Source organism: Methylomonas sp. DH-1, from assembly GCF_046097555.1.
In the GTDB taxonomy this organism is placed as follows: domain Bacteria; phylum Pseudomonadota; class Gammaproteobacteria; order Methylococcales; family Methylomonadaceae; genus Methylomonas; species Methylomonas koyamae.
Window position 1 is genome coordinate 1,768,033 of sequence record NZ_CP143089.1, and the last position, 112,886, is coordinate 1,880,918.

A 112,886-nucleotide genomic window follows, 5' to 3' on the forward strand; every position below is an offset into this window, starting at 1 on the left:
GTTTTCCACGGGGTTTGGTCGTTAAAAGCGGGCAACTTGAGCACGCCTTTGATTTCCGTGCCGCCGATGGCCTGCAGAAAATCCTTGGCCCGTCGCGCGCTCTGCTTCCGCGCCGATAGGTAAGTATCGACTTCCCGGTAAACGGCTTGGGCGAAATCCATAGCGCTATGGTATTGCTCCAAATCCTGGAAAATCGGCACCCAGCCGGCTTTAGGCGATGCGCAAAGCTTTTTAATGACGGTGGTTTTGCCGATGCGGCGTTCGGCGTTGATGCGTATCGATTGCTGCTCCAGGGTTTCCCAAAGCTGTTCTATGACGCGATCGCGGCCTATGATTTCGTTTAAATCGATCTGGCCGCCGGGATTGGCTTTCATGGTAGCCTCGCTGCTGAATTGCATTTAGTACGTCAAAAATAACGTGCGTTAATTTTAACGTAATTTTTGAAAATTAAGCTGCGAGGCGACCTGAATCGTAGGTGTAAGGCTCCATTTCTTACGAATCGAGCGTCGTATAAGTCGGAACACGATGAGCGAGCAAGTTTATTGCTACCTCCGGCGGACTGATTGGAAAACAAGGCGATTATTCATTGCAAGCTTGGCTTCGACGACAAAGATCACTCTGAGGTGGTCCCAGTTCAGATGATTAAAACTACCGGTGCCAACCTCTACGCCAAATTGTGCTCATGCTATAGGGCAGTTACCTCCCAAGCTCCTGCATTTTATACGCCTCGAACCGGCGATTTTTACGGGTACATTTGTTTGATCCCCTGTGCCGCCAGAAATCCGGGCACGGTGTCATTTTTGCAAATGCCCGGCGTGACCGGCTTTTTAAGGTCTTGTTTGCAGTGGTAAGGTGTTTTCAGCTTCAACTCCTTGACTTTGGCCAAACGTTGCTCTGGGTAGCAGCAAGTGTCTATCACCGCGGCCGCGCCGTATGTTTTGCACCATTCCATGATTTTGGCGATATTGACTATGCCACGGTCTTGCTCGTCGACTACCTCTTCTTTACCCAGTGAGCCGTGGCCGACGATATAGACTTCGGCTTGGTTGATGTGCGTTTTGTACGCATCGAACGTGTCCTCTTGGGAAAGATCGCAAAACTCAAAGCCGATTTGGTCAGGGTCGCCTGCCAGCAGCGCTGTCAAGGTTTCCGCGTTGGGCCTGGTATGTTCACAAATGTTTACTACTAAATAGTTCATGATCGTCTCCGTAAATTGAAATCCGGCCGCGGAAAACCGACTTAGCCGCCTCGCGCTGCGAGGGGCTAAGTTGCCTTTTGTCGGCGTTACCGGTTCGACCGGGTTGGTGGTTGGAATTTTCGGTTTAGTTTCGGGAAGGAAAAATGCCGGAGGTCGCGATGCAATACATCATACCTACGTAAGGATTCCGCAGCGGTACCGGCTGGTTGCCGCCGGCGATTCCGATGGATGTGGACGCGGTGGCCGATGCGGTCAGAGCCTCGGGGGCCAGTGGCGAACTGGCGCCGGCGACGTTGCCGGAATAAATGTTGTCGCGAGCGGACGAGGCTGCCAGTACTTTGCCGGCCGGGGTGCTGGTATTGCCGGCGGCATTCACGGCGTTAATGGTGCCGGTGACTTGGACGTTGGTTGCGGCGGCATGGTTGTGCGCCGGTAACTGGGCGATATTCAACACCACTTGTTCGGCACCGCCTTCTTGGCCGTTAAATACATTAGCCAATCCCGGTCCTTGGCCGGCACCGACCGGATTCCGGCCACGGAGATCGGGCAGGGCGAAGTTGCTGCGGCCGTCGCCGCCATAAGTTGTACCCAGTAACGAGAACAGAGCCGTGTTGCTGGAAATCGGTAGCAGCGAGCCGTCGGCCGGCAAGTAGCCGCGCGGGCAAAAGGTAAAGGCAAAGGTGCAGACTTCGCCTAGAAATGGTTCGTTGCCGCAAGCCGAGGCGGACATCGGTAAGCCGGCGGCGGCAACCAGAGCAAGTTTGAGCAACGGTTTTTTGAATGGTGTAGACATGGCGGTTTCCTCAAATCAGGGTGGGTTAGTGATTAAGCGATAGCGCGATTGCGGCGTTGCGACGCCAATAGCGAAGCCAGACCGATACCGGTCAACAGCAAGGTTGCCGGTTCCGGCACGGTTTCGGTGGTTTGCCTGACCACCGAGTCGACGGTGAGCAGAGTTGCGACTTCGCCGGAGAACAAGCCGGAATCGGCTGCGCCGCGCAACAACACCTCGGGATTGCCGTCTCCCAATTGCAGTAATTCGCCCGGATTCAACAGGAAGGACAGAATCAGAAAACCGCTGTCGCTCAACTTGCCGCCCAAGCCGCTGGCCGAATTGACAAAATTATTCGTGAACAGGAATTGCTGGTTGCCTAGGGAAGCGCTGAACAAATCAAACCGCAAGCCGCGCCTTGCGACCCAAGCGTAATTTTTTACAAACATGCGCTGACGGATCGTTCAAATAGCCCCAATTCCTGCGTTTTTTATTCCCGTCTACCGTGTTTGGGCGCACGGTAGACGGATTTCGGCCTAGGCCGCCATCAACTGGCGGCGCAGCAGATACAAATTGGCCAAAGCCACCAGCCAGTTCACCTGGGCTGTGTTCTTCTCCAAGCCTCGGTAGCGAGTCTTGCGAAAGCCGAACTGGCACTTGATGATCCTAAAAATGTGCTCGACACGGGCGCGGACCGACGAATATTTTCGGTTGCGCTTACGCTGGCGGCTCGACAGGTTTTTGCCGGGCTTGCGCTTGTCGTTGACGCACCAGCTCAGTCCCAGATGCCGCGAGCCTTTTTTGTAGTCGTCGCTGGTGTAGCCGGCATCGGCAAAGATGACTTGATCGTCTTCGCGGAGCAGCTTGGGTAATTCCACGATGTCAGCCGTGTTGGCCGAGGTCACCGTTACACTGTGTACGGCCCCTGAATTGACGTCGGCGCCGACGTGGATTTTCATCCCGAAATACCACTGATTGCCTTTCTTGGTTTGATGCATGGCCGGATCGCGTGCTTGATCCTGATTCTTGGTCGAGCTCGGCGCGTGAACAATCGTGGCGTCGACCATCGTACCCTTGGAGACCAACAGGCCTTGGTTTTTCAGGTGGTCGTTGACCGTCGATAGCAGCACCTCCGTCAACTTGTGCTTCTCCAGCCAGTGACGGAAGTTGAGAATCGTGGTTTCGTCCGGCAGCGCTTCGGTAACGCTACCAAAACCGGCAAAACGCCGAATGCTCTCGATTTCATACAGTGCATCTTCCACTTGTGCCCTGTGGGTATTTGTCGGTCCGAGTAGCTGAACCATTGTTGCATGCAGTAGATACGGAGCATGCGATTCAATGCCATCGGTTGCCGGCCGCGGCGACCGCTCTGCGGATAATGCGGTTCGAGTTGGGCCAACAGTAATGTCCAGGGCACCACTTGCTCCATTTCCGCCAGAAATTTTTCCCGCCGGGTTTGGCGTTTTTTGCTGGCATATTCAAGTTCGGCAAAACTGGTTTGGGTGGGGGCATTCATCGGCTTGTCTCGGTACGATCAGATGGGGGATATTATCCCATCTCCTGACGAGGGATTTAATCAGCGCCTCCCTAGTTGAGTGTCGGACAGCGCGCTGGCGAACAGCAATTCGCTGCTGTCCTGTTTGCGCAATGCGACTTGGGCGTGGGCGAATTCGCCGTTATCGGTATTGGATTTGACGGAGTCGGTGGTGTCGACTTGTTGGCTGAATTCGAATCTCAGATTGACCAGGAAGGCGTCGGTGGCGGAGTTATTCTGCAGCGACAGCGAGTAATCGCCGAATAAGGAGTTGACCACAGAAGGTTCGTTATCGGCGTTGCCGTTGGCGTTGAATTTAATGCCGAAACCGTCGCCGATGCTGGTCAGCGTGCCGGTCAGCGGATCGACGCCGCTAATGGCCGCACCGTTCAACGTCGTTGTACTGGTGATGCCGGCCATGATCCGCGTGATTTCGCCGCTTTGGCTGGCGTTGATCGGCTCGAACGGCGAACCGGTGCTGTCGAATTCGGCCGAGCCTTTGATGACGATGTTCGGATCGAAGCTGGCGGCATGGGCAGGCGCGATTTGGCTGCCCAATAGCAACGCGACGGCGGCGGCCAGGCTTGTGCGGGTGCCGGACCGGAGCTTGCCGGGACGGGCGGCGGAGTGGGTGGTGGCAGAATGAAGCGAATTGACGGTTTTCATCGGGTTTTCCTCTTGATATTTGGCGAAGTAGTTACGGGTCGGGTGTCGGGCGGGGCCCGAATTGGTTTCCATAAGCAACAGTCAAAGCGCGTGCCAAGCGCGTTTTTGCCAATCAAGTAATTGGTTTTTATGGGTTTTTTCAGCGAGTCGGTTGGGGTGGCGACAGAGGATGGATACGAGATGTCGCGCGATTTATGATATATCGCACTTTATGCCGGAGCGGACGGCCGGACTAAGGAATCGGTAATTGCAGGATTGGCGGCGGCGGATTTTGGTTAAAAAAGCCGCGGCTCTCGAACGTCAGTCCGAGCGCCGCGCTAGAGCCGGCCGGCGGCTACAGGGGGAGCTTCTCGGCCGGCCGGAAATTTATCGGTAAGGCACCCGTGGCAGGTCGCGTTCGACTTTGGGATGGCTTTGCGATAACGGAACGTAGGGCGGAATCTGCGGTGCCGGTTTGATCGCTGCTTCGCCGCCGGCAACCAGCTGGAGCTGGTCTGCGGCGATTGGGGTACCGGTTGTGCTGAATGCGGGATTTCGATGTCGGTGCATGGCGGTCTCCTGGTTTCGATAGTGAATGGCATAGGGGCGCGAGCGGTAGCGGCCGGAAGCCTGCGTCCGGACTAGCCGCTGCGGCGGCCCATTCAGACTTTAAACAAATCGCTGCCGCCCAACTATCGAACATTTCACTGGCAGACTGTGCAATTGTGCGCTCGCTGTGGCGTCTGGCCAGCGCTTCCGGCGGCTGCGGCGCCGGGTATAATGGTGGCAGCGGCCGGCAGCTTCATTGCCGGCCACGGTTTTGCGGAGCAGTCGATGTCCAAACCTCTGATTTACAAAGGTCGCGCCAGTATTAGCAATGCCGCCGGCCGATTCGAGAAGCAAAGCGGCCAGGCCGAGGACGACGGCTGGGGCAGCCTGGATGACGATCTGCCGCCGCTGCCGACCGAAATCGTCGCCGACGCCAGTAAATCGCTGATTACCTATAACGATTCGCCGGATATCCCGTTCGACCGTTCGATTAACCCCTACCGCGGCTGCGAACACGGCTGCATTTATTGCTTTGCCCGGCCGACCCACGCTTATCTGGGCTATTCGCCGGGTCTGGATTTCGAAACCAAAATCCTGGTTAAAGCCGATGCCGCCGAATTGCTGCGCGCAGAGCTGGGCAAACGCAGTTACCGTTGTGCGCCGTTGGCGTTGGGCACCAACACCGACCCCTATCAGCCGTTGGAACGCCAACAGCGCATCATGCGCGGAATTTTGGAAGTGCTGGCCGAGACCCGGCATCCGGTCAGCATCGTTACCAAGTCGGCCTTAATCGAACGCGACATCGACATTTTGGCCGAGATGGCGAAGCAAGGCTTGGCGTCGGTATGCCTGTCGGTCACGACCTTGGACCGGAGTTTGGCCAGAACCTTGGAGCCGCGCGCCTCGGCACCGCAGCGGCGGCTGGACGCGGTGGCGCGCTTGAGCGAGGCCGGCGTGCCGGTCGGCGTGATGGTGGCGCCGCTGATTCCGGTATTGACCGACCACGAACTGGAGCGGATCGCCGCTGCCGCACGCGCGGCCGGGGCGCTCAGCGTCGAATACATATTGTTGCGCCTGCCGTTGGAGACCGCCGAGTTGTTCGCGGAATGGTTGCACCAGCATTATCCGCTGAAGGCCGAGCACATCATGAACCGGGTGCGCGACAGCCGCGGCGGCAAGTCCTACGATGCGGCCTTCCACCAACGTTTGCGCGGCAGCGGGGTCTACGCCGATTTGATTGCCCAACGCTTTGCCTTGGCTCGCAAGAAGCTGGGTCTGGACCGCTCCTTGCCGGCGTTGCGCAGCGATTTGTTCCGCAAGCCCGATCCGAGCGGGCAGATGAGCTTCGATTTTTTCGATTGAGCCGGCCGCGCCCGGCTATGGCAGAGGCGATTGCGGCCGGCGTATGCCCTAATCCCAGGCCCGGCGGCGCCCTTTTCGGTTGGAGGGAGGAAATTCAGTCGTCGCTGCGGTCGGTTGCGGTTTTCGCCGGCAGCAAGCCTTCGGCGCGGATCAGCGCTTTAAAGCCTTTCATGACCGGCCGCGAGATCGCGGTTTCGGCCAACAGGCGTTTCTCGTAGATCAGATTTTTCAGCGCGTCGTCAGCGCAATTGCGGGCGGATTCGATCAGTTGGTGAATGTCGGCGTCCAGCAATTGGCCGGGCAGATGTTTGATCCGGTCGTAGAGCAAGGCCATCGCCACTTTTTCCGGTTCCGGCATTTTGCATTTGCCGTCCAGGATTTTCAGCATCACCGTCACGGCGCAATCGACTTGAATAGGCGATAACGCATGGGTGGCGGCCCAAGCCGCGACATGTTCCGGCGTCATCCGATTACCTCGCCGGCGGCGCTGCGCCGGGCATAATCCAGTAACGATTCCTCGACTGCGGCGTAGGCGTATTCGGCGACCGCGCGGACGCCGATGGCGTTAACCTTGGCGGTGGGGCCGTCGCCGATGCGGGCCACGAATACGGCGTGGCAATCCTTGATCGTTTCCAGAATGCCGGCCATCGCCGATTGGTCGGCGTGCTGGCCCAGGCAATAATGATCGACGTCGCGGGTTTCCAGCAGTTGGCAGCCGTTTTCGCTAACGCAGTAGATGCCGAACTTTTTGGCGTGGCCGAAATGTTCGTTGATCGAGATGCCGTCCTTTGTCGCAACGGCGAGCTTCAAGGCCGGCGCTGGCATAAGGTTTTCTCCGGCTTAGGTAGGTTGGCGAGGGGCGGGCGGTAAGGGTGCAGTCTGGGTTTCATCGTCGTAACAGTTGTGGCGGTTAGGACTTGACTAGCAAGTCCGATACCAGGCGCACAACCCCGGCCGGCCGTTGGCTGCAGCTATGGTCCGAGAACGGCTTGTCGGGTTTGCGACAGTTCATAACCGACAAAGCGGCGCTGCGTTGCCAGCGCAACGCTGCCGGCAATTAGTCGCCGCCGCCTCCGCAACCGCCGCCGCAGCCCCCCGAATCGCCATCCCCGCTGCTGTCGCCGCTGCCATTGTCATCGCCGAAGCCGTCGGTGTCGCCGTCGAAACTGCTGTCGGCAAAGTCGGCGCCGCAGTAGGGCGTGCCGCTGCGGCTGTCGTCGCCGGCGCGGGCGATCTGGCCGCGGCAATCGGCGAGGTAGCTGAAGCCGTCGGCGATCTGCAACTTCGCGTCCAACGCAAACAGGAGCGGTAGCCGGCTGGGTTTTCTCGGGTTGATGTTTTCCTCGCGGCAGCATTGCCACCAGACCCGGCGCAGGCCGGCATTGCTGCGCCGGTTTCGGCTCAACACCACGGCCGGCGTATGGTGCAGAAAGCCGCCGAAGGCTTGGCGGCAGAATTGCTCGTAATGCCGGGTGTAGAGGATGAACTCGTGCCACAAGTCGTCGGCCAGTTGCGACGGCATCGACACGAAGTTACGGCCGCCGTGCAGATAGGCCAGAAAAAACTGGCGCAAGGCGCGGGCGGTCAATTCGCAGTCCTTGCGCGCCAACTGCGGCCGGCGTTTTTGCAATTTTTCGAATAGGCCGGCGGGAAAGGCGTAGCGGCGAATGAAATCGGCGCGGGCGGCGCGGCGCCAGTGCTGCCACAACCAGAGCAATACCGCGCTCAAAATGGCGATCAGGATCAGTAGCGCGGTTTGGCTGGCCATAAAGCCTCCTTAGCCATCGTGTTTTTTCAAAGTGCTGCCGGCCGGCTTGAAGGTGTGTAAGTCCACGGTCGGCTCCGGGCCTTGGCCGGCGCAGCCCCAGCTTAAGGGTTGGTCCTGGGTGAAACGCTTGCCCAGTTGCCAGGCGATTTCAGCGCGTGCCAATTCCACTCCCAGATAAAAGGCGTGGCCGCCGTCGCTCTCCACCTGCAATTTTGGGTACAGATCGAACGGGTCGGTGGCGCTGTGCAGCCCGTCGCGGTTGAAGATGTGGATGCCGTCGCTGCTGACCTGGATCCGGTAGCTGGGGTCTTTGATTTGTCCGGCCAGGCTTTCAATTTCCTCGCGGCTGTTCAGGAACGGCGCGGTCTCGTGTACCGTCATCAAATCCGGGCTGATGTGTTTCGGCAGCGTGTTGTGCTGTTTCGCCGCATGCATGACGCGCCGGGCCACGTCGGCTTCCTTGATTGCACGCCGGGCGTGCTTGCTGACTTCGGTGGCCAAAATATGGTTGATATTCAGCTCCGAGCAAATCCCCAGCAATACCGCATTGATGCCGGAGGTGTCGGCGTGGGTCAATTCGGTCAGGTTGCCGACGCCCATCATCATTTCGATGTCCGGATAGCGCTGACGGAAGCGGTAATTGCGGACGATGGATTCGGTGAAGCCGAAATGGATCGGGTCCAGGATCGGATCGACGATGAAGGCGCGGTTTTTTGCGCTCAAGGTTTCGATGGCGCGATCCAGCGTGGCGAGGTCGCCGTGGGTTTCCGGAATCAGAATCGGCGTCGCGGCTACTTCATCGGCAATCCACAGGCTCTTATTGGTTAGGCTCAGCAGGTAATCGGCGCCGGCCCGGCCACCGGCCAGCAGGTCGGCGTCTTCCAGCGAATCGATGCTGACTGTGAAACCTTCCTGCTTCAAAGTCTCGATGCAATCGGCCAGATGCGGAAACGGCGTGCCGGGCAGGCAGCCGATGTCGATCACGTCGGCGCCATTGGCTTTGTAGTAGTGCGCGCGTTCGACGACGGCATCGACGCCGATGTTCGGCGCATCGGTGATTTCGGCGAATATTTTGGTTTGGTATTGGCTCAGGTCGTAATGGTGTGCGGCCATGCCGAAGTGTTGCGGCAGGTCTTTGATTTCTTCCGGGCCGCGCTCGACCGGAATGCCGAAATGCTTGGATAGCATGTCCAGGTCGCCGCGGCAGCGGCCCGGTATCACGATGCGGTCGGCACCGCCGGTATCGCTGAGCCGGCGGGCGATCATCTCGGCGGTGATTAGCGCCGCGACCGTTACTCCCATCACGTGCACCTTATAGAAGAAATCGGGCTGCATTTTTTCCAGCACCTGCCTGACCTGCTTTTCCGCCAGACGGCCGGTGATGAACAGGATTTTTTCGCTCATAGCCCGGCCAGGCGGGTGTGTACCGCCACGATGAGTTGTTCGACGTCGTCGACGACTTGGGTGTAAGGAAAGCGGCGGATTTTATCGGTGGCTTCCAGGTCGACCGGGCGCGGATAGACCATGAACTTTTTCTTGCCCGGTGCGGTGGTCTCGATTTCCGGCGCGGTATCGCACGGGTAGACGATGCTCGGTACCCGGCATTTGCCGGCTTGCGAATACAGATTGGTCACCAGCGAGTCGGCGATGCCCAGCACGCATTTGGCGATGGTGTTGGACGTGGTCGGCGCCATCACGAAGGTGTGGTAATAGCCTTTGTAAAACAGCCCGACCGGCGGTGCCGAAGCGGCTTTGTCCCGGTAAATCGGCATTTTGGCGCGGATATCGTCCAGTTTGATGCCGTACATTTTCAGCACTTCCTCGCCGGCCTGGCTTAGGTATAAATCGACGTTATCGAGCGTCAACATGAATTCGAGACATTCTTCGATGTAATGTCCGGAGCCGGTGATAGCCCAGGCAAGGCGTGGCGTGGTCATGGCGTTTCGTTTGGTTTGCAGGTCGCGGCATTATACGTGAAGACTCGGCAAATGCGGCCGAGGCCGCTGTGTGCGTTGTCCGGCCGGTGATGGCTTATCGGATCGATCGGCCATTTAGCCAATGGGGAATTGTCGGATTAAGCGTAAAATGCCGGCCCGAATTGTCCGGATATTTCCGGAATCGTCTGTTGTCCGCCGCTACCGTTGCGTTTACCGTTTTAGTATGGAAAGTCCCGTTTCACAATTAGAGGATGTCAACGTTCTTCGCAAAACGCCGCGGGTGTTGGTGTTTGCCAGCGGCAAGAGCGGGGTCGGTAAATCCAGCCTGGTCGCTAACCTGGCCGCGGCGATGGCTGCGCGCGGCGCGGCGGTCTGCATCATCGACGCCGATACCGGGCTGTCCAATACCGCTACCTTGCTGGGTTTGAGGCCGGCGTTCGGCTTGGAACAAGCGGCCGGCGGCGGAAAGACCTTGGCGGAAGCGATCATCAAAACCCACGAAGGCGTGGCGGTATTGCCCGGTGCGCAAAGCCTGCTGGCGACGCCTGTGCCAGCCGATCAACGCGCGAATCTGGAGCGGTCGGTGCGGGAGTTGGAAGGCCAGTACGATTATTTTTTCATCGACTTGCCGGCCGTGCTGACCGACAAGGTCCTGCAATTTGTCGAGGCAGCGAAATATGCTTTTTTGTTGGTCAGCGCCGATCCAGCCGCCTTGACCGACGGCTTTTCGCTGCTGAAAGCCCTCAATGGCAGAAATTACCGCGGCAGTTTGCGGGTCGTGGTCAATCAGGCCGCCGATTATCCGGCGGCGACCGAAACCTACCGCCGGTTTGCCGCGGTCAGCGAAAAATGCCTGAAACAAAAAGTCGAATACGGCGGGTTCGTCGTTCGCGACGAGAACGTGCCCAAGGCCGTGGCTCTGCAGATGACGGTGATCGATCTGGCCGCCAATTCGCCGGCCAGCCGTTGTTTGTTTTCGTTGGCCGACAACATCGTCAAGCATATCGGCAGCGACCGCGAGGCGCCGGGCTTGGCGGATTATTGGCGGCGGTTGCTGGATGCTGAGCCGGCCTTGCCGGCGGCCGAAGCCGCGGAAACCGATGCAGTTGCCGAGCCGCCGTTTACGTTTCGCGGCGCCGCTCGCGGTCCCAGCCTGCCGGCCGGCTGCGATTCGCCGCAACGCTTGTTGGCGGATATCAAAAGCCAAGCCCTGGACCAGCCGGCTTTGGAGCAGTTTACCGGCGCTTTCGTCGAAGCCTATTGCGAGCAATTCGGCACCTTTCCGGCGGCGTTCAAGGCGTTGTTTTACCGCTGGTTGGAAACAGAAAATTATGCCGCACCGCGTTTGCTGGAATTGGCTGCGACTTTGGATGCGCTTTACGCCATGCGCCATCAGACGCCGATGTACAGCCTGTCTGAAGTGGTGGCGCGCTTGGTTGCCCAGGTTCAGGGCCAGCCCGAACAGCACCGCGACGCGATTGAGCAATTGCGCGCCGCGTACCGGCAGGCTTACCAACGCGACGTGTTCGATGCCGAACAGGCTTTGCTGGCCGGTATTGGCAGCGACGACTTCAGCGAGCAACGTTTCGAAGAGCTGTTGCAGAATTTACGCGATGCGTTTCAGGTTCGCTTCAAACGCCCCTACCAAAGCCAGCACGAATTGTTGCTGAATTCGACCGTCGAAGCCTTGAATACGATGGCGGTGGATCAGCAGAATCTGCAAGAGGAAATCGCGATGTTGGTGCACGGTGTCCAGTTGCTGGGTTCACGCCGCGAGAAATTGCTGGCGGCGATCAAAACCGTGCAGGATAACGCGCTGCCGTTCGTGTCGCCGGCGCAACTGGACCGCTAAGCCCGGGCGCAGACCCAAACATCCACCCGGCCGACACCAGCCTGCTTCAATACGCCGGCCAGCGCCGAAACCGTGGCGCCGGTGGTCATCACATCGTCGACGATCGCCACATGGTCTGCCTGCAGCGTTTTCCGCAAGCGAAACGCGCCGCGCATATTCTTCAGCCGCTGTTTGGCCGGCAAGCCGGCCTGGTGCAAGGTATCCCGACTGCGCACGGCACTGTACAAGTCCAGCGGAATATCGAACCGTCGCGCCAAATGGCGGGCAATCTCGATCGACTGGTTGAAGCCGCGTTCCCGGTGACGTTTCGGATGCAACGGCATCGGTAGCAGCAGTTCGGGTAATTCGGCGCCGGCGGCGATATGTTCGCCGAGCAGCATGGCCAATAGGCGGGCATTTTTATAATCCCGGCCGAATTTCAACTGGCCGATTAGATACGGCATCTGGTAACGGTACAGGTAGGGCGCGTAGGTCTCGTCGAACTGCGGCGAGCGTTTCAGGCAGCGCCCGCACAAGCTCGGCAGAGCGAGCTCGCTAGCGAAGGGTTCGCCACAACGGTAACAGCAGCACAGATTGCGCGGCAAATCGCCCAAACAGCCCGCGCACAAATCCAAATCGGCAAAGCCGGCGTCGCCGCACAACACGCAACGCGGCGGAATCAGGTTTCGTTGTATAATCTTCAGCCAGTTGTTTACCATTTGTTCGCAATCAGGTTGATAAGTGGGTGTAAAACCCCGGCCTCATATTTTTTCGGAGAGTAACAGAATGTCTGCAAGCCAAAAACCCTTGGAATCGGCGGCGCTTCGCCACGACTGGCAATTGCATGAAGTCGAAGCCTTGTTTGGCATGCCGTTTAACGATCTGATTTTTCAGGCGCAAACGGTGCACCGTACCTGTTTCGATCCGAACGAAGTGCAGGTCAGTAGCCTGCTCAGTATTAAAACCGGTTCTTGTTCCGAGGATTGCGGTTATTGTCCGCAAAGCGCGCGCTACGATTCGGACTTGGCGCCCGAAGCGTTGATGCCGGTCGATGCGGTATTGCAGGCCGCGCAACGGGCCAAAGCGGAGGGTGCATCGCGCTTCTGCATGGGCGCGGCCTGGCGCAGTCCGAAAGACCGCGATATCGAACGGGTGGTGGAAATGGTCAAAGGCGTCAAAGCCTTGGGCATGGAAACCTGCGTCACGCTGGGCATGTTGACCGACAAACAAACCCAGGCTTTGAAAGAGGGCGGGCTGGACTATTACAACCACAATCTGGACACCTCGGAAGATTATTATTCGGAAATCATTACCACCCGTACCTACCAGGACCGGCTGGATACCTTGGAGCGGGTGCGCGACGCCGGCATCAACGTCTGCTGCGGCGGTATCGTCGGGATGGGCGAGTCGGAAACCGACCGTGCCAAATTGCTGTTGCAGTTGGCCAATTTGCCGAAGCATCCGGAGAGCGTGCCGATCAATATGTTGGTGCAAGTGCAGGGTACGCCGTTGCACGGTACCGAAACGCTGGACCCAATCGTGTTCGTGCGCACCGTGGCGGTGGCCAGGATCATGATGCCGCAATCTCGGGTGCGCTTGTCGGCCGGTCGTACCCAAATGAGCGACGAGATGCAGGCTTTGTGTTTCCTGGCCGGCGCTAACTCGATTTTCTACGGCGACAAATTGCTGACCACCGACAATCCGATGACCAACCAGGACAAGCAGTTGTTCGCCAGGCTCGGCGTGCGGATGGGCGGCTCCAGTTACGCCTGATGTCGAATCGGTTCTACGATTTTTCCGCAAGCCTGCAGCAGTTAGAACAGCAAAATCTGTATCGGCGCCGGCGCATCGTCGACGGGCCGCAGGCGGTCGAATTGCAGGTCGAGGGCCGCCGCTTGCTGAATTTTTGCAGTAACGATTATCTGGGTCTAGCCAATCATCCGGACGTGGTCGCGGCGTTCCGGAGCGGCGCCGACCGTTACGGCTGCGGCAGCGGCGCCGCGCATTTGATTTGCGGCCACAGTTCGGCGCACCATGCCTTGGAACAGGAATTGGCCGCGTTCACCGGCCGGGAGCGGGCGTTGCTGTTTTCGACCGGTTACATGGCCAATCTGGGAGCGATCTCGGCTTTGGTCGGCCGCGGCGACTATGTGTTCGAGGACCGGCTCAACCATGCGTCGCTGCTGGACGGCGGTTTACTGTCTGGCGCCCGGTTTCAGCGTTACCGCCACGCAGACAGCGAAGACCTGCAGGCCAAGCTTGTGCGGGCTCAGGGCAGGGCGTTAATCGTCAGCGACGGCGTATTCAGTATGGACGGCGATGTGGCGCCTTTGCCGGAGTTGGCGCGGCTGGCGGACGCATGCCAAGCCGGATTGTTGATCGACGACGCCCACGGTTTCGGCGTGTTGGGCCGTACCGGCGGCGGCGTGGTCGAACATTTCGGCCTTTCCGCCGAGCAAGTACCGATCCTGATGGGCACGCTAGGCAAAGCCTTCGGTACCTTCGGCGCGTTCGTTGCCGGTTCGGCAGAATTGATCGAGTATCTGATTCAAAAAGCCAGAACGTACGTTTTCACCACGGCCATGCCGGCAGCGGTGGCCGAAGCCACCCGCGCCGGATTGCGGTTGCTGCAAGCCGAATCCTGGCGGCGGGAACAGTTGCAAGCGTTGATCGGCCATTTCCGCCGCGGCGCCGAGCAACAGGGCTTGCAGCTAATGGATTCGGCCACGGCGATCCAGCCGCTCGTGGTTGGCGACAGCGGCCGCGCGCTAGCCGCCAGTCGGCAGTTGGCGGATTTGGGATTTTGGGTCGGCGCGATCCGGCCGCCGACCGTGCCTGCCGGTAGCGCCCGTTTGCGGATCACGTTTACCGCGCACCATAGTCTGCAACAGGTCGACGCGTTACTGGCGGCGCTGGGCAAGGTGTTGCGATGAGCGGCATCCATTGCGAAGTCCACGGCCACGGCCAGGGCTGGCCGTTGGTGATGCTGCACGGTTGGGCCATGCACAGCGGTATTTGGCGCGAGTTTGCCCGGCAGTTGGCCGAACAGCGGCAGGTGATTTGTTTGGATTTGCCGGGGCACGGCCGCAGTGCGCCGATAGCGAATTTCGAAATGCCGGCGATTGTCGAAGCCTTGCTGGCGGCAATTCCGCTGCCGAGCTTCGATTTGTTGGGCTGGTCCTTGGGCGCGACGGTCGCCATCGATATGGCCGCCGCGTATCCCGACCGCGTCCGCTGTTTGGCATTGTTGGCGGGCAATCCGCGTTTCGTCCGCGAACCCGGCTGGCCGGGAGTCAAGTCGGAGGTGCTAGACAGTTTTGCCGAGTTGCTCGGTAACGACGCTAAACAGACGCTGCAACGGTTTTTGAGTTTGCAAGTGCAGGGTTTGCAGCATGCTAAAGCCGTGTTGCAACAGTTGAAACAGAGTGTGGCGGAGTGCGATGCGCCGGATTTTGCGGCATTGCAGGGTGGGTTGCGGATTTTGAAGCTGCACGACGCGCGCGATAAATTGGCCGCATTAAAACTGCCTATAAGGGTTATCCAGGGCGATAAGGATACCTTGGTCCCTGTGGCGACGGCTGCCGCGTTGCGGGATTTGCAGCCGGCGCTGCAGATACAGGTGTTGCCAGGCGCCGGACACACGCCGTTTCTCAGTCATCCGCAAGCCCTCGTCGATATTTTGCTGGGCGATGGTTGATTCGGCGCTATTGGACAAGGCCAAAGTCCGGCAGTCGTTTGCCGCTGCGGCCGAAGGTTACGATGCGTTAGCCGGTTTGCAGCGCCGGGTCGGCGAAACCTTGTTGGCAAAATCTTCCTGTGCCGCTTCGCCTCGGCCGCTGTTGGACATCGGTTGCGGTACCGGTTTTTTGGCCCGGCATTTGGCCGGGCGGGCGCCGGCTAGCGTTGCGTTGGATATCGCGCTACCGATGCTGCAGACCGCGCGGCGAAACTGCACCGGTTTGCCGGTTGCCTACGTCTGCGCCGACGCCGAACGCTTGCCGTTCCGCGACGGCAGTTTTGGCCAGATCTATTCCAATTTGGCGGTGCAATGGTGCGAAGATTTAAGCGCGCTGCTGGCCGATTGCCGGCGAGTGCTTTGCGCCGACGGTCGTTTGGCTCTGTCGACTTTCGGTCCGCGCACCTTGGCGGAATTGAAGGCGGCCTGGGGCAAGGTCGACGATTTTGCCCACGTCAACGAGTTTTATAGTGTCGAGCAGATTCGTCGGTTCCTGGTTGCGGCCGGGTGGAGCCGTTTCGAACTGGAAGCCGAGTTAGTCTGCCAGCCTTATCCGTCGGTGTTAGCGCTGATGCGGGAACTGAAAGGAATCGGCGCCCACAATGCCAGCATTCGCCGGAATCCCCGGCCAACCAGCCGGGCGTCTCTGCAACGCATGATTGCGCATTACGAGGCGGCGATGGCTGACGGCCCGATTGTTGCGAGTTATGAAATTATTTATCTACGGGCGATGCGATGAAAATGGCTTATTTCGTCACCGGGACCGATACCGATATCGGTAAGACTTGGGCCACGGCCGCATTGCTGCACCGTTTCAGGCGCGAGGGCTATTCGGTAGCGGGGATGAAGCCGGTGGCGGCCGGTTGCGAGCGGCGTGGCGGCAAATTGCAGAACCAAGATGCTTTGCTGTTGATGCAAAACGCGTCGGTCGGCGCGGAATACGACTTGGTCAATCCTTATGCCTTCGAACAGCCGGTGTCGCCGCATTTGGCGTGCGGCGGAGCCAACGTGGGACCGGCAATTATCTCCGCAGCCTTCGGCGCCTTGCAGCAGCGGGCGCAGGTGGTATTGGTCGAGGGAGCGGGGGGCTGGTACTCGCCGCTGAGCTTAACATTGGACAATGCCGGACTGGCTCGGATATTGGGTTTGCCGGTGCTGGTCGTGGTCGGTATCAGGCTCGGTTGCCTGAACCATGCGCGGTTGACGTTGCAGGCCGTCGCCGAATCCGGCTTGCGCTGTGCCGGTTGGGTTGCCGTGCAAATCGTCGAGCATATGCCGTACTTTGCCGAAAATGTGGCGTATTTGCAGGCCGCGCTGCCGGCGCAGTTCCTGGGCGTGTTGCCCTATTCGGAAACCGGCGATTTTGAGTTTTTGTCAAGCGGCCTGCGGTTGCCAACCTGGCAAAATATTGATCTACATCAAGAAAATTAATCGGCGGATGTTGAGAATGACGGCTCCATTACAACTATAACCAGGAGACGTTTTATGGCTTTAATCACTTGGACCGCAGCACAATACGGCACCAACGTTGGCTTTGCCGATCAAGAACACCAAACTCTGTTCGGGTTGTTGAACAAGTTGTACGACGAAGCAACCGGCGGCGCGGCACGGGCAACCGTCGGCGCTTCATTGGATGCGTTGATTGCCTATGTGGTCGACCATTTCGCCCACGAGGAAAAGGAAATGCAGGCCAAAGGTTTCGGCGGTTACGAGCGGCATAAGGCCGAACACGATGCGCTGGTCGGTATTTGCGCCGATTTGCAGAAGAAATTCCATGCCGGCGAAGCCGACGTCACCGACGAGGTGGGGCAAATGGTCAAAAGCTGGTTGGACAGCCATATTCCGACGTACGATAAGGCTTATGCAGAAGTATTAAGCTAAGTCAATCGAAAAATCGGCGGCAATGCCGTGGAGGCTTGCGGGCAGCGATGTCCGCGAGCCTTTTTTATGCCGATACGGTGCAAACGGGAAAAGCTCTTCTGGTCTGCCGGGGAGTCATGGGTTAAAATTGCCCAGTTTATTTATGATAATTATCTGTAAAGGGAGTTTGTTGCCTGTTTGGTGTCGGGCGGCAAGGTTACGACGATATAACGCATACAAGTTTATAACTACCAATGGGGGCTGCTCCGTGAAGAAAACCAAGCAACTGCTCGCATGTCCGGTTCTGATGGCTTTAGGGCTCGGATCGGCGCATGCGGACTACACACTCAATCTGACGAAAGGCGTGACCCAGCTCAGTAACGAGTTGTACGACCTGCACATGTTGATCATGTGGATCTGCGTTTTTATCGGCATCGCGGTATTCGGCACGATGTTTTATTCGATTTACCACCACCGCAAATCCAAAGGCCATCAAGCCGAGCAGTTCCACGAAAACACCACGGTCGAGATCATCTGGACCATCATCCCCACCGTGATTCTGGTCGGCATGGCGATTCCGGCGACCAAAGCCGTAGTCGATCTGGACCGCACCCAGGAATCGGAAATGTCGATCAAGGTGACCGGCAAGCAATGGTACTGGGATTACGAGTACCTGGACAACGGCATCCATTTCGAAAGCCATCTGGACGAAGCCAGCGAACGGGTGCATCGCGTCAGCACCATGGATCCGCGCTCGGTACCCAACTACCTGTTGAACGTCGACAAACCGTTGGTGGTTCCGGTCAAAAAGAAAATCCGTTTCCTGTTTACCGCGGCCGACGTGATCCATTCCTGGTGGGTGCCCGAACTGGGCTGGAAAAAAGACGCCAATCCCGGATTTGTCAACGAAGCCTGGACCTACGTCGACAAGCCCGGCACTTACCGCGGCCAATGTACCGAATTGTGCGGCCGCGACCACGGCTTCATGCCGGTGGTCGTGATTGCGATGGAACAAGACCAGTACGACGCCTGGGTTAAAGCTACCCTGGACAAGCAAAACCAAGCTCCCGATTTGAGCGACCAAACCCGTAACTCGCTGATGGCTCACGGCGAATCGGTGTACCTGAAAAACTGCGTGGCTTGCCACCAGATCGACGGCAAAGGTATTCCGGGTTGGTTTCCGGCTCTGAGCGGCAGCGCCAAAGTGACCGGTAACATGGACCAATTGATCGGCTTCATCCAAGCCGGTACCAGCAAAATGCCGGCCTTCCGCAAATTGCCGGATAACGAATTGGCCGAGCTGATTACCTACATCAGAAACGCTCCGGCGCTGGGCAACAACGTGGGTGATGAAATTCAGCCCAACAAAATCACACCCAAATGGGACGATGATGAGTAATTCGTTGAATCACGCATTGAACTCATTTTCTATTTTTTGCTGAGGTATAAAGTATGACTGCTGTCGTAGCTGAACATGATGATCATCACGATCACCACGATCACGGCCCGGAAAAGGGCATTTTACGGTGGATAATCACCACCAACCATAAGGACATCGGTACCCTGTACCTGGTATTCGCATTGGCGATGTTTTTCGTCGGCGGCACCATGGCTCTTATCATCCGTTCCGAGTTGTTCGAACCCGGCCTGCAATTCGTCGATCCGAACTTCTTCAACTCGATGACGACCATGCACGCGCTGGTTATGGTATTCGGCGCCGTGATGCCGGCTTTCGTCGGCTTGGCCAACTGGATGATCCCTATGATGATCGGTGCGCCGGATATGGCGTTGCCGCGGATGAACAACATGAGCTTCTGGATGTTGGTCGCTGGCGTCTTGTTGCTGGCCAGCACGCTGTTCATGGAAGGCGGCGCTCCGGCCGCCGGCTGGACCTTGTATCCGCCGCTGGTATTGCAAACCGGAAAAGCGTTTCCGTTTGCGATCTTCTCGGTGCACATGTTGGGTATTTCTTCGATCATGGGGGCGATTAACGTGATCGCGACCATCTTCAACATGCGCGCGCCCGGCATGACGTTGATGAAAATGCCGTTGTTCGTCTGGACCTGGCTGATCACCGCGTTCCTGTTGATCGCGATCATGCCGGTATTCGCCGGTGCGGTAACCATGTTGTTGACCGATAAGTTCTTCGATACCAGCTTCTTCGATGCGGCCGGCGGCGGCGATCCGGTGCTGTACCAACACATCTTCTGGTTCTTCGGCCATCCTGAAGTATATGTGATGATTCTGCCGACCTTTGGCGTGGCTTCGACCATCATTCCGGTATTCGCCCGTAAACCGCTGTTCGGTTACGCTTCTATGGTTTATGCGACCGGTGCGATTGCTTTCCTGTCCTTCATCGTTTGGTCTCACCATATGTTCACCGTCGGTTTGCCTGTGGCAGGTGAGTTGTACTTCATGTACGCGACGATGCTGATTGCGATTCCGACCGGCGTGAAAGTTTTCAACTGGACCGCGACAATGTGGAAAGGCTCGATGACCTTCGAAACGCCGATGCTGTTTTCGATCGCGTTCGTCGTGCTGTTCACGATGGGTGGTTTTACCGGTTTGATGATGTCCGTGGCGCCGGTGGATTTTCAATACCACGATACTTATTTCATCGTTGCCCACTTCCACTACACGTTGGTCCCGGCTTCGGTGTTCATCCTGATGGCTGCCGGCTATTTCTGGCTGCCTAAGTGGACCGGCAATATGTACAACGAGAAAATCGGCAAACTGCATTTCTGGTTGTCGGCGATTTCGGTCAACATCCTGTTCTTCCCGCAACACTTCCTGGGCTTGGCCGGTATGCCGCGCCGGATTCCGGATTACGCGGTCCAGTTCGCGGATTGGAACATGGTATCCAGTATCGGTGCCTTCATTTACGGTTTCAGCCAATTGTTGTTCGTTTACATCGTGATCGACACGATTCGCGGCGGCACCGGCGAAAAAGTCAGTGACGAAGTCTGGGAAGACGCTAGCAAGCACAGTCTGGAATGGACCGTGCCTTCGCCTGCGCCTTACCACACCTTTACTACTCCACCGGAAAAAATTCCGACAGAGCATTTCTAAGTCGGTAATAACGATGCCGGTTGATTGCCCTGCCGGGAAATGCCCGGCAGGGCATCGCGAGGAGCAACATGGATATTAAAAAGAAAAATATTTTGACGGCGGTGGTGTTGGCAGCAATCGCGATAACCATCTACGTGTTGGCGGTTATGAAGGCCATGTCGCAATGAGCGACGACGGTTTAGATAAGAAAAATAGTCGTTTGGCGGTGAAACTGGTTTTGTTCGCCGCGATGATGTTCGGATTCGGTTACGCACTGGTCCCGCTGTACAACGTACTGTGCGATTTGGTGGGCCAGAACGCCAAAGTCGAGACCGTGGCAAAACAAGAAACCGCGTTCCAGCCCGAGCAAAATCGGGAAGTGACGATGGAGTTTCTGACGTCGTTAAACCGGTCGGTGCCGATGGCGTTCAAGGCCGAGACGTCCAGTTTGAAGGTGCATCCCGGCCAATATTACTCGGTGGGCTTTTATGCCAAGAACCTGAGCGACCGGCGGTTGAAGGTGCGGGCAGTGGCGACGTATGCACCGGGCCAGGTCAAGGAATATGTGACCAAAGTGATTTGCTTCTGCGAATTGGAGCAAATCTTCGAACCGAACGAAGAAAAAAATATGACCGTGCGCCTGGTGGTCGATCCCAAGCTGCCGGAGCGTTATAAAACCATTACGCTGTCTTACACTTTTTTTGAAATTACTGAAAATTCTGAAAATTAACGAAGGGGAAGGTTATGTCGACAAACGCAGCTTATTACATCCCGCATAAAGCCACGTGGCCGGTGATGGCGACCGCCGGCTTGATGCTGACGCTGGCGGGCTTTGCCAACTATTTGAATGGAAATACCGCAGGTTCCGGCATGATGATTACCGGTTTTCTGGTTTTCGTTGCGATGCTGGGGGCTTGGTTTGCGTTGCAAGCCACCGAGAGCGAATCCGGCATGTATAACCACGGCGTGGGTATTTCCTACCGGATGGGCATGATGTGGTTCATTTTCTCGGAAGTGATGTTCTTTGCCGTGTTCTTCGGCGCCTTGTGGTATACCCGTAACCTGTCCGTCTCCTGGCTGGGCGAAACCGGCGCTACCAGTGGTCCGGGCCGTTCCACCCACGACATATTATGGCCGGCTTTCCAAGCGGTATGGCCTACCAACGGTCCCGGCAAAGTCGGCGGCGATTTCGAACCGATGGGCGCTTTCGGTCTGCCGTTTCTGAACACGCTGATTCTGTTGACCAGCGGCGTAACCTGCACCTGGGCTCATCACGGCTTGTTGGCTAAAAATCGTAGCCAATTGATCAAAGGCTTGGCGGCAACCGTCGGTTTGGGCTTTTTGTTCGTCGCATTTCAAGCCAGCGAGTACCACGAAGCTTACGCCGAAATGGGTTTGACTTTGGGTTCAGGCATCTACGGCTCTACGTTCTTTATGTTGACCGGTTTCCACGGTTTCCACGTCTGCGTCGGTGCGATCATCTTGTCGGTGGTCTTATTCAGAAGTTGGAAAGGCCACTTCACACCGGAAAACCATTTTGCCTTCGAAGCGGCCGCCTGGTACTGGCACTTCGTCGACGTGGTCTGGTTGGGTTTGTTCGTGTTCGTTTATCTGCTGTAAATTCGAACGCTACGCATGAAAAAGCGCGGTCTGTGCGGATCGCGCTTTTTTTTTGGGGCAAAATCAAGGTTTCGGCGGGTTGGCAGGAGCGGCGGGGCTGCCGTGCATACGCAGGCCGATGCCGTGGGGCTGAATCAAGCCGGTCGCAAAAGCGATAAACAGCAAAATAAACACCCCCAGCGACACGCCGATTCTGACGGTCAAGGCTTTTGCGGCCTTCTTCGAATCCTCGTCGTCCTTATGTTTGACGATATGGAACAACGCCGAACCGAGACTAATGACGATGGCGATAAATGCGGCAATGATGAGGATTTTAATGAGCATGTCGGCGGAACCGGATAAAAATAAGCATTTTCGGCGAATAAAGTGTGCTTGCCAATAGCGGGGCAGCGCTTGGGAAATATTATGGTCAGATTCAATTTATTCGGTGTCGAGTTTCAGTTCGCTTGGCCCATGCTAGCCGGCTACGTGGTGTTGCTGGCGTTACTGTGTAACTTGGGCTTCTGGCAGCTGCGGCGCGGTGCGGAAAAGCAAGTTTTATTGGACGCGCAGCAGGCGGCGTTGTCCGCTCCGGCCTTGGATTTGAACGGCGATGTGTTTGTCGATGCGGCGGAGTACCGATACCGGCCGGCAATTTTGCGCGGACACTACGATCGAGCGCATCAGATTCTGATCGACAATCAGATTTTGGACGGTAAAGCGGGGTATCTGGTGTTGACGCCGTTTTTGCCCGGTAACGGCCAAGCCGCCGTGTTGATCAACCGCGGCTGGATAGGTTTGGGGTCTTCGCGGGATATTACGCCGGATTTGGCGATAGCCGGCCAAATAGACACTGTGCAAGGGCGGATTAACCGATTTCCGGAACCCGGTATCCGGTTGCAGGGCGCCGAAATTCCCGGCGATAGCTGGCCGGTCAGGGTGCAAATCGTCGATACCGGCTTGTTGGCCGAGAAGTTGGGTTACCCCTTGGCGGATTACCAAATCGAATTGAATCCGGATCAAGCGGAGGGCTACCGCCGCGAATGGAAAACCGCGGTGGCGATCCCGCCTGAAAAACACCGGGCCTATGCAGTACAATGGTTCGGTTTGGCATTGGCCTTAACCGTTCTGTTTATTTGGCACAGCAGCCGTAAAGCACACCGTGGATAAACAACATCGTAAAAACCGCATTACTATTTTGGTCATTTTCGCCATGTCGGTGATCCCGTTCGGCATTGCCTGGTATCTGGCTAAACATCCGGGCACCGTTCGGCTCGGCACCAACCACGGCGAATTGATCAGTCCGCCGTTGGCTACCGAAGCCGGCGAATTTTCCGGCGCCGACGCCTTTTCCGCGGAAAACATCGGAGAGTTGAAAGGGCATTGGATCTTGGTCAATCCGGTAGCCGGCCCATGCGGCGAAATATGCCGCGAGGCGCTGTATAAAACGAATCAGATCGGTTTGATGGTGGGTAAGGACATCGCCCGGATTCGGCGTTTGGCCTTGGTATTCGATAGCAATCTGCCGCTGCCGGCCGAATGGCGGGATGACGGCCGCTTGCTGAAGGCCTTGCCGGCACCAAGCTTGCAACAAAAACTAACAACAATAAACCCAAGTCCGCTACCGGACGGTAGCCTGCTGATCATGGATCCGTTGGGTAACCTGATGATGAAATATGCGCCCGGTTACGATCCGTATCAGGTCAGAGACGACTTGAGCAAGTTACTCAGAATTTCACAAATCGGTTGATCACATGTTCAGAAAACTCACCCTGTGCTGCGCCTTGTTGGCGCTGCTAGTCATCGTCGTCGGCGCTTACGTTCGCCTGACCCACGCCGGATTGGGCTGCCCGGATTGGCCGGGTTGTTACGGTAAAGCCTTCGTCAGCGACAGTCCGGAATTCAAAGCGGACGCCGTAGCCGGTTTTCCGCAACAAGCGCTCGATACTGCCAAGGCTTGGAAAGAAATGGCACACCGTTATTTGGCGGGCGGCCTGGCTGCGTTGGCTCTGGTTTGGTTCGGGGTGGCCTGGCGCCAGAGCCAGCGCGGCGTTGCGCTGGCTTCCAGCGGTGTGGTTTTGGCGCTGATTGCCGCACAGGCGGCGCTGGGCATGTGGACCGTAGCCTCCGGCACTATGCCCATCGTGGTTGCTAGCCATCTGCTGTTGGGATTTGCCACGTTTTGGGCGATCGCCTGGAGTTACTTGCGGCTGCATCCGGGTTTGACCCCCAGAGCGGCGAAGTCGGGGCCGACCTGGTTCGCCTGGTTTGCGATACTCGTGCTGTTGGCGCAAATCGGCTTGGGCGGATGGGTTAGCAGCAATTATGCCGGTCTGGCCTGTACCGATTTTCCGCGTTGTAACGGCCAATGGTTGCCCGCTACCGATTACCAACGCGCATTCGATCTGTTCGGCAACGCCGATGCCCTGTCGGCCGATGCCAAAATGGCGATCCAGGCAGTACACCGCATATTCGCCGGATTTGCGTTTCTGGTGCTCAGCGGCTTGATGTTGGTTGCGACCTCGGAGCGCTATCCCAAGCCGGTACGCATGGCTGGCAACGCGCTGAGTTTGCTATTGTTGATCCAAATCGCTCTTGGCGTATTCGCGGTCAAGTACACGCTGCCGTTGCCGTTGGCGGTCGCGCATAACGCATTTGCGGCTTTGTTGATGCTGCCGTTGTTGGCGATTTTACTGTTCAGCCGTTACCGCCTCGGCGACGAAGTCGAAGAATCCGGCGAGTTGCCGGTGCCGGCCGTCACCGCCGAGCCGGCTGCCGCACCGCTGGCCAGCCAGGAATCGTTATACCTGCGTTTGTCCAGCCAATTGCGGAAAACCCGCAGTGGGCTGAGCGGAGTATTGGGCAGTTTGGCATTCGGCCAAAAAGCCGTAACCAAGGAACTGCTCGACGAGCTGGAAGCCAATTTATTGATGGCCGACATGGGCGTCGAGACCACCACGCAGATCATCAAACAACTAACCGATACCCTGGAGCGCGACCAACTCAGCGATGGCGACGTGTTGACTGCGACGTTGAAACAAAACTTGCAAGACATGCTGCAGCCGTGTAGCCAGCCGTTGCAGATCCCGCAACAGGATGGGCCGTTCGTGATTTTGGTGGTCGGCGTCAACGGCGTCGGCAAGACGACGTCTATCGGCAAATTGGCCAAACGCCTACAGCAGCAAGGGCACAGCGTGATGCTGGCGGCCGGCGACACCTTCCGCGCCGCGGCGGTGGAGCAATTGCAAACTTGGGGCGAGCGCAACAATATCCAGGTGGTAGCCCAGCATACCGGCGCCGATTCGGCCTCGGTGATTTTCGACGCACTGCAATCGGCCAAAGCCAAAAACATCGATGTGTTGATCGCCGATACCGCCGGCAGGCTTCACACCAAATCCAATTTGATGGACGAGTTGAAGAAGATCAAACGCATCATGGGCAAGTTGGACGAATCCGCGCCGCACGAAGTATTGCTGATTCTCGACGCCGGTACCGGCCAGAACGCGTTGTCGCAAGCCAAATTATTCAACGAAGCGGTCGAATTGACCGGTATCGCCTTGACCAAATTGGACGGTACCGCCAAAGGCGGTATCATTTTCGCGTTGGCCAACCAATTGCGGGTGCCGATCCGTTTTATCGGCGTCGGTGAACAGATAGACGATTTACAGGACTTCGACGCGAAAAGCTTCGTCGATGCGCTGTTCGTAAAAGACTGAGCTTATGCTGAAATTCGAACACGTGAGCAAACGCTATCCGGATGCCGGCGAGGCTTTGACCGACGTCAGTTTTCATTTGCAACGTGGCGAGATGGCGTTTTTGACCGGCCGCTCCGGCGCCGGCAAAAGTACCTTGTTGAAATTGATCGCGATGATGGAGCAATGCACGCGCGGTAATATTTTTCTGGACGGCCAGAATATCAGCCGTATCGGTGACCGGAAAATACCTTACCTGCGGCGCAACCTGGGTTTGATCTTCCAGGATTACAAGTTGCTGAATGACCGTACCGTGTTCGATAACGTGGCATTGCCGCTGGTGGTTTCCGGCTATCACCACCAGGAAGTCGCGCGCCGGGTCCGGGCCTCGTTGGATAAGGTCGGCCTGCTCGGCAAGGAACGCAAACACCCGTTGGCTTTGTCCGGCGGCGAGCAACAAAGAGTCGGTATTGCCCGAGCCATCGTCAACAAACCGAAACTGATATTAGCCGACGAGCCGACCGGTAACTTGGACCCGGATTTGTCGGCGGAAGTCATGCATATGTTCGAGCAGTTCAAACAGGTCGGGGTTACGGTATTGGTGGCTACCCACGACATCGAATTGATCAACCATCTGGAGCACCGAGTGTTGACGCTCGACAAAGGCCATCTGGTAACAAGCTGATGATGAAGCAAATCCGCCGCAAACACGCCGGCAACCGCATCGTGGAATTATTTCAGGCCTATCTGCTGAACCACGCCCATGGCCTGTTTTCCAGCCTGGGCCGTTTGACCCGGACCCCGTTTACCTCGGCGATGACGGTGTTGGTATTGGCGATTGCCGTGTCGTTGGCCAGCAGTTTTTATATCGTGGTGGCAAACGTGCAGCAGCTCACCGGCAATCTGGAATCGAGCAACCAGATGTCGCTGTTCTTGCACGAAGGGATCACCGACGCAGTGGGGCAAAAGTTACTGGAACAGTTGCGGCAAAACCCGAGCGTTGCCGAAGTCAAGTACATCAGCAAAAAGCAGGCGTTGGAGGAGTTCAAAGCCAACAGTGGTTTTAGCGATGCCCTGAACGCCTTGGAACGCAATCCGTTACCCAGCGTGATCCAGGTGTTGCCGAAAAATGCACTGGAAAATAGTGACGACATCGAGAAACTGATGGCCGATTTCAAGCAGTTGCCGCAAGTGGAATTCGTCCAGGTCGATATGCAATGGGTGGCCCGGCTGCAAACCATCATGCTGATCGCCAGCCGCGGCGTAGCTTTGGTCAGCCTGCTGCTCGGGTTTGCCGTGACTTTCATCACCGGCAATACCATCCGGCTGGAGTTGCAAAATCGCCAGGACGAAGTGTTTATTTCCAAACTGGTCGGCGCGACGCATGCCTTTATCCAGCGTCCGTTTTTGTACACCGGATTCTGGCTCGGTTTTATCTCCGGCTTCTTGGGCTGGCTGATCGTCACGGTTATGTTGCTGATTCTGGAGTCGCCGGTGGAGAAACTGTCGACGCTGTACAACGGCTCCTTCGAATTGCTGTTTTTGAGCTTTTCCGAGTTCTTGTTGTTGCTGACCATTTCGGCATCATTGGCGGTGGTGGGATCTTGGGCGGTATTGCATTACCAATTACGCCAGTTGAAACCGCAATAAGCTATGAAATTTTGGGAAATCAAGACGCTGGAGCAAATGACCGCTGCCGAGTGGGAGTCCTTGTGCGACCATTGCGGCAAGTGCTGTTTACATAAGCTGGAGGACGAAGATACCGGCGAGATTGCATTTACCAGCGTGGTGTGCGATTTGATCGATCTGGATACTTGCCGCTGCACCCGTTACAGCGAACGCTGCACGCTAGTGCCGGACTGTCTGGATTTGAAACAGCACGACTTCACCGAGTACCGGTGGATGCCTAAGACCTGCGCTTACCGGCTGTTGGCCGATGGCGAGCCGCTACCAGAATGGCACCCGTTGGTGTCCGGTTCGGCCGAATCGGTCAGGGAGGCGGGCGTATCGATCACGAGTTACGCCATCAAAGAATCGCAGGTCGTCGACCTGGAAGACCATATCATCGAGTGGTTGCAGCCCTGAACGATTAAGGCCTAGCCGCCGAAAAAACATTCGGCGGCTTCGGGCTGGAAAAACCGGGACGTTGCAGAGTAGTCCCGCGGGGAATTCAATTTCCGTTAGCCTTTACCCGGCAGCATGCCTACCGTGCCAGGTTTGATGCGTTTGCAGGACACCACCACGTCTTCTTGGTGGCATCTGGCCTCTTGAGTTGTGCCGCAACTGTCGCAAACGGTATTGCCGACGCTTTTAACTTCGTCGACATGCCAGCCGTAACCTTGCGATTGGCAAAACTTTTTGCTAAAACGGTCGATGTTATAGTTTTTCGCTGCGTTTTCTTTGGCTTTGGATTCCGCTTGGCAATGCTCAGGCGCCAGCGTATTCGCCATAATGTCGCGATAGATGTATTCGGTGGCGTGAACCGGATTGGCCAATAACAGGGTGGCGAATAGGCTGCCGATGAAGGTCGTTTTGATCATAAATTAATCCTCGCGGTTGGCGATGACGCGGATGTTCATCAGCCGATTCTCTTCGGCGATTTGGTCTTTGATGGGGGCGAACTTTTCGTTCTCGCTCATCTTAACCGCCAAAATCGCTCCGACGACCACGGCGGTAACCAACACGACGTAGAGAACGAAATTATCTTTTTCAGGTTTTTCTTGAGTAACTTGTGACATGGTGCTGCGCCTCGCTAGCTGTAGCTTCGGTCGCTGGAGCGCCGAAACCGATTATTAAAACCGGCCCGCGCCATTCGGGCGGACCTGTGCGTTCTGACACTCGCCGCATCGGGAGCTTATGGTCGCGGCAAAGATTCGCCGACGGACGGCTGTACTGGACGGTTGCCTCGGTATTACCCGGATGGGGTGTTACCTAGCAACGAAACTGCTTGTGGCCGTTTCGATCCGTCAAATGGTGTCGAATCGAAACAATAAAGCAAGTGGCGGGACTTGTCAAACAAATATCGTATCAATATTATGGCCTCAACACGATTTCGGCAAGTCCGATCGCGACCGGATTGGGCTTGCCGGCACGCAACCGGGCGACTCGGGCACGGGTTTATAGGCGCGGTTACCGGCTGGGGGCACAGTTGGCGCCCCGCCAGCTTCGAGTTGTCAAGCGAGATAGTCGTCCTTCAAGCGCACATAATGTTTGGCCGAGTATTCCAGAAACTCTTTTTCGGCATCGGTCAGAGCGCGAATTTGTTTGGCCGGCGCGCCGACGTATAAAAAACCGCTTTCCAATTTCTTGCCCGGCGTGACCAGCGCGCCGGCGCCCAGCATCACATAATCGCCCAGTTCGGCGTCGTCCATGACGATGGCGCCAATCCCGATCAAGCAGTAATCGCCTATCGTGCAGGCGTGGACCACGGCGCGGTGGCCTATCGTAACGCCTCGGCCGATTGTCAGCGGGTGGCCGTTCGGCGAGAAATCGCCAGCGTGCGAGACGTGTAGTACGGCACCGTCCTGGACGTTGCTACCGCTACCGATCTCGATGCGCTCGACGTCGCCGCGTACCACGCTGGTCGGCCAAACCGAAACGTCGTCGCCCAGTTCCACGTCGCCGATTACGATTGCGGCATCGTCGATGAATACTCTTGCGCCGATCCGGGGAGATTTACCTTTATAAGCTCTGATTGCCACTGCAACTCCGTATTTTTGCCATAATTGACCGGCGATATTACGCAATAATCCGAGCGTTCTCCAGTGTGGCGAGGTGGCGATGGCAGATAAGCAAGAAACGCGGCGCGGCTGCCCGGCAAATGCCGGCGTATCGGGTCTGCGGCAAACGGAGCGCAGTTCTGTCTGCAATAGAGCTGGCCGCCGCCGGGACGACCGCTGATGGCGCGCTGCGCAACTTGTTCGGCGCCGTTGGCGGCCAATACGCAAGTGTGCCGTTATTGCGGCGTGCGCAACGACATCGATTTACATGGCAAACAGGACTTCCGCGTCGTCGACGCCGGCGGCCGGCGCCAATGCCCGCAGTGCGGAATCGGATTGCAAACCGTGGCGTTGAATCGCGAGGCGGATTTACACATCGAGCGTTGTGCCCAATGTTTCGGTCTGTTTTTCGATCCGGGCGAATTGGAGGCTTTGCTGGATGGCTCGGTGGCGCAGGTTGCCGACTTCAATCTGCCTTTGCTGCAAAACATCAACCGCGAACGTTACCAGCCGGAACGTGCGGTCAAATATTTGAAATGTCCGGTCTGCCAAGTGTTGATGAACCGGATGCTTTACGGCTACCAGAGTGGTGTGGTCGTCAACCGTTGCCGAAGTCACGGTGTGTGGCTGGATAACGGCCAAGTCAGCCATTTGTTGGAATGGAAAAGAGCCGGCGGCCAGTTGCTCGATCGAAAAAAGACGGCGGAACGCCAAGCCAGGGCCGGAACCGCCAAACGCGCCTTTTCCAGCGAATACGCCGCAGCGAGCAGCGGCCGGACCGCTGGCGGTGAATCCGAGGTGCTGGAAGCCATCGCCGCGGTGGTGTTCAAATTGTTCGAGTAAGTCGGTCAGCTAAAGCCTTTCGAAAAGCGCGGGCAGAAAAAACTCGGCGACCAACAACGAATGGCCGTGAATCGCGTATTCGGTACGCCGTCCCCAAACCGACGGTTCCATTGGCATCCTGGCTTGCACGGCAGTTGCCCATTGGGCCGGCTCGGCCCGGCTGAACTGGCGTCGGCGGCGTTGCAAGTCGGGGTAGGCGAAGATGACCTCTCCCAACGGGCGGGTGCCCAGATGCGACAGATTGCGGTGGGCAATTTTGATGGTCGGGTCCGGCAATACGGTACGGGCCAGCACTAGCGGTCGGCCGCCGGCATGCAGCAAAACCTCGCGAATCAACTGGTAACGCGCCGGCGGCAATTTCAGCAGCCGGCATTCGTCGTTGAATGCCGGTTTCCAGCGGTGGAACAGTAACTCGACGCCAAAGCCGTTGCCGTAAATCCCGCGCAAGCGTTTGGTCAAAGAACCGGTTTCGTTGAGCCAGGATTGCAATTCGGCCGGCAAGCGGCGTTGTGCCGCGGTTTCGTGGTCGGACCAAACCGGGGGGCGTTTGAATAAGAAACTCTTGTCGGGCAAAGCTTAAACCTCGGCGTAATGGCGGCTGCGGCCGATCCAGCGTTCGATTAGCGGCTGGATAATCTCGGGATGGCGGTCAAGGATCGTCTGCGCGGCGGCCGGAATCGATTCCAGCAGTTCCCGGTCGCGTTCCAGGTCGGCGATTTTAAACTGAATCTGGCCGGTCTGGCGGGTACCCATCACTTCGCCGGGGCCGCGCAATTCCAAGTCCTTCTCGGCGATGGCGAAACCGTCGTTGCTCTGCTTCAGGATGGCCAGCCGTTGCTTGCCGGTTTGCGACAACGGCGCCTGGTAGAGCAGCAGGCAATAGCTGTCCTGATTGCCGCGGCCGACTCTGCCGCGCAATTGGTGCAATTGCGACAAACCTAGCCGCTCCGGGTTTTCGATCACCATCAGCCCGGCGTTCGCGACGTCGACCCCGACTTCGATGACCGTCGTCGCCACTAACAGATCGCAGTCGCGGTTTTTGAAAGCCTGCATCACCGCTTCTTTCTCCGCGGCCTTCATCCGGCCGTGCACCAGGCCGATTCGGACATTGGGTAGCGCCTGACGCAGTGCGGCGGCTGTCTTTTCGGCCGCCTCGCATTGCAGCGCTTCCGACTCCTCGATCAAGGTACAGACCCAATAGGCTTGGCGCTGTTGCGCTACCCAGTGTTCGATGCGGCCGATCACTTCCGCCCGGCGTTCCGACGATATCGCGCTGGTAGCGACCGGCTTGCGCCCCGGCGGCAGTTCGTCGATCACCGAGATATCCAGATCGGAATATTGCAGCATCGCCAACGTACGCGGAATCGGCGTCGCCGTCATAATCAATTGGTGCGGCCGCAAGCCGCCGGTTTGGCCTTTTTCGCGCAAGGCCAAACGCTGGTGTACGCCGAAGCGGTGCTGTTCGTCGATGACGATCAAACCCAGTTTGTGGAAATGTACACTGTCCTGGAATAAGGCGTGGGTACCGATCACGATACCGGCGCTGCCGTCGGCCAGCGCTTGTAACGTCTGTTGCCTGGTTTTGCCCTTTAATTGGCCGCTCAGAAACAATATCCGAGTCGGTGCGGCGGCAAACCAATGGCTGAAATTGCGGAAATGCTGCTCGGCAAGCAACTCGGTCGGCGCCATGATCGCGGTCTGGTAACCGGACGCGAGCGCGGCCAAAGCGGCCAGTGCGGCGACCACGGTCTTGCCGGAGCCGACGTCGCCTTGTACCAGGCGCAGCATCGGCCGGTTTTGTCGGCAATCGGCTTCGATTTCGCCGGCTACCCGCTGCTGCGCCGCGGTCAGCCGAAACGGTAACGCGGCCAGAAATGCTTGTTTGGTAGGCGCATCCAGGTGCAGAACCGGCGCCGGCCATTGTTTGTAAGCCAGTTTTCCTTGCAATAGGGCCAGATGGTGGGCCAGAAATTCCTCGAACGCCAGACGCCGTAACGCCGGTAACGGCGTTCCGCTCAAAATCTGCCCGGAAAGCTGTGGCGGCGGGGTATGCAGAGTCTGCAGGGCTTGTTGCAGGCTAGGGTAGTCGCGGCTTTGCAGTAGCTCAGCCGGGAGCCAGTCTTTTATCGCGCTGCGGCTTTGCAGGCAGAGGGCCAGCGCCTGGCGGGCCGCTTTGCGCAACGCGGATTGGGAAATGCCTTCGGTTAACGGATATACCGGCGTCAGAGTGTGTTCGATCAGTTGCGCCGGATCGTCGACCAGCCGGTATTCCGGATGCACCATTTCCAGCCCGGCAAAACCGTAACGGATTTCGCCGAAACAGCCGATCTGTATGCCGGGTTTCAATTGTTGGCTTTGTTGCACCGAGAAATGAAAAAACCTGAGCGACAGTTCGCCGCCGCTGCCGTCGGCGATGCGGCAAATCACGCTGTTTCTGCCACGCTGGATCTGGTCGGTGAATTCGACGCGGCCGCAGACCAAGGCCGTCGTACCGGGCAGCAATTGATTAAGCGGCGTGATTCGGCTGCGGTCCTGGTAACGTAGCGGCAAATGGAACAACAGGTCCTGCACATGGCGGATGCCGAGTTTTTCCAGGCGGGCGGCGGATTGGGCGCCGATTCCATTCAATGCGGTGACCGGCAACAGCCGCGGGTCGGGGTGAGGCTGCGGTTCGGAACGCATCGTTGCTGCGGGCGGGGAGGGGCTCAGGCGACGGCTTCCGCCGCCACGGCGCAGAGGTCAGTAATATTCGTTAGGTAAAACCAGAATGCCGTCCATCTCGACGCTGGCCGCTTTGGGCAGTGCGGCAACGCCGATGGCGGCGCGGGCCGGATAGGGTTGTTGGAAATATTCGGCCATGATTTCGTTAACGATAGGGAAATCGCTCAGGTCGGTCAGAAACACGTTCAGTTTGACGATGTCGTTCAAATTGCCGCCGGCGGCCTCGGCGACGGCTTGCAGATTGTCGAATACCCGGCGAATTTGCCGGCCGATGTCGCCGTCGACGATCTGCATGGTTTGCGGGTCCAGCGGAATTTGGCCGGACAAATAAACGGTATTGTCGACTTTGACGGCTTGAGAATAGGTGCCGATCGCCTGCGGCGCCAGCGGCGTAGAGATGATTTCCTTGCTCATGTTATGCCTTGATGCGGGTGATTTTTAAAACGATGGACAGCTTTTTCAATTTGCGGATGATGTTGGCCAGATGCACCCGGTCGCGTACCGCCAGCACCAGCAGGTCTACCGAGACTCTATCGTCCTGGCTGACGACGTTGATGTTTTCTATGTTCGAGTCCATGCTGGAAATGGTCGAGGCAATCGTGGCCAGCGAGCCGCGTTGGTTCAGCAATTCGATCCGGATTTCGGCCGGGAATTCGCCGCTTGCTTCCGGGCTCCATTCCACATCCAGCCAGGTGGTCTGCTTTTTGCGGACTTCGTTGCTGTTGCGGCATTCGTGGTGGTGAACCACGATGCCTTTGCCGGGGTTGAAAAAACCGATGATCGGATCGCCCGGAATCGGCCGGCAGCATTTGGCCAGACTGACGACAATACCCTCGGTGCCCTTGATAATCAGCGGCGTTTTCGCGTGCGGTTCGTGGTCGTCCAGCTTGACCGCGGCGTTGATGTCGGTTTGGCTGATGCGTTTGGCAACCAGGAACGGCATGCGGTTACCCAGACCGATGTCTTCCAGCAATTCGTTCAGCGAGTGCTTCTTCAATACTTGCAGCACTTGCAGAATCCGGGTGTTGTCTACGCTTTCCAATTGGATGCCCAGGCTGTTGAGTTCTTTTTCCAGCAGCCGCCGGCCCAAGTTGATGGCTTCCTGCTGGTTGAAGTTCTTCAAATAGGCGCGGATGCAACTGCGGGCCTTGGCGGTGATCACGTAGTTCAGCCACAACGGATTGGGCCGGGCCCACGTCGCGGTAATCACTTCGACCGTCATGCCGTTTTCCAATTTGGTTTGCAGCGGCACCAGTTTTTTGTCGATCCGGGCCGAGATGCAGGCATTGCCGACGTCGGTATGCACCATGTAAGCAAAATCGACCACGGTGGCGCCGCGCGGCAGCTTGATGATCTTGCCTTTCGGCGTGAACACGAACACTTCCTGCGGGAACAGGTCGACCTTCAGGTTATCGATGAATTCGAGCGAATCGCCGGCCGACTTCTGGATTTCCAACAGGTCGCGCAGCCATTCGTTGGCTCGGGCCTGTATGGTTTCGCTTTTGTCGTTGTCGGACTTGTACAGCCAATGCGCAGCGATGCCGGATTCCGACAAGCGGTGCATTTCGTGGGTGCGGATCTGAATCTCGATCGGCACGCCGTAAGGACCGATCAGAATCGTGTGCAGCGATTGGTAGCCGTTGGCTTTGGGCAGGGCGATATAGTCCTTGAACCGGCCGGGTACCGGTTTGTAGAGATTGTGTACGCAACCCAGGGCGCGGTAGCAGTCGTCGACTTGCGAGCAATAAATGCGGAACGCATAGACGTCGAACACGTCGGTAAACGATATGCGCTTGTTCAGCATTTTCTGGTAAATGCTGGCGATGTTTTTTTCGCGTCCGGCGACGGTGCCGTCCAGCCCCGATTCTTTTAACCGGTTTTGAATGGCGTTCTGGATCGTGTCGATGATTTCCTTGCGGTTGCCGCGCGATTTTTTCACGGCATTGCTAATCGCGGCGTAACGGTTCGGGTACAGGGCCTTGAAACCTAGCGACTCGAGCTGGTGGCGAACGTCGTTCATGCCTAACCGGTTGGCGATCGGCGCGTAGATTTCCAGCGTTTCCTTGGCGATCCGGCGCTTTTTATCCAGAGGCATATTGCCCATGGTTTGCATGTTGTGCAGCCGGTCGGCCAGTTTGACGACGATGACGCGTAAGTCTTGCGCCATAGCCAGAAACATCTTTCTGACGTTTTCCGCTTGCGCCTCGGCGCGGGAGCGGCTGTCGATCTTGGAGAGTTTGGTCACGCCGTCGACCAAATCGGCAACCTCGGCGCCGAATTGCTCCGCGAGTTGATCCTTGGTGATGGGGGTATCTTCGATCACGTCGTGCAGAATGGCTGCCATGATGCCGTGGGCATCCATGTGCATGCCGGCCAACGTGATCGCTACCGAAACCGGATGGCAGATATAGGCTTCGCCGCTACGGCGGAATTGGCCGGAGTGGGCGGCCGCGCCGAAGTGGTAGGCGCGGACTACGGCGCTGATTTGGTCTTGGTCGAGATAGCTGCGCAGGATGTCGCAGAGCTGGTGCAGCAGTTTTTCTTCCGGGTGCTCTATGGACGGAAGGGTTGGCGTCGGCTTGGCAGCTATCTCGGGCATACCGCTTAAAGTTCCAGGTGGGTTTCCGACACGTAGCTGGAGCGGTGCAGGCGGTCGACGTTTTCCTCGGTGACGAAGCCCGCGGCGATTTCGCGCAACGCGACGACGGTATCTTTATCCTTGCCACGCGGCACGAATTCGTCCGCGCCTTTTTCCAACTGGCGGGCCCTTTTGCTGGCCAGCAACACCAGTTTGAAACGGTTTTCTACATTTTCTAAGCAATCTTCGACAGTCACGCGTGCCATGATTAAACCTTGGTCGAGTTTATGGGATTGGATGCTTGTAAAACCGCTAGGGCTTCAAGCGGAGAGGGCTGAATTATAAGACAAAAGCAAGTCTTAAGCCAGATACGGAAAGGCAGCGCGGCAAGGCAGGGTGGCGGACAATAAAAAGCCCGCTCAGCGCGGGCCCGTCCTGTTTGTTGTAATTATTATTGTTATTGTATTGGACGCCTGCCTTATGGCAGGTTAGTCAAGCAGTTACTATTTATTATTATAATTGTCAGCCTTTTTTACAGGCCGCTTCCCTCCCCCTCAAAGATACAACCCTGCCGGGTTGAATGCACTCCGTAAAAGGTGGGCGAAGTGTATTTTAAAAAAATCCGGGTGTCCAACAAAAAAACGCCAGTTTCGCGGAGAAATAGTTTCGCCTCGAAATTGATTATTTTAAACAGAGACTTAGCAAAAATTAGCTAACTCTAATAGTGCGTTTAGCGTTCGGCTCGCCGGGTTTCTTCCTCGCTGAGGAAGAAATTCAAGCGTTCGTTGAGGATGGCTTGCAATTGGAAGCTGAGGTCGGGTTGCTGTTTGGCCAGCCTGATTTGCATAATTGCCGATTCGGTGTCGCCGCTAGCGTAGTAGTATTCGGCCGTGTAGCGGTGAGATTCCCCGGGCTGTTTTAGGTCGGCGAAAATTTGCGCGAGCAGCTCGTAGTAAAACGGTTGGTCTTTCTGGCCGTCGGACAGGCTTTGCAGAATCTGTTTGGCTCGCTCGGCTCGGCCGCCTTTCAATAGGCTGCGGGTATACTCGATTTTCAACGCGTCGTTGTTCGGAAAACGGCCGAGGGCGGATTCGTAAAGCTTGCCGGCTTTTTCGTAATCGTGGCTTTCGTTCGCGGTACGGGCCAGCGCGGCAATGTACTGGGGTTGGTTGGGGTATTGTTCGGCCAACTGTTGGAATATATGGCCGGCCGCCGCGAATTGCAGATTTTGTAATTGCACCAAACCCATGCCGTAACGGGCGACGGCGCGTTGTTCGCTGGTGCCTTGCATTTCCAGCGTGGCGAAATGCTGCATGGCCGCCTTGGTGTCCTTGGCCGTTACCACAGCCAATTTGGCTTTGGCCAATTGGTAGGCCAGCGAATCCGGATATTGCCGGTAGGGATAAATTTCGGCACGGCCGCGGGTGTCGGCGACCCGGTTTTCCGACACCGGGTGGGTTCTTAAGAATTCCGGGACGCCCTTGCCGTAATAGCGGGTCGACTGTTGCAGTTTTTCGAAGAAGGCCGGCATCGCTCGCGGGTCGAAATTGGCTTCGGCCAGCGTTTGCATGCCGACCCGGTCGGCTTCTTTCTCGTGGTCGCGGGTAAAGTCGATTTGAAACTGAATGTTGCCGGCCTGGATTGCCATTAGTGCCGCTTGACCCATGTTCGGCGACTGGGTGCCGATCAGGATCGCGGCCAGCGTCGCGGCAACGGTCGGTATCGACAGTTTGCTGGCCTTCTCAATGGAACGGTACAGGTGGCGCTGGGTGACGTGGGCGATCTCGTGCGCCATGACCGATGCCAGCTCGCTTTCCGCTTCGGTCAGTAGAATCAAGCCCGAATTGACGCCGATGTAGCCGCCGGGGCCGGCGAAGGCGTTGATATTCTGGTCCATCACGACGAAGAAATGAAACGGATTCGACGGCGTATCGCTATGCGACGCCAGTTGCCGGCCTATGTTTTCGATGTATTGTTGGATTTCGACGTCCTGGTTGATTTCCGCTTGCCGGTGCAGGTTGCGGAAGAAGGCTTCGCCGAATTCCTTTTCCTGCAGCGGCGAAATGATGGCACCGGCGGAATCACCCATATCCGGCAACTGGATTTTTTCGATTTCCACTGCCTGAGGCGGCGGGCAAAACAGGCTCAAGCCAAGGGCGAGCAAGTAGGGTATTGATCTCATGGCGGGTCGGACCGGGGGCATCGAATTTGGTTCCATCGCGAAAGGCTCAGCGGCAAAACAGGCAAGATTGGCGGGCGCGTATTAAAATGCAGCTATCTGTTTGCAAAGACACTATTCTACAGTGCGATGAAATATGCCGTTCAAGTTAATGCCGGCCCTTGCTCCGGCAACGCCGGCCTGACTGCCTACCGCTTTATTGTGGCGGCGCTCGACTCCGGCCACGATGTGGTACGCGTGTTTTTCTACAAGGACGGCGTTTACCATGCTTTCCGCTACGCCAGTCCGCCGGAGGACGAAATCCAGCTCGGCAGGCTATGGACCGAACTGGCACTGGAACGAGGCGTCGATTTGGCAGTTTGCATCTCGGCGGCCCAGCGCCGCGGCTTGCTATGCGCGGACGAGGCGCGCAGGCAGGGCAAACGGGACGACGATTTGGCGGCCGGGTTTCGGATCGCCGGTTTGGGGCAGTGGCTGGAAGCAACGTTACTGGCCGACCGTTGTCTGGTATTCGCGTGAGGCGGCCATGAATTCGTTTTTGTTCGTAATGCGCCGGCCGCCCCATAGCGGGGTGCGCTTGGCGGAATCGTTGGATGCTTTGCTGACGGCGGCAGCGTTCGATCAGCGGGTGGCGGTACTGTGGTTGGACGACGGCGTCTTGCAGTTGCTGGCGCAGCAGCAGCCGGAAAGTTTGGCGTTGAAAGATACCTCGGCTATTTTTACGGCGTTGGAGCTTTATGAAGTCACCGAGCTCTATCTGGAGCGAGAGTCGTTGCAGGAGCGGGGGCTTGTCCCAGAGGATTTAATCCTGCCGGTGCGCTTGATCGGCCGTCGCGAAATTAACGCTTTGATCGGCGGGTTTGCCACGGCGGTTCCCGATTGACATCCCGGCGTTACAACCGGCCGCCGCGGCATCGGCTAGAATTGCCGTTTAAAATTCCAATTCATATATGAGGATCGAGCAGGCCATGGCGGATGAAATTGAAGAAAAACGGCGTTATTTCCGGGTTAACGACACCATCAACCTGTTGCACAAGGTGATCGACAAGAAGAATTTCCACGCCGCCAGCCATGTCTGCAACGACGTATTGAGCAATTGTTCCTTAGCCTCGGCGCTGGATGTATTGGCCCAGGAAGCCCGGATGCTGGGGCCGCGCTTGGAGCGGCGCGATCCGGAAATGTTCGAGTATCTGAAGATTCTCGACACCAAAATCAATTTGATTGCGCAAGCGCTCAATGCCCAAACCGATAGTTTTTCCGAGCACGATACCCGCGAAGTCAGCCTGAGTGCGACCGGTCTGGCCTTCAGTAACGAAGAACCGATAGCGGTCGGCGAAATCCTCGAACTGCGCATGCTGCTGACATCGTGTATGGCGGTCATCGTCGCTTACGCCAGAGTAGTGCAGTGCAAGGACATTTCCCAGGACAATCCGCTGCGGCCGTTCGCGATTTGCGTGGAATATATCAACCTGACTGAAGATAACAGGGAGCTGTTGATCAAGCATGTCATCAAAAAACAGTTGCAGCAATTGCGCGACAAAAACGAATCCTGAGCTTGGCGGCTGATGTCCAAAACCGTTAGCGGTGCCGCGGACGGTGTAATGCCGTTGGCACCTAAACTGAAGCAGCTGATTGGCTTGTTGGGCGACGGCCGCTTCCATTCCGGTACTGAGTTGGCGCAATCCCTGGGGATCAGCCGGTCGGCGGTGTGGAAATACCAACAGGCGCTGGCCGACGCTGGTGTCGAATTACTCGCCGTCTCCGGCAAAGGCTATCGCCTGAGCCATCCGTTGCAACTATTGCAGGAGCAGGAGATTCTGGAGCATTTGTCGAACCGGGCTGCCGCCTTGCTCGGACGCATCGAGATCCACGACCGTATCCACTCGACCAATAGCCATTTGCTGGAAATCGCCCGCAGTTCGAGCGATAGCGGCGTGGTTTGCCTGGCGGAGCAGCAGACTGGCGGGCGCGGCCGGCGCGGCCGGCAATGGGTTTCGCCGTTCGGCCATAACGTGTACCTGTCGATACTGTGGCGGTTTCAGAGCGGGCCGGCGGGCTTGAACGGTCTAAGCCTGGCAATGGGCGTGGCGGTGGTGCGGGCGTTGCGGACGTTGGGGATCGCAGAAGTCGGCCTGAAATGGCCTAACGACATTTATTGGCGCCAGCGTAAATTGGCCGGCATATTGATAGAAGTCGGCGGCGAAAGCGGCGGGCCTTGCCACGCCGTAATGGGCTTGGGATTGAACGTGTTCTTACCCAGCCGGCATGCGGCGGCGATCGACCAAGCCTGGGTGGATTTGCAGGCTATCCTGGCTGACGACGCCCACGCTTTGCGCAACCGCTTGGCCGCAGAATTGCTTAACCACTTGTTGCCGGCACTGGCCGAATTCGAATCGCGCACGCTGGCGCATTTTTTGGACGAATGGCGCAGTTACGACTGTATGCTGCACCGGCCGGCCAGCGTATTTCTCGGAGAGCAGCGTTTCGACGGCGAAGTGGCCGGCGTCGACGCCCAAGGCTTGCTGCTATTACGCCAGGCCAACGGCAAGATCCGGGCCTTCGCCTCCGGCGAAGTCAGTCTCAGGCCATCATGATTTTGTTGGTGGATATCGGCAATTCCTATCTAAAGTGGACCGTCGCCGAGCGAGGTGGGATCGCCGAGACCCGCTATCTGGACTACCGCGCGGCGAATTTCGCGGCTGGCTTAACCGAGGTTTGGGCCGGCCTGGCCGAACCCGAGGCCATCGGGCTCGCGGCTGTCGCCGCTCCCGAAGTCGTGGAGGATGTGCTTAAGCTCGGGCGCAAACTGTGGCCGGATGCGAACTGGCTGCGGCCGGTCTCCGCACGGAACGCCTTCGGCGTCGCCAGCGCCTATCGCAAACCCGAAAAATTGGGCGTCGACCGCTGGTTGGCCATGATAGGCGCCCGACACGCCTATCCCGGCGCCAATTGTATTGTCGATTGCGGGACGGCCATTACCGTCGATTTCGTTTCCGCCGACGGACGCCACCAAGGCGGTCTGATTTGCCCCGGTTTGCGTTTGATGAAGCAGGCATTGGCAGCCAATACCCATGCCTTGCCGATTGCAGCCGGCGCCGGAGAGGTTGGTTTGGCGGCGGATACCGACGCGGCGATCGATTCCGGCGTACTGTGGGCGGCGGCTGGATTGGTCGAAACCGCGTTGCGCCGCCAAAACCAGCATTACCGCTTGGTTTTGACCGGGGGCGACGCAGCCTCATTGGCGCAACAACTGGCGGGAGATAAGGTGCTGGATTCGCAACTGGTATTCAAGGGCTTGTTGCATTATTGCATTGCAGCGGAGTATGGCGGATGAAGCCGGTTTTTTTGCTGTTGTGTCTGGCCAATGTGCTGTTTTTTTTCTGGCAGTTCCATTTTGGTGCGTTGACGCCGGCGACCGATAGGTCGTCTGGATTGCCGCCGATTTTATTGGTCGAAGAGCGCGATGCGGCGCGGCGCGGCGCGGCAATTTCACAGGTTTTGGACCGCAATACAGCCGCATTGCAACGGCTGGCAGCGCCGGATCTTCTGTTGCCGTCCCAACCGCAACGGTTGGCGGGTGTTACCGGAGCCGCCGAGAAAAAGCCGCTGCGGCCGGCTGCCGTCAAGCACGAGCCGGTTCGAATCAATTGTTACGAAGCCGGGCCGTTCGCCGACGACGCCGAATTGCAGCGTTGGTTGAAAGGCAAACCGCTGGTGTCCGCACAGTCTTTTTATCGGGAAACCGCAGTTCCTGCAGATTATCAAGTCTACTATCCGGCGGCCAAGGACGCGGAACAAAGCCGGATTAACAAAATGATGTTGCAGGCGAAAGGGATTGCCGACATCTGGATGGTTCCGGAAGGCGAGCTGAAAGGCGCACTATCTTTGGGCGTTTTTGTCGAGAAGGACAGGGCGCTGTCATTTCGAGAGCAGCTTGCGGCACGCGGCATCCGCGCCGAGCTCAGGCAGCGCAGCAAAACTCGGCAGGCTTTATTCGTCCGTTTCGGCGCCTCCCGAGCCATGGCCGGCGGCGTGGCGCAGCAGCGGGTACCGACAGCGGATTGCGATTAGCGCCAAAATAGCGCAGCCGAGACGTTAACCACTCAATTTACAGGGAAAAGTGTCGGCTAATTTTACATTCGCTTCAATCCGGCAAACTTAATCCGTTGAAATCTATGCTTGAATTTTTTTGGCATATTTCTTGTATAATTAACTTTGGATGAAGGCTGCGGCTTTCATCCTCGGTTCGGCGGCGGTTAGTTGGGAAAAATCTCCAAGTCCGGACTAGGTGGCCATATGGATGGCCGTTTGTTAACGTTAATTAATGGGGAATATCCATGAAAACGCTTTTATCTTTAAGACTATGGCTTGCTGTATGCCTGTTTGCAGTTTCGACTGTAAGTTCGGCAGGTATTATTTGGGAATCGACTGATGGGGACAGCAACTTTTTGTCCGTGAGTTTTTCATCTCCGTTCCCCAGTGGTGATACCTTCGGTATCTTCGCAGCAAATGCCGATCTAAGCATTGCTTCTCCGTTGTACTCTTTTACCGGAGTCGGTAGCTATTCTCCAACCGGCGCGTTCAAATTCGGTTTGTGGACTGGCGGTGCGTGGGTTAGCGAAGATGCAAACTATGGCTTTAGCGGCAATACTTATTTGCTGTCTTTTACCAAAGCGGGTTTGACCAATACCTTGAGTTTGCTGTACGGCTTCGATATCAAGCCAGCTGCTGACCAAAGCGGTGGTTCTGTAGTACCTCTTCCCGCCTCTATCTGGTTCATGACAAGCGCTTTGTTGGGTTTCCTCTACACCGGACGCCGGAAAACGCTGGTCCAAGCTTAAGCTCCGGTTTAAGCCTTTCCAGAGCCGGACGAGGCGCGCCTCGCCGGCTTTTTTTATGCCCGCCGAAAATCCCGCCGCGGCAATGCTCGCGCATCTAGGTCGCAATATCTCATCGTATTCTGCCCGCTTGGCCTAGCCGCCGCTGACCATCAGGTTGCGAGCTTGTTCCTTCAACGCTATCGCCTGTCGCAATAGTCCGATCCTGCCCGGATAAAACCGGTTGCCGGCCATCGTCTCCAGATTCAACGCCTGCTGTAACTTTTCCAAAGCTTCCGGATAGGGATTGATTACTGCTTGCTGCAACACTTCCACCGCGTCCTGAGTATCGGCTATTGCCAGTTTCAGCGATTTCAAGCTTGGCTCGCCGTTCTGTTCCATCGCTTTTTTGTCCAACAGATTGGAGCTGCGGATATTTTCCAACACGTTGATCGAGCGTAAAAACAATGCCACGGCAATGACTTGCGACGAATCCAGTTTGCCCTGCCGATTCGCTTTACTGGAGGTAAACGCGCCGGGCGAGCTGTTGAAGGCGTCGGAACTGTAGTAGGCGACGCTTTCCTCCAGCGTCGTCACGCTGTTGTTATGGAAGAACGGCGCCGTGTCGGCCGCCTCGACCAGTGACGGGGTATTGAAACGGTTCAAACCGTGGTGTCCGGCCGGCCGCGAGCTGGTACCGCTCGGCGCGACGCTGCCGTCGCTAAAACAGATTTCGTCGTAATTCGGGCCGCAATCGTTTTGCTGGAGCTGGCCGAAGCCGCCGTCGTAAGCCAGGGTCGGATCGGCCAAATGGTGCAACTGGTGGCGCATTCTTTCGACGCCGGTATCGCGGGTCGGATTGGCGTTGGTAGTGGAACTGATGCCGCCGGCGTTGAAGTGGCAACCGTTACAGTTGGCCGTGGCGCCGAAAACCACCGAACCGTCCGCGGCTTTCGGATTGTTTTTGGTGTTGAATAATAACAAGCCGTTCTGCACCAGCGGCGATTTGAAATACATATTGGCCAGATTCAATTCGCTGCTGCGCCCCAAGGACAACATATACGCTTCCAAGGCGTCGAGTTCGTCTTCGGTTGGCAACCTGAAATCTATGTTCTCGGCCCGGATCAGCGTTTTCGGCATGTGCTGTTTGATCGCGCCCTTGGCGAAGTCGCGCAACGAACCGCCGTCCGGCGCGCCGTCGCCAGACCAGCCGATGGCTTGGGTATGGGTGCCGGACTGTTGGGCTTCGGGATCGTGGCTGTTGAAATAGGCTTCGTCCTGGGTAAATTCGCCGTTACCGTAGCCCGGATTGACCGCGCGTTCGAAGGTCAGCGTGTTGGCCAGACCCAGCAAGTGCGAGGCGCTGCGCATCACCGGCGGCCGGTCGAAGCCATCGGCGTTAGCGACGAACAACGCGAACTGGCGCAGCAGCGCCGGTTTTTCCAAATCGGCCAGTTCCGGCCGGGTTTCGGCGACGAACAGCGGGTCGCTCTTCGGCAGTTTGGCGATGTAATTCGGATCGATAGTGTGGTTGTTGTCGGGGCGGTGGCAGGTGGCGCAGGTGCGGCCGTTACCGCCAAAGGTCTCTTCGGTAAAAATCTTCTGGCCGCGGGCGATCAACTGCGCCAATTGCGGGCCGCGGCCGAAATTGCCGGCTTGGGCGGTCTTGGGTAACAGGAATTCGAACGGCGCGCGCTCAGGCGCGGATACGCCACCAGCCGCGGCCAGCATCGCGCCCGGCCAGTCGTGTTCGGTGAAATACAGGCGTTGCAGTAGGCTAGGCGAGCCGAACAACAGGCCGCCGTTGTCGGGCGAGGTTCCGGCTTGGACGATTGCGGCAGCGTCCAGCGTAAATCCGCGCATTTGCTGCGGATCGAGCTGCACGGCCAAGCGGTGTCCGTCAGCGGTAGGCTCTAGTTGCCCGATCCGCAGCCGTTGCCGGGATGGGCGATGGTTGTCCAGCAGCCAGAGTTCGTATTGGCCTGTTGCCGGTAAATCGGACACTGCCGCCTGCAAGCGACCGGTACGCAGATTGAGTTGGAGCCGGCCGGCGGCCGGACTGAAGCGTGCGGACAGCGCTTTGGAATAGCTCAAGCCAAGTTGCAGCGTATCCGGGCTGGCGGATTGCTCGTGAGCGTTTTTCCAACGTTGGTACAACTGGGTTAACGCTGCGGGGTCGCCGTGGCCGGTAAACGGCGGATCCGGCTGCGGCGCCAAGATAAATCCAATGCCGAGCGCGGCCGCGAAGGCCAGCACACGCTTATAGGGTAATTTCATGCTTATTCCACTATCGATCTGACAAAGCCGCTGCACCCAAGGGGAGAAACAATCGCCGCAAGCGCCTTACTGGGGCGTTGCCGCAAAATTCCGAGCCGGGGCGAGCAGTCGGTAAGCCGGGTCAGCAATAGCCATGCCCGCTTTGGACAACATCCTTTCAAATCAATATTTTGAATTTAATAGACCGACTCGTCGGCCTGGCGCCGGCTAAGAAGGGGCTTTGGCTTTGAAAACCGACTCGGCGTGCAATTTCGCCGGATTGGCTGCGGCCGAAAACGCACGGCCGGGCCGGGTTCGGCACCAGGCTGCCCGATTTCCGCCGGCCGCTTTCAGTTGGGACGGTGCCATGTGGCTTGGCCGAAAAACCGAAACGGCGGCTAATTGCAAACTGCGGGATATGCCGCAGCGACAGGTGAAATCACACAAATTGTGTGTTTATTGTCCGGCGGCGATCGGTTTCGTTGGCGCGGCGCCAATAGCGCCAGATGCGCTATTGCGTAAAGTATCCTATATAAAACAATCATATAGAGCTAGAAAATTTTTAGTTTCGACGCCGTTCGCGCCGCCTTCGTATCGGCCATTATCGAATCGAACAATAAAACGGCAGCCGGTTTAGACGCAATCCGGCCTAAGCCGGCAATGTTCTATAAAGCATTGAAATATTTTGGCTTTATTCCGCGTTTGCCGGTTTTATTGTTGCGGCCCGAACAGGGTCAAAACTGCGGCAAAACCCGCAATTTTTGGTTGGTTTATTGCAAGTTATTGAATTAAAAACAAAAAAAATAGGTATGAATTGTGCTTAAAGGGCTGTGTGATAGATGGAAACGATATCACTGTCGGGAAAAAGCCAAACCTGCCGTGAGGAGGATGCGGAAATTCAGGGGTCTCGCACGGAGACGGCCTGACTGCCCCGGAACAGGCAACTTGCATTTACTTAATTTGAATCACGTATCGAGGCATCCAAATGTTAGGCATCAATCAACACAGCTTACGCCAAGCCATTCTTGCCGTACTCGGCGCCGGCGCCATGGCCGCATATTCCGGGCAGGCGGCCGCTATCAGTCCTGCTAGTTTGGGCGTTATCGGCGCCGGCGATAGTGCGACGGTTTCCGGCAATGCGCCGAAACGCGCTTGGGCCGATTACGGTACCGGGTCTAACTACGGTTGGACCCATACGGCGCAGTTCCGGATTTTTCAGGTCGGCGATTCGACCGACCTGGCTGCCGGCACGCGGTTCGACCTCACCGTCAATCTGAAGCAAAACGGCGGCGCGTCGCCGATGAATTTTCCGGGTTTTTCGATCTGGACCAGCGGCTCGGCGCCGATGGTTACCGGGGCCGCCACCGGCGGCGGTTATGGCCATGCATGGAGCCAGGTCCGCGGCCCGTCCGACGGCGGTGTGGCCGGGCATGATAAAGAGGTTGGCGTCAATCCGAGCTTGGGCAGTAACGGCTGGATGAATTCCAACGGCGGTACGCTGGTCAGCGGCCATGACGGCTGGATCGGTTATGCCAACGCCGGATACTCCTTTACCAACGGCGACGGCGACAAGGTGCAAGGTTTATTCGCCGGCGCGAGCAATCCGGGAAACGTCGGCCAATACGGCGGCGGCGCTAGCGATCCGCTGAACGGTACCGCATTGGCCAACGTCAACCAAAACTCGCCCTACGTCTACACCGGTTTCGCCAGCTTGAGTGCCGGCGAAGCGATGCTGACGCTGCAGGGCTTGAAGGCAGGTTACTACTTGATCGGCTGGGCCGGAAGCTGCCCGGACGACAACGCCAACGGCCAGAATTGCGGTACGGCCGCCGGCCAGGCATACCGGTTGACCATTAACAACACCGGCGTCAGCGCTGTTCCGCTGCCGGGGGCTGTGTGGCTGTTCGGCTCGGCATTGTTCGGTTTTACCGCGCTCGGCCGCAAGAAGCCGCTTGCCGTTTGAAGCGGCACGGCCAGCATCCGGGCCTTTTCGCGCAATAGACCGGCAGTGCCGATCGCGCGGAAACCGGCCCGGCTCGCGGCCGTTTCCACTCTAACAAGTCGCCGGCTTTAGGGATTTCCGTCTTTGCCGCCGGCGCCAATTCTTAAGTTTCGGCCGAACGGGTCAATCTGTGACGCGCAACCGTTCGGCCCATCTCCGATCCCGCGGACCGTCTCTTGCTGTTGCGGTGCGGCGGGTATGCGGGGTTTGCGAGGCAGGCATGCATCTTTTTTCGAAAATCCATTTTTTATTGATTGCCGCAGTAGCGGCGATGCCGGTGTCGGCCCACGGGCCGGTGCCGGTCTCGTTGCAAGGAGTACCGGTGCCGCCGGTGCCGGGATTGCTGGACGGCTCGAATCCGATTGTAGTGAATAAATCGGCGGCGATTGCGTTAGGCAAGGCCTTGTTTTGGGATACCAACGTCGGTAGCGACGGGATGGCCTGCGGTTCGTGCCACTTTCATGCCGGTGCCGACGGCAGAGTCAAAAACCAGTTGAATCCGGGGGCGAAGAGTAGCAACGCCAGCGGCCAAACCTTCGACACGTTGGCGTCCGGTGGCGGCGGGCCCAACCATACCTTGCGTCCGGACGATTTTCCGTTGCATCGCGTCGCCGACCCGGCCGATAAATTTAGTGCGGTGACCTTTTCCACCGACGACGTCGTGGCGTCTTCCGGCACTTTCAGCGGCGAATTCAAGGGCGCTTCGCGGACCGGCGGCAATGCCGACCAATGTTCGCGTAGCGTCGATGAGGTGTTTCACGTCAATCAAACCGGTACCCGGCGAGTCGAGCCGCGCAACGCGCCAACCGTGATCAACGCCGTCTTCAACCAACGCAATTTCTGGGACGGCCGGGCTAACAACATCTTCAACGGCAGCAGTCCGTGGGGCGAGCGCGATCCGAATGCCGGAGTCTGGGTCAAGGTCAATTCGCGTTCGGTGACCAAGGAAAAACTGCATCTGGAGAACTCGTCGTTGGCTTCGTTGGCGACCGGACCCGGTTTGAGCGACACCGAGATGAGCTGCCGGAAACGGACTTGGGCCGATATCGGCCGCAAGCTGTTGGCGCGCCAAGCCTTGCAAAACCAGAAAGTCCATTACGAAGACAGCGTGCTCGGGCCTTACAGTTTGAGCAGTATCGGCAATCTGCGGCCAGGCCTGAATACCACCTATAAAAATTTGGTGATGCAGGCTTTCAATGCCAAATACTGGTCTTATAGCGGCATCGGCCCGTTCGGTGCGCCGCCGGGGCAGGCGGCTTACAATCAGATGGAAGCCAATTTCTCGATGTTCTTCGGTCTGGCTCTGCAGCTTTACCAGTCGACTTTGGTATCCGACCAGTCGCCGTTCGATCTGAGTCCGGTCGATGCCGGCCTGCGGCCGACCTGGACCAACGTCTTCGGCGCCACGCCGGCCGAGACCGATGCCAAACGCCAAGCCTTGAAGCGCGGCGGTGTCTTGTTTTTCAACAACCACTGCAATTTGTGCCACACCGGGCCGAGCTTAAGTTTGGCCGCGGTGGCGACCAATGCCGCGTTATTAAAACCGGAAGCCGGTAAATCCTTCGGCCCGGCAGCGACGCCGATTCCCTACGGCCCGAATGCGTTCGGACCCGGGAATGCGGCTTATGCCGCCGGCATGACCCAGTACGTCAATCCGATAACCCGCGACTATAACGGCGACGTGCTGCCGTTATTGATGGATTTGGGCTATGTCAACACCGGCGTCGCCGATCCCCACAACGATCCGGGGATAGGCGGTGTGGACGATTTCGGCAACCCGCTGTCGTTCAGTTCGCAATATATCCAGTACCTGCAAGACCGTCCGCAGGGTATCAAGGACAGTCTGGTCAAGAATATTCGAGCCTGCGATTTCATCACCTCGATCGCGATCAATAGCGAATTTCCGGAGCCTTATTACTTCACCGCCGTGGAAGGGGTGCAGGCGGACGGCAGCCGCGAAGGCGTGTTGCGCAACCAAAATTGTGCCGATCCGGCGACGGCCTTCATTCCGTCGCCGAGCGCGGCGCGCGACGAAGCCAATGCGGTGAATCTGGGCGTGGCGGTCAAGGCGGCCTTTAAAGTGCCGACCTTGCGCAATATCGAACTGACCGGGCCTTATATGCACAACGGCAGTATGGCGACGTTGGAGCAGGTGATCGAGTTTTACGGCCGGCAAGGCAATTTCCATAACGAGAATTTGCATTTTCAGGTCAGCACCATTTCTTCGTCGATCAATTCGCCGGCTAACCGGGCCGATCTGATCGCTTACCTGAAGGCGTTCACCGACGACCGGGTGCGCTACGAAAAAGCGCCGTTCGACCATCCGGAAGTGGTCGTACCGAACGGCCACGAAGGCAACCACGAGGCGGTGGTCGCCGGCAATCCGTTGCAAGCCGATCTGGCCAAGGACGAAGTGCTGGTGGTACCGGCGGTCGGCGCGAACGGTTCGGCAGAACCGTTGCTGCCGTTCGACCAGTTGTTGGCGCGCTGACCGGCCGCACGCCGGTTTTAACAGCGGCCCGCGCCGCGTCTGGCGACGCGGGCCTTCAGGACATCATGATCAAGTAGAGATTAAATTATGCAGAGTTCCATCAATAGCAGGGTAGCGCTGGCAATATTGGCCGGATCGAGTCTGGCTGCCGCGGAGCCGGCAGCGGCTGCGACCAGTTTCAACAGTTCCGCCGGGTTGAGTTACAGCATCGAAAGTATCGCCAATCTGACGAATCCGGGGGATTTATCCGGACTGGAAATCGTCGGCTATTTCCGCCAAATCGATGCTCCGGCCTATCCCGGCGACGAATATTCGCAAGTGCAAATCAACGGCACCGGCTCGGTAGCCGCCAACAATCCGGATTTGGCGACCGGTTCGGCTTTCAGTTACACCTTTGCCGCCAGCGGCACGCTGGCTAACGGTACGCTGGACGCCCACCATCTGGCTTGGTACGGCTTGGAATTTCGCAATAACGGCAGCGACAGTTACGCGATCAGCCTGCGCCTGGATTACCTGCTCAGCGCGGCCGTCGGCGCGGAGACTGATTCCAGCTCGGTCACTATCGATTTCTTTAACGGCGACGGGCTTTTGTGGCAAGGTTACGACCGGGTCGATACCGCGTTTAACGATTTGGACGTGGTATTGGCCGGCAGCAGCGGCCCGTTCGGTTTCGAATTGGCCGCCGGGCAAGTGGACGGCTTGTACGCCGATGTGCGGATGGATAACCATCTCGAGGCGTCGCCGGTGCCGCTGCCGGCCGCAGTCTGGTCGTTCCTGGCCGGCGTGATCGGCATGTTGGGCCTGAAAAAGCGGCGTCACGAACAGTCGGCTTGATTTTTCCCGGCTGCGGCTAGGTTCGGGCGAAGCGGGCCGCAGCCGTCACACTACCCGGTCCGGCACGGCTTGGCCGGCGAAGAAGGCCTGTAAATTGGCCAGCACCCTTTCGCCCATCGCGGTGCGGGTGGCGATTGTGGCGCTGCCCAAATGCGGCAATAAAGCCGCATTTTCCAATTCCAAAAAGCCGGGATCGAGGTGCGGCTCGCCTTCGTAAACGTCGAGGCCGGCGCCGGCGATGCGTTTTTCCCGCAACGCCCGGATCAAGGCTTTACTGTCGACCACGTCGCCGCGGGCGGTATTGATCAAATGTGCGCTGGGTTTCATCAGGTTCAAGCGGCGTTCGTCGATCAGATGGCGGGTATCGGCGCCGCCGGGACAGTGCAGCGACACGAAATCGCATTGCGGCAATAGTTCTTCGACCGTTTCGCAACGCACCGCTTGCAGGTCGGCGACGATTTCCGGGTCGGCCGGGCTGGGTTTGACATACAAAATCTTCATGCCGAAGCCGTGGTGCGCTTTGCGGGCCATGGCCTGGGCGATGCGGCCGAAGCCGATCAATCCCAGCGTCGCGCCGGTGACGTCGCTGCTCATCATATGGGTAGGGCACCAGCCTCGCCACTGGCCGGAGCGGACCAAGCGGTCGCCTTCCGCGCCGCGCCGCGCCGTCATCAACAACAAGGTCATGGCAATATCGGCGGTGCTTTCGGTCAGTACGCCGGGGGTGTTGGTCACGACCAAGCCTTGCTCGCGCGCGGCGGCGATGTCGATATGGTTGTAACCCACGCCGAAATTTCCCAGAATCCGGCAGCGTTTGTTGGCGACGTTCAGCACCTCGGCCGGCAACGCATCGCAGACGCTCGGGCAGACTGCGTCGTAATTCCGCAGGGCCGCGCGGAACTCGTCGGCGCTCTGCGGGCGGTCGTCGCTATTTAGCGTCGTGTCGAACAGTTCCTGCAGTTTGGCTTCGACAGCAGCCGGCCAGCGCCGGCTGATCAACACTTTGGGTTTGCTCATCAAAATTTCCTGTAAGGCTGCAATTCGAACCGCCAGTATAAGCCAGCCGGCGGTTAGTTTCAGGGGCGGGATTAAGGGTCTAAAGCCGGGTTCGAACGGGAAATCTCGCCGGTGGTGTGTTCGCGGTCGTAGGCTCTGATCCGTGCCGCCCGCAGACTATTGATACTGGCGATGTTCTCGTCGTGCTGTTGTAGTGCGCGCTGGCGTTGGGCTGCGGCGTATTGCTGTTTTTGCTGCTGCAGTTCCAGCGCCAGTTCGGGTTTCCGGTATTGCATTTCCAGCCGGCCGGCGGCGATATCCTGCTCGTCCAAGCGCGACTCGGCATCCACCCGGCTTTGCAATAATTCCAGGGCCCGTTGTTGGTTGGCCAACTGCCGCTCCGCCAGACGGTTGGCGTCTTCGATTTGTTGTTGGCGCAGGCTGCGTTCGGCTTCGATTCGGGCTTGTTCGCGCTCGATTCGGCTTTGCTGCGCTAGCGATTCTTGTTGGCGCAGCAAGGCTTCGGCCGTGGCGGCGAATTGTTCGGTTTTTTGGTAATCCCGGTATAGCCAGAGTCCGGCCCCCGTAACCAAGGCAGCGGCCACTGCCGCTTGCCGCGGTGCTAGTTGAAAAATTGGGCGCGGCCGGTCCGGAGGATTGGCCGAGTCGGCCGCGGCCTGCGCCATGGCCAATTTGCGGTCGTAAGCCAGGCGCCGCTGTTGGTCGGACAGGATCAGGAAAGCCTCTCTGGCCCGGGCCAAACTTGCCAGCGAAGCGTCGTCGTGGCGGCCGGTGTAGAGGCGTTCGACAGTTTTGAAGGCGCTATGGATTTGTTGCGCGGTCGCGGATTCAGGAAGGTTTAGCAATTGGTATAAAGTTTTCGCCATGGCCGGGGCCTCTCGCCTTGTCGTGAGTCGCGGCGGCGTATCGGCAGGTTTGCCGGCCGCAGCCGCCGATGGAATCATCGGTGGCTGCGACTATAGGCAACTCGGGGCTACAACGCAAATAATCGCGCGAAGCCCGGTCAGGCGATGGCGTTGCCGATACCGGTTTGGCGGCGGCGCAATAAGGCCAACGAACCGAGCAGGCAACCCAGCGAAAACCAGGCCACGCCCGCCAGCGGCAGGCCGGATAGCCTGTAGGTTTCCGACACGTCGCCAGCGATCCCGCGTTGCGGCGCCTCGTCGGCAAAGTCGCCGGTTGCCAGCCGGTAACTGGCGCCGGGAATTAAGTGCCAAGCCACGCTGCTGAGCGCGAGGTAATCGACGGTCGGCCAGTCTAACGGCTTGCATTGCTCGACCCGGACGGCATCGGCCGGGCAACGGGCGATAGCTGCCGAAAACAGAGCTGGGGTGGCGGAGTCGTTTTCTATGGCGTGGAAAGGGTCGCGAATCGGTGAGTAAAAAACTGTGGAATCCGGATCGGAGCCGGTGACGGGTTGGCCGGTCGGGCTGACTTGGGCCGGGGCAGCCAATAACGCGATTAACAGTGCTGAGTGTTTCATGACATCCTCCCTAGGCTGTTAGATAACAGTTGGTCCTCGGCTTTTCTCAGCAAAAATGGCGCCGGGGTAAAAAAGTCATTGAATAACAATCGTTTAATTGATTTTTGGCTGGGGATTGGCCAAGCTGGACCGGAGTTTTTGCCGGATTTTGGTGCGGATTCCGACCGATTTTGGTGTGTTGTGCACCGCTGCGAGCAGGAAAATGCTAGTGGCGGAGAGGGATGGTGCCGGTTTGCGAGCGGGCGGCGAAGCGGAATTCGCCGCCCGGACCGATAGCGAGGCTTATTTCGCGGTAGAGCGGTAGTATTCGATTGCCGCTGCGACGCCGCTGCCGGCTTTGATGTCGAAGCCGTGGTCCAGCATCGCCATTTCCACGCCGGCAATGGCGCCCAGCAAGGACACGTCGTTCATGTCGCCGACGTGGCCGATGCGAAATACTTTACCGGCCACTTCGCTCAAGCCGGCGCCCAACGAAATATTGTATTTGTTGTAAGCGGTGCTGATGACGTGACGGGCGTCTTTATCGGCCGGCACGACGATGGCGGTAACGGTGTCGGAAGCCCAGCCTTCTTGTGCGCACGCTTGCAAACCCCAGGCAGATACCGCGCGGCGCACGCCTTCGCCCAAGCGGTGGTGGCGAGCGTAGACGTTCTCCATGCCTTCTTCCAGCAACAATTCCAAAGCTTTACGCAAGCCGTACAGCATCGGCGTGGAAGGGGTGTAAGGGGTGTAGCCGTCCTTGTTGGAGGCGGCCATGTCTTTCAACGAAAAGAACGAACGCGGGAAATTGCTATTGTCGATTGCAGCCAAGGCTTTTTGGCTGAAGCCCAAAATCGCCAGACCGGCCGGCAACATAAAGCCTTTTTGCGAACCGGCGATGCTGGCGTCCACGCCCCATTCGTCTTGGCGGAAATCGATACTGCCGATGGCGCTGACGCCGTCGGAGAACAGCAGGGCAGGGTGGCCAGCCGCGTCCAGCGCTTTGCGCACGCCGGGAATGTCGCTGGTGACGCCGGTCGAGGTCTCGTTATGCGTCGCCAGCACGGCTTTGATTTCGTGGTTTTTGTCCTCTTTCAGGCGCGCTTCCAAATGGTCCAGCGGAATGCCTTTGCCCCATTCGACTTGGTGGATTTCGACGTCGAAGCCCAGTTTGCGCGCCGCTTCCGCCCACAAGTGGCCGAATTGGCCGAAGCGGTAAATCAACACTTTGTCGCCTTGATTCAAACAGTTGGTCATCGCCACTTCCCAGCCGGCGGTACCGGTGGCCGGGAACACGAAGCATTGGCCGGTTTCGGTGCGGAACACTTTTTTCAGGTCTTCCAGAATCGGCGCCAGCAGCTTGGGGAAGATCGGCGAGCGGTGGTCTTCCATCGGCACGTGCATCGCGCTCAGAATTTCGTGTGGGGTATTGGTTGGACCTGGAACAAAAAGGTGATTGCGACCCGCCATCTGCTTCTCCTTGGAATTTTAGAATCGTCGAAAACCGCGGGATGGTGCCATATAAGGCTGTTTTCGGCAAGTCGGATTGGCGGGTTCGGCATCGTCGTCCCCCCGCTATCGTCCCAATTCCGGCCGGTATGCAGTTAAATTGCCCTCACCGGCAGGGCTGTTAGTAAAATCCGGGCCGTACCATTGAATATTCCGGCTAAGGCCGGCCGATATTTCTCCCGCGGACAAGCCGGCGGCCTACCCAGCGGTGGGCGCCGCAACCGCAAAACGGAAGCTCGAAAATGACGATACTTTTGGTGGAAGACGATGCCGTTTTGGCGGACGGACTGGTTCATGCGCTAGCCAAAGCGGTTATCGCGTGACATGGGCGGCAACCGGCGTCGGCGCGGAAGAATTATTACAGAACCGGAGTTTCGAGCTGGCCGTGCTCGATTTGGGCCTGCCCGATATGGACGGACTGGATTGGCTGCGCAGGCTGCGCGAGCGGCGTATCCTGTTGCCCGTATTGATTTTGACCGCGCGGGACGGGATGCGAGACCGGATCGAGGGTATCCGGCAGGGCGCAGACGACTATATGGTTAAGCCGTTTGCGCTGCAGGAACTCGAAGCGAGAATCCATGCCCTGATGCGGCGCTGTTACGGGGCGTTCGGCCGCAGCGTCGCGGTGGGCCGTCTGACATTGGAAGCGCAGTTCCGGCGCATCAGCGCCGACGGCGAGCCGATCGAATTGACCGCGCGGGACTACAGGGTGTTGGAAATCCTGATGCTGCAAGCGGGTAAAGTCGTCGCCAAGGAGCGCATAGGCCGCCTGCTTTCCGCCGACGACGAAACGCAAACCGATAACGCCATCGACATCTACCTGTACCGGTTACGTAAACGCATTGGTCGCTACGGCGTGGCGATTCGCACCGTGCGCGGCCTGGGCTACCTGTTGGAGGCGGGTACGGATGAATAAGCTCAGGAGTCTGAAGCACCAACTGATATTGAGTTTGAGCCTGCCGCTGTTGTTTTTCGTCGTTGCCGATTCGGTAATGTCGTATTACGTGACGCAGCATTACGTCAATGAAACGTATGACCGTTGGCTGACCGATTCCGCCAAGTCGCTGATTCAGGAAATCCGGGTCAGGCAGGACATGGTATCGGTGGAATTGCCGTCGGTGGCGTTGGAAATGTTCAAATGGGATGAAGAGGACAAGATTCATTTCAAAATCGTTTCGGCCGACCACACTGTGTTGGCCGGCGATGCGATCGTACCGGATCCGCCTTTGCGGGTCGAAGACTGGTCCGTGCCGGCCATTTACGACGCCATCCTGAATGGGGAGCCGGTCAGGGTGGTATCGATCCGCGTTGAACTGCGGAGCGGGGCGGAACCGGTTTTCGTTTGCGTCGCCGAAACCAAAATCAAGCGCCGGACGATGATGCGCGATTTTTTGTTGGTCGATTTGGTGACGCAGTTGATGCTGGTGGGGCTGACGGGCTTTTACCTGTTGGCCGGAACCCGCCGCGGCTTGCAGCCGCTACAGGTACTGGCCGGGCAGGTTGCCCGCCGTTCGCCGCGCGATCTGAGTCCGATTTCGGATATTGAAACGTTCATCGAAGTGCGCACGCTGACGGATACCATCAACGATTTGCTGGGCCAACTGCACCAAGCCGTCGAGACGCAGAACCGTTTCATCGCCAATGCCGCGCATCAACTCAGAACGCCGCTGGCAGGCTTGAAAATCCAAGCGGAGCGGGTTTTGCGCGAACCCGGGGCGATAGCCTACGTGCCGGCCTTGGCGCAGATTCGCGACTGCGCGGACCGTTTGTCGCACCTGACTTCGCAATTGCTGGTTCTGGCAAAATCGGAACCGATCAAGGGCGGTTCCGAGTTGGAGCCGGTGGATTTGCACGCGTTGTCGCGCGAGATTTGTATGGAATGGGCGCCTTTCGCTTTACAACGGCAGATGGAACTGGCCTTCGACGGGCCGGGGCATCCGGTGTTGGTCGCCGGCGACGCTACCCTGCTGCGCGAGCTACTGGGTAATCTACTGGATAACGCCATTCGTTACGGATTCGAGCGCGGCAATGTCTCCGTCGCGTTGCAGGAGCGGCCGCAGCCGAAGCTGACCGTAGCCGACGACGGGCCGGGTATACCGGACGGCGAAATCGGTCGGGTGTTCGAGCGGTTTTACCGGCTCGGTCCGGGTACCGGCTGCGGATTGGGTTTGGCGATTGTAAAGGAAATTGCCGATCTCCACCGGGCGCGGATCGACGTAGGCCGCGGCGAGGAAGGCTGGCGCGGCACGCGGATCGAATTGGCGTTCCCGGCCCCGCCGGCAGGCGCCGCGGGCAATGCTTACACTTCGCCGGAGTGCTCTTCGAGCAAATAACCCAAACCGCGCAAGGTGCGGATGCGCGCGCCGTAAGGCTTGATGCGTTTGCGTAAACGGTGGATATTGACCTCGATGGCATTGTCGCCCAATTCGTCGTCTCCGGTCGCCAGCCGCTGGGCGATCTTCTCCTTACTGACCACACGGCCGATTTGCAGCATCAGCGATTCCAGAATGCCGTACTCCCGCGCGAACAGGATCAACGGTTCGCCGTCGGCCAGGACCCTATGTTCCAGCGTATCGAGGGTAAGCCGGCCGCAGACGATGTCCTTGCTGAAATTGCCGTAACTGCGCCGAATCAGGGCATGAATCCGGGTTTCCAGTTCGGCGAGGTCGAACGGCTTGGTCATATAATCGTCCGCGCCTTTTTTCAGCGCTTCGATGCGGTCGTCGAGCGCATCGCGCGCGGTCAAAACCAAAACCGGAACGGTGACCTGGCGGGTGCGCAAATTCCGTAACAATTTCTGGCCGTCCATGTCGGGTAAGCCCAGATCCAGCACGATCAGATCGAAATTTTTTGCCAGTAACATGCCTTCGGCATAGGTTGCGGTGGCCGCCGAGGTCACATCGTAGCAGGATTGTCTCAAGGTATGGCTCAAGCCATCCGCCAATACGGGGTCGTCTTCGACGAGTAGGATATTCATGGTTTAAACGCCCAGTGTATTAACGAACCGGCAGCAGCTACCCCACGGCCACCGGCGGTTTCCGCAAACAGCCGGTGGGCGTTCGGCAGCCGGTAAGGCCGGGCTGCCGATTTCGAGCGGGCGCCGCTGCCGTCAATTTGTTCTCGGGTCGTGGCGTTGCCAATAACGATTGGCCAGTAAAACGTCTCGAATCGGCGCATGGTCGTTGTCGTGTTTGACGACCAGGACCGGTATGGCGGAGTTCGCCATGATTTCCGTAGTCGTGCTGCCAAGCAACACGGCGGCGGCTCGGCTGTGGCCGCGGGTGCTGATCGCGATCAAGCTGGCGTCGAGCCGTTTCGCCCATTCCAGAATGCTGCGCGTCGCGTCGATACCTTCTTCGTAAATCGGGTTGACGCAGATGCCTCGGGTATCGGCGGAAACCACGAACCGGGCAAATTCAGCTTCCTCCTCGCCGCGTTTGATCGCGTCGTGCTCTTCGTAACGAATTACCGAGTCGTCAACGAACACGTGCATCGCCGAACATTCGCCGACGCCGGCAGCCCTGGCGATGGCCGCAGCCTGAGACAGGCCGGCCGCAGAAGATGCCGAGAAGTCGATAGGCACCAATATGCGGCGGAATTCCGGATTGCTGCCGTTGGGCACCATCCAAACGGAACCCTGGCCCAGCATGGCCAAACGGCGCGCCAGCGAGCGCTGGCCGCTGCGGTCGGGACGGTGTCCGAGCAGGGTGACGTCGGATTTTGCCTCGAGCGAGTGTCCTACCAAGGCATCGATCCGGTTCGGGCCGTGCAGCAATCGGTAATGAACTCGGGCTTTCGGCAATTTTGCGGCCAAGCGCTGTTGCACGGCCTCGCGCATGCGCTCGAGCAGATCGCCGGCCGCGTCTTTCGGATTGGCGACGTGGACAAAGTAAAAGGTTTTGCCGATACCAAGCTCGGCAAGGCGCTCGACGTAGCGCAGCAAGCCGGCGTCTTCGCCCCTGAGCGCCAATGCGACGCTGACGTTATCGAAATTCAGCGCTGCCGCTGCGGGGGTGGCGAGTTTCGCCGCCGGTTCGATTGGCTCAGCCGCCTTATGGGCTGCCGCGGGCGTGTCGCAGAAACGGCGCGCCGCAAAATAGATTACCAGCGCGGCCAGAACCCCGGTTAGAAAGTCGGTGGCTGGCACCATCACCGCGGTAAACACCATCAGGACGGCGTGGAAACGGTTATGGCCGAACACCTCTTTGATTTCGGAAACCTTGATCATGTTCGAGGCGACCCACAACAAAATGCCGCCGATACAGGCCATCGGCACCAGTTCCAAATAACCGGCAATGTAATATGCCAATGTCAGTTTAAACAAGCCTTTGAAGTAGCCGGCCAGCGGCGTGACCGCGCCCGCCTTAATGCTGGTCGCGGTGCGGGCCAGAGCGCCGGTACATGGAAAGCCGTTTACCATCGGCGTAATAATCTGCACCAGCCCCTGGCCCCAGAACTCCTTGTCCGGATTGAACGGCGTTTTGCGGTTCCCGGCCAGACGGTCGGCCATCGACGAGCATAACAGGCTTTCGACGGCGGAAACGAACACGATAGCGGCGACGAAGTAGGCAATGTCGGCGACGACGCCGGCGGTGATGTCGGGCATGGCCGGCGGCGTAAAAACGAAGAAATTATTCGGAATCGAGCCGTAAATGTCACGGACCAAAATCACGCCCTTGTCTGCCAGTACCGTAGCGGCCAGCGCTGTGGAAATGCCGATTGCGATCAGCGGCGCGGGGATGAAGATGGATATGCGCAGCAAGCCCTTGGTCAGGATAAAAGTCATCAGGCCCAGCATGACCGACCACAGGTTGATTTTGTCGAGATTGGAAAAGGCTTGCGTCAGGTTGTGCAGCATGCCGCCTTTGATATCTTCGTCCTCTCCCAGCAGTTCGTTGAAACTCTCGATCCCCAGGATGGATTCCAGGTTGGTCAAGGCAATCGCCGTGGCGATGCCGACCGTAAAACCGACGATGATCGAATTGGGTACCAGCTTGGCGTAGCGGCCGAGTCCGAATAAACCCATCAACATCAAGATCACGCCGGCTATCGCCGATACGAGTACCAGGAAGCCGTGCGCTTCGACGAAGCTGCCGCCGTTGGCTTCGCCGTATTTCTGCATCAGTCCGGCGATGATGGGGATGAAGGCTGCGGTCGGTCCGTAGACCTGATATTTGGAGCCGCCCCAGGTTCGGCCGATGATGCAGGCCAATGCACCGGCAATAATCCCTTGCTCGGGCCGCAGCCCCATGGCCATGGCGAAGCCCATCGCCATTGGAATTGCCGTCAGCGCGACGACCAAACCCGCACTCAGGTCGCGATAGGTGGTTTTTAGCCAGGTCTCGCGCGTTAGGTCTTCGAATCGGTCATCCCAGAAGGTGTTGAAGCTTTTCAGCCGTTGCAACAGAGTGGCCGAACGCTCTGGAGCCGAATGGGCGAGCTGGTCCGGGTCGCTGGCGGCGGCCGGTCGGTAACGGTTTTTTTCGATTGAATTCATGGTTAGCTCTCAGGGATTCACGCAGGGTAAGCGGTAGCGGCGGTTAAAATCTCGACTTCGGTGATTTTCAATTTGCTCTTCCGGATAAACGGAATCGGGTCGAAGCTGTCCTTCCGGTGCAGAGCCAGCCGGTAATGTTTCGGAATAACCGCCTCGTCGATCTAGTTCCCCGCCAAAAAGTTATTGAAGGCGGCTTGGTTCCAACCGGTAAACAAATCGGTTCTGATCGATACCTCTTTATCCGCATGCCTGCGCAGCATGGCGCGATAGGCATTGACGTAGTCGCGGCTGCGCAGGCCGCGGATGGTTTCTATCTTGGAGAAAAACAACAAATCGGAGATCGAATCGGGTAACGACATGCAATAAGTTAAAACGATGTCGAGCGGACGGTTTTCGGAATGGGAAATAACATGTTCGACCAATTGCAGAGACGGCTCCGAAAAATCGGTCGGTACTAATACGGTTTTTTTCATGGCAGCCACTTACCGGGTTGTTGGGTGGCATCGATTCTAGCCACCGCAACTTTCACCCGGCTTACATGAAACTTACATCAACCTTTCGTCCGGATTCCATTTCGCCAATCCGGGCGCGGCTGGTTGCGAATCTCTGCCGGATCGGCGAATTTTTTCGTACTTTAACGACATTGAGCCGGTCGCCCGCGCCGGCATGGAAGCCGCGTCGGCTTGGCCTGCCGCTAACCGCGCCACCGCTTGCCGCGGTTGCCGGAATTGTGCTGTAAACGCCCGTAAGCGTTGACTTTACTCACCCCGAAAGTAAAATGGCTGGCTATTTTTAGCCAAGAAGCGACTGCCGATTCAGCGGTCCGCTCTCAGACCTTAGGAAAACTATTCATGAGCCACACCCTCTACCAAGCCAATGCCCAACGGGTACAACGTTGCGAACTGGCAGTGCCGGGTTCCAACCCGGATATGTTCGAAAAAGCCCTGAAAAGCGGTGTGGACTACATCTTTTTGGATTTGGAAGACGCGGTTGCGCCGGACGACAAATTGCAAGCGCGCAAAAACGTGATCCAAGCCATCAACGACCTGGATTGGGAAGGCCACGGCATTACCCTGTCGGTGCGGATCAACGGCCTGGATACCCAATACATGGTGCGCGATGTGGTCGATCTGGTCGAGCAGGCCGGCAGCAAGATCAAAACCTTGCTGGTGCCTAAAGTCGGCGTTTACGGCGATGTGTATATGGTCGAGGCGATGCTGAACCAATTGGAGATGCAACAAGGCCTGAAGAACCGGATCGGCATCGAAGCCTTGATCGAGACCGCGTTGGGCATGGCCAACGTCGAAGATATCGCCAAACAGGGTTCAATCGGCGGCCGGCTGGAAGCCTTGCACTTCGGTGTGGCCGATTACGCGGCCAGCAATCGGGCCCGTACCGTCAACATCGGCGGTTTGAATCCGGATTATCCGGGCGACCAATGGCATTTCGCGATCAGCCGGATGACGGTGGCTTGCCGGGCCTACGGTTTGCGGCCGATCGACGGCCCGTTCGGCGACATCAAAGATCCTGAAGGTTACAAAGCCGGCGCCCGCCGCGCCGCCGCGCTCGGTTGCGAAGGCAAATGGGCGATTCATCCGTCGCAGATCGCGCTGGCAAACGAAGTTTTCACGCCGCCGGCCGCCGAAGTCGAAAAAGCCAAACGCATTCTGGAAGCGTTGAAAGAAGCCGCCGCCCAAGGCAAGGGCGCCGCCGCACTGGACGGCCGCCTGATCGATGCGGCTTCGGAGCGCATGGCCAATAACATCGTGCGCATGGCCGAAGCGATCGCCGCGAAAAGCAAATAACCCTTTTGTTTTAAAAAGCGATAGAACAGAACCACCATGTATCGAGCTTGATTTTATGGAGAATACAATGGGCAAGATAGTTACGTTCTTTAATCACAAAGGTGGTGTTGGTAAAACGACATTGGTACATAACTTGGCATTTATTTTGGCTGAAAGAGGATATAGAGTTCTGCTAATTGATGCAGACTCCCAAATGAATTTGACAGCAGCTATGTACGGTTTGTCGACAAGTATCGAATACTCCATGGATGATAGTTCAAAGTGGAAAGAAAACGTTCAAAAATATATTTCATTCTCTGAATATATTGGTAAAGAGGTAAATGAAACTGAATGTGGTAAGACTTTCTTTGAGAAAAAATTGATAAACGAAGAAACTGGAAAAGAAGGCGTAATAGATCTGATTTCTGGGGATATAAATCTCGCAATGATTGAGGCTAATCTTTATGGGGTGGTGACTCAAAATAATGAGTTTACAAGAAAAATACCTGGGAAATTTGAAAAGTCTATAAGAGGGCATAAAAAAAATTATGACTTTGTATTTATAGATACATCTCCAAGTGCCAATAGTATTATTAATGCCCTTATAATGCTTTCAAGCGATTTTTTTATAGCGCCAGTTTCGCCATCGTTTTTTTCGCTACAAGCGGTTGATAATTTAAGTTCCATTTTCCAAAACTGGATTGAATTACTTAAGAGTTATCAAACAACCAGAAACTTTGATGGACTTAGCTTCCAGCCAAAATTCTTAGGTCTAGTTGTTCAGATGGCGAAGCGCTTCAATAGCGGTCAGCTTAAAAATGAAGACAATACGGAATACTCGAGGTCTACCGAAAAATGGATATCTGATTTGAATAATAGTGTTCAGAAGTTTTATCAATATTCAATTCTAAGAGGTATGTCGATTTCGGAGGATGATTTTAGAGATATTTTTAAGTCTTCCGAACCTTTTGTAATTCAAAAATGCTGTGATTTTACGCCTCAACTGCGATCTATTGCAGAAAAAGCAGGAGTTCCAGTCGTTTCTTTAACACAGGCGTTATGTAGGACACATAGAGATTCTGTGCCCGTCGATATTGAAAACGAGGGCAACCAATACGCAAAGTCGTTTAAAAGTATTTCTAAGTCTTACAATGCGATAGCAGACGGACTAATAGAATTACTGGCAAAACAAGCTTAAAAATTATCAAATTAGAGAAAAACAGGAAATTTTGTGGACATTCATGAGTACCAAGCAAAACAGTTGCTGTCCGAATACGGCGTGAAAATCGCCGAGGGCGGTCTGGCTTATAGCCCGGAGGATGCGGTGCAACGGGCGCGCGAAATCGGCGGCCACGTCTGGGTGGTCAAGGCCCAGATTCACTCCGGCGCCCGCGGCAAGGCCGGCGGCATCAAGGTTTGCAAAACCCACGAAGAAGTGGCGGATGCGGCCGAAGCCCTGTTGGGCAAGCGCTTGGTCACCCACCAAACCGGACCGGCCGGCAAACAATGTTTGCGCCTGTACGTCGAAGCCGGCACCGACATTGCGAAGGAATTGTATTTCAGCTTGTTGATCGACCGTGCCCACGAAAAAATCGTTATGGTCGGCTCGGCGCAAGGCGGTATGGAAATCGAAGAATTGGCCGAAACCAATCCGGACGCGATCAAAAAAATCCATATCGAGCCGGCGGTCGGCTTGCAGGATTTCCAGGCGCGGGAAATGGCCTTCGCCTTGGGCCTGGACGCCGACCAGGTGCCGCACGCGGTTAAATTGATTCAAGGCTGCTACCGGGCCATGCGCGACCTGGACGCCAATATGGTCGAGATTAATCCTTTGGTTGTCACCGGCCACGGTGAAATCATCGCGCTGGACGCGAAAATGGGCTTCGACGACAACGCCTTGTTCCGCCGCCAAAAAATCTCCGAACTGCGCGACAAGACCCAGGAAGACCCGCGGGAAATGGCCGCGGCCGACCGCGGCTTGAGCTACGTCGGCCTGGATGGCGACATCGGTTGCATGATTAACGGTGCCGGTCTGGCGATGGCGACGATGGACATGATCAAACTGGCAGGCGGCGAGCCGGCCAACTTTTTGGATGTCGGCGGCGGCGCCTCGGCGGAGCGGACCGAAAAGGCTTTTCGCATGGTATTGCAGGACAAAAACGTCAAGGCCATGTTGGTCAATATCTTCGCCGGCATCAACCGCTGCGACTGGATCGCCGAAGGCGTGGTGCAAGCGGTGAAAAACATCGATATGAAAGTGCCGCTGGTGGTGCGCCTGTCCGGTACCAACGTCGAGTTGGGCCGCAAAATCATCGAAGACAGCGGTTTACCGATCATCACCGCCGATACGCTGGCGGAAGCCGCCGAGAAAGCCGTAGCGGCACGCAATCAAGTCGTCGCGGCCCGAGGATAAGGAAACAACATGGCAATTTTTATCGATAAATCCACTCGCATCATCGTCCAAGGCTTTACCGGCAAGATCGGTACCTTTCATGCTCAGGACATGATCAATTACGGCTCGAACGTGGTCGGCGGCATTACGCCGGGCAAGGGCGGCCAGAAACATCTGGACCGGCCGGTATTCAATACCGTCAAGGAAGCCGTCGAACAGGCCGGCGCCGAAGCCAGCATCGTGTTCGTGCCGCCGGCTTACGCGGCCGATTCGATCATGGAAGCGGCCGAAGCCGGCATCAAATACTGCGTGGCGATTACCGACGGCATCCCGACCCAGGACATGATGAAAGTCAAAATCTTTCTGAGCCGGTTTCCGAAAGAAAAGCGCATGGTGCTGACCGGCCCGAATTGCGCCGGCACCATCAGCCCCGGTAAATCGATGCTGGGGATTATGCCGGGCCACATCTACATGCCGGGTAACGTCGGCATCGTCGGCCGTTCCGGCACGCTGGGCTATGAAGCCGCCGACCAAATGAAACGCCTGGGGATAGGCGTGTCGACCTCGGTCGGTATCGGCGGCGATCCGATCAACGGCAGTTCGCACCGCGATATTTTCGAACGCTTCGAGCAGGACCCGGAAACCAAGGTGGTGATGATGATCGGCGAGATCGGCGGCCCGCAGGAAGTCGAAGCCGGCATGTTCGCCAAGGAAAACATGAGCAAACCGGTGGTCGCTTACATCGCCGGTTTGACCGCGCCGAAAGGCCGGCGCATGGGCCATGCCGGCGCGATCATTTCCGCGTCCGGCGAATCGGCGGCGGAAAAAGTCGAGATGCTGCAGCAATTCGGCGTAACGATCGCACCGACCCCGGCGGCGATGGGCGAAACCGTGGCCAAGGTTCTGGCCAAACTCTAAGCCGGTTCCGTCCTCGACAGACTAAAGCCCGTCCAGCGCGGGCTTTTTTATGCCAGTTGCCCGCTTGCGGCTTCATCAGACGCGGGCAAACTGGTACTATCGCTAGTTTTTGTTTTCCGTCGCAACATGCCATCCGCACGTTTACTAGAGCGCCTCAAAGCTTACCAATCGCTGACCGCCGACCAGCAAACCGTCATGAAGTTGTTGGCGCTGTACTACGGCTACAGTTCGCCGACCAATCTGGCCAAGTGTCTGGCTAATGTAGACATAAAAGAGGCCGGAAAAGCTCTGAAATCAGAAGCGGTGAAAAGCCGCCTGAAACCTTTGTTGAAACTCGGGCTGGTCGAGGAGAACGCCAAATCCGGCGGCAGCCGTTGTTGCCGGACGCTGGTGGAAGTCATCGCCCGGCAAATGGTCGATACCGGCGAGTTTCCGCGTTACGCCTCGGCGGTACTGGCCGCCAATCCGCCCGGTATCGGCTATTACCGTTACAGCAGCGTCGACGATTGCATTCGCGAGGCGCGCTTGCAGTTTTACCGCGGCGATTACCGCAAGGTCGACGAATGCCTGGAGGGCGGCGCCCGTTATCTGGGTAAATTGCCTGCCGCCAACGAATTGTATTTGTCCTGGTTTTTGAATCCGCTCGACAGCGTCTGGTTCAGCAAAAACCATCCGCAGTTGCTGGTCGGTTTGGCCGGATACGCCGGCTTGCACCAATTGCTCTATCTGTACGCCGATCCGAAACTCGACGAACTGCTGGCAAGTTTGATGTTTGCCGATACCGGCGAGAACCTGGATTTCCTGAATCGGGTCGGTCTGGAATTGCAACTGCTGCGCGGCGACTGGGAAGCGGTGGCGGCTCGGACGCGGGCGGCGGCCGATCCGGAATTGCAGGCCTTGGCCGCGGCATTGGCCTTTCTGCGCGGCGATTATGCCGAAGCCGTCAAGCTTTACGAGGCCGCGCTGGTGGCGCAGCGCAAACTGGCCGGCCAGCGTAACGCCTATTTTTACGGTCTGGCCGGCGTGTTTTACCCGTTGGCGATACTGAAACACAACGACGCCAAAACCCGCGCCAAACTCGGCACGCTGCTGAACCAAGCGATCAAGGGCGACGGTTACTGGATCGGCGTCTACCACGATCTGGCTTTGTTCAACCGCTTTCTGCAAGGCGAACTGCAGTTGCGCAGCCAATTGCTGGCAGCCGAACCGCCGTACAAGATCGGCGACGGTTACCGCGACAGCGGTTTGCCGGAGACTTTGCATACGCCGCCGCTGCTGTTGCACGTGTTGTCGTTGTTGATCAAATTTTGGGTTAAGGCCGACCACTTCCAGCGGGTCGAGCCGCTGACGCAAAAGCTCTACCGGCATCTGTTGGATAACGGTTACCGCTGGCCGGCCGCTGAACTGGCCAATGTATTCAAAGCCTTGGAACCGCCGCGTGCGCAACAGTGGGATTGTGGTTTTCTGCAGGGCCGCCCGGCCTTGAGCGATTTGTTCGCCAGCCGCGCCGATTGGGAGCTGGCTTTGGATGCGCTGGCGAATCTGCCTCTGGCCGACAAAAAAAATGCCGCGGCGCCGGCGATAGACAAACCCACCCGCTTGGTCTGGCTGCTGGCTTACGACGAGAACGGCCATCGGGTGCGGATCGAGCCGCGCGAGCAAAAATTGCAAGCCAAGGGCAGTTGGAGCAAGGGCAGGGCTGTGGCGTTGAAGCGGCTGGCGCAGGAGACCGACCAGTTCGATTATCTGAGCGAACAGGATTTGAAGCTGTGCGCCCACATTAAGGAATATCGCGACAGCGGTTGGTACGGCGGCTCCACCTTCTTCGATTTCGACAGCGGCATGCCCCAGGCTTTGGTCGGCCACCCGTTACTATTCTGGGCTGATACGCCCGACGCCAGAGTGGAAGTGCTGAAAGGCGACGCCGAATTGCGGGTTAAGAAACTGGACGGCGGCAAGATCAAGATCACGCTGGAGCCGCAACCCGGATACGAACAGAAATTTCATGTCGGCAAGGAAACGCCGACCCGGTTGCGGGTGGTCGAATTCAGCCCCGAACACCATAAAATCCACGGCGTGCTCGGACCGAACGGCCTGGAAGCGCCGGCTTCGGCGCAGGAACGGGTATTGCACGCCCTGACCGCCATTTCCGGCGTTTTGACGGTGCATTCCGATATCGGCGGCAGTTCCGCCAACGCCGAGCAGGTTACGGCCGACAATACCCCGCGCGTGCATTTGCTACCGCTGGGCGAGGGGCTACGGGTGGCGGTATTGATACGGCCGCTAGCCGAGGGCGGCGCCTATTACCGGCCCGGCCACGGCGGCGAGAGCGTACTGGCCGAGCTGGACGGCCGCCGGGTGCAGGCGGTACGCGATTTGGCTCTGGAAAAACAACGCGCCGCCGGCGTCTTGCAGGCCTGCCCGGCATTGGCTGCGGCCGAGCAGGACGCGGCCGGGGAATATCTGCTGGAAGACGTCGAGCAATGCCTGGAATTGCTGTTGCAACTGCAGGCACTGGCCGAAGGGCAGGCGATTCTGGAATGGCCGGAAGGCGTCAAATTCAAGGTGCTGGGTCAAGCGGCCGGGACCGGATTGAATATGCAGGTCCGGCGCGACAACGACTGGTTCAGCGTGCAGGGCGAGTTGCGGGTCGACGAGAATACTGTGGTGGAAATCCGCCAACTGCTGGGCTTGTTGGACGAACGCCAGGGCCGCTTCCTGAAGCTGAAAGACGGCCAATTTTTTGCATTGACCGAAGAATTCCGCCGCCGGCTGGAAGATTTGAGGGCTTACGCCGACTTGAGCGGCAAGAAAGTTAGATTGAATCCGTTGGCGGCGCTGACTTTGGAAGACTGGCAGGACGAGGCCGGATTTCAAGCCGACCAGCATTGGCAGAACCAATTGCAGCGCCTGAAACAGTCGCGCGACTACCAGCCGCAACTGCCGTCGACCTTCCAGGCCGAGCTACGCGACTACCAGATGGCCGGCTTTCGCTGGTTGGCGCGGCTGGCGCATTGGGGCGTCGGCGCCTGTCTGGCCGACGACATGGGCCTGGGCAAGACCGTGCAAGGCTTGGCATTGCTGTTGGCGCGGGCACCGGACGGGCCGAGCCTGATCGTCGCCCCGACCTCGGTCTGTATGAATTGGGAAAACGAGGCGCGGCGTTTCGCGCCGACCTTGAACCCGCAAATTCTGGCCGGCGGCGACCGCCAAGGTTTGCTGGACAACCTGGGGCCTTACGATTTGCTGATATGCAGTTACGGCTTGCTGCAGCAGGAGACGGTGGCCGAGATGCTGGCCAAGATTCGGTTCCAAACCGCGATTCTGGACGAGGCGCAATGGATCAAGAACATCGCCACCCGCCGCTCGCAAGGGGCGATGAATTTGCAGGCCGATTTCAGGCTGATCATGACCGGCACGCCGCTGGAAAACCATTTGGGCGAGCTGTGGAATCTGTTCCGTTTCATCAATCCGGGCTTGTTGGGATCGCTGGAGCAATTCAACCGCCAATTCGCCGGGCCGATCGAACGCGACGCCAATCCCGAAGCCCGCTATCGGTTGAAAAAGTTGATCCAACCCTTCATCCTGCGCCGTACCAAGACCCAGGTGCTACAGGAATTGCCGCCGCGCACCGAGATTCCGGTTTACGTCGAGCTCAGCGCGGAAGAAATGGCGTTTTACGAAGCGTTGCGCCGGGAAAGTCTGGAAGCGTTGGCCAGCGCCGAAGCGCCGGCCGGGCAAAAGCAATTGCAGATTTTAGCCGCGATCAGCAAATTGCGCCGCAGTTGCTGCAACACCCGCCTAGTCAATTCCGGCGTGGCTTTGCCCAGTAGCAAGTTGGCCGCTTTCGGCGATATCGTCGACGAGCTGTTGGACAACAAGCACAAAGCGCTGGTGTTCAGCCAGTTCGTCGACCATCTGCAATTGATTAAAGAATACGTCGAACAACGCGGCATCGCTTACCAATATCTGGACGGCAGCACGCCGGCCAAGGAGCGCCAGCAGCGGGTCGACGCCTTCCAGCGCGGCGACGGCGAATTGTTTTTGATCAGTCTGAAGGCCGGCGGCGTCGGCTTGAATCTGACCGCTGCCGATTACGTGATCCATATGGACCCATGGTGGAATCCGGCCGTGGAAGACCAGGCTTCCGACCGCGCCCACCGCATGGGCCAACAGCGGCCGGTGACGATCTACCGGATGATCGCCAAGCAGACCATCGAGGAAAAAATCGTTGCGCTGCATGGCCACAAGCGCGATCTGGCCGATAGCCTGCTGGACGGCGCCGACGTCAGCGGCAAAGTGTCGGCGGACGAACTGCTGAGTTTGATGAAGGGCGACGCCTAACGCAAAAATCCGGCCGCGGCCGGATTTTGCTGAAGGGAACCTCTAAAAATTGCGCCCGGCGAGTAAAATGAGTCGGAGCTAAAGACCTTTGGAGAGCAGAGATGACGGTGGCACAAGACGACCTTTTCGGTTCCCTGTTTGAACATCGTGATCGTCGGATCGATCGGCTGGGCAATCCGTTGTTGGAATTGGACGCGCAAGTGGATTGGGAAGCGTTCCGTCCGTTGCTGGATCAAGTCCATCACAAAGTCCGCAAATCGTCTGCCGGGCGTAAGCCTTGGGATGGGGTGTTGATGTTCAAAGCGTTGGTCATCGCTAGTCTCTACAATCTGAGCGATGAGCAACTGGAGTTCCAAATCGAAGACCGGCGCAGTTTCCAGCGATTTATTGGGTTGTCGGATGCCAAGCACGCGCCGGATCGCAACAGTTTCTGGCTGTTTCGTGAGTCACTCAAAGAACTGAAACTCACCGAGACGTTATTCAACGAATTCAACCGGCAATTGGATCGCGCCGGCCTGATCGCCCGCAAGGGCCAACTGATTGACGCCAGCTTCGTCAAGGCGCCGGTGCAGCGTAATACGCCGGACGAAAACGCCCGGATTAAAGCCGGCGAAACCGTCGAGGACTGGTCGGCCTCCAAACGCAGTCAGAAGGATACCGATGCGCGCTGGACCAAGAAAGGCGACAAGAGCTATTACGGGTACAAGAATCACGTCAACGTTGATAATGCCCACAAGCTGGTGCGCAAATACACGGTCACCGATGCCAGCGTCCACGACTCCCAAGCCCTGAACGGCTTGCTTGATAGCGGCAACACCAGCCGGGATGTGTGGGCCGACAGTGCCTATCGTTCCGAAGCGGTGGAAGAACTGTTAAAAGTCCAAGGCTACCGCAGCCGGATTCACCGCAAAGGGGTGCGCGGCAAACCGCTGACTGACCGGGAAAAACAAGGCAACAGTACCCGCTCCAAAACCCGTTGCCGGGTCGAGCACGTGTTTGCCTGGATGGCGCAATGGGGCGGTAAGGCGATCCGTTGCATTGGCCTAGCCCGCGCCGAAGTACGTATCGGCTTCATGAATCTGGTGTACAACATGCGACGTTTTTGCGCCATTCGCAGGGTAGCTGCGTCTTGATGCCGCCCATCGGAGCTGAAAAGGCTTCGAGTTGAAGGTAGTCCGCTTGGAAATGCCAGCTTTCGAGCACGTTTTACGCCCCGAATCTGATTAATCGTGGATTTTTAGAGGCTCCCTGAAGTTTATTGCCCGCGCAGATTGTGTTTTTTGCGGGCGATGTTGCGGCTGGCCTTGTTTTGCTGGTGGTTCAACCGGGCGCGTTCCGCCGGCGTCACCACGCCGTCGGCCTGGGCTGCGTTTTCCTGGCGTTCGATCCGCATTTGCTGGCGTTCCAGGCGGTTGGCTTCGCGCCGGGTCAATTCGCCGGATTCGATACCTTGTTCTATGCGTTGTTCTTGGATTTCCTGGCGGCGGTCGACGCGGGGCATGTCGACGTCGGCCCAGGCGGTTTGGCAAAGCGTCGTAACGGCCAGCAAGCCGAATTTGGTAAAAGTATTCATTTGTGCCTCTTCGAGAAAATAGGTATCCCACCGCCGCAGCTACCGCAGGGTGGCCGTCCGGCCCGTTAGAACTACACAGCCGGTAGCGGCATTTTAGCCGGATTTATTAACCCCGCCTTAACTCGCGGCCGGCCGTGGCTGCCGCTAATCGTCGCCTTGCGAATTAACACTCGCTGCTAAGCCGTTGAGTTAAAAAAACAAGTGCTTAAATAGCGAGTCGCTAGTAAAAAATCCTGCTTTCAACACAACATATTGTGTTAATATTTTTCGAAAGCACTATATCCAGTATGTGGCCGCACGGGGCATTTTATGCCGCAACGCTTGCCGCATCGAACTTTCCGGCGTGCCGGCCCAGCCGGTAACGCCGTTCCGTAAACCTACTCAATCCATAAAAAGGGAAGCCACGAATGACCGCAAAACTTCATGTTGTGACGCCAAACGATACCGACATTCCGCTACAAAGCGCTTCGCTGGACATCTGGGACAGCAAGTACCGTTTGAAGACCAAAGACGGCCGCGCCATCGACGAAACCATCGACGATACCTACAAGCGGGTCGCCAAGGCCTTGTCCAGCGTGGAGAAAACCAAAGCCCTGCAAGAAAAACATTACAAAGAATTTCTGTGGGCCTTGCGCAAGGGCGTGATTCCGGCCGGCCGCATCGTTTCCAACGCCGGCGCGCTGGAACACAAACCGGCCACGTCGACCATTAACTGCACCGTATCCGGCATCATCGAAGACTCGATGGACGACATTCTGCGCAAGGTCCACGAAGCCGGCCTGACCTTGAAAGCCGGCTGCGGCATCGGTTACGAATTCTCGACCCTACGCCCGCGCGACGCCTACGTCTCCGGCGCCGGCGCCTATACCTCCGGCCCGCTGTCGTTCATGGATATTTACGACAAGATGTGCTTCACCGTCTCGTCCGCCGGCGGCCGCCGCGGCGCGCAAATGGCCACCTTCGACGTGGCCCATCCGGACGTGGTGGATTTCATCCGCGCCAAACGCGAAGACGGCCGTCTGCGCCAGTTCAACCTGTCGTTGCTGATTACCAGCGAATTCGTCGAAGCGGTGAAAAGCAACGGCCAATGGCCGCTGTCGTTCCCTATCACCGAGCGCGAAGCCAACGCCGATCAACTGGATTTGACCGACAGCAGCAAGATTATCTGGCGCGATCTGCCCAACAAAAAAGGCTACGTCGTCAACGGCGACGGCCTGGTGGCTTGCCGCATCACTAAAGTCATGCCGGCCCGCCGCTTGTGGGACATCATCATGTCCTCGACCTACGATTATGCCGAACCCGGCTTCATCCTGATCGACAAAGTCAACGAGATGAACAACAACTGGTTCTGCGAGCACATCCGCGCCACCAACCCCTGCGGCGAGCAGCCGCTGCCGCCTTACGGTTCCTGCCTGTTGGGCTCGATCAACCTGACCCGCTTCGTGCATCAACCTTTCGGCAAGGAAGCGGCGTTCGATTGGGACGATTACCGCAAGACCATCCGCATCTTCACCCGCATGCTGGACAACGTCGTGGAAATCAACGGTTTACCGCTGGAAAAACAACGCGACGAAATCGTCGGCAAACGCCGCCACGGCATGGGCTATCTGGGCTTGGGCTCGACCATTACGATGCTGGGCATGAAATACGGCGACGAGGCGTCGCTGGCGTTTACCGAGCAAGTCACCAAAGAACTGGCTTTGGAAGGCTGGCGCACCGGCCTGGAGCTGGCCAAGGAAAAAGGCCCGGCGCCGATCATGGAGCAGATGTTCGAAGTCACCGGCGAAATGCTGCACAAACGCCCGGAAATGAAAACAGACGGCTACAAACTCGGCGACCAAGTGCCGGGCCGGGTATTGCACGCCAAGTACAGCCGCTACATGCAGAAAGTCGCGCAGGAAGAGCCGGAATTGGTGGCGGAACTGGCCGAAGTGGGTTGCCGCTTTACCCACCACAGCTCAATCGCGCCGACCGGCACGATTTCCTTGTCGCTGGCCAACAACGCCAGCAACGGCATCGAACCCAGCTTTGCCCACCATTATTCGCGCAACGTAATCCGCGAGGGCAAAAAGTCCAAGGAAAAGATCGACGTGTTTTCCTTCGAACTACTGGCCTACCGCCATCTGGTCAACCCGGACGCAATGCCGTATAGCGACGATCCCAAGCAAAAACTGCCGGATTACTTCATCGCCGCCGATGATATTTCACCGAAGCAGCACGTCGACATCCAGGCCGCCGCCCAACGCTGGATCGACTCCTCGATTTCCAAAACCGCCAACGTGCCGACCGACTACCCGTACGAAGACTTCAAGTCGATCTACGAATACGCCTACGAGCAAGGCCTGAAAGGCTGCACCACCTTCCGTTTCAATCCGGAAGTGTTTCAGGGCGTATTGGTCAAGGAATCCGATTTGGAAAACACCACCTACCAGTTCACGCTGGAAGACGGCCACGTCGTCGAATTCAAAGGCAACGAAGAAGTGGAATACGACGGCGAAATCCACACCGCCGCCAACTTGTTCGACGCGTTGAAGGAAGGCTATTACGGCAAGTTTTGATTTGCCTTGGGAGAAACGCCATGCCAGCAATTTCAATGTTTTACGGGATCATCGTCTACATGTATTTTCTGGATAACAAACAGCACAAGCTGCCGCATATCCACGCCAAATACCAAGGCTATGAAGTCGTGGTTGCGATTCCCGAAGGCGAAGTTTTGGAAGGCGAGATACCTAACGCCCAAATGAAACTGCTGCAAGCCTGGATAGAATTGCATAAGGACGAATTGATTGCCGACTGGCAATTGGCGGTAACCGGCGAACAACCCTACAAAATCGAGCCGTTGAGGTAAGCCATGAATCCGAGAGTCAAATCGGTACAAGCCAGCGACGATTACTCGTTAATGCTTGAATTCACCGACGGTAGCCGGGGCGTTTACGACTGCAAACCGTTGTTGGATTTCGGCGTATTCAAGGAGCTGAGCGACAGGCAGTATTTCAAACGCGCCGAAGTCATTGACGGCACGGTGGTTTGGCCGCATGAGCAAGATATCTGTCCGGATACGCTGTACCTTGATTCGGTAAAACTGGTAAACGCCTCTTAGTTTTTAAAGAACATTTACGGCTCGTTACCTTGGCGAGCCGACAACCTTTTTAGGCAAACGACATGACCCTACACAAAATCAACAAAAAAATCGTCGGCTACAAAGTGCTGAGCAAAGACAACGCCGAAGCCGCACCGCAGGCGGAACAAGAAAAACCTTCGCTGGAATCGATGCACGAAAACGTCGAGCGGCCGGAAGTCTTGCTGGGCTCGACCTACAAAATCAAAACCCCGCAGTCTGAGCACGCCTTGTACATCACGATCAACGACATGATCCTGAACCAAGGCACCGCCCACGAGGAACGCCGGCCCTACGAAATCTTCATCAACAGCAAAAACATGGAGCATTTCCAGTGGGTATTGGCCTTGACCCGGGTCATCTCGGCGGTGTTCCGTAAAGGCGGCGACGCCACCTTTTTGGTGGAAGAAATGAAAGCGGTATTCGACCCGCGCGGCGGCTATTTCAAGAAAGGCGGCGTGTTCATGCCTTCATTGGTGGCGGAAATCGGTTCGGCCATCGAATCGCACATGAAGCATATCGGCATGATCAAATCGGAAAAAATGACCGACCACCAAAAACAGTTTTTGGCCGAAAAACGCCGCGAATTCGAAGCCGCCCACGGCGAGTCGGATGCGCAGGCGTTTCCGGAAAAGGCCGTGTTGTGCGTGAAGTGTTCGACTAAGGCGATGGTGTTGATGGATGGGTGTATGACTTGTTTGAATTGTGGGGAGTCGAAATGTGGTTGATTTTGTAGGGCGGATGCCGTCAATTTGGCAGAACCTCTGAGAGTTTCGCCTCACGTGTTATTTCGTATAGTTTAAATATAAAAATGGCAATAAAGGGTAGCAAATGACAATTTCGCATTCATTATTTATTAAATATGGGCTACAGCATAATCCGACCGAATATGAAATAGTAAAATGGCTGGAATTAACGCAAAAGCTGATTAATTCTGGGGCATCAAAAGAAGAAGCTGGACAGCAGGCAGCAAAAATAATATTTAGGGACTTTAATTCTGTCGTATATTGCTCGGAAGCAGATACTATTGAGGCATTACTTGCGGCAGCCAGAAACAGACATCCAGATGGCAATGGCTAATTTCACTGAAGACGAAATAAAAGTATTGATTCCTATAATCACCTTTATTTTAGGATTTATTGTTTCTCGATTTACCATGAGCAAAAAGGAGAGAAAGGATTATGAATCTTCTCTTTTTGCTACTTCGATTAAGTTATTGGAAGAACAGGACAAAGCTTTTAATGAATTTAGTGAGTCTTTGTTTTCGTATGCGAATAAAAAAGAAGCGCCAAACCTGAATGATTTTTTTTCAATAGCGACAAAAGGACAGCTATATTTTTCAAAGCTTAGCATGTCTTGTGATGCAATTATTTCGGGAAAGTTAGACAAGGATTCAGTTAAAAATACCTTTACACCAAAGGTAAAGGAATGTGTTGAACGTTCTCTGCCAGATTTTTACGACACTTTAAAGAGAATTTCAATAGCGAATAAGCTTGAATATAATGGTGAACTTAGAAAAGAAAACTACGAAAGCTTATACGTAGTATATGAAAAATACTGTATTCAGGAATAGCTCGGTAGCCGGGTAGGGTGGGCACGGTTTTTGTGCCCACGCGGAATTTAAAATTTACATGGATATTGTTTCGCTACCGCGAAACCCAATTTAACGCCGGTTCGCGGACCGGCAGCCGCGATACTTTCTTTTGCGTGGCCAAAAGAAAGTCAGGTAGGGTGGGCACGGTTTTTGTGCCCACGCGGAATTTAAAACTTACATGGATATTGTTTCGCTAACGCGATGCTTGATTTAACGCCGGTTCGCGGACCGGCAACCGCGATACTTTCTTTTGCGTGGCCAAAAGAAAGTATCCAAAGAAAAGGCCACCCCGATGCCGCTTATATCCTGCGCGCCGAAGGGTTTGAGCGGGGTTTTCGGAAGGGCTGTCCTAGCCCTCCGAAAACGCGCGGCATCCCTGCCGCGCCCCTGCCGGGCTGATCCGCTCAAACCCTCCGGTGCTCGGCGCGGCATAGGGGATTTGGTATGCGCTTCGCGCGAAAAGGTGTGGCCGCTTACGCGGCCTTTTTTTCTTTCTGGTTCCCACGTGCTACGTGGGAACCCTCGGCTTGGCCGCGCTGCGGTGCAATTCGCCGTAGCGCGGCGAATCTGAATTACCACGCAGCGCGTGGTAACTAGGAAAATTAATTCGTTTATGAAAACGCCGATGATGTGTGTGATTTGCAAATTGGGCATGATGACAGATGATTTCGCCAGCATTACATTCGAATTTGGCGGAACAGTTTTGGTATTCAAAAAGGTTCCTGCGAAAGTCTGTAATAACTGTGGAGAAGAATATTTTGAAGATAATATCTTTGCTTCGCTTCTCGAACAGGCTCGCTCACCGATGAGCCAATCGTCGCAATTTCAAATACGGCGCTTTTTACAAAATTAATAGGCGGGCATTGGGGTAGGGTGGGCACGGTTTTTGTGCCCACGCGGAATTTAAAATTTACATGGATATTGTTTCGCTACCGCGAAGCCCAATTTAACACCGGTTCGCGGACCGGCGGCCGCGATACTTTCTTTTGCGTGGCCAAAAGAAAGTATCCAAAGAAAAGGCCACCCCGATACCGCTTATATCCTGCGCGCCGAAGGGTTTGAGCGGGGTTTTCGGAAGGGCTGTCCTAGCCCTCCGAAAACGCGCGGCATCCCTGCCGCGCCCCTGCCGGGCTGATCCGCCCAAACCCTCCGGTGCTCGGCGCGGCATAAGGGGATTTGGTATGCGCTTCGCGCAAAAAGGTGTGGCCGCGTTGCGGCCCGTTCTGGTTCCCACGTGCTACGTGGGAACCCTCGGCTTGCCCGCGCTGCGGTGCAATTCACCGCAGCGCGGCGAATCTGAATTACCACGCAGCGCGTGGTAACTAGGAAAATTAATTCGTTTATGAAAACGCCGATGATGTGTGTGATTTGCAAATTGGGAATGATGACAGATGATTTCGCCAGCATTACATTTGAATTTGGCGAAACAGTTTTGGTATTCAAAAAGGTTCCTGCGAAAGTCTGTAATAACTGTGGAGAATAATATTTTGAAGATAATATCTTTGCTTCGCTTCTCGAACAGGCTCGCTCACCGATGAGCCAATCGTCGCAATTTCAAATACGGCGCTTTTTACAAAATGAATAGGCGGGCATTGGGGTAGGGTGGGCACGGTTTTTGTGCCCACGCGGAATTTAAAACTTACAGGGATATTGTTTCGCTATCGCGAAGCCTAACAGGCTGGTGAAAAACTCGAAAAGCCAAGTAGGCTAAGGCATAGATGAGCCGCCAACTGTTAAAATAGGCTACCTAAATTTGGAGCCTTTCAATGCGCGGACACGATGCCATTCAAAGTAGCTGGTTCAGCTACGTTAGCCTGGAAGAACGTATTCCCAAACAGCATCCGTTGCGTCGTTTACGTCTACTCGTCGATGGCGTATTGACCTCTATGAATGCCGTCTTTGCCGAGCGTTACTCGCACACTGGCCGCCCGTCGATTGCGCCCGAAAAACTGCTGCGCGCCTTGCTGTTGCAAGTGCTGTACACCGTTCGTAGCGAACGCCAGTTGATGGAACAGCTGGACTACAACCTGCTGTTTCGCTGGTTTGTCGGTCTGGGCATCGACGATGCTGTCTGGGAACGCAGCGTGTTCAGCGCCAACCGCGAACGGCTGCTGTCCGAAGCGCTGAGTCGCGAATTTTTTGAGCGGGTACTGGCCATAGCCGAATGGCAAAACCTGGTGTCCGACGAACACTTCAGTGTCGACGGCAGCCTCATTGAAGCCTGGGCCTCGCACAAAAGCTTCGTTAAGAAAGACGGCAGCGGCCCGGACAAACCCGCCGGCCGCAATCCCGAGGTCGACTTCAGCGGCGAAAAGCGCAGCAACGCCACCCACCAAAGCACGACAGACCCGGAAGCGCGGCTCTACAAGAAAGGCGAATACACCGAGGCCAAACTGCGTTACATCACCCATGCCTTGTCCGAGAATCGCAACGGCCTGATTGTCGATGTCGAAACCACTCAAGCCACCGGCACCGCCGAAATCGAAGCCGCGCAAACAATGATCAAACGCCGTGTGCCCAAAGGCGGTAGCGTCGGTGCCGACAAAGGCTATGACCAACCGGCGTTCGTCAACAAACTCAAGGCGCAAGACATCAAAGCCCATGTGGCCCGGAAAAAGACCGGCAGTGCCGTCGATGGCCGCACCGCGCGCGGCAAAGGTTACGCCCAAAGCCTCAAGCGCCGCAAAATCGTCGAAGAAGCCTTTGGCTGGGTCAAAACGGTCGGCGGCCTGCGCAAAACCCGTCACATCGGCTTAGCCAAAGTCGCTGGCCAAGCCTTGTTTTGCTTCGCCGCCTACAACCTGACGCGCTTGCTCAACCTATTGGTGTTCACGCCGAAACCGGCGTGGAGTGCGCCCACCTAGGGTGAAGTACGCCTGAAAACCGTCCACAGACGGCTTCAGGCGAATAAAAAGCCCTTGAAACAGGGGCAAAACGCTTGAAACTCGATGTCATGACCGATTTCAACACGAAAAAATCACGGCAACCGTGGGTAAGGGGAAATATCAGTGGGTTTTTCACCAGCCTGATAAGGGGATTTGGTATGCGCTTCGCGCAAAAAGGTGTGGCCGCGTTGCGGCCCGTTCTGGTTCCCACGTGCTACGTGGGAACCCTCGGCTTGCCCGCGCTGCGGTGCAATTCACCGCAGCGCGGCGAATCTGAATTACCACGCAGCGCGTGGTAACTAGGAAAATTAATTCGTTTATGAAAACGCCGATGATGTGTGTGATTTGCAAATTGGGCATGATGACAGATGATTTCGCCAGCATTACATTTGAATTTGGCGAAACAGTTTTGGTATTCAAAAAGGTTCCTGCGAAAGTCTGTAATAACTGTGGAGAATAATATTTTGAAGATAATATCTTTGCTTCGCTTCTCGAACAGGCTCGCTCACCGATGAGCCAATCGTCGCAATTTCAAATACGGCGCTTTTTACAAAATGAATAGGCGGGCATTGGGGTAGGGTGGGCACGGTTTTTGTGCCCACGCGGAATTTAAAACTTACAGGGATATTGTTTCGCTATCGCGAAGCCTAATTGTACGCCGGTTCGCGGACCGGCAACCGCGATACTTTCTTTTGGTTGGCCAAAAGAAAGTATCCAAAGAAAAGGCCACCCCGATGCCGCTTTGATCCTGCGCGCCGGAGGGTTTGAGCGGGGTTTTTTTCTGGTTCCCACGTGCTACGTGGGAACCCTCGGCTTGCCCGCGCTGCGGCGAATCTGAATTACCACGCAGCGCGTGGGGACCAGAAAATTAGGAAATCTAAGGCATTTGACTGGTAACCAAGCTCCGGCTTGGTTACCTGATCTTGGAAGCTCCTGCTTCTCGATTAAATTAACGAAAGCTGGAGCTTTCAAGATAAAGTTCCCAAACTGGAGTTTGGGAAGCAGGAAACCGGGAAAACACGTCGGCTGGTGACGAATCTAATGAAATTAAATTATGACCCGGAGACGGATTCGCTATATATCCATTTGCGGGATATACCGTCGGTTGATTTCCTTGAAATTTCGGATGGACTTATATTGGATTTTGATGCCGACGGAGTTGCCGTGGGCATCGATATACAGCATGCCGGTAAGATGGCGGATATAAATTTTCTGACGACGATGAATATTCCATACCATCAAAAAAATAGGCATGTTTTCTGGTTCCCACGTGCTACGTGGGAACCCTCGGCTTGGCCGCGCTGCGTGGTTACTAGGAAAAAGAAAAGGCACCCCGATGTCGCTTTGACCCTGCCCGCCGAAGGGTTTGAGCGTGGGATTCGGAAGGGCTGTCCTAGCCCTCCGGTGCTCGGCGCGGCATAGGGGAGAAAACCAACCTCTTGATGTATATGTCAGCATTCCCCGCAGATACTGATTAGCCTCAGCGTAATCGGACGCATATACAGACTGGTGTAACGTTGTTTTAATGGTTTGCTATCGGCGGCCTGATTTAGCGCCGGTTTTATCGTGTCGCCCCTGGAACGATTCAATTAACGGCTCGCAATTGGGCAATGCAATCTATTCCGATCTTGTTTAAAGAAAACTGAGGTAAATGTGAAAATATTATCTTTGATTCTATCTGTGTTGATTTTAACGGCCTGTTCAACTCACCAATTGAAAACGACTGCGTCTGAAACTGTTTCGAGTTATGGCAAGGATATTAAACTCAATGTCACCGGCGCAAATCCTGAGATTGTCGATAAACTTACGCGTTATATCCAGGCTTCACTTCTAACCGAAGGATTTAATGTCGTTACCGACGAGAATGCCACGCACCTGGATGTAGTGATTTCGGCGTTCGATCCGGGAAATGCCGCCTTACGTTTGACGATAGGCTTCGGCGCGGGGCGGGGATCTTTGGTGTACAACGCCAAATATACGAAGAACGGCAAGCTGTTGGTCGATTACGATGGCGCCGAGCGGTTTACCGGCTTGGAAATTGCGCCCGGAACCAAATACGAGACTTTCCGAAATTTTGGAGGCGAGGAAACGTCGACGCTCATTTTGCTAGAAGAAGCGTCAAAACATATCGTTGAACAGGCGACAGTAAACGGAAAATAAACATATTTTCGATCGTCTCCCGGTGCCTCGGAAGGTCCAGTATATGCGGGTTATGGGCCTGATCGCCGCAGCGCGGCTCGGTCGGGGTTACCACGCGGCGCGTGGTAACCAGGAAAACCCTCCGGTGCTCGGCGAGGCATAGGGGGGAACCAACCATTTTTCTGGTTCCCACATGCTACGTGGGAACCCACGGCTTGCCCGCGTTGCGGTGCAGAAAATTAGGGAATCTAAGGCATTTCCGGTATCCGCTGACGACTTTTAAGCTGCCGCGGGGTTTCCTCCCGTTATTCCGCCCCGAGCATCGCAGATTTTGACGAGATTAGCCCGAAGGGGCGATGCACGGATGCACCGCGTTTTCCGCAGGGGCTGGGAAGCCCCTTCGGAAAACCCTCGGCAAAATCGAGAAGCGCAGGATTAAGGCGGAATGCCGGGGCGCCTTTTCTTTGGATACTTTCTTTTGGTCGAAAATTGCTCCTGCATTTTCGGCATTCGCTACATCCCTGTAGCTTGCAAAACAAAAGAAAGTATCTCGGCTGTCGGGCCGAGACCCGACTTCAAATAAACCCGTCGCGACAGCGACACCATTAAACCAAACAGCAATAAACGAACACTCCTACTCACCATGCAAATCTGGATCGACGCCGACGCCTGCCCCAAGGCAATCAAAGACATTCTGTTTCGGGCAGCGGAACGTTGCCAATTGACGACGACGCTGGTGGCGAACCAATCCTTGCCGCTGCCGCCGTCGCGTTACATTCGGATGCTGCGGGTCGGCGGCGGTTTCGATGTGGCGGATAACGAGATCGTGCAGCGCATGTCGGCCGGCGATTTGGTGGTGACCGGCGATATTCCGCTGGCGGCGCAGGTCATCGCCAAGGGTGGGTACGTCATCGATACTCGCGGCGAAGCGTACAGCCGGGACAATATCGGCGAGCGGCTGGCGATGCGGGATTTCATGGACGGCCTGCGCTCCAGCGGCGTCGACACCGGCGGCCCGGCGGCGTTGAGTTCGCGCGATGTGCAGAACTTCGCTAACCAATTGGATCGCTTCCTGGCCCGTCATGCCGGCTTGAGCTAAATCGCCCGGGCGATATGCGTGGCCGGCGTATTGGTTGCCCCGGTCAAAAGGCGCGATTCGAGCCGGCAGCGGTCGGCGCCAGGGAATGGCGATTTGGTGCGGCGCTGCAGGCCGGTTCCGCCGGCATGGGGGCGCCACGGCCCGGCGACGGTGTTGCGCGACAACCGATCCGGCACCAGCGCCAGCGCAACGAATTCAAGCGCAGTAAAGTTCAAACCAAGGTCGCTGCATCCAACAATTTTACGCCCCGCCGCTGGCGGAAACTGACCACCGGCATCAGGCCGCGATCCCATAATTGGTGGGCCTGCTTTTCGTTCAATACCACTTCCGTTGCCGCTTGCAACACGCTTTCGCCATCCTGCGGATAACTGAACGCCGGCACGTCGCCGAAAAAACCGGTGGATTCGTCGACGGTTTGCTCGGCTTTGACCAGGAAACGGGCGGCGAGAAAGGCGGGGTTGCTCCACAGCAATTCGGCCGGATCGGGCGGGACACCGCATTCTTCGAAATCCAACCCTTGCAGCGGATCGCGCTTGGCGCCGTAAGGCAGGCGTTGCAGTATGCCGGGATAGGCCAGCATCAAACGCTCGCCGCCGACTTCGGCGCAGATTTCCGGCCATTGTTGGCCGGTTGCGGAGGCCGGATCTAGCAGGTTCGCCGCCAGTTCGTGGCCGGCCGCCGTTATAAAGCGGGCGTGGCAAGCGGCGGCCAATGCGCTGCAATAGCGCAGGGTGGGACGGTCTTGGCCGTCGGCGTTGAAGGTGTAATCGCCCAGCAGCAGCACTTGCCGGCCAGCGTCGGCGGTTTGCATATGCGCGGCCAGTTTTTGTTTCAGCGTGTCCGGTTCGTTTTGCGCGGCCTGGGCCAGTTCCTGCTGGCTCAGATCGAGTAAAAACCATTGCTGGGCGTCGGCGCCTTCCTCGTTCAACAGGTCGCGCAGGGCCAGCCATAACGCCTCCAACCCTCGAAAGTCCGGGCTGCGCAGTAGCGTGGCGATAAATTGCGAGATGGTGGCATCGACCACTGCGGCCAGTGCTTGGTGTTCGGCGCTGACCGACTTTGCCACGTGCGGCGCGACCATGTCGCGTATCAACCGCTCCACCGAATCGGTAGCGGGCGACGTAGCTTCCGGCCGCTTGCCCAGCAGGCGTTCCAACATGTCTTCCTGGCTTTCGCCGGCCGGTTCGGCCGGGACCGGCGCCGGAGCTGAGGCCGGAAAGAAGGCGCGGATTTTGGCTGCGGCCTGTTCGGCGTTATGCGGGTTATGCAAATCCCGTTTCAATTGTTGCAGGTCGGCCAACAACTTGATTTTCCCGATCCAGGCGTCCGGGTGGAAATCTTCGATGGCTTCGAATGCCAATGCCGAACCGGGGCCGAGTTCGATGCTAGGCGCGATTTGCCGCATCACCTGTGCGAAGTTGTCGACGTCGATTTTGCGAATCGGCCGTTGCGGCCAAGCCAGTTCGTGGCGGCCGGAGAAACTGCCCAGTACATAAACCCGGTAACCTTCGCCGCCGGAGCTTTTGCGCTGTGCGCCACGGGTCTGAAACCCCATCGTGAAATCGATTCCGCCGGCCATAAGCTCTCCTGGTCAAATTAAGGTTGTCCGGCAAAAGTAGCAGACCGGCCGCGATCCAACAAGCTACGGCCGTGCGGCCGATTGACAAAGCATGCCGGGCCGGAGTGTCATAGCGGGCAGATTACGACTCGATCGGGCAACAGCGGAGGCGGCGATGCCGGCGGAACACGAACTGGACAGACTGAGGGCAGGGATAGTCCGAGCCTATACCCGGCCGGAGGCCGAGGCAGTGGCGGCGCTGCGCGCCGGGTTGGCCGATTACGGCCCGCAGCAGGTTAGCGCCCAGGCCGAAGATCTGATCGCAGCGATTCGCGGGCGGCGGGGCGGGGCGGATTTGTTTCAGGGTTTTCTGCAGGAATACGGCCTGAACAGTGCTGAAGGGTTGCAATTGATGGGTTTGGCCGAAGCGCTGCTGCGCATCCCCGATCCGGCCACGCAAAACCGGTTTTTGCAGGACAAATTGGCCGGCGGCGATTGGCTGCGCCACCTGGGACATAGCGAATCCTGGCTGGTCAACCTCGCCAGTGGCGCCTTGGCGCTCGGCGGCGGCATAGAGCGCTGGCTGCGGCACGCCGATTCCGACCCGTTCGCGGCGCTGCTGGAGCGCTTGGGCGAACCCCTGATCCGCAGTGCGGTCGGCCAAGCCATGCGCATCCTGGCCGAGCAGTTCGTCATTGCCGAGGACATCGCCAGTGCCTTGGCGCGGGCCGGGCGTAGCCCGCACTACCGCTATTCGTTCGACATGCTCGGCGAGGCGGCGCTGACCCTGGAAGACGCCGAGCGCTATTACGCCAGCTACGCCGCCGCCATTGCCGCGTTGGCCGTGGCGGCCGGCGCCGGGTTGTTCGAAAATCCGGGCATCTCGGTCAAATTGTCGGCCTTGTATCCGCGTTACGAGGTATTGCAACAGCGGCATGCGGTGGCGGCGATAGTCGACAAGTTGTCGAATCTGGCCAGACTGGCCAAAGCCGCCAATATCCAACTGACGGTCGATGCCGAGGAAGCCGAACGCCTGGAAATGTCGCTGGATATTTTCGCGGCGGCGTTTACCGATCCGGCATTCGCCGATTGGCCGGGCTTGGGGCTGGCGGTGCAAGCCTACCAAAAACGGGCGCCGGCCGTGATCGAGTGGCTGGCGGCGTTGGCGCAAAGCGGCGGCCGCAGGATTCCCATCCGCCTGGTGAAAGGCGCTTATTGGGATAGCGAAATCAAACGTGCCCAAGAGAACGGTTGGCAGGATTATCCGGTGTTCACCCGCAAAGCCGCGACCGATTTGTCGTATCTGGCTTGCGCTCGAGCGATTCTGGCGTGCCCGGACTGTTTTTACGGCCAGTTCGCTACCCATAACGCCCATAGCGTGCTCGCCGTCCAAGCCATGGCCGGCGCCGATCATCCCGGTTACGAGTTTCAACGCTTGCACGGCATGGGCCAGGCACTGTACGACACCTTGCTCGACTCGGGCCGGCCCGAGTTGGTTTGCCGGGTGTACGCGCCGGTCGGCGCTCATCGCGATTTGTTGCCTTATTTGGTGCGGCGATTGTTGGAAAACGGTGCCAACAGTTCCTTCGTCAACCAAATCGAAAATCCGCAGATAGCCGCCGGCCAACTGGCGCAAGATCCGGCCGTGCAGCTCGATGCTGCCGCCGGCGCGGAATTGGCGCCGCCGCCGGAGTTGTTCTCGCCGCAACGGCGAAATTCGGCCGGCACCAATCTCAGCGATCCGTCCGTGTTGCAGCATCTGCGCCGCGAACTGGACGAATATGCCGGCAAACTCTGGCAGGCCTCGCCGCTGGTCGATGGCAAACGCCTGCGCGGCGAAGGCCGGCCGGTTTACAGTCCGTACCACCGGCGCTTGGCGGTCGGCCAGGTATTGGCAAGCGGCGCGGCCGAGATCGATGCCGCGCTGCAAACCGCGGAATCGGCGTTTGCGGCCTGGTGCTTGCAACCGGTGGTTAAGCGTGCCGCCTGTCTGCAAACGGCCGCGGATTTATTCGAACGCAACCGCGCCGAGTTGCTGGCTTTATGTATCCGCGAAGGCGGCCGCACCGTGAGCGATGCCTTGGCCGAGTTGCGCGAGGCGGTGGATTTGTGCCGCTATTACGCCGCCAACGCCTTGACGTTGTTCGGCCGGCCGCAGGCCTTGCCCGGCCCGACCGGCGAGGACAATCGGCTGGGTTACCGCGGCCGCGGCGTGTTCGTCTGCATCAGCCCGTGGAATTTTCCGCTGGCGATTTTCGTCGGCCAAATCGCCGCCGCGTTGTTGGCCGGTAATAGCGTGATCGCCAAGCCGGCCGAGCAAACCGCGCTGACGGCGATGGCGGCGGTCAGGCTGTTGCACCGGGCCGGCGTGCCGAAGCCGGTGTTGCAATTGTTGCCGGGCGACGGTGCCGGCATCGGCGCCCGGTTGTTGAGCGATCCGCGCGTGGCCGGCGTCGCGTTTACCGGCTCGGTGGCAACCGCCAATCTGATCAACCGGCAATTGAGCCAACGCCCTGGGCCGATTGCGACGCTGATCGCCGAGACCGGCGGCCAGAACGCGATGTTGGCGGACAGTTCCGCCCACACCGAACAATTGGTACGCGATGCGCTGCAATCGGCCTTCAATAGCGCCGGCCAGCGTTGCTCGGCGCTGCGGGTGTTGTTTTTGCCGGAGGAGACCTGCGATGCGGTGATCGAGCGCTTGATCGGGGCGATGCGCTTGCTGCGGGTCGGCTCGCCGTGGGATTTCGATACCGATGTCGGCCCTATCGTCGACGATAGCGCCTTGGCCGCGTTGCACGCCCATCTGAGGCGCATCGCCGAAGTCGGCAAGCTGCTGTACCAAACGCCGTTGCCGGCCGCTTGCGCGAACGGCTGCTTTTTTCCGCCGAGCTTGGTGCGGATTCCCGGTTTGGCGGTGCTGGAGGGCGAAGTGTTCGGGCCGATCTTGCACGTCGTCAGCTATCGCACCGGCGAGCTGGAGCAGGCGGTCGAGGCGATCAATGCCAGCGGCTACGGCCTGACGCTGGGCCTGCACACCCGGCTCGAGTCGACGGTGCAGTATGTCGCGCGCCATGCCCGGGTCGGCAATTTGTACGTCAACCGCAACATGATAGGCGCGGTGGTCGGCGTGCAGCCGTTCGGCGGGCTGGGTCTGTCCGGCACCGGCCCGAAAGCCGGCGGCCCCAACTATCTGTTGCGGTTTGCAGTCGAGCAAACCGTCAGCATCAATACCGCCGCTATCGGTGGCAATCCCGGTTTGTTGCAAGGCCGGGCCTGACGCCGATGCTGGCCGGCAGCGCGAAATTTCGTAACCGAACGGAATGCGGGCGACGTTTTTGCTTTACGAATCAAGCCGGAATCTGCCAAAACCATGCCGGCGACAAGCACTGCGCCGGCGGCGGGGTGCGGCGCTGCGGCTGCTTGGGATGGTGTACGGGCAAACCAGTGGTATATTTTCCAGCGAATTCCGCTTATTCGCTAATCAGGCATGCATGGAAATTACCCTAACCAACCCGCCACCAGCGGCCACCGGCCAAGTCAGCCTGCGCGCATTGCTGCGCAATGCCACCCAGGCTCAGCACGAGCGGCTCAACCGGCATGCGTTACTGACTGGATTGTTGCAACCGGGCTATTCGTTGGCAGACTACCGGCTGCTGTTACAGACGCTGTACCGGCTATACAGCGCATTGGAACCCAGGCTGGCCGAATTTGCCGCCGGGCCGGTTGCCGGTTTCGATTATGCGGCCCGAGCCAAGCTGGCCTGGTTGCAGGCGGATTTGGATTATTTCGGCATCGATCCGGCCGCGCTGGAATCGTCTGCGCCGCCGCTCGCCGTGCCGGCCATCGCCAGCCTGGGCGACTACGTCGGGGTGCTTTACGTGGTCGAAGGCTCGACTTTGGGCGGCCAACTGATAAGCAAACGCCTGCAGCAATACTTGGGATTGACGCCGAACGGCGGAGCCCGGTTCTATTGCGGTTACGGCGAGGCTAGCGCCGCCAGGTGGCGGGATTATCTGGCGTTTGCCGAAGCGATTGCCGCCGACGTCGAACAAAGCAAAGCCGCCGAGATTGCCGCCAACCGCACGTTCGCGTTGTTCGAGGCCGAGCTAGACCGTGCCGTGGTGCGTGGCTCGCCGGCGGGGAACGGTGGCAATGGTTAGCTATACCCCGGAACAGTTGCAGCAGGCGCTGCAAAAATGCGAATCCGAACCCATCCACCAGATCGGCCAAATCCAGCCGCACGGCGCTTTGCTGGTGGTTACCACGGATGCGGCAGCGCGGGTGGTCCAGGCCAGCGCCAATTTGAGCCGGTTTTTGCCGTGCGCCGCCGAACACGCCTTGGGCCGGCCGTTCGCCGAACTGTGCGGCGCCAAGGCGGCCGAGCAATTGCAGAGCTTGGCCGCGACCGCGCACAGCCGCAACACTGCCAGCGGCAAGCTCGCCGTCGCCAGTGACTGTTCGTCGGCGGAACTGCAAGCCCACGTCTACCTCAGCAACGGCGGCATCGCCGTCGAATTGATGGCGGAGCAGGCGGACAACCAGGAAACGCGCCTGGCGGAGCTGTTGCTGCAGATGCAGGATGCGTTGCTGCAAATCGGTACCGACCGCGAATATCTGCACTATTTCGACCAGGTGGCGATCCTGGTCCGGACTTTGTGCGGTTACGACAGCGTGATGATTTACCGCTTCGATTCGGAGTGGAACGGCGAGGTGATCAGCCAAAGCCGGATCGAAACCGCGCCTTCCTATTTGGGTCTGCACTTTCCGGCCAGCGACATTCCCGCTCAGGCGCGGCGTTTGTTCGCATTGAATCCGGTGCGGGTCGTGGCGGATATCGAGGCGGAACCGGTGCCGCTGCTGCCGGCCGTCAACCCGTTGGCGGGCGAGCCGTTGGATATGGCTTATTCGGCGCTGCGCTGCCTGTCGCCGATTCATATCCAATATCTGCGCAACATCGGCGTGCGCGCCTCGATGGTGGTTTCTCTGTTGCAGAACGGCCGGCTTTGGGGGCTGATTGCCTGCCACCACCATGCTCCCAAACCGGTTTCCATCAGCGAACGCGAGGCGGTGACGTTTATCAGCCGCATGACTTCGGCCAAGCTGTCGGCGATTGAAGCGGTGGACCAGCACAGCCACGTCACCAGCGCCAACCATTTGGTCGGCGAATTGCTGAACTACATCTTTACCAGCCAGGAAGAGACGATTTTGCAGCGGCTGTTGCCGGAGCTGATGCAATTGCTGCACGCCGACGGTGTCATCGCCTTGGTGGAAGGCAAGCGCCACAGCCACGGCCTGACGCCAACGGCGGCGCAATTGGAAGCCCTGTTGCCTTGGCTGAGCGGCCAGGCCTGCGCCAATTCGTTCAGTTGCGAGCATTTGGCGAAGTATTTCCCGCCGGCGGCGGACTACCCGGATACGGCGGCCGGCGTGCTGTGTACGCCGCTGTCCGCCGGCTTGAGAAACGGTATCGTCTGGTTTCGGGCGGAAAAACCGCGCACGGTACATTGGGCCGGACGCGCCGAGAAAGGCTTGGTCGAGGACGAAGCCGGCGGCTATCGGCTGACGCCGCGGCAGTCGTTCGAAATTTGGAGCGAATTATGGCGCGGCCGCAGCGCGCCGTGGAGTCCCGTCGAATTGGGCGTGGCGAATATGCTGGCGGTCACGCTGCCCGAAGGCTTGGCCCAGAAAAGCCGCCTGGAGCAGGCATTGAAGCAACAAAGCGCGTTGGATGCCGAGTTGCGGATTGCGGCGACGGCGTTCGAATCTCAGGAAGGTATCGTGGTACTCGATTCCGCGCGCACTATCTTGCGGGTGAATCGGGCTTTTTCCCGAATTACCGGCTACGCGGCCGAGTTTGCCGTCGGCAAAAGTTTGCGCGAGTTGGAATTGGATAACCGGCAAATCGCCGATTACACAGCGATGTGGAATGCCGTCGGCGTCAGCGGTGCCTGGGAAGGCGAAATCACGATCCAAGCCGCCGGCGGCCGCCTATTTCCGATCCATCTGGCCATCTCCGCGGTAACCGACCAGCAGGGGAATCTGAAAAATTATGTGGCCAGTTTCATCGACATCAGCTCGTTGAAAGCCGCCGCCGCAGAAATCGAACGCCTGGCGTTTTACGACGCGCTGACCGGACTAGCGAACCGGCGGCTGTTGCAGGACCGCTTGAAGCATGCTTTGGCGATCAGCGCCCGCAGCGGCCGGCCCGGCGCCTTGTTGTTTATCGATCTCGACAATTTCAAGCTGTTGAACGACACGCTGGGCCACGATATGGGCGATTTACTGCTGCAACACGTGGCGGGCCGGCTGTCGGCCTGCGTGCGCGAGGGCGACACTGTGGCCCGTCTGGGCGGCGACGAGTTTATCGTCATGTTGACCGAATTGGGCGACGAAAAGCACGAGGGCTTGGCGCAGACCGAGAGCGTGGCCAACAAAATTCTGGCGACGCTGGCCAAGCCCTACTTGCTAAACGAACATGAATACCGGAACTCGCCCAGCATCGGTGCGGTGTTGTTCCGCGAGCACGAATTCGATATCGAGACCCTGTTGAAACAGGCCGATATCGCGATGTACCAAGCCAAAAAGGCCGGCAAAAACACCGTGCGTTTCTTCGATCCGCAAATGCAGGCCAACATCAACGCCCGGATGCAATTGGAAGCCGACCTGCACCGGGCCTTGGCCGAGAACCGTTTTGTGTTGCATTACCAAGCGCAAGTCGGGAAAAACCGGGAAGTATTCGGTGCCGAAGTGTTGATTCGTTGCCGGCATCCCGAATCCGGTTTGATTGCACCTAAGGATTTCATCGCGTTGGCGGAGGAAATCGGTTTAATCACGCCGATCGGCCAATGGGTGCTGGAAACCGCCTGCCGGCAGCTAAAAAAATGGGAAGCGTCCTCGAAGACCCGGCATTTGCACTTGGCCGTGAACGTCAGCCCCAGGCAATTTCGCAAAGCCGACTTCGTCGACAGCGTGGTGCGCATACTCCGCGAAACCGGCATAGATCCCAGCCAGTTGAAATTGGAGCTGACCGAAAGCCTGGTATTGGACGATATCGAGGACACTGTCGTCAAAATGCAGGCGCTGCGAGGTATCGGCGTGCGTTTTTCGATGGACGATTTCGGTACCGGTAATTCGTCGTTGTCGAATTTGCGCAAACTGCCGATCGCGCAATTGAAGATCGACCGGAGTTTCGTCAGGGATATTTTGGACGATCCGGACGACACCGTGATCGTACAAACCATCATCGCGATGGCGAAAAACTTGGGGATGGACGTCATCGCCGAAGGCGTCGAAACCGAGGTCCAGCGCGCCTTTCTGGAAATGCACGGTTGCGACGCGTTTCAGGGCTATTTATTCGGCAAGCCGGTGCCGATAGCCGATTTCGAAGCGATGTTAAACCGCGGACTGCCCCAGGCGTAGGCCGGGCTGCGGCCGCGGTTGGCGGCGGTATTGCCGACAAATTAGGATCTAGCAACTATGCTTACTCGACTTCGTTAACCCCCTGCCAGCCATGCCGTCGCCGTCTTTCAATAAAAAACTGACCGTCACTTATAGCTTTTGGAAAAAGTTGTTGTTTTTGTGTTTGGGTTTGCCGGCTGCCTTAGTGTTTGTTTGGGCGGGTGTGAGCAGTAACTTCTATTTGTTGGAAGTTACTGTTGTAGTGTTCGGCGCGTATATTTTTCGACAGGTTGCCGAGACTCTGGGCACTCGCTCGGTTACGTTCTTCCCCGACAAGATTCTCAAGAATGGCTGGTTCGGTGCAACCGCAATTCCGACCCACGCTCTGGTCCTAAAAGTAAACAAACAAGACGGTGTCGAATCTCTGCAGTTTTTTCACGGCACCGAGAAAAATAGCCGCGAATCTATTTCGGTTGCGGGTTGGTGTCTGTCGGAAGAGCACCGGCTGTGGCTGGATTCCTACCGCCGTAAGGTCTACCGGATCGGCGATTTTTCGCGGGCGCCGAGCAATAACAGCGCGGCCTGCGTCGAGTTCGAAAAAGCGGTGGCGAGCTTTCGTTTCATTACCATTTTGACGATCTTGTACTTGTTGATCTACGTCGTCTGCGCCACCTACCTGTCCTGGCATTACCCGGTCTTCAACGGTTATGCGCCGACGGCCTTGGTCTGGCCGATTCGGGTATTGTTCGTCGCGGCAGCGTTGGCCGCGTATCCGCTGTTGCGCCTGCAAGCCCGGCTGCCGCTGGCCGAGCGTAATTACAGTCAGCGCGTGCAGCGCGGCCATCGCCAAGCCTTGCGTTCTGCGTTGCTGGCAAACGGCGTGGCTTGGCTGGGTTTGCCGCTGTGTCTGTTGTGCGGCAACAAACTGGATTTTTACATGATGCTGTTGGTCGGCGGCGTCTACCACCGCGATTTCTATCCGCGGCTGTCGGATTGGGAGCAGTTGTTGCAAGTGGCACCGGCAAACCCGGCCGCTGCGCCGATTCCGCGCCGCTCATTGCAAGTATCGCTGGCCTTGCTCGGCGGCCTGTCGCTGGCCGGGTATGCCGGGCAGCCGGCCGACTTCCGCATCCGCCAGGATTGCACCGACGCCAACGCCAATCCGGCCGAATGCGATAACAGCCATAGCGGCGGCCACGGCGGCGGTTCCGGGTCGAGTTACTGCGGCGGCAGCGACGACGGCCACAGCGGCACCCGCCGCGGCGGTTTCGGCTCGTTCGGCGGTTCGCACGGCTTCTTCGGCGGCTGACGTGCAACGCCTGGTACGGCAAACGCGCGCCGATTGGCGGCAACGGCTGGAAGCGGTGGGTATGGATTTCCACACCATCGACGGCGCCGTGTATTGGGACGAATCGGCCTGCTACCGCTTTAACCGCAGCCAAATCGACGTGCTGGACGACGCCACCGCCGAGTTGCATAGACTGTGTCTGCACGCCGTCGCCGAGGTGATCCGCCGCGACTGGTTCGACCGCCTGCGGATTCCGCGTTGGGCGGTGCCGTATCTGACGGCGTCGTGGGAGCGGGGCGAGCCAAGTTTGTACGGCCGCTTCGATCTAGCCTGGGACGGCAGCGGACACCCGAAAATGCTGGAATACAATGCCGACACGCCGACCGCGTTGCCGGAAGCGGCGGTCGTACAATGGTTTTGGCTGGCCGATTGCCAGCCCGGTGCCGATCAGTTCAATTCGATCCACGAGAAATTGATCGCCTTTTGGCAACGCTATCGGCAACACCATGCCGAGGTTTATTTTGCCGGTGTCGCCGACAGCGCCGAGGATGCCGGCAACGTGTTTTATTTGATGGATACTGCGCTGCAGGCCGGCATTCGCCCGCATTGGCTGGCGATCGACGACATCGGCTGGCAGGCGGCCGCGCAACAATTCGTCGATTTGCAAAATCGGCCGATCCGGGCCTTGTTCAAACTGTATCCGTGGGAATGGCTGCTGCGCGAGGAATTCGGGCCGTATCTTCCCAAAGCCCAGCTCAGCCTGCTGGAACCGGCCTGGAAGCAAATTCTCAGCAATAAAGGCATTCTGCCGATCTTGTGGGAATTGTTCGAAGGCCACCCCAATTTGTTGCCGGCCAGTTTCGCCGATAAGCCGTTGCTCGGCGATTACGTGCGCAAGCCGCTGTATTCGCGGGAAGGCGCCAACATCGAAATCCGCCGCGGCGCCCATGTCGTCGAATCGGCCGGCCTTTACGGCGACGACGGTTATATCTACCAGCGTTATACGCCGTTGCCCAATTTCGCCGGCAATTACCCGGTGATCGGCTCCTGGGTCGTCGGCGGAGAGCCGGCCGGCATCGGCATCCGCGAGGACAAAACCGAAATCACCGGCAACAATAGCCGCTTCGTACCGCATTTTTTCGTCGAGGATTGATCTATGCCCACCATCGATTTGGCCGAGTTAGCGGCCGCAGCCAACGGCTTCGTGTTGCATTTTTTGGCGGCCGTCGCGCTCAGCGTATTGTTCGGTTTCTGCTATTTGCACATCACGCCCTATGCCGAGTTCAAACTGATCCGGGAAGGCAAGACCGCTCCGGCGCTGGCCTTCAGCGGCGCCTTGCTCGGGTTTGCGCTGGCGCTGGCCGGCGCCATCGCTAACAGCGTGTCGTTTGCCGATATGTTGATCTGGGCCGGTGTGGCTTTTTTCGTGCAAACTTTGGTGTTCGTCGGCGTGCGTCTGGCTTTTGCCGACTTATGCGAACGTATCGCCGCCGACGAGACCGGGCCGGCCGTGCTGTTGGCCGGCATTGCGCTGGCCGCGGGCTTGCTGAATGCGGCCTGCATGAGTTATTGAGCGCCGAGAGCTTGGTGAGCAAGCGCATTCTGATCGTCGAAGACGAGCCGGCAATCGCCGATACCTTGATTTATGCGTTGCAACAGAGCGGCTACCAGGCCGAGCATGCCGGCTTGCTGCAAACCGCGTTGGCGCGGCTGCAGAGCGAAACCTTTGCGTTGGCGATCCTGGACGTCGGATTGCCGGATGGTTCCGGCTTCGAATTGTGCCGGCAATTGCGGCGCTTCTCGCAGATCCCGGTGATGTTTCTAACGGCGCACGGCGACGAGATCGACCGCATCGTCGGCTTGGAAATCGGCGCCGACGATTACGTGACCAAGCCGTTCAGCCCGCGCGAAGTGGCGGCGCGGGTCGCGGCGATACTGCGCCGATTGCAGCCGGCTTTGCCCACGGCCGTCGCCGGTACCGGCGGCGATTTCGAGCTGGACGGCGGGGCAGGGCGCATCCGCTATCGCGGCCGTTTGCTGGAGCTGACCCGTTACGAATATCTGCTGCTCAAGCTGCTGATCGAGCACCCGGAGCGCATCTTCTCCCGCGAGCAATTGTTGGAACGGGTGTGGCGCGATCCGGGCGACGTGTTCGACCGCACCGTCGATACCCATATCAAAACCCTGCGCGCCAAACTTCGCGCCATTGCCGACGCCGATCCGATCCGGACCCACCGCGGCTTGGGCTACAGCCTGGAAAGCCGATGAGGTTATCGCTACGCCTGTTTCTGGGCTATTTCTTTTTGGTGGCCGCGACCGGGCAATTGGTGTTGCTGTTGGTCGTCAAACAAATCAGCCCCGGCGTCAGAATGGCGCTGGAAGCCAGCCTGGTCGACACCGCCAATCTGCTGGCCGAGTTGGCCGCGCCCGAGTTGGCGCGCGGGAACATCGCCGACGGCCAGTTCGCCGATGCGGTAAGGCGCTATAGCAAGCGGCCGGTGTCGGCGACGATATTCGGCTTTCCGAAACAAAGTCTGGATTACCGGGTTTACGTCACCGACGCGACCGGTATCGTCCGCTTCGACTCGGCCGGAACCGCAGTCGGCGAAAATTACTCGCGCTGGAACGACGTCTATCTGACCCTGCAAGGCCGCTATGGCGCGCGCTCCAGCCAGGCCGACCCGGACGATAAACGCAGTTCGACCATGCATGTCGCGGCGCCGGTACGCGACGGCGAAAAATTGATCGGCGTCGTTACCGTCGCTTATCCGACCGCATTGCTGCAACCCATCGTCGAAGCCGGCAAGTCGGCGGTGCAGCGTGGCGCGTTCTGGCTGTTCGGCGGCGCGCTGCTGTTCGGCGCGATATTCAATTGGCGGCTGACCCGCGCCATCGAATTACTGGTGGCCTATGCCCGCACGGTAACCTCCGGCGGCAAGGCAACGCCGCCGAAACTGCACAGCGTCGAACTGGCGACGCTGGCACAGACGCTGGAAACCATGCGCCGCGAGCTGGAAGGCAAGCAATACGTCGAGCGTTACGTGCAAACCCTGACCCACGAAATGAAGAGTCCGTTGGCGGCGATCCGCGGTGCGGCGGAATTGCTGGAAGAACCGTTGCCGGACGCCGACCGGCTGCGGTTTGCCGGTAATGCCCGCGAGCAGGCCGAGCGGCTGGACCAACTGATAGAACGTTTGTTGGGCCTGGCGGCAGTGGAGCAACGCCAGCACTTGGCCGAACCCAGAGTTTTGGATTTGGCCGGCTTGGTAACCGCGGTCGCGGCCGAAAAAGCTGCGGCGTTGGCGCAGAAGGCCTTAAGTTTTGCTTTCGATTTGTCCGGCGAGTTGCCGGTGTGGGGCGAGGAATTCCTATTGAGGCAAGCTGTGTCCAATTTGCTGGATAACGCAATTGCGTTTGCGCCGGCCGAATCGGCCATCGAGATCCGCGGTTGGAGCGAGAACCAGCAGGCAAGGCTGCGCATCCGCGACCACGGTCCCGGCATCCCGGCTTACGCATTGGCGCGACTGTTCGAGCGTTTTTACTCGCTGCCGCGGCCGGATACCGGCCGCAAAAGCACCGGGCTGGGCTTGGCCTTCGTCCGCGAAGTTGCCGCGTTACACGGCGGCGAAATCCAGGTCGCTAACGCCGAGGGCGGCGGCGCGGCGGCCGATTTAAGTTTGCCGCTGACGCTAAGGCCCTTGCATGTCTGAGGCGTAGCGAAACGGTAAGCGGCATTTAAGCGCAGCACCAGGCAGGAGCAGGCTGGTCCGGCGTTGGCCGGCAAGCTGGGCAACTTACTGAACCGGTCGCGACGTTTGCGGCCCGGCAGGCCGGCCTTTGGCGGGCGGGTGGGGTTTTGTAATAAGTTATGTGATTCATATCACATAATTCTGTATTATTTGCGCAAAAAACGGCGCAGCAATTGTTACAGCGGGTACAGACAACAGCCCAACCTACCAACTCACGATGAATCATTGCACTACCACACGCAAGCCGGCAGCCGCTTATCCAAACTGCGGCTCCGCAGCCATTCGCCAACCGCGCTTGTTGGTTGCGGCCGGCTTAGTGGTCGCGGCGACTTCCGATGCTGCGGCACAGTCTTTGGATCAACAGATTCGCGCACTGTTGGCAAAAGACGGCAACCAGCGCGGCTGTGCCCAGTTGGTCGGCGATTCGCCGCGTCAAGCCGGTAGCGTGCAGCCCTCGAATTTCGGGCCGCAATTGGCCAGCCTCTGCGGCAGTATTCCGGCAGGCAATCCGCCGCCGGTAGGCGGAGCGCCGGGCGGCGGCGCGGCGAACAATTCCGCGGCCGGCGCGGCCTTTTCCGCCCTCGGCCAGGCCGACCAGGTCGTGAAAAAGCGGCGCGGGCATGCCGATTCCGACTTAGGAACTGCAAAGGGCGGCGGTTCCGGCGACTGGGCGTTGTTGCCCGGTTTGAATCTGTTCTTCAACGCCGATTACCGCGAATTGGACCGGCGCCAAACCGAATTGGAGCGGGGCTATGCCTCCAACGAAGCCGGCTTCAGCCTGGGTATCGATGCCATGCCGGTCGATTGGGCCGTGGCCGGATTGGCCGTCAACTATTCGCATTGGCACGGCGACCAGTTCAACGGCGGCGGTTTCGATACCGATTCCTACGGCCCGACCTTGTTCGCTTCGTTGTTTCCTTGGCAAGGCTTTTTCGCCGATTTGTCGTTTCAATACCTGCGCAAAGACGGCAGTAACGCCAATCGCCGCGACTACCTGCGCGAAGACAACACCAATTTCGGCGGCGCTATCAGCGGCACGCCCGGCGCCGACCAATTCGAAGGCAATCTGTCCACCGGTTACGATTTCACGTTAGGCGGTTTGACGTTGGGGCCGCGCGGCACGCTCCGCTACCGGCACGCGGCAATGGACGCCTACAGCGAGCAGGGCAGCTCCGGCCTGGAGCTGCGTTATCTGGCGGACCGCTTGACTTCGGTACAATCCAGCGTCGGCGCCCAGGCGTCTTACGCCATCAGCACCTCGTGGGGGGTATTGGTGCCGCAGGTCAACGCCGATTGGACTCACGAATACGACAACGGTCAGCGCACGGTTTACGTGCAATTCGCGCAAGACTACCGAGCGCTGCCGACCACGTTCGGCTTTCAAACCGACCGGCCCGACCGGGATTTTTTCCATGTCGGCGGCGGCCTGGTGGCGGTGATGGCCGACGGTTGGCAGGCTTACGCCAATTTCGAGGCTTTGTTGGGCCACGCTTATTTCGACAATTACATCGGCACTATCGGCGTCCGCTTGGGGTTGTAAGCAAACGCGGCAGAGGCTTTGTAACAGGCGGCAAGCTTGCCTAATTTTGACCGGGGGGAGAGAACGGTGGCACAGAAAATTATTGCAGTGGCGCTGAATCAAGACGGCACGATAGCCGCGTATGCCGGCAGAGCGGCGACGTGGCAGGTCTATGCCGCCGACGAATCCGGCGCGGAATTGGTCTGGACGCTGGATTTGACCGAATTCGGCAGTCTGCACGAATGGCACGTGCGCGGCGATGGTAACCGCCACCCGCTGCACTATGGATGCGGCGGCGTGATTCGCCGCTTGGCCGAGCGTAATACCGAACTGGTCACCACCAGCGAAACCTGGCCGCAACAAGTCATAGCGACCGATCTGGCCGGAAAACTCGCCGCAGGTCTACCGCACGACGAACAGCAATGCCTGAAAGGCCATCATTGACCCGCCGGTAGTCGCAGCTACGGAAATGTAGGCTTGTCGCCGCGTGGCGATCAGGTCGCTTATTCAGCGTTGCCGTGGCCTCGGTTGGCGGTATTTCTCGGTCCCGGAAACCCCAATCCTGCAAGAGCATGGTAGCCAACTCCGATGCGCCAGACTCGACAGTGGCAGTTAAGCTATCCCGCTCCGGCGTGGTTCGGATAATACACTTGCCTCCAGTACTGTTTTATTAATTAAAACAATAAATTGAATATATCGCGTATTGTAGATTTTTAATGCGCCGATATAGTGAAAGCGTGTTTTCGTTGCGACCGGCAAACGGTCTGGGAGGCCAAATGAAAATCGCTAATGCAGGAAATTTCGGTTTAACGATCGCAGCGCTAGCACTGGCCGGCTTGGCAGGGGTGCTGCCGATCGATTTCGTGGTGCCGGCGGTATTATTCGCGTCATTGGTGCGCGGTAGCGTCGCATTAATCGAAAAAGCCATCGACGGCGCCGGTCACGCCAAGGAACTCGACCGGCACTGATTCAAATACGGTTCCGCTGGGCGAACCGCCGTTTCTAAGCGGTTCGCCGAATACGTTGGGCTTTTTTTGTCAGGGTAGGGCAAATTCAACCCCGTGAACTGCGTTCGAGGCCGCTGGTTGGCCGTTTAGGACACGACCGTTCCGGTTCGGAGCTCGAACGTCGGTGCAAAAATAACCGGTTCGCTGTTGTTGACCGTTTTAGCGCTTGCAAGCGCGGACAATGTGCCCCCGATGAGTTCAGGGCGGCAAAACGCCTGTGTTTTTCCGGTTTTAGATCATGCAAAAGCGTTTTGAAGTCAGCTGCGAGCAGTAGTGCTCTGCGTTCTGCTTCATTGCTGTTTTGGGTTCTAAGGCTTTGGATGATTTCGCGAGATTTGACCAATTCGCGAAGTTTGGCGGGAACACTAAGACGAAAATAAAAGACGTCTTATCAGATAGGGGACTTTTGCCATAATGGCAGCCTCTTCGTAGCAAAACGCTGTTTTTTGAGGCTATAAACGAAAAAAGCCTTTGAAAAATCAAAGGCTTTTTTGAAATATGGCGGAGAGCTAGGGATTCGAACCCCAGGAGGGGTATAAGCCCTCAACGGTTTTCAAGACCGCCGCTTTCGACCGCTCAGCCAGCTCTCCAATAGCCGTGTATTATTTCAGAAAGTTTTTCCGGAATCTAGTATTTTTTTACGCTTGATTCGGGCGATCTGAAGGTATGCGTACTCCTGTTTTTTCTAAGTATTTGTTAGTTATTGCAAAATCAGCCAGAATGCTGGCGCGGATGTGTGTCGATATCGGCTACGATGTCGTGGCAATCGATTGTTATGCTGATGCCGACACCCGGCAAGTGGCTAGGCAGGTCTTTAAAGTCGAATCGTTAGACTGGGCTGATGTTAGCCCAGCGCTGCTGGCGGTTCGGCAATCCGGTACCGTCTACGGCATTCTGTACGGCAGCGGCCTCGAAGCTTTTCCGGAAACGCTGCAGTATCTGCAATTTCACTCGCGCCTCTTCGGAAATTCCGCGGAGGTTTTTCGGAAAGTTCAGGATAAGCCCTATTTTTTCGGGTTGATGGCGGAACTAGGCGTCGCGCATCCGCCGGTAAGCTTTGTTGCGTCGTATCCCGGTGACGGCTGGATTTTCAAGCCCTGCCGCAGCGAAGGTGGTGTGGGTATAGGCCGCGACAGGGCTGCGGCCGGCGTCGATGGATACTGGCAGCGTTTTGTCGACGGCCAAGCAATGTCGGTTTTGTTTATGTCGTTTGTCGATCGAGTCGAGGTGATCGGATTCAACCGCCAATGGTGTGCCGCACCTGGCCCCGCAGGCCATTTCCTGTTCGGCGGCATAGCCAGCCATGCCGAGCTACCGGCGGCTGTCCGCAGCCAACTTACCGATGCGGTCAACAAACTTTCGGCAGCTTACCAATTACGTGGACTGAACACGCTGGATTTTATGGCCGCCGCCAGTGGCGCGTACGTATTGGAAATTAACCCGCGTATTTCGGCCAGTGCCCAGCTCTATGGTCGCGAGTTGTTGCTAAGGCATTTGGCGGCGTTTGGCGGGACGGAAGTTTCCGTTACGAAAATCTCCAGAGAGCCGGTGGCGTATCAGATTGTTTATGCTGCAAAAAACCTGGAAATCGATGCGGATGTGGATTGGCCGGATTGGGTCGTGGATCGGCCGGTCGCGGGCTCGATTGTTGGCGTGGGCCAGCCGATATGCAGTATTATTGCCGGCGGAAAAAATTCACGGCAGGTCGCCGAGCAGTTGCTGCAACGGCAGGCCATCGTTCAAACCCTTTTGAAATTAGGTTGTTAAATTCATGCAATATCAGGCGAGCGTCAACAAACTTTCACAACCCTTGGTGCAGGAGCTGTTGGATAACGCTGACAAATTAAGGTTGGGCGTCGAGAAACTCGACAACGGCTGTACCATCATCGACGCTGGCATTAAAGTACCCGGCGGTTTGGAAGCGGGCCGCATCATTACCGAAATCTGCATGGGCGGCATGGGTACTGCGACCATCTCGCAAAGTAATTATACCGAGAGTTGGCCGCTGACCATCAATGTTCATGCCACCAACCCGGTGTTGTCGTGCCTGGGTAGTCAATACGCCGGCTGGAGCCTGTCGCACGGCAAATATTATGCATTGGGTTCCGGCCCGGCGCGAGCGATGGCGACCAAGCTTAAGGACGGTGCTGTTGAGCCGGTGGAAGAGTTGTACAAAGAGTTAGAGTACCGCGATAGTGCGGAACGGACCGTATTGGTCATCGAGAACGATGCCGTGCCGCCGGTGGAAATCGTCGAGAAAGTCGCGGCCGCTTGCGGCGTGGCCCCGGATAAGCTGACCATCATAGTTACGCCGACCAGCAGTTTGGCCGGCGGCGTGCAAGTCGTAGGACGGGTTTTGGAAGTGGCGATGCATAAAGCGCACGCCTTGCATTTTCCGTTGGAAAACATCGTCGACGGTTCCGGCAGCGCGCCGATTTGTCCGCCGCATCCCAATTTCGTCAAGGCGATGGGCCGGACCAACGATGCGATTTTGTTTGCCGGGCAGGTGCATTTGTTCGTCAAAGGCGACGACGCGGCCGCCGAGAAACTGGCCAAGGAATTGCCGAGTTCAACTTCCAAAGACTACGGCAAGCCGTTTGCCGATATCTTCAAAGCTTACGAATACGATTTCTTCAAAATCGATGCGATGCTGTTCAGCCCGGCCGTGGTCATCGTCACTGCCGTAGAATCCGGAAAAAGTTTTCGGGCCGGCAAGCTGGACAATACATTGCTGAATCAATCGTTCGGCGCCTAAACGTCTTCGACTTTCCCTCGCGGCGGCGGGTATTGCTTGGCAAAACCCGCCGCCGCGCCGCTAATTTTTTGCTTATTTTCCATTGCGCCGAATTGTAATATTTACCGACGACCCGGGCTGGCACGGCAAGCAGTTGTGCTTGGCTTTTGCCGCGCGCGGTTTCACAGCCGAATACGCTTCGCTGACCGGTTGCCGCTTACAACTGGATAATTACGATCTGCCGGTATTGGTTCCCGGTTTCGAGGATCGTTTGCCGGCCGCGGCTTTTGTTCGCGGCGTGCCGGGCGGATCGCTGGAAGAAGTGGTGTTTTATCTGGATGTACTGCACACGCTGAAACTGCTCGGTGTACCGGTATACAACGACGCCGGCGCTATCGAGCGTAGCGTAGACAAAGGTATGACCAGTTTCTTGTTGCAGCGGGCCGGTTTAGCGACGGCTGCAACCTGGGTATTACGAGACCGCGAGCAAGCTTTGGCAATCGCAGAACGCGAGTTGCAGCAGGGCAATTATTTGATCAGCAAGCCGTTGTTCGGCTCGCAAGGCGAAGGCATTCGCCGGATCGAAAAGTCCACCGATTTGTTATGGCTGACCGGTAGCCGCGGCATTTACTATCTGCAACGCTTTATCGAATGCGATGGCGACGGCTATTCCGACGTTCGTGTATTCGTCGTGAACGGCAAAGCGGTAGCTGCGATGCGGCGGCGCGGGATTTCCTGGCTAAACAACGTTGCCCGCGGCGCCAGTTGCGAGGCTATCGCCATGGAGGCCGAATTGGTCGAGTTGGCCGTGGCGGCCGCCGACGCCTTGCGCATGGACTATGCCGGCGTCGATTTGATCAAAGATCGGCATGGCAATTACCGAATCATCGAAGTCAACAGCGTTCCGGCTTGGAAGGGCTTGCAAGGGGTTTGCCAGGCCAATGTCGCTCAGTGGTTGGTGGCCGACCTATTGCAGCGTTATTTGGGCGAGTTATGCTGAAGCGGCAGCAGTTGATCGAGGCTTATCGCCAAGCCTGCGAAATCGAATTGCAGGCATTCAAACCGGGCAATGTCAGTATTTACAGTCCGGCCCACGACATGACGGTCGAGGATTTCCGGCTCAGTGCGCAGGTCAGCAGCGAACCCATTACCGATCCCGAATTCGGTTTGGGCGAAAAAATTTATTACGCCGTCAAAGCGACTAGAGAAGCGGTCGGGTGCAATACCAATCTCGGCATCGTGCTGCTGTGCGCACCGTTGCTTCACGCCGCAGCGAATGCGCGGCCGGGCGAGTCCTGGCGTCAGGCTCTCGATCGGGTTTTGGAGACCACTACCCAGCAGGATGCCGAATGGGTATTCGAGGCCATTGTTTTGGCCGCGCCGGCCGGGCTCGGCGAGTCCGAGCAACACGACGTTCAGCAAAAAGCCGCGGTCACTTTAACCGAAGCGATGCGTTTTGCCGCGGACAAAGACCGGATTGCCTTGCAATACGCAAACCATTTTAAAGACATTTTTGATTTTGCAGTTTTACGATATAATCGTGCTTTCGTTTTGTCTGGCGATTCTGGTTGGGCGGCGCTAGCGGTTTTTGCTGCGATGTTGGCCCGCTACTCCGATAGCCATATCGAACGGAAGTATGGAAAGCGGTATTCAGAGTGGATCAGGGTGGAGATGGAATCGCTCGATCGGGCGATGCAGCTCACCGTTGAGCCTGAAGAGCTTTTTCCGGTGCTTTACGGACTGGACAAAGCTTTTAAGGCACAAAGAATCAATCCGGGTACGACAGCTGATATGACTGTAGCGACAGTACTGGTGGTGCTTCTGGAACAGCTTATCGGCCAACAACAGGCCGGTGAGTTATAGAGGGAACTTCGAAGAAACTATATTTTGGGACATTATTGTGTCTATTTTTTGGTTCAATCTTATCTTTAGGGGATAAATTTAAAATGGCAAAAATTACAAACATGCGCGTAGGCGAATCTTTGGTTGGTGACGGCAACGAAATTGCCCATATCGACCTGATCTTGGGCCCACGTGGTTCAGCGGCGGAAACCGCGTTTGCAAATGCTTTGACCAACAACAAAGACGGTTTCTCTACTCTGTTGGCTGTGGTTGCACCTAACCTGTTGGTTAAACCGGCTACCATCCTGTTCAACAAAGTAACCATCAAAGGTTCAAAACAAGCCGTTCAAATGTTCGGACCAGCGCAACGCGCTGTTGCTCAAGCAGTTGCCGATTCCGTTGAAGACGGCACCATTCCTGCCGACGAAGCTGACGACTTGTTCGTTTCCGTGGGTGTTTTCATCCACTGGTTGGCTGAAGACGACGCGAAAATCGAAGAATTCAACTACAAAGCAACCAAAGAAGCTATCGCTCGCGCTGTAGCCGGCACTCCAACTGCTAAAGAAGTATTGGCTGCCAGAAAAGACGCTAAACACCCGTTCGCTGCTAACAAAGTTTAATTTTTTAGTATCGAAGGCTGTACAAAATACCCCGGCTAGCCGGGGTATTTTTTTGCCTAAAATTTGCTTAACGCCGATGCGCCGATGTTGCCGTTGTGCAAGGCGCTGGCTACCAACACGCCGGACAGGCCGGCGGTTGCCAGCCGCTGCAAATCGGCGATGTTGCGCACGCCGCCGGCGGCAATCCACCGGGTATGCGGACTGCGACCGCGAAGCGAAGCGAGTCCGGCGAAGTCCGGGCCGCGGCCGGCACCAACCATGTCCAGCGTCATGGCGATGACGGTATCCGGCCAGTATTGCGGCAGTTCCAGCCAAGCCGGATTACCTAAAGCCCGATTGTTTTTAAAATCCAGCGATAGTATCGCCGCCGAATCGCTTAAATCGTATGGTTCTGAACCGGTCTCGGTGCCGATAACCGTCTTCAGATTATCCGGCTGGTCCCGGCTCGAGTTCGGGTAGCGCAACCCGCTATCGACCCAAAAATCGAGGGCCGGATAGCGGCGGACTAACGGTTCGATGATATGCCGGTGGCTGCCGTCGCGCTCGATCGCATTCAAATCGGCGATGTAAAACGCCGAAAACGGATGCAACGCCAACAAGGCGGAAACCACCGCTTCGATCGAACTGTCGCTAACGATGCGGGAGTGCAGGTCTATCGGCAGGTAACGGCTGCGGTCCCCGCCGCTGGCGTGAACCACCCGGCCGTCCTTTAAATCAATGACTGGAATAATTTGCATGGAGTGAGCGGGTGAAACAACTGACCATTCTGGTATTCGAATATATAAGCGGCGGCGGTATGGCCGGCGAGGCTTTACCTGCATCCTTGCTGGCCGAAGGCCGGATGATGTTACAGGCTTTGTTGGGCGAACTGAAGCGGATTCCGCAACTGCGGTTACGGGTCCTCTTGGACCAACGCTGCGATTTAGCTATCGATTCGGAGCATGCCGAGTTGGTCCGAATCGGTGCCGGCCAGGATATCATGGCTCTGCTGCCTGAGCTGTTGGCGCAAGCCGACCTGTTTTGGCCGATCGCCCCGGAAACCGGCGGCATCTTGAGCCGGTTGGCGCAAATGGCGCAGGCCGCCGGTATCGAAACCTTGTTATCGGACGTAGCGACGCTGGCGCTGTGCGGCGACAAGTTGGCGACCTACCGCCATCTTACCGCGCACGCGATCCCGGCGGTGGAGACCTACCCGGCCGAGAAATGTCCGGATTTTCCTGGGCGGACGGTGGTAAAAATCCGGGATGGCGCCGGTTGCCAGGATACTCGGGTAGTGGCAGCGGGCGCTTTGCCGGCCGCGGTTGCGGATTTGGATCAGCCGGAACACTATGTGGTCCAGCCGTTCGTGGCGGGCCGAGCGATCAGCCTGTCGGCCTTATTCAAAAACGGCAAGGGTTATTTCTTGACCTGTAATCAGCAACAAATCGTTTTGGCGGGGCAGCGATTCAGTTTGCACGGATGCTTGGTCAACATTCACCAACAGCGCGAAGCCGATTATCGCCATCTGGTCGGCCGGATTGCTGAGGCCTTGCCGGGCTTATGGGGCTACGCCGGTATCGATCTAATCGAAACCGGCGAATCTGCCGCGTTGGTGCTGGAAATCAATCCGCGCCTGACCAGCTCCTATGTCGGCATCGGCCAGGCCACCGGCATCAATGTCGCCGAGCAGGTGTTACGGCTCAGGCAGGGCGAGCCGATAGCGGTTCCGTCCCGGCAACAATGCGTGGAGGTAACCATATGAAGCACACGGCAGCTTATCCGATTGCCGGTTGGGATGTTGGCGGCGCCCACCTGAAGCTGGCGCTATTGAATGCCGCCGGCGACATCGTCAGCGTCGGTCAGGCGGCGTGCCCGCTGTGGAAGGGCATCGATTACTTGCATCGCGCGATAGCCGAACTAACCGCCAACCTGGATTTGAGCGCCTGCCGGCATGCGTTGACCATGACCGGCGAACTGGTCGATTGTTTTACCAGCCGGGAGCAGGGCGTCGCGGCGATTATCGACGCGATGTGTCGCCATTACGGCGCTGACCGGATCGATGTCTTCGCCGGTTTGCGCGGTTTTTTAGCGGCCGGGCGGGTGGCTGCGGCGGATTGTATGGACATCGCCTCCGCCAATTGGTTGGCCAGCGTGATGCTGGCGGCCCAACGCATACCGGATGCGTTGTTCGTCGATATCGGCAGCACCACGACCGATTTATTGTTGATCGAGCAATCCCAGCCCTGCGTAGCAGGCTATACCGATTACCAGCGCCTGGTGTCCGGTGAGCTGGTCTATACCGGCGTGGTTAGAACGCCGGTAATGGCGATTACTCAACAGGCCGAGTTCAATGGCCGGCACATGGGTTTAATGGCCGAACTGTTCGCCACAACGGCCGATGTCTATCGGCTGACCGGTGACTTGAACGACGCCCACGATCAGGCCGATACCGCCGACGGTGCGGAAAAAACGGCGCTTGCCAGCGCCCGGCGTTTGTCCCGTTTGACCGGTTACGAATTTGACGCTGCCGATTGGCCGCTGTGGCTGGCATTTGCTGCCCACCTTAAACAATGCCAGCAGCAACAACTTGTCGAGGCTTGCCGAAGGCGGCTGCAAGCCGCGGCGCGGCCGCAACGCTGCATCATGCTCGGTGCCGGTGTCGGCCGCTTCCTGGTCAAACAGATCGCCGCCGAGTTAGGCTTGATTTACCGGGATTTCGCCGATTTACTGCCGACGGCAGGCGGGGGCGGCCAGATCGATGCCGGCGATTGTGCGCCGGCCGCCGCAGTGGCCTATCTGGCCGGCCGGTTTGGTTAAAGCCGGCGGCTGGTATAAAATCTGACGGTGTTCAATCACGTCCTTGCCGGCCAAGCCGGCCCTGCATCCCCGTTTAATGCTTCTAGCCAAACCCACTAAACATCCGCTGCCGTATTTTCCGGACAGCGCGCAATTATTCGCTCCGATTGCCCATCTGCCGTGGGCGGTGTTCCTGGATAGCGCGCAACCCCATAGCCGCCAGGACCGTTACGATATTCTGGCTTACGCGCCGGTCGCCACCTTGCAAACCTACGGCAACACCACCCGGATCGAGCGCGACGGCCGGGTCGTCGAGAGCGGCGCCGATCCGTTCGAGTTGTTGAAGCAACACTTGGGCGCAAGCTTGCCGGCCATCGAAGGCTTGCCGTTTTGCGGCGGTGCGATCGGCTATTTCGGCTACGATCTGGCGCGGCGCATCGAAAAATTGCCGGCGATTGCCGAAGATGCCGAGCAAATCGCCGAAATGGCCGTCGGCATTTACCGCTGGGCCGTGGTGGTCGATCATCAGCAACAACAAAGCTGGCTGGTCGGATACGATCTGGCGGATGCGCTGCAGCAGCGCCTGGTTGCCGAATTCAGCCAACTAGCGCCGCCGGCGCCGGCCGAAGCTTTTCGAGTGTTGCAGGCGCCGGCCGCCAACATGGACAAGCACGGATACGCGGCGGCATTCGGCAAAATCAAAAATTATTTGAAAGAAGGCGATTGTTACCAGATCAATCTGACGCAGCGTTTCAGCAGTGCCTGCACCGGCGACCCCTGGCAAGCTTACGCGGTGTTGCGGCGGATCAATGCCGCTCCGTTCAGCGCCTATCTAAATCTGCCGGACGTGCAGGTATTGAGTTCGTCGCCCGAACGATTTTTGAAAGTGACCGACGGTGCGGTCGAGACCAAGCCGATCAAAGGTACTCGCCCGCGCCGGGCCGATCCGGAACAGGACCAGGCTCAGATCGAGGATTTGGTGGCCAGCGCCAAGGATAGGGCGGAAAACGTCATGATCGTCGATTTGTTGCGCAACGACTTGGGCAAGTGTTGCCGCAAAGGTTCGGTGTGGGTGCCGAATTTGTTTGCGGTGGAAAGCTACGCCACCGTGCACCATTTGGTCAGTACCGTCACCGGCCAGTTGGCGGCCGGCCAGCATGCGTTGGATTTGTTGCGCAGTTGTTTTCCGGGCGGCTCGATTACCGGTGCGCCGAAAATCCGGGCCATGGAAATCATCGAGGAATTGGAGCCGCACCGGCGCGGCATCTATTGCGGCGCGATCGGTTACGTCGGCTTCGACGGCAATATGGACACCAACATCGCGATCCGGACGCTGGTGCACAACCGCGGCAGCATCCGCTTTTGGGCCGGCGGCGGCATCGTCAACGATTCGGTGCTGGACGCGGAATACCAGGAATGCTTCGATAAAGCGGCGGCACTGTTGCAGGTGTTGGCGCAATTCGGGACATGATTCGCGTCGTCAAACTGGGCGGCAGTTTGTTGGAAACCGCCGCGTTGCCGCTGTGTTTGGCGGCCGCGATGCGATTGCCGGGACTGACTGTGATCGTGCCCGGCGGCGGCCCGTTTGCCGATCAGGTGCGGACGGCGCAGCGCCGATATCGTTTCGGCGAGGTTGCCGCACACCGTATGGCGCTGCTGGCCATGCAGCAAATGGCCGAATTGATGCGCGGACTGTGTCCCGAACTGGAAATCGTATCCGGTGCCGAATCGGTGGCAGCCGCAGCGGTTTCCGCCAAAACGCTGGTTTGGGTGCCGCAAATCGCCGAATTGGACGCGGCCGGGATTCCGGCTAGTTGGGATATCACCTCGGATAGTCTGGCCGCTTGGCTGGCCGGGCGCATCGCCGCCGACGCGTTGGTCGTGGTCAAGTCGGCGCCGATTACCGCCGGCACCGCTTGGCCGGAATTGCAGCGGCAGGGCATCCTCGACCCGGCTTTTGCCCGCTTCGCTAACGCCGCATTCTTTAAGATTACCGTAGTCAATAAAGACGAATTCCCGTTTCGCCATGATTAGTTTCCTGAAAGCCATTCTGAACCGGCGCTTGCGCAAAGCCTATTACCAGAGCCGGGAATCCCTGCTCGGCCACCACAAACGCGACATCGTCGTGATGCAGGTCGACCAGGCTTGCCACAGTCTGAAAGACAGCCGCGACCAATTCGTCGAAGCGTTGGATAAATTCAAAACCCTGGTGCACTTGCCGGAGAGCTCGTTGGAACAACGCTACCAGCAATTGAAGCGGCGCTACGATTTATGCCGCAGTAAAGCCGACGCCGTCAGCCAGAAGATACAAGCGGTGGAGGAGGTCAGCGAGGCCTTGTTCGCCGAATGGGAAACGGAACTGGATTTATACAGCAACCGGGCATTACGGGCCCGCAGCCAGCAACAGTTGAAAAAATCCCGCCAGCAATATGCCCGTTTACTCAAGGCGCTGCAAACCGCGGAAAACCGCATGGTGCCGGTGTTGGCGGCGTTTCAGGACCAGGTTTTGTTTCTGAAGCACAACCTCAATGCCCACGCCATCGCGGCGTTGCGGCACGAGTTTGTCGAGATTGGCGTGGATATTTCGAAGTTGATCGAGGTGATGGAGAAAACCATTACCGAGGCCAGCCAGTTTGTTGCGGTCCTCGCGGACCAGAAGCAACTGCCGGCCCCGGTGGCCGTGCGCAAATAATTACATCGCGTGCATTTTGTAATCGACCCGCGCCGGCGGATTCTTGTCACGGGCGTCCGGCGTTTTCTTGCGGTTCTGGTCGATGCGTTCTTGCGAATATTGGGTAATCATTTGGTCCCAAGAGGTGTACTGGGAGTACTCTTTATTGCCGGAAGCCTTACGTTTGGCGAACAACTCCTTACCGGTTTCTATCAACTGCTCGGGAGTTTTGCCGTCGATCGCGTCCAGGAACTCCTGGTTACTGCGGATCTCGTCGCGCAAGGTCCAGAACGACACTTCGAACTCGATGCGCTGGTCCAGCGGCAATTTCTCCTTGATGTGGCTGATCGACCTATTGACGGTTTTCATGCTGCTGCCGTTGATCTGGTTGCTTTTGTTGCAACCGGCCATCACCGAACACAGCAATAAAACCAATACCGTTGACGCTTTTTTCATACTGCAGCCCCCCAGTGGCTAAATAAACAAACCCGATTTTTTGTATTTATAATGGTTGTAATGCGGGTCACCCAACAAACCAAATTACTCGGTAATTAAAAACACAAGCTTACCACATGCTGGAATTTATCCAACTTCTCAAACAGCGTTACGAAATTGTGCTACAGCAGTTGGACCGAAAAAATTCCCGCTTTACGGAATACCAGCAACGCATAGAACAACTACTTCACGCCGAGGCGTTTATCCGCAAGGGCCAATTGCTGCAAAACCAGCCGGCCTTGCCGTTGCAGATTGCCGTGATCGGTCCGACTCAAGCCGGCAAAAGCTCGGTAGTCAATCTGCTATTGAACAGCGCGAGCGCCGGGGTCAGCCCGCTGGCCGGCTATACTGTGCATGCCCAGGGTTTTTGCCATCGGGTACCGATTGAAGATTGCGCCGGCCTGCAGCAGTATTTCGGCCGCTTCCAGCAGTTGCAACGCGATGGGTTGCGGCCGGGACGCTACGATTGCTATTCGCTGAGCCCGGCCGCAGCCGATTCCGGCCTGCTGCCGGACTGCGTGTTGTGGGATACCCCGGATTTCGATTCGATCGATTCGGCCGATTACCGGGAAGGTGTGGTGCGTACGATAGCTTTGGCCGATGCCGTGATTTTGGTGGTCAGCAAGGAAAAATACGCCGACCAATCGGTGTGGGACTTGATGAAATTTATCGAAGCCTACCGCCAGCCGACCCTGGTTTGCGTCAACAAACTCAGCGAAGGCAGCGAGGCCGTGATTCTGGATTCGTTGCGCGACAAATGGCGGCAAACCCGCAGCGACCCGCCGCCGCCGATGGTGGCGCTGCTGTTCCAGAAAGCGCCGGCGCAACCGCAATGGCCGGTTCAGGCCTCTCGGCTTGTCGCCGAATTGGCGAAAAAAGCGCAGCGCAGCAAGCATGCCGACAAGCAGCAACAGCTTATCGGCCGTTACTGGCTGCCGTGGCTGGAGCCGGTGTTCAGCGAACACCATGCTCAACGTCATTGGCAAACCCTGGTCGACCAATGCCTGGCCGATGCCTTGCGCGACTACCGGCGCGACTACCTGAACCATCCCCACCATTACGAAACCTTCCAGAATGCGTTGTTGAATCTGCTGACGCTATTGGAAATTCCCGGCCTGGCGCGGATATTAGGTAAAACCCGGCGAGCGATGACCTGGCCGTTTCGCAAGATGATGGATTGGAGCAACGCCAAATCCGCCGCCAATCCCAGTCATGAACTGGCGGTATTGCAGCAGTTGGGCGAGCACTTGTTGATTCAGCTTGCCGACCGGGTGTTGGAGAAAACCGAAACCGAACCGGCGGACAGTTATTGGTGGCGGGAAAACGCGATGGCTTTGCGCCAGCGCCGCGGCGAAATTCTGTTGGCCTACCAACGCGCCGTCGACAGCTACCACCAGGATTTCCAGCAGGATGTCGAAGCGGCCGCGCAACGCCTGTACCGTAAATTACAGGACCAGCCGTTGGTTCTGAACAGCCTGCGCGCGACCAGAGCCACCACCGACGCCGGGGCGATGCTGCTGGCGATTCAGGCCGGCGGCATCGGTGTACAAGATCTGGTGATTACGCCGTTGATCTTGACCATCACGTCGTTGCTGGCGGAAAGCGCTATCGGCAGTTACATGCACCGGGTCGAAGCCGAATTGAAACAGCACCAATTCGCCACCGTGAACAACGCCTTGTTCGACGGCTGTCTGAAACAGCGCTTGTACCAATTGCCGCTGGCCGTACACAGCCAGACCCGCTTCAACATTTCCGAACAACAATGCCACGCCGCGGAACTGGCTTTGAAAGAGAAGAAACATGGCTTACGCATACTCTGAGCTGTTGGCCGCAGCCCAACAATGGGCGGCAAGTGCCGCTGCGGCAGGCCGGTTGAGCGCCGAGCAGGCTGCATTGTTGCAGAATCTGGAGCCGGCCGCAGCCGGTGCGCTATTTAATGCCGAGGCCTGCCGGGACGGCGCGCCTTTGATCGTTGCTTTCATGGGCGGTACCGGCGTCGGCAAAAGCAGTTTGTTAAACCGGCTGGCCGGCCAAGCCATCGCCAGAGCCGGCATCGAACGGCCGACCTCGCGCGAAGTCACGCTGTACCACCATAGCAGCCTGGGTGTCGATAAATTGCCGGAGGGTTTGCCGCTGGACAGCATCAAAATCAGCCGGCACAACGACGAGCGCAACAGCCATATCGTCTGGATCGACATGCCGGATTTCGATAGCGTCGAACTCGGCAACCAGCGCCTGGTGCTGGAATGGCTGCCGCATATCGACGTGCTGTTGTACGTGGTCAGCCCGGAGCGTTACCGCGACAACAAAGCGTGGCAGTTGCTGCTGGCGGAAGGCGCCAAACACGCCTGGCTGTTCGTCATGAACCAATGGGACCGCGGTCTGCCGGTGCAATACGACGACTTCAGGCAGCAACTGGCCAAGGCCGGTTTCGCCGATCCGTTGATTTTCCGCACCAGTTGCAGCGAACCGCACGGCGACGAGTTCGGCCTGTTGCTGGAGCAATTGCGGCAATTGTCCGGCCGGCATAACGTGGCCCAGTTGGAACGCCGCAATCGGCAACTGCGTCGGCGGCGCTTGCAACAAACTCTGCAACACCTGGCTACCGAACTCGGCGGCCGCGATTTTCAGGCGTTACAGGCCAACCTCGACGCGCAGTGGCAGCAAGCCGAAACCCAATTGCAAACCGGTTTGGCCTGGGCCATGCAACAACTGGCCAAATTCTGGGCCGATAACTTGGGCGATAAGGCCGAGATTGCGCTGTGGGACGCTTGGGCGCAAAACCGGCTGGACGACATGCTCGACGAACTGGTGCTGCAGGCGGCGCAAGCCGGATTGCCGACCAAGCCGTTGAAGGCCGCTCTGCAAAGCATTCGCGAGCAGGCCGGCAAGACCTTGGCCGCACAGACCGAACTGGCCGGGCGCCAGGCGATGTTGCATCCCGGTAACGGCACGCAACGTTTCCTCTTGAAATTGACCGCAGCCGCCGAAACCGTGCTGCCGCTGGCGGCGATGGGTGCGGTCGGCTACCAGGTTTTTTCCGGCTACTACCACAGCACAGCCGAGCACAGCGCCTATCTCGGTACCGACTTTGCCGTGCACAGCGTACTGTTGATCGGCTTGAGCTGGCTGATCCCGTTTTTCCTGCATAAAAAAATCCAGCCGTCGTTGTACAAGGCTGGATTGAAAGGTTTGCGCCAAGGCTTGCAACACGCTTTGGCCGCGGTGTTCGCAGAGATAAAGCAAGTATTGGTCTCGGAACAGCAGCGTAACGAAGAGTTGTGCGCCGAGTTACAGGCGCTGGTCGCGCGTTGCGCGGCGGAGCCGGAAACGGCGATCGACAAGCAGAGCTTGTTGGGCAGGGTATTGTTGGCCGATGCCGGCTGACGGGATTAACACCGCCGCCGCATCGAATCCGTTATCGCGGCTCAAGTCGCCAAGCCGCTTATTCCACCAACGGCAGAATCAAATAATCGGTCCACTTCCGCTCGCCGCCGGCCTGGTCCGCCGTCGGCAGCAGGGTTTCGTTCCAGCCGCCGCCCAACGCTTTGACCAGTTGCACCGAAGCCGACAGGCGTTGTCCCAATAACTGCACCGCGGTTTGCTGGTTGGCCAGCGCGGCGGTTTGCGCGGTCATCACGTTCAGATAGCTGACCGTGCCGGCTTGGTACTGGTTGTTGGTTAGAGCCAGGGCTTGTTTGGCGTTGGCGACCGCCTTGTCCTGGACTTGGGTTTCCTGTTCCAAAATGCGCAACGCCGCCAAATTGTCCTCCACTTCCTGGAAGCCGGTCAGTACGGTCTGCCGGTACGCGGCGACGCTGGCATCGTAGGCGTCGATGGCTTGTTTGTACTGGGCGTTCTTGGCGCCGCCGTCGAAAAGGGTCAAGGCCAGGCCGGCCGGGCCCAGCGACCAATAGCGGCGGGC

At 57.6% G+C, this 112,886-nt stretch carries 110 protein-coding genes, 1 tRNA gene and 2 pseudogenes (2 of these 113 only partly in view); 74 read left to right on the top strand and 39 right to left on the bottom strand.

Annotated elements, in window-relative coordinates; all coding sequences use genetic code 11:
• From VXJ35_RS08375 to VXJ35_RS08405, 7 genes and pseudogenes are all read right to left on the bottom strand, one after another.
• Positions 1-374, bottom strand: partial view of an ATP-binding protein gene (locus VXJ35_RS08375; RefSeq protein WP_064023433.1) — the beginning only. 811 nt of this gene lie to the left of the window's left edge; 374 of the gene's 1,185 nt are visible here — the first part of the coding sequence; it begins with the start codon at positions 372-374; the stop codon falls past the left edge of the window.
• Positions 375-742: 368 nt separating this feature from the next.
• The gene (locus VXJ35_RS08380) at positions 743-1,198 is read right to left on the bottom strand and encodes a hypothetical protein (protein WP_064021237.1); all 456 of its coding nucleotides are present in this window, start codon (positions 1,196-1,198) and stop codon (positions 743-745) included.
• A 124-nt stretch (positions 1,199-1,322) separates the two neighbouring features.
• Positions 1,323-1,991, bottom strand: coding sequence for a phage tail protein (locus tag VXJ35_RS08385; RefSeq protein WP_064021238.1), 669 nt, complete (start codon positions 1,989-1,991; stop codon positions 1,323-1,325).
• Positions 1,992-2,023: 32 nt separating this feature from the next.
• Positions 2,024-2,419, bottom strand: coding sequence for a PEP-CTERM sorting domain-containing protein (locus VXJ35_RS08390; RefSeq protein WP_064021239.1), 396 nt, complete (start codon positions 2,417-2,419; stop codon positions 2,024-2,026).
• Between the two features lie 87 nt (positions 2,420-2,506).
• Positions 2,507-3,486, bottom strand: a pseudogene (locus VXJ35_RS08395) (IS5 family transposase).
• Positions 3,487-3,546: 60 nt separating this feature from the next.
• The gene (locus VXJ35_RS08400; protein WP_157198122.1) at positions 3,547-4,170 is read right to left on the bottom strand and encodes a hypothetical protein; all 624 of its coding nucleotides are present in this window, start codon (positions 4,168-4,170) and stop codon (positions 3,547-3,549) included.
• A gap of 366 nt (positions 4,171-4,536) precedes the next feature.
• On the bottom strand, positions 4,537-4,719 hold the full coding sequence (locus tag VXJ35_RS08405) for a hypothetical protein (protein WP_064021241.1): 183 nt from the start codon (positions 4,717-4,719) through the stop codon (positions 4,537-4,539).
• A 264-nt stretch (positions 4,720-4,983) separates the two neighbouring features.
• Here VXJ35_RS08405 and VXJ35_RS08410 point away from each other — a divergent pair, with 264 nt between their 5' ends.
• A complete protein-coding gene (locus VXJ35_RS08410; protein ID WP_064023434.1) occupies positions 4,984-6,060 on the top strand; it encodes a PA0069 family radical SAM protein in 1,077 nt (358 codons plus the stop codon).
• Positions 6,061-6,154: 94 nt separating this feature from the next.
• Here VXJ35_RS08410 and VXJ35_RS08415 read toward each other — a convergent pair whose 3' ends face one another.
• The 5 genes from VXJ35_RS08415 to VXJ35_RS08435 all read right to left on the bottom strand — a co-directional run bounded on the left by VXJ35_RS08415 (position 6,155) and on the right by VXJ35_RS08435 (position 9,765).
• Positions 6,155-6,526, bottom strand: coding sequence for a hypothetical protein (locus VXJ35_RS08415; RefSeq protein WP_064021242.1), 372 nt, complete (start codon positions 6,524-6,526; stop codon positions 6,155-6,157).
• Entirely contained in the window at positions 6,523-6,885 is a 363-nt protein-coding gene (locus VXJ35_RS08420) for a NifB/NifX family molybdenum-iron cluster-binding protein (RefSeq protein ID WP_064021243.1), read from the bottom strand. Before VXJ35_RS08420 ends, VXJ35_RS08415 begins: the two co-directional genes overlap by 4 nt.
• Before the next feature lie 232 nt (positions 6,886-7,117).
• The gene (locus tag VXJ35_RS08425) at positions 7,118-7,828 is read right to left on the bottom strand and encodes a hypothetical protein (protein ID WP_064021244.1); all 711 of its coding nucleotides are present in this window, start codon (positions 7,826-7,828) and stop codon (positions 7,118-7,120) included.
• Between the two features lie 9 nt (positions 7,829-7,837).
• Entirely contained in the window at positions 7,838-9,232 is a 1,395-nt protein-coding gene (locus tag VXJ35_RS08430) for a DUF6513 domain-containing protein (RefSeq protein WP_064021245.1), read from the bottom strand.
• A complete protein-coding gene (locus tag VXJ35_RS08435) occupies positions 9,229-9,765 on the bottom strand; it encodes a flavoprotein (RefSeq protein WP_064021246.1) in 537 nt (178 codons plus the stop codon). The genes VXJ35_RS08430 and VXJ35_RS08435 overlap by 4 nt, the downstream gene beginning before the upstream one ends.
• A gap of 223 nt (positions 9,766-9,988) precedes the next feature.
• On the opposite strand from VXJ35_RS08435, the gene VXJ35_RS08440 reads away from it, so the two are divergent.
• Positions 9,989-11,617 (top strand): AAA family ATPase, encoded by a 1,629-nt coding sequence (locus VXJ35_RS08440; protein ID WP_064021247.1) that lies wholly within the window; start codon positions 9,989-9,991, stop codon positions 11,615-11,617.
• Here VXJ35_RS08440 and VXJ35_RS08445 read toward each other — a convergent pair.
• The gene (locus tag VXJ35_RS08445) at positions 11,614-12,315 is read right to left on the bottom strand and encodes a ComF family protein (protein WP_064021248.1); all 702 of its coding nucleotides are present in this window, start codon (positions 12,313-12,315) and stop codon (positions 11,614-11,616) included. The two genes, VXJ35_RS08440 and VXJ35_RS08445, sit on opposite strands and share 4 nt — an antisense overlap.
• A 67-nt stretch (positions 12,316-12,382) precedes the next feature.
• On the opposite strand from VXJ35_RS08445, the gene bioB reads away from it, so the two are divergent.
• The 10 genes from bioB (at position 12,383) to VXJ35_RS08495 (ending at position 21,860) form a co-directional block, all read left to right on the top strand.
• Complete coding sequence (bioB, locus tag VXJ35_RS08450; RefSeq protein WP_064021249.1) at positions 12,383-13,369, top strand: biotin synthase BioB; 987 nt, start codon at positions 12,383-12,385, stop codon at positions 13,367-13,369.
• Positions 13,369-14,529, top strand: a complete 1,161-nt coding sequence (gene bioF / locus VXJ35_RS08455; protein ID WP_064021250.1) for an 8-amino-7-oxononanoate synthase — start codon at positions 13,369-13,371, stop codon at positions 14,527-14,529. The genes bioB and bioF overlap by 1 nt, the downstream gene beginning before the upstream one ends.
• Complete coding sequence (bioH, locus tag VXJ35_RS08460) at positions 14,526-15,293, top strand: pimeloyl-ACP methyl ester esterase BioH (protein WP_064021251.1); 768 nt, start codon at positions 14,526-14,528, stop codon at positions 15,291-15,293. The genes bioF and bioH overlap by 4 nt, the downstream gene beginning before the upstream one ends.
• Complete coding sequence (bioC, locus tag VXJ35_RS08465; RefSeq protein ID WP_064021252.1) at positions 15,286-16,071, top strand: malonyl-ACP O-methyltransferase BioC; 786 nt, start codon at positions 15,286-15,288, stop codon at positions 16,069-16,071. Before bioH ends, bioC begins: the two co-directional genes overlap by 8 nt.
• Entirely contained in the window at positions 16,068-16,763 is a 696-nt protein-coding gene (gene bioD, locus VXJ35_RS08470; RefSeq protein ID WP_064021253.1) for a dethiobiotin synthase, read from the top strand. Before bioC ends, bioD begins: the two co-directional genes overlap by 4 nt.
• 54 nt (positions 16,764-16,817) lie before the next feature.
• A complete protein-coding gene (locus VXJ35_RS08475; RefSeq protein WP_064021254.1) occupies positions 16,818-17,213 on the top strand; it encodes a bacteriohemerythrin in 396 nt (131 codons plus the stop codon).
• Between the two features lie 247 nt (positions 17,214-17,460).
• Complete coding sequence (gene coxB, locus VXJ35_RS08480) at positions 17,461-18,591, top strand: cytochrome c oxidase subunit II (RefSeq protein WP_064021255.1); 1,131 nt, start codon at positions 17,461-17,463, stop codon at positions 18,589-18,591.
• 53 nt (positions 18,592-18,644) lie between these two features.
• The gene (gene ctaD, locus VXJ35_RS08485) at positions 18,645-20,261 is read left to right on the top strand and encodes a cytochrome c oxidase subunit I (protein WP_054759990.1); all 1,617 of its coding nucleotides are present in this window, start codon (positions 18,645-18,647) and stop codon (positions 20,259-20,261) included.
• Positions 20,262-20,424: 163 nt separating this feature from the next.
• Positions 20,425-20,970, top strand: a complete 546-nt coding sequence (locus VXJ35_RS08490; RefSeq protein WP_064021256.1) for a cytochrome c oxidase assembly protein — start codon at positions 20,425-20,427, stop codon at positions 20,968-20,970.
• 14 nt (positions 20,971-20,984) lie between these two features.
• Complete coding sequence (locus VXJ35_RS08495; RefSeq protein ID WP_054759987.1) at positions 20,985-21,860, top strand: cytochrome c oxidase subunit 3; 876 nt, start codon at positions 20,985-20,987, stop codon at positions 21,858-21,860.
• Between the two features lie 63 nt (positions 21,861-21,923).
• Here the strand turns inward: VXJ35_RS08495 and VXJ35_RS08500 are convergent, their stop codons facing one another.
• Entirely contained in the window at positions 21,924-22,184 is a 261-nt protein-coding gene (locus VXJ35_RS08500) for a twin transmembrane helix small protein (protein ID WP_064021257.1), read from the bottom strand.
• A gap of 81 nt (positions 22,185-22,265) precedes the next feature.
• Between VXJ35_RS08500 and VXJ35_RS08505 the strand changes: the two genes are divergently transcribed.
• The 6 genes from VXJ35_RS08505 to VXJ35_RS08530 are packed head-to-tail and all read left to right on the top strand — an operon-like array spanning position 22,266 to position 27,616.
• Positions 22,266-23,009 (top strand): SURF1 family protein, encoded by a 744-nt coding sequence (locus VXJ35_RS08505; protein WP_064021258.1) that lies wholly within the window; start codon positions 22,266-22,268, stop codon positions 23,007-23,009.
• The gene (locus VXJ35_RS08510) at positions 23,002-23,589 is read left to right on the top strand and encodes a hypothetical protein (RefSeq protein WP_064021259.1); all 588 of its coding nucleotides are present in this window, start codon (positions 23,002-23,004) and stop codon (positions 23,587-23,589) included. The genes VXJ35_RS08505 and VXJ35_RS08510 overlap by 8 nt, the downstream gene beginning before the upstream one ends.
• A 4-nt stretch (positions 23,590-23,593) precedes the next feature.
• Positions 23,594-25,555 carry a signal recognition particle-docking protein FtsY gene (gene ftsY, locus VXJ35_RS08515; RefSeq protein WP_064021260.1) on the top strand — a complete coding sequence of 654 codons (1,962 nt, stop codon included), beginning with the start codon at positions 23,594-23,596 and terminating at the stop codon, positions 25,553-25,555.
• Between the two features lie 4 nt (positions 25,556-25,559).
• Entirely contained in the window at positions 25,560-26,216 is a 657-nt protein-coding gene (ftsE, locus tag VXJ35_RS08520; RefSeq protein WP_054759983.1) for a cell division ATP-binding protein FtsE, read from the top strand.
• The gene (ftsX, locus tag VXJ35_RS08525) at positions 26,216-27,181 is read left to right on the top strand and encodes a permease-like cell division protein FtsX (protein ID WP_331711085.1); all 966 of its coding nucleotides are present in this window, start codon (positions 26,216-26,218) and stop codon (positions 27,179-27,181) included. Before ftsE ends, ftsX begins: the two co-directional genes overlap by 1 nt.
• Before the next feature lie 3 nt (positions 27,182-27,184).
• On the top strand, positions 27,185-27,616 hold the full coding sequence (locus tag VXJ35_RS08530; protein WP_064021262.1) for a YcgN family cysteine cluster protein: 432 nt from the start codon (positions 27,185-27,187) through the stop codon (positions 27,614-27,616).
• A 95-nt stretch (positions 27,617-27,711) separates the two neighbouring features.
• On the opposite strand, the gene VXJ35_RS08535 is transcribed toward VXJ35_RS08530, so the two are convergent.
• From VXJ35_RS08535 to VXJ35_RS08545, 3 genes are all read right to left on the bottom strand, one after another.
• Entirely contained in the window at positions 27,712-28,071 is a 360-nt protein-coding gene (locus tag VXJ35_RS08535) for a hypothetical protein (protein WP_064021263.1), read from the bottom strand.
• Between the two features lie 3 nt (positions 28,072-28,074).
• The gene (locus VXJ35_RS08540) at positions 28,075-28,269 is read right to left on the bottom strand and encodes a hypothetical protein (protein ID WP_054759975.1); all 195 of its coding nucleotides are present in this window, start codon (positions 28,267-28,269) and stop codon (positions 28,075-28,077) included.
• Positions 28,270-28,704: 435 nt separating this feature from the next.
• On the bottom strand, positions 28,705-29,232 hold the full coding sequence (locus VXJ35_RS08545; protein ID WP_064023435.1) for a gamma carbonic anhydrase family protein: 528 nt from the start codon (positions 29,230-29,232) through the stop codon (positions 28,705-28,707).
• Positions 29,233-29,430: 198 nt separating this feature from the next.
• Between VXJ35_RS08545 and VXJ35_RS08550 the strand changes: the two genes are divergently transcribed.
• A complete protein-coding gene (locus VXJ35_RS08550; RefSeq protein WP_064021264.1) occupies positions 29,431-30,093 on the top strand; it encodes a zf-TFIIB domain-containing protein in 663 nt (220 codons plus the stop codon).
• A 9-nt stretch (positions 30,094-30,102) separates the two neighbouring features.
• Here VXJ35_RS08550 and VXJ35_RS08555 read toward each other — a convergent pair whose 3' ends face one another.
• The 6 genes from VXJ35_RS08555 to VXJ35_RS08580 form a co-directional block, all read right to left on the bottom strand.
• On the bottom strand, positions 30,103-30,666 hold the full coding sequence (locus VXJ35_RS08555) for a chorismate lyase (protein ID WP_082880854.1): 564 nt from the start codon (positions 30,664-30,666) through the stop codon (positions 30,103-30,105).
• Between the two features lie 3 nt (positions 30,667-30,669).
• Entirely contained in the window at positions 30,670-32,775 is a 2,106-nt protein-coding gene (recG, locus tag VXJ35_RS08560) for an ATP-dependent DNA helicase RecG (RefSeq protein WP_064021265.1), read from the bottom strand.
• A gap of 57 nt (positions 32,776-32,832) precedes the next feature.
• Positions 32,833-33,228 carry a RidA family protein gene (locus VXJ35_RS08565; RefSeq protein ID WP_064021266.1) on the bottom strand — a complete coding sequence of 132 codons (396 nt, stop codon included), beginning with the start codon at positions 33,226-33,228 and terminating at the stop codon, positions 32,833-32,835.
• A 1-nt stretch (position 33,229) separates the two neighbouring features.
• A complete protein-coding gene (locus tag VXJ35_RS08570; RefSeq protein ID WP_064021267.1) occupies positions 33,230-35,413 on the bottom strand; it encodes a bifunctional (p)ppGpp synthetase/guanosine-3',5'-bis(diphosphate) 3'-pyrophosphohydrolase in 2,184 nt (727 codons plus the stop codon).
• Between the two features lie 5 nt (positions 35,414-35,418).
• Entirely contained in the window at positions 35,419-35,658 is a 240-nt protein-coding gene (rpoZ, locus tag VXJ35_RS08575) for a DNA-directed RNA polymerase subunit omega (protein ID WP_064021268.1), read from the bottom strand.
• Positions 35,659-36,122: 464 nt separating this feature from the next.
• A complete protein-coding gene (locus tag VXJ35_RS08580) occupies positions 36,123-37,574 on the bottom strand; it encodes a M48 family metalloprotease (protein ID WP_064021269.1) in 1,452 nt (483 codons plus the stop codon).
• Between the two features lie 126 nt (positions 37,575-37,700).
• Between VXJ35_RS08580 and tusD the strand changes: the two genes are divergently transcribed.
• The 7 genes from tusD to VXJ35_RS08615 all read left to right on the top strand — a co-directional run bounded on the left by tusD (position 37,701) and on the right by VXJ35_RS08615 (position 42,412).
• Positions 37,701-38,090, top strand: a complete 390-nt coding sequence (tusD, locus tag VXJ35_RS08585; RefSeq protein ID WP_064021270.1) for a sulfurtransferase complex subunit TusD — start codon at positions 37,701-37,703, stop codon at positions 38,088-38,090.
• A gap of 7 nt (positions 38,091-38,097) precedes the next feature.
• Positions 38,098-38,454 (top strand): sulfurtransferase complex subunit TusC, encoded by a 357-nt coding sequence (tusC, locus tag VXJ35_RS08590; protein WP_064021271.1) that lies wholly within the window; start codon positions 38,098-38,100, stop codon positions 38,452-38,454.
• Between the two features lie 85 nt (positions 38,455-38,539).
• Complete coding sequence (locus VXJ35_RS08595; RefSeq protein WP_064023437.1) at positions 38,540-39,124, top strand: PilZ domain-containing protein; 585 nt, start codon at positions 38,540-38,542, stop codon at positions 39,122-39,124.
• Between the two features lie 12 nt (positions 39,125-39,136).
• Positions 39,137-40,165: a bifunctional biotin--[acetyl-CoA-carboxylase] ligase/biotin operon repressor BirA gene (gene birA, locus VXJ35_RS08600; RefSeq protein ID WP_331711086.1), complete on the top strand. Its 1,029-nt coding sequence runs from the start codon at positions 39,137-39,139 to the stop codon at positions 40,163-40,165.
• Positions 40,162-40,905 carry a type III pantothenate kinase gene (locus tag VXJ35_RS08605; RefSeq protein ID WP_064021272.1) on the top strand — a complete coding sequence of 248 codons (744 nt, stop codon included), beginning with the start codon at positions 40,162-40,164 and terminating at the stop codon, positions 40,903-40,905. The genes birA and VXJ35_RS08605 overlap by 4 nt, the downstream gene beginning before the upstream one ends.
• Entirely contained in the window at positions 40,902-41,642 is a 741-nt protein-coding gene (locus VXJ35_RS08610; RefSeq protein WP_064021273.1) for a hypothetical protein, read from the top strand. The genes VXJ35_RS08605 and VXJ35_RS08610 overlap by 4 nt, the downstream gene beginning before the upstream one ends.
• 266 nt (positions 41,643-41,908) lie before the next feature.
• The gene (locus VXJ35_RS08615) at positions 41,909-42,412 is read left to right on the top strand and encodes a hypothetical protein (RefSeq protein WP_064041691.1); all 504 of its coding nucleotides are present in this window, start codon (positions 41,909-41,911) and stop codon (positions 42,410-42,412) included.
• A 132-nt stretch (positions 42,413-42,544) separates the two neighbouring features.
• Here the strand turns inward: VXJ35_RS08615 and VXJ35_RS08620 are convergent, their stop codons facing one another.
• Positions 42,545-44,665 (bottom strand): hypothetical protein, encoded by a 2,121-nt coding sequence (locus tag VXJ35_RS08620; RefSeq protein ID WP_064021275.1) that lies wholly within the window; start codon positions 44,663-44,665, stop codon positions 42,545-42,547.
• A 964-nt stretch (positions 44,666-45,629) separates the two neighbouring features.
• On the opposite strand from VXJ35_RS08620, the gene VXJ35_RS08625 reads away from it, so the two are divergent.
• The 3 genes from VXJ35_RS08625 to VXJ35_RS08635 all read left to right on the top strand — a co-directional run bounded on the left by VXJ35_RS08625 (position 45,630) and on the right by VXJ35_RS08635 (position 49,971).
• A complete protein-coding gene (locus tag VXJ35_RS08625; protein WP_064021276.1) occupies positions 45,630-46,607 on the top strand; it encodes a hypothetical protein in 978 nt (325 codons plus the stop codon).
• Positions 46,608-46,866: 259 nt separating this feature from the next.
• Positions 46,867-49,137: a cytochrome c peroxidase gene (locus VXJ35_RS08630; protein ID WP_064021277.1), complete on the top strand. Its 2,271-nt coding sequence runs from the start codon at positions 46,867-46,869 to the stop codon at positions 49,135-49,137.
• A gap of 87 nt (positions 49,138-49,224) precedes the next feature.
• Positions 49,225-49,971 (top strand): VPLPA-CTERM sorting domain-containing protein, encoded by a 747-nt coding sequence (locus VXJ35_RS08635; RefSeq protein ID WP_064021278.1) that lies wholly within the window; start codon positions 49,225-49,227, stop codon positions 49,969-49,971.
• Between the two features lie 45 nt (positions 49,972-50,016).
• Here the strand turns inward: VXJ35_RS08635 and VXJ35_RS08640 are convergent, their stop codons facing one another.
• The 4 genes from VXJ35_RS08640 to VXJ35_RS08655 all read right to left on the bottom strand — a co-directional run bounded on the left by VXJ35_RS08640 (position 50,017) and on the right by VXJ35_RS08655 (position 53,920).
• Positions 50,017-50,988 carry a D-glycerate dehydrogenase gene (locus VXJ35_RS08640; RefSeq protein WP_064021279.1) on the bottom strand — a complete coding sequence of 324 codons (972 nt, stop codon included), beginning with the start codon at positions 50,986-50,988 and terminating at the stop codon, positions 50,017-50,019.
• A gap of 71 nt (positions 50,989-51,059) precedes the next feature.
• Positions 51,060-51,854 (bottom strand): hypothetical protein, encoded by a 795-nt coding sequence (locus tag VXJ35_RS08645; RefSeq protein ID WP_064021280.1) that lies wholly within the window; start codon positions 51,852-51,854, stop codon positions 51,060-51,062.
• Between the two features lie 137 nt (positions 51,855-51,991).
• Complete coding sequence (locus VXJ35_RS08650) at positions 51,992-52,471, bottom strand: hypothetical protein (RefSeq protein ID WP_064021281.1); 480 nt, start codon at positions 52,469-52,471, stop codon at positions 51,992-51,994.
• A gap of 282 nt (positions 52,472-52,753) precedes the next feature.
• Positions 52,754-53,920 (bottom strand): aminotransferase class V-fold PLP-dependent enzyme, encoded by a 1,167-nt coding sequence (locus tag VXJ35_RS08655; protein WP_064021283.1) that lies wholly within the window; start codon positions 53,918-53,920, stop codon positions 52,754-52,756.
• Positions 53,921-54,278: 358 nt separating this feature from the next.
• Between VXJ35_RS08655 and VXJ35_RS08660 the strand changes: the two genes are divergently transcribed.
• The gene (locus tag VXJ35_RS08660) at positions 54,279-54,875 is read left to right on the top strand and encodes a response regulator (RefSeq protein WP_331711087.1); all 597 of its coding nucleotides are present in this window, start codon (positions 54,279-54,281) and stop codon (positions 54,873-54,875) included.
• Positions 54,868-56,292 carry a sensor histidine kinase gene (locus tag VXJ35_RS08665; RefSeq protein ID WP_064021284.1) on the top strand — a complete coding sequence of 475 codons (1,425 nt, stop codon included), beginning with the start codon at positions 54,868-54,870 and terminating at the stop codon, positions 56,290-56,292. The genes VXJ35_RS08660 and VXJ35_RS08665 overlap by 8 nt, the downstream gene beginning before the upstream one ends.
• On the opposite strand, the gene VXJ35_RS08670 is transcribed toward VXJ35_RS08665, so the two are convergent.
• The 3 genes from VXJ35_RS08670 to VXJ35_RS08680 all read right to left on the bottom strand — a co-directional run bounded on the left by VXJ35_RS08670 (position 56,259) and on the right by VXJ35_RS08680 (position 59,929).
• Positions 56,259-56,936 (bottom strand): response regulator, encoded by a 678-nt coding sequence (locus tag VXJ35_RS08670; protein ID WP_064021285.1) that lies wholly within the window; start codon positions 56,934-56,936, stop codon positions 56,259-56,261. The genes VXJ35_RS08665 and VXJ35_RS08670 overlap by 34 nt on opposite strands.
• Positions 56,937-57,068: 132 nt before the next feature.
• Positions 57,069-59,456, bottom strand: a complete 2,388-nt coding sequence (locus VXJ35_RS08675; RefSeq protein WP_082880855.1) for a SulP family inorganic anion transporter — start codon at positions 59,454-59,456, stop codon at positions 57,069-57,071.
• A 161-nt stretch (positions 59,457-59,617) separates the two neighbouring features.
• Entirely contained in the window at positions 59,618-59,929 is a 312-nt protein-coding gene (locus tag VXJ35_RS08680; protein ID WP_064021286.1) for a hypothetical protein, read from the bottom strand.
• A gap of 378 nt (positions 59,930-60,307) precedes the next feature.
• Between VXJ35_RS08680 and VXJ35_RS08685 the strand changes: the two genes are divergently transcribed.
• The 6 genes from VXJ35_RS08685 (at position 60,308) to VXJ35_RS08710 (ending at position 70,027) form a co-directional block, all read left to right on the top strand.
• The gene (locus tag VXJ35_RS08685) at positions 60,308-61,261 is read left to right on the top strand and encodes a CoA ester lyase (RefSeq protein WP_064021287.1); all 954 of its coding nucleotides are present in this window, start codon (positions 60,308-60,310) and stop codon (positions 61,259-61,261) included.
• A gap of 67 nt (positions 61,262-61,328) precedes the next feature.
• Complete coding sequence (locus tag VXJ35_RS08690) at positions 61,329-62,438, top strand: ParA family protein (RefSeq protein ID WP_197496012.1); 1,110 nt, start codon at positions 61,329-61,331, stop codon at positions 62,436-62,438.
• Positions 62,439-62,471: 33 nt separating this feature from the next.
• Positions 62,472-63,653: a malate--CoA ligase subunit beta gene (locus VXJ35_RS08695; RefSeq protein ID WP_064021289.1), complete on the top strand. Its 1,182-nt coding sequence runs from the start codon at positions 62,472-62,474 to the stop codon at positions 63,651-63,653.
• Positions 63,654-63,662: 9 nt separating this feature from the next.
• On the top strand, positions 63,663-64,550 hold the full coding sequence (sucD, locus tag VXJ35_RS08700; RefSeq protein WP_064021290.1) for a succinate--CoA ligase subunit alpha: 888 nt from the start codon (positions 63,663-63,665) through the stop codon (positions 64,548-64,550).
• Between the two features lie 126 nt (positions 64,551-64,676).
• A complete protein-coding gene (locus tag VXJ35_RS08705) occupies positions 64,677-68,894 on the top strand; it encodes a DEAD/DEAH box helicase (protein ID WP_064021291.1) in 4,218 nt (1,405 codons plus the stop codon).
• 101 nt (positions 68,895-68,995) lie between these two features.
• Positions 68,996-70,027, top strand: coding sequence for an IS5 family transposase (locus VXJ35_RS08710; protein ID WP_064020809.1), 1,032 nt, complete (start codon positions 68,996-68,998; stop codon positions 70,025-70,027).
• Positions 70,028-70,149: 122 nt separating this feature from the next.
• On the opposite strand, the gene VXJ35_RS08715 is transcribed toward VXJ35_RS08710, so the two are convergent.
• Positions 70,150-70,467, bottom strand: coding sequence for a hypothetical protein (locus VXJ35_RS08715; protein WP_064021292.1), 318 nt, complete (start codon positions 70,465-70,467; stop codon positions 70,150-70,152).
• Between the two features lie 407 nt (positions 70,468-70,874).
• Between VXJ35_RS08715 and VXJ35_RS08720 the strand changes: the two genes are divergently transcribed.
• The 14 genes from VXJ35_RS08720 to VXJ35_RS08785 all read left to right on the top strand — a co-directional run bounded on the left by VXJ35_RS08720 (position 70,875) and on the right by VXJ35_RS08785 (position 81,302).
• A complete protein-coding gene (locus VXJ35_RS08720; RefSeq protein WP_064021293.1) occupies positions 70,875-73,025 on the top strand; it encodes an adenosylcobalamin-dependent ribonucleoside-diphosphate reductase in 2,151 nt (716 codons plus the stop codon).
• A gap of 20 nt (positions 73,026-73,045) precedes the next feature.
• On the top strand, positions 73,046-73,315 hold the full coding sequence (locus VXJ35_RS08725) for a DUF4160 domain-containing protein (RefSeq protein WP_064021294.1): 270 nt from the start codon (positions 73,046-73,048) through the stop codon (positions 73,313-73,315).
• Between the two features lie 3 nt (positions 73,316-73,318).
• Complete coding sequence (locus VXJ35_RS08730; protein WP_064021295.1) at positions 73,319-73,567, top strand: DUF2442 domain-containing protein; 249 nt, start codon at positions 73,319-73,321, stop codon at positions 73,565-73,567.
• A 62-nt stretch (positions 73,568-73,629) separates the two neighbouring features.
• On the top strand, positions 73,630-74,313 hold the full coding sequence (locus VXJ35_RS08735; protein ID WP_054763175.1) for an NrdJb: 684 nt from the start codon (positions 73,630-73,632) through the stop codon (positions 74,311-74,313).
• 103 nt (positions 74,314-74,416) lie between these two features.
• Positions 74,417-74,665: a hypothetical protein gene (locus tag VXJ35_RS08740; protein WP_157198123.1), complete on the top strand. Its 249-nt coding sequence runs from the start codon at positions 74,417-74,419 to the stop codon at positions 74,663-74,665.
• On the top strand, positions 74,658-75,158 hold the full coding sequence (locus VXJ35_RS08745; protein ID WP_157198124.1) for a hypothetical protein: 501 nt from the start codon (positions 74,658-74,660) through the stop codon (positions 75,156-75,158). Before VXJ35_RS08740 ends, VXJ35_RS08745 begins: the two co-directional genes overlap by 8 nt.
• A gap of 634 nt (positions 75,159-75,792) precedes the next feature.
• On the top strand, positions 75,793-76,032 hold the full coding sequence (locus VXJ35_RS08750; protein WP_408953933.1) for a type II toxin-antitoxin system MqsA family antitoxin: 240 nt from the start codon (positions 75,793-75,795) through the stop codon (positions 76,030-76,032).
• A 504-nt stretch (positions 76,033-76,536) separates the two neighbouring features.
• The gene (locus tag VXJ35_RS08755) at positions 76,537-76,662 is read left to right on the top strand and encodes a YgiT-type zinc finger protein (RefSeq protein ID WP_408953944.1); all 126 of its coding nucleotides are present in this window, start codon (positions 76,537-76,539) and stop codon (positions 76,660-76,662) included.
• A gap of 283 nt (positions 76,663-76,945) precedes the next feature.
• Complete coding sequence (locus tag VXJ35_RS08760) at positions 76,946-78,043, top strand: IS5 family transposase (RefSeq protein WP_064020044.1); 1,098 nt, start codon at positions 76,946-76,948, stop codon at positions 78,041-78,043.
• A 74-nt stretch (positions 78,044-78,117) separates the two neighbouring features.
• The gene (locus tag VXJ35_RS08765) at positions 78,118-78,363 is read left to right on the top strand and encodes a hypothetical protein (protein ID WP_157198125.1); all 246 of its coding nucleotides are present in this window, start codon (positions 78,118-78,120) and stop codon (positions 78,361-78,363) included.
• A 35-nt stretch (positions 78,364-78,398) separates the two neighbouring features.
• Positions 78,399-78,524 carry a YgiT-type zinc finger protein gene (locus tag VXJ35_RS08770; protein ID WP_408953944.1) on the top strand — a complete coding sequence of 42 codons (126 nt, stop codon included), beginning with the start codon at positions 78,399-78,401 and terminating at the stop codon, positions 78,522-78,524.
• A 581-nt stretch (positions 78,525-79,105) separates the two neighbouring features.
• Entirely contained in the window at positions 79,106-79,486 is a 381-nt protein-coding gene (locus VXJ35_RS08775) for a DUF2283 domain-containing protein (RefSeq protein WP_064021297.1), read from the top strand.
• 231 nt (positions 79,487-79,717) lie between these two features.
• Entirely contained in the window at positions 79,718-80,224 is a 507-nt protein-coding gene (locus tag VXJ35_RS08780; RefSeq protein ID WP_197496018.1) for a DUF4410 domain-containing protein, read from the top strand.
• Between the two features lie 622 nt (positions 80,225-80,846).
• Positions 80,847-81,302, top strand: coding sequence for a YaiI/YqxD family protein (locus VXJ35_RS08785; protein WP_064021299.1), 456 nt, complete (start codon positions 80,847-80,849; stop codon positions 81,300-81,302).
• On the opposite strand, the gene VXJ35_RS08790 is transcribed toward VXJ35_RS08785, so the two are convergent.
• Positions 81,299-81,517, bottom strand: a complete 219-nt coding sequence (locus tag VXJ35_RS08790; protein WP_064021300.1) for a hypothetical protein — start codon at positions 81,515-81,517, stop codon at positions 81,299-81,301. The genes VXJ35_RS08785 and VXJ35_RS08790 overlap by 4 nt on opposite strands.
• Positions 81,514-82,881 (bottom strand): type VI secretion system contractile sheath domain-containing protein, encoded by a 1,368-nt coding sequence (locus tag VXJ35_RS08795; protein WP_064021301.1) that lies wholly within the window; start codon positions 82,879-82,881, stop codon positions 81,514-81,516. Before VXJ35_RS08795 ends, VXJ35_RS08790 begins: the two co-directional genes overlap by 4 nt.
• A 154-nt stretch (positions 82,882-83,035) precedes the next feature.
• Between VXJ35_RS08795 and putA the strand changes: the two genes are divergently transcribed.
• The 11 genes from putA to VXJ35_RS08850 all read left to right on the top strand — a co-directional run bounded on the left by putA (position 83,036) and on the right by VXJ35_RS08850 (position 97,785).
• The gene (gene putA / locus VXJ35_RS08800) at positions 83,036-86,140 is read left to right on the top strand and encodes a bifunctional proline dehydrogenase/L-glutamate gamma-semialdehyde dehydrogenase PutA (protein WP_064021302.1); all 3,105 of its coding nucleotides are present in this window, start codon (positions 83,036-83,038) and stop codon (positions 86,138-86,140) included.
• A gap of 214 nt (positions 86,141-86,354) precedes the next feature.
• On the top strand, positions 86,355-87,023 hold the full coding sequence (locus VXJ35_RS08805; RefSeq protein ID WP_197496019.1) for a biliverdin-producing heme oxygenase: 669 nt from the start codon (positions 86,355-86,357) through the stop codon (positions 87,021-87,023).
• A complete protein-coding gene (locus VXJ35_RS08810; RefSeq protein WP_064021304.1) occupies positions 87,016-90,282 on the top strand; it encodes an EAL domain-containing protein in 3,267 nt (1,088 codons plus the stop codon). The genes VXJ35_RS08805 and VXJ35_RS08810 overlap by 8 nt, the downstream gene beginning before the upstream one ends.
• Positions 90,283-90,484: 202 nt before the next feature.
• Positions 90,485-91,570, top strand: coding sequence for a hypothetical protein (locus VXJ35_RS08815; RefSeq protein ID WP_197496021.1), 1,086 nt, complete (start codon positions 90,485-90,487; stop codon positions 91,568-91,570).
• Position 91,571: 1 nt separating this feature from the next.
• Positions 91,572-92,702 (top strand): glutathionylspermidine synthase family protein, encoded by a 1,131-nt coding sequence (locus VXJ35_RS08820; RefSeq protein WP_064021306.1) that lies wholly within the window; start codon positions 91,572-91,574, stop codon positions 92,700-92,702.
• Positions 92,703-92,705: 3 nt separating this feature from the next.
• Positions 92,706-93,122, top strand: a complete 417-nt coding sequence (locus VXJ35_RS08825; protein ID WP_064021307.1) for a DUF350 domain-containing protein — start codon at positions 92,706-92,708, stop codon at positions 93,120-93,122.
• A 14-nt stretch (positions 93,123-93,136) separates the two neighbouring features.
• Positions 93,137-93,817 carry a two-component system response regulator CreB gene (gene creB, locus VXJ35_RS08830; protein WP_269454723.1) on the top strand — a complete coding sequence of 227 codons (681 nt, stop codon included), beginning with the start codon at positions 93,137-93,139 and terminating at the stop codon, positions 93,815-93,817.
• Positions 93,814-95,259, top strand: a complete 1,446-nt coding sequence (gene creC, locus VXJ35_RS08835) for a two-component system sensor histidine kinase CreC (RefSeq protein WP_064021308.1) — start codon at positions 93,814-93,816, stop codon at positions 95,257-95,259. Before creB ends, creC begins: the two co-directional genes overlap by 4 nt.
• A 256-nt stretch (positions 95,260-95,515) precedes the next feature.
• The gene (locus tag VXJ35_RS08840; RefSeq protein WP_064021309.1) at positions 95,516-96,838 is read left to right on the top strand and encodes an autotransporter outer membrane beta-barrel domain-containing protein; all 1,323 of its coding nucleotides are present in this window, start codon (positions 95,516-95,518) and stop codon (positions 96,836-96,838) included.
• A 66-nt stretch (positions 96,839-96,904) separates the two neighbouring features.
• The gene (locus VXJ35_RS08845) at positions 96,905-97,261 is read left to right on the top strand and encodes a hypothetical protein (protein ID WP_064021310.1); all 357 of its coding nucleotides are present in this window, start codon (positions 96,905-96,907) and stop codon (positions 97,259-97,261) included.
• A 332-nt stretch (positions 97,262-97,593) separates the two neighbouring features.
• Positions 97,594-97,785 (top strand): hypothetical protein, encoded by a 192-nt coding sequence (locus tag VXJ35_RS08850; protein WP_064021311.1) that lies wholly within the window; start codon positions 97,594-97,596, stop codon positions 97,783-97,785.
• An 85-nt stretch (positions 97,786-97,870) separates the two neighbouring features.
• Here the strand turns inward: VXJ35_RS08850 and VXJ35_RS08855 are convergent.
• Together VXJ35_RS08855 and VXJ35_RS08860 are read right to left on the bottom strand one after the other, a co-directional pair.
• Positions 97,871-98,197 (bottom strand): annotated as a pseudogene (locus VXJ35_RS08855) (DUF6538 domain-containing protein); the annotation flags it as partial.
• Positions 98,198-98,323: 126 nt separating this feature from the next.
• Positions 98,324-98,414, bottom strand: a tRNA-Ser gene (locus tag VXJ35_RS08860).
• Between the two features lie 76 nt (positions 98,415-98,490).
• On the opposite strand from VXJ35_RS08860, the gene VXJ35_RS08865 reads away from it, so the two are divergent.
• The 5 genes from VXJ35_RS08865 to fae all read left to right on the top strand — a co-directional run bounded on the left by VXJ35_RS08865 (position 98,491) and on the right by fae (position 103,020).
• Positions 98,491-99,591 carry an ATP-grasp domain-containing protein gene (locus VXJ35_RS08865; protein ID WP_082880859.1) on the top strand — a complete coding sequence of 367 codons (1,101 nt, stop codon included), beginning with the start codon at positions 98,491-98,493 and terminating at the stop codon, positions 99,589-99,591.
• Between the two features lie 4 nt (positions 99,592-99,595).
• Positions 99,596-100,579: a methenyltetrahydromethanopterin cyclohydrolase gene (gene mch, locus VXJ35_RS08870; RefSeq protein WP_064021313.1), complete on the top strand. Its 984-nt coding sequence runs from the start codon at positions 99,596-99,598 to the stop codon at positions 100,577-100,579.
• Between the two features lie 82 nt (positions 100,580-100,661).
• Positions 100,662-101,558 carry a RimK family alpha-L-glutamate ligase gene (locus VXJ35_RS08875; protein ID WP_064021314.1) on the top strand — a complete coding sequence of 299 codons (897 nt, stop codon included), beginning with the start codon at positions 100,662-100,664 and terminating at the stop codon, positions 101,556-101,558.
• Entirely contained in the window at positions 101,552-102,421 is an 870-nt protein-coding gene (locus tag VXJ35_RS08880) for a triphosphoribosyl-dephospho-CoA synthase (RefSeq protein ID WP_064021315.1), read from the top strand. Before VXJ35_RS08875 ends, VXJ35_RS08880 begins: the two co-directional genes overlap by 7 nt.
• 83 nt (positions 102,422-102,504) lie before the next feature.
• Entirely contained in the window at positions 102,505-103,020 is a 516-nt protein-coding gene (fae, locus tag VXJ35_RS08885; protein WP_054759134.1) for a formaldehyde-activating enzyme, read from the top strand.
• Positions 103,021-103,076: 56 nt separating this feature from the next.
• On the opposite strand, the gene VXJ35_RS08890 is transcribed toward fae, so the two are convergent.
• A complete protein-coding gene (locus VXJ35_RS08890; protein WP_064021316.1) occupies positions 103,077-103,757 on the bottom strand; it encodes a HisA/HisF-related TIM barrel protein in 681 nt (226 codons plus the stop codon).
• An 11-nt stretch (positions 103,758-103,768) separates the two neighbouring features.
• Between VXJ35_RS08890 and VXJ35_RS08895 the strand changes: the two genes are divergently transcribed.
• The 5 genes from VXJ35_RS08895 to VXJ35_RS08915 all read left to right on the top strand — a co-directional run bounded on the left by VXJ35_RS08895 (position 103,769) and on the right by VXJ35_RS08915 (position 108,487).
• On the top strand, positions 103,769-104,761 hold the full coding sequence (locus tag VXJ35_RS08895) for an ATP-grasp domain-containing protein (protein ID WP_082880860.1): 993 nt from the start codon (positions 103,769-103,771) through the stop codon (positions 104,759-104,761).
• On the top strand, positions 104,758-105,816 hold the full coding sequence (locus VXJ35_RS08900; RefSeq protein ID WP_064021317.1) for a hydantoinase/oxoprolinase family protein: 1,059 nt from the start codon (positions 104,758-104,760) through the stop codon (positions 105,814-105,816). Before VXJ35_RS08895 ends, VXJ35_RS08900 begins: the two co-directional genes overlap by 4 nt.
• Positions 105,817-105,892: 76 nt before the next feature.
• On the top strand, positions 105,893-107,266 hold the full coding sequence (gene pabB / locus VXJ35_RS08905; RefSeq protein WP_064023442.1) for an aminodeoxychorismate synthase component I: 1,374 nt from the start codon (positions 105,893-105,895) through the stop codon (positions 107,264-107,266).
• On the top strand, positions 107,263-107,829 hold the full coding sequence (locus VXJ35_RS08910) for a uridylate kinase (RefSeq protein ID WP_064021318.1): 567 nt from the start codon (positions 107,263-107,265) through the stop codon (positions 107,827-107,829). The genes pabB and VXJ35_RS08910 overlap by 4 nt, the downstream gene beginning before the upstream one ends.
• Positions 107,822-108,487 (top strand): DUF2959 domain-containing protein, encoded by a 666-nt coding sequence (locus VXJ35_RS08915; protein ID WP_064021319.1) that lies wholly within the window; start codon positions 107,822-107,824, stop codon positions 108,485-108,487. Before VXJ35_RS08910 ends, VXJ35_RS08915 begins: the two co-directional genes overlap by 8 nt.
• Here the strand turns inward: VXJ35_RS08915 and VXJ35_RS08920 are convergent, their stop codons facing one another.
• Positions 108,488-108,922 (bottom strand): DUF6694 family lipoprotein, encoded by a 435-nt coding sequence (locus VXJ35_RS08920; RefSeq protein WP_064021320.1) that lies wholly within the window; start codon positions 108,920-108,922, stop codon positions 108,488-108,490.
• A gap of 116 nt (positions 108,923-109,038) precedes the next feature.
• On the opposite strand from VXJ35_RS08920, the gene VXJ35_RS08925 reads away from it, so the two are divergent.
• Positions 109,039-110,781 carry a GTPase domain-containing protein gene (locus VXJ35_RS08925; RefSeq protein ID WP_064021321.1) on the top strand — a complete coding sequence of 581 codons (1,743 nt, stop codon included), beginning with the start codon at positions 109,039-109,041 and terminating at the stop codon, positions 110,779-110,781.
• On the top strand, positions 110,762-112,348 hold the full coding sequence (locus tag VXJ35_RS08930) for a GTPase domain-containing protein (protein ID WP_064021322.1): 1,587 nt from the start codon (positions 110,762-110,764) through the stop codon (positions 112,346-112,348). Before VXJ35_RS08925 ends, VXJ35_RS08930 begins: the two co-directional genes overlap by 20 nt.
• A 58-nt stretch (positions 112,349-112,406) precedes the next feature.
• Here the strand turns inward: VXJ35_RS08930 and VXJ35_RS08935 are convergent, their stop codons facing one another.
• Positions 112,407-112,886 carry the end of an efflux transporter outer membrane subunit gene (locus VXJ35_RS08935; protein WP_064021323.1) on the bottom strand. 1,002 nt of this gene lie beyond the right edge of the window, so 480 of the gene's 1,482 nt are visible here — the last part of the coding sequence; the start codon falls outside the window, past its right edge; the stop codon is at positions 112,407-112,409.

Excerpts from the sequence above, each read along its gene's own strand:
- VXJ35_RS08850 (WP_064021311.1), top strand. The coding sequence starts at position 97,594 with ATGAAAATCGCTAATGCAGGAAATTTCGGTTTAACGATCGCAGCGCTA.
- VXJ35_RS08595 (WP_064023437.1), top strand. The coding sequence starts at position 38,540 with ATGGCGGATGAAATTGAAGAAAAACGGCGTTATTTCCGGGTTAACGAC.
- VXJ35_RS08565 (WP_064021266.1), bottom strand. The coding sequence starts at position 33,228 with ATGAGCAAGGAAATCATCTCTACGCCGCTGGCGCCGCAGGCGATCGGC.
- VXJ35_RS08900 (WP_064021317.1), top strand. The coding sequence starts at position 104,758 with ATGAAGCACACGGCAGCTTATCCGATTGCCGGTTGGGATGTTGGCGGC.
- VXJ35_RS08410 (WP_064023434.1), top strand. The coding sequence starts at position 4,984 with ATGTCCAAACCTCTGATTTACAAAGGTCGCGCCAGTATTAGCAATGCC.
- VXJ35_RS08840 (WP_064021309.1), top strand. The coding sequence starts at position 95,516 with ATGAATCATTGCACTACCACACGCAAGCCGGCAGCCGCTTATCCAAAC.
- VXJ35_RS08745 (WP_157198124.1), top strand. The coding sequence starts at position 74,658 with ATGGCTAATTTCACTGAAGACGAAATAAAAGTATTGATTCCTATAATC.
- VXJ35_RS08635 (WP_064021278.1), top strand. The coding sequence starts at position 49,225 with ATGCAGAGTTCCATCAATAGCAGGGTAGCGCTGGCAATATTGGCCGGA.
- VXJ35_RS08620 (WP_064021275.1), bottom strand. The coding sequence starts at position 44,665 with ATGAAATTACCCTATAAGCGTGTGCTGGCCTTCGCGGCCGCGCTCGGC.
- VXJ35_RS08640 (WP_064021279.1), bottom strand. The coding sequence starts at position 50,988 with ATGAGCAAACCCAAAGTGTTGATCAGCCGGCGCTGGCCGGCTGCTGTC.
- VXJ35_RS08930 (WP_064021322.1), top strand. The coding sequence starts at position 110,762 with ATGGCTTACGCATACTCTGAGCTGTTGGCCGCAGCCCAACAATGGGCG.
- VXJ35_RS08690 (WP_197496012.1), top strand. The coding sequence starts at position 61,329 with ATGGGCAAGATAGTTACGTTCTTTAATCACAAAGGTGGTGTTGGTAAA.
- VXJ35_RS08385 (WP_064021238.1), bottom strand. The coding sequence starts at position 1,991 with ATGTCTACACCATTCAAAAAACCGTTGCTCAAACTTGCTCTGGTTGCC.
- VXJ35_RS08750 (WP_408953933.1), top strand. The coding sequence starts at position 75,793 with ATGAAAACGCCGATGATGTGTGTGATTTGCAAATTGGGCATGATGACA.
- VXJ35_RS08645 (WP_064021280.1), bottom strand. The coding sequence starts at position 51,854 with ATGGCGAAAACTTTATACCAATTGCTAAACCTTCCTGAATCCGCGACC.
- VXJ35_RS08740 (WP_157198123.1), top strand. The coding sequence starts at position 74,417 with ATGACAATTTCGCATTCATTATTTATTAAATATGGGCTACAGCATAAT.
- VXJ35_RS08415 (WP_064021242.1), bottom strand. The coding sequence starts at position 6,526 with ATGACGCCGGAACATGTCGCGGCTTGGGCCGCCACCCATGCGTTATCG.
- sucD (WP_064021290.1), top strand. The coding sequence starts at position 63,663 with ATGGCAATTTTTATCGATAAATCCACTCGCATCATCGTCCAAGGCTTT.
- VXJ35_RS08440 (WP_064021247.1), top strand. The coding sequence starts at position 9,989 with ATGGAAAGTCCCGTTTCACAATTAGAGGATGTCAACGTTCTTCGCAAA.
- VXJ35_RS08760 (WP_064020044.1), top strand. The coding sequence starts at position 76,946 with ATGCGCGGACACGATGCCATTCAAAGTAGCTGGTTCAGCTACGTTAGC.
- VXJ35_RS08530 (WP_064021262.1), top strand. The coding sequence starts at position 27,185 with ATGAAATTTTGGGAAATCAAGACGCTGGAGCAAATGACCGCTGCCGAG.
- VXJ35_RS08655 (WP_064021283.1), bottom strand. The coding sequence starts at position 53,920 with ATGGCGGGTCGCAATCACCTTTTTGTTCCAGGTCCAACCAATACCCCA.
- bioH (WP_064021251.1), top strand. The coding sequence starts at position 14,526 with ATGAGCGGCATCCATTGCGAAGTCCACGGCCACGGCCAGGGCTGGCCG.
- VXJ35_RS08795 (WP_064021301.1), bottom strand. The coding sequence starts at position 82,881 with ATGGCCGGCGGAATCGATTTCACGATGGGGTTTCAGACCCGTGGCGCA.
- tusC (WP_064021271.1), top strand. The coding sequence starts at position 38,098 with ATGAATTCGTTTTTGTTCGTAATGCGCCGGCCGCCCCATAGCGGGGTG.
- VXJ35_RS08540 (WP_054759975.1), bottom strand. The coding sequence starts at position 28,269 with ATGTCACAAGTTACTCAAGAAAAACCTGAAAAAGATAATTTCGTTCTC.
- tusD (WP_064021270.1), top strand. The coding sequence starts at position 37,701 with ATGAAATATGCCGTTCAAGTTAATGCCGGCCCTTGCTCCGGCAACGCC.
- VXJ35_RS08925 (WP_064021321.1), top strand. The coding sequence starts at position 109,039 with ATGCTGGAATTTATCCAACTTCTCAAACAGCGTTACGAAATTGTGCTA.
- VXJ35_RS08625 (WP_064021276.1), top strand. The coding sequence starts at position 45,630 with ATGTTAGGCATCAATCAACACAGCTTACGCCAAGCCATTCTTGCCGTA.
- putA (WP_064021302.1), top strand. The coding sequence starts at position 83,036 with ATGCCGGCGGAACACGAACTGGACAGACTGAGGGCAGGGATAGTCCGA.
- VXJ35_RS08505 (WP_064021258.1), top strand. The coding sequence starts at position 22,266 with ATGGTCAGATTCAATTTATTCGGTGTCGAGTTTCAGTTCGCTTGGCCC.
- VXJ35_RS08865 (WP_082880859.1), top strand. The coding sequence starts at position 98,491 with ATGCGTACTCCTGTTTTTTCTAAGTATTTGTTAGTTATTGCAAAATCA.
- VXJ35_RS08810 (WP_064021304.1), top strand. The coding sequence starts at position 87,016 with ATGGTTAGCTATACCCCGGAACAGTTGCAGCAGGCGCTGCAAAAATGC.
- VXJ35_RS08425 (WP_064021244.1), bottom strand. The coding sequence starts at position 7,828 with ATGGCCAGCCAAACCGCGCTACTGATCCTGATCGCCATTTTGAGCGCG.
- pabB (WP_064023442.1), top strand. The coding sequence starts at position 105,893 with ATGCTTCTAGCCAAACCCACTAAACATCCGCTGCCGTATTTTCCGGAC.
- VXJ35_RS08445 (WP_064021248.1), bottom strand. The coding sequence starts at position 12,315 with ATGGTAAACAACTGGCTGAAGATTATACAACGAAACCTGATTCCGCCG.
- VXJ35_RS08605 (WP_064021272.1), top strand. The coding sequence starts at position 40,162 with ATGATTTTGTTGGTGGATATCGGCAATTCCTATCTAAAGTGGACCGTC.
- VXJ35_RS08435 (WP_064021246.1), bottom strand. The coding sequence starts at position 9,765 with ATGACCACGCCACGCCTTGCCTGGGCTATCACCGGCTCCGGACATTAC.
- VXJ35_RS08890 (WP_064021316.1), bottom strand. The coding sequence starts at position 103,757 with ATGCAAATTATTCCAGTCATTGATTTAAAGGACGGCCGGGTGGTTCAC.
- VXJ35_RS08825 (WP_064021307.1), top strand. The coding sequence starts at position 92,706 with ATGCCCACCATCGATTTGGCCGAGTTAGCGGCCGCAGCCAACGGCTTC.
- VXJ35_RS08495 (WP_054759987.1), top strand. The coding sequence starts at position 20,985 with ATGTCGACAAACGCAGCTTATTACATCCCGCATAAAGCCACGTGGCCG.
- mch (WP_064021313.1), top strand. The coding sequence starts at position 99,596 with ATGCAATATCAGGCGAGCGTCAACAAACTTTCACAACCCTTGGTGCAG.
- VXJ35_RS08770 (WP_408953944.1), top strand. The coding sequence starts at position 78,399 with ATGTGTGTGATTTGCAAATTGGGCATGATGACAGATGATTTCGCCAGC.
- VXJ35_RS08715 (WP_064021292.1), bottom strand. The coding sequence starts at position 70,467 with ATGAATACTTTTACCAAATTCGGCTTGCTGGCCGTTACGACGCTTTGC.
- VXJ35_RS08785 (WP_064021299.1), top strand. The coding sequence starts at position 80,847 with ATGCAAATCTGGATCGACGCCGACGCCTGCCCCAAGGCAATCAAAGAC.
- VXJ35_RS08490 (WP_064021256.1), top strand. The coding sequence starts at position 20,425 with ATGAGCGACGACGGTTTAGATAAGAAAAATAGTCGTTTGGCGGTGAAA.
- VXJ35_RS08665 (WP_064021284.1), top strand. The coding sequence starts at position 54,868 with ATGAATAAGCTCAGGAGTCTGAAGCACCAACTGATATTGAGTTTGAGC.
- fae (WP_054759134.1), top strand. The coding sequence starts at position 102,505 with ATGGCAAAAATTACAAACATGCGCGTAGGCGAATCTTTGGTTGGTGAC.
- bioF (WP_064021250.1), top strand. The coding sequence starts at position 13,369 with ATGTCGAATCGGTTCTACGATTTTTCCGCAAGCCTGCAGCAGTTAGAA.
- VXJ35_RS08725 (WP_064021294.1), top strand. The coding sequence starts at position 73,046 with ATGCCAGCAATTTCAATGTTTTACGGGATCATCGTCTACATGTATTTT.
- ftsY (WP_064021260.1), top strand. The coding sequence starts at position 23,594 with ATGTTCAGAAAACTCACCCTGTGCTGCGCCTTGTTGGCGCTGCTAGTC.
- VXJ35_RS08910 (WP_064021318.1), top strand. The coding sequence starts at position 107,263 with ATGATTCGCGTCGTCAAACTGGGCGGCAGTTTGTTGGAAACCGCCGCG.
- bioC (WP_064021252.1), top strand. The coding sequence starts at position 15,286 with ATGGTTGATTCGGCGCTATTGGACAAGGCCAAAGTCCGGCAGTCGTTT.
- VXJ35_RS08380 (WP_064021237.1), bottom strand. The coding sequence starts at position 1,198 with ATGAACTATTTAGTAGTAAACATTTGTGAACATACCAGGCCCAACGCG.
- VXJ35_RS08550 (WP_064021264.1), top strand. The coding sequence starts at position 29,431 with ATGGCGCGCTGCGCAACTTGTTCGGCGCCGTTGGCGGCCAATACGCAA.
- VXJ35_RS08680 (WP_064021286.1), bottom strand. The coding sequence starts at position 59,929 with ATGAAAAAAACCGTATTAGTACCGACCGATTTTTCGGAGCCGTCTCTG.
- bioD (WP_064021253.1), top strand. The coding sequence starts at position 16,068 with ATGAAAATGGCTTATTTCGTCACCGGGACCGATACCGATATCGGTAAG.
- VXJ35_RS08805 (WP_197496019.1), top strand. The coding sequence starts at position 86,355 with ATGGAAATTACCCTAACCAACCCGCCACCAGCGGCCACCGGCCAAGTC.
- VXJ35_RS08535 (WP_064021263.1), bottom strand. The coding sequence starts at position 28,071 with ATGATCAAAACGACCTTCATCGGCAGCCTATTCGCCACCCTGTTATTG.
- VXJ35_RS08920 (WP_064021320.1), bottom strand. The coding sequence starts at position 108,922 with ATGAAAAAAGCGTCAACGGTATTGGTTTTATTGCTGTGTTCGGTGATG.
- VXJ35_RS08720 (WP_064021293.1), top strand. The coding sequence starts at position 70,875 with ATGACCGCAAAACTTCATGTTGTGACGCCAAACGATACCGACATTCCG.
- VXJ35_RS08630 (WP_064021277.1), top strand. The coding sequence starts at position 46,867 with ATGCATCTTTTTTCGAAAATCCATTTTTTATTGATTGCCGCAGTAGCG.
- VXJ35_RS08650 (WP_064021281.1), bottom strand. The coding sequence starts at position 52,471 with ATGAAACACTCAGCACTGTTAATCGCGTTATTGGCTGCCCCGGCCCAA.
- VXJ35_RS08610 (WP_064021273.1), top strand. The coding sequence starts at position 40,902 with ATGAAGCCGGTTTTTTTGCTGTTGTGTCTGGCCAATGTGCTGTTTTTT.
- VXJ35_RS08420 (WP_064021243.1), bottom strand. The coding sequence starts at position 6,885 with ATGCCAGCGCCGGCCTTGAAGCTCGCCGTTGCGACAAAGGACGGCATC.
- VXJ35_RS08915 (WP_064021319.1), top strand. The coding sequence starts at position 107,822 with ATGATTAGTTTCCTGAAAGCCATTCTGAACCGGCGCTTGCGCAAAGCC.
- VXJ35_RS08755 (WP_408953944.1), top strand. The coding sequence starts at position 76,537 with ATGTGTGTGATTTGCAAATTGGGAATGATGACAGATGATTTCGCCAGC.
- VXJ35_RS08775 (WP_064021297.1), top strand. The coding sequence starts at position 79,106 with ATGAAATTAAATTATGACCCGGAGACGGATTCGCTATATATCCATTTG.
- VXJ35_RS08500 (WP_064021257.1), bottom strand. The coding sequence starts at position 22,184 with ATGCTCATTAAAATCCTCATCATTGCCGCATTTATCGCCATCGTCATT.
- VXJ35_RS08570 (WP_064021267.1), bottom strand. The coding sequence starts at position 35,413 with ATGCCCGAGATAGCTGCCAAGCCGACGCCAACCCTTCCGTCCATAGAG.
- VXJ35_RS08685 (WP_064021287.1), top strand. The coding sequence starts at position 60,308 with ATGAGCCACACCCTCTACCAAGCCAATGCCCAACGGGTACAACGTTGC.
- VXJ35_RS08615 (WP_064041691.1), top strand. The coding sequence starts at position 41,909 with ATGAAAACGCTTTTATCTTTAAGACTATGGCTTGCTGTATGCCTGTTT.
- VXJ35_RS08730 (WP_064021295.1), top strand. The coding sequence starts at position 73,319 with ATGAATCCGAGAGTCAAATCGGTACAAGCCAGCGACGATTACTCGTTA.
- VXJ35_RS08710 (WP_064020809.1), top strand. The coding sequence starts at position 68,996 with ATGACGGTGGCACAAGACGACCTTTTCGGTTCCCTGTTTGAACATCGT.
- VXJ35_RS08475 (WP_064021254.1), top strand. The coding sequence starts at position 16,818 with ATGGCTTTAATCACTTGGACCGCAGCACAATACGGCACCAACGTTGGC.
- VXJ35_RS08405 (WP_064021241.1), bottom strand. The coding sequence starts at position 4,719 with ATGCACCGACATCGAAATCCCGCATTCAGCACAACCGGTACCCCAATC.
- recG (WP_064021265.1), bottom strand. The coding sequence starts at position 32,775 with ATGCGTTCCGAACCGCAGCCTCACCCCGACCCGCGGCTGTTGCCGGTC.
- VXJ35_RS08430 (WP_064021245.1), bottom strand. The coding sequence starts at position 9,232 with ATGAGCGAAAAAATCCTGTTCATCACCGGCCGTCTGGCGGAAAAGCAG.
- VXJ35_RS08675 (WP_082880855.1), bottom strand. The coding sequence starts at position 59,456 with ATGAATTCAATCGAAAAAAACCGTTACCGACCGGCCGCCGCCAGCGAC.
- VXJ35_RS08735 (WP_054763175.1), top strand. The coding sequence starts at position 73,630 with ATGACCCTACACAAAATCAACAAAAAAATCGTCGGCTACAAAGTGCTG.
- ftsX (WP_331711085.1), top strand. The coding sequence starts at position 26,216 with ATGATGAAGCAAATCCGCCGCAAACACGCCGGCAACCGCATCGTGGAA.
- creC (WP_064021308.1), top strand. The coding sequence starts at position 93,814 with ATGAGGTTATCGCTACGCCTGTTTCTGGGCTATTTCTTTTTGGTGGCC.
- bioB (WP_064021249.1), top strand. The coding sequence starts at position 12,383 with ATGTCTGCAAGCCAAAAACCCTTGGAATCGGCGGCGCTTCGCCACGAC.
- ctaD (WP_054759990.1), top strand. The coding sequence starts at position 18,645 with ATGACTGCTGTCGTAGCTGAACATGATGATCATCACGATCACCACGAT.
- VXJ35_RS08880 (WP_064021315.1), top strand. The coding sequence starts at position 101,552 with ATGCTGAAGCGGCAGCAGTTGATCGAGGCTTATCGCCAAGCCTGCGAA.
- VXJ35_RS08670 (WP_064021285.1), bottom strand. The coding sequence starts at position 56,936 with ATGAATATCCTACTCGTCGAAGACGACCCCGTATTGGCGGATGGCTTG.
- VXJ35_RS08580 (WP_064021269.1), bottom strand. The coding sequence starts at position 37,574 with ATGAGATCAATACCCTACTTGCTCGCCCTTGGCTTGAGCCTGTTTTGC.
- VXJ35_RS08705 (WP_064021291.1), top strand. The coding sequence starts at position 64,677 with ATGCCATCCGCACGTTTACTAGAGCGCCTCAAAGCTTACCAATCGCTG.
- rpoZ (WP_064021268.1), bottom strand. The coding sequence starts at position 35,658 with ATGGCACGCGTGACTGTCGAAGATTGCTTAGAAAATGTAGAAAACCGT.
- ftsE (WP_054759983.1), top strand. The coding sequence starts at position 25,560 with ATGCTGAAATTCGAACACGTGAGCAAACGCTATCCGGATGCCGGCGAG.
- VXJ35_RS08400 (WP_157198122.1), bottom strand. The coding sequence starts at position 4,170 with ATGAAAACCGTCAATTCGCTTCATTCTGCCACCACCCACTCCGCCGCC.
- VXJ35_RS08390 (WP_064021239.1), bottom strand. The coding sequence starts at position 2,419 with ATGTTTGTAAAAAATTACGCTTGGGTCGCAAGGCGCGGCTTGCGGTTT.
- birA (WP_331711086.1), top strand. The coding sequence starts at position 39,137 with ATGTCCAAAACCGTTAGCGGTGCCGCGGACGGTGTAATGCCGTTGGCA.